The 115,343-nt window shown below is 71.9% G+C and carries 92 protein-coding genes (2 of these 92 running past the window's edge); 41 read left to right on the top strand and 51 right to left on the bottom strand.

What is annotated here, in order from left to right:
- Window positions 1–342: the 3' portion of a tetratricopeptide repeat protein gene (locus tag G3I54_RS21125; RefSeq protein ID WP_164616434.1), read on the top strand. It extends 159 nt beyond the left edge of the window; 342 of the gene's 501 nt are visible here — the last part of the coding sequence; its start codon lies beyond the left edge, outside the window; the stop codon is at window positions 340–342.
- 169 nt (window positions 343–511) lie between these two features.
- Entirely contained in the window at window positions 512–1,192 is a 681-nt protein-coding gene (locus G3I54_RS21120; protein WP_164616582.1) for a YoaK family protein, read from the top strand.
- Between the two features lie 223 nt (window positions 1,193–1,415).
- On the opposite strand, the gene G3I54_RS21115 is transcribed toward G3I54_RS21120, so the two are convergent.
- Both G3I54_RS21115 and rpmG read right to left on the bottom strand, forming a co-directional pair.
- On the bottom strand, window positions 1,416–1,676 hold the full coding sequence (locus G3I54_RS21115) for a type B 50S ribosomal protein L31 (RefSeq protein ID WP_164616433.1): 261 nt from the start codon (window positions 1,674–1,676) through the stop codon (window positions 1,416–1,418).
- Window positions 1,677–1,757: 81 nt separating this feature from the next.
- Window positions 1,758–1,922, bottom strand: a complete 165-nt coding sequence (gene rpmG, locus G3I54_RS21110) for a 50S ribosomal protein L33 (RefSeq protein WP_030086513.1) — start codon at window positions 1,920–1,922, stop codon at window positions 1,758–1,760.
- A 310-nt stretch (window positions 1,923–2,232) separates the two neighbouring features.
- Between rpmG and G3I54_RS21105 the strand changes: the two genes are divergently transcribed.
- Complete coding sequence (locus G3I54_RS21105; RefSeq protein WP_164616432.1) at window positions 2,233–3,663, top strand: SpoIIE family protein phosphatase; 1,431 nt, start codon at window positions 2,233–2,235, stop codon at window positions 3,661–3,663.
- 79 nt (window positions 3,664–3,742) lie between these two features.
- Here the strand turns inward: G3I54_RS21105 and G3I54_RS21100 are convergent, their stop codons facing one another.
- Window positions 3,743–5,230, bottom strand: coding sequence for a hypothetical protein (locus G3I54_RS21100; protein ID WP_164616431.1), 1,488 nt, complete (start codon window positions 5,228–5,230; stop codon window positions 3,743–3,745).
- A 231-nt stretch (window positions 5,231–5,461) separates the two neighbouring features.
- On the opposite strand from G3I54_RS21100, the gene G3I54_RS21095 reads away from it, so the two are divergent.
- From G3I54_RS21095 to G3I54_RS21085, 3 genes are all read left to right on the top strand, one after another.
- Window positions 5,462–6,598, top strand: a complete 1,137-nt coding sequence (locus G3I54_RS21095; RefSeq protein ID WP_164616430.1) for an aminoglycoside phosphotransferase family protein — start codon at window positions 5,462–5,464, stop codon at window positions 6,596–6,598.
- 520 nt (window positions 6,599–7,118) lie between these two features.
- Window positions 7,119–7,793: a transglycosylase SLT domain-containing protein gene (locus G3I54_RS21090; RefSeq protein WP_164616429.1), complete on the top strand. Its 675-nt coding sequence runs from the start codon at window positions 7,119–7,121 to the stop codon at window positions 7,791–7,793.
- 151 nt (window positions 7,794–7,944) lie between these two features.
- Entirely contained in the window at window positions 7,945–10,158 is a 2,214-nt protein-coding gene (locus tag G3I54_RS21085; protein ID WP_164616428.1) for a terpene synthase family protein, read from the top strand.
- Between the two features lie 140 nt (window positions 10,159–10,298).
- On the opposite strand, the gene G3I54_RS21080 is transcribed toward G3I54_RS21085, so the two are convergent.
- From G3I54_RS21080 to G3I54_RS21050, 7 genes are all read right to left on the bottom strand, one after another.
- Window positions 10,299–10,856 carry a TetR family transcriptional regulator gene (locus G3I54_RS21080; RefSeq protein WP_164616427.1) on the bottom strand — a complete coding sequence of 186 codons (558 nt, stop codon included), beginning with the start codon at window positions 10,854–10,856 and terminating at the stop codon, window positions 10,299–10,301.
- A gap of 65 nt (window positions 10,857–10,921) precedes the next feature.
- The gene (locus G3I54_RS21075; RefSeq protein WP_164616426.1) at window positions 10,922–12,169 is read right to left on the bottom strand and encodes an MFS transporter; all 1,248 of its coding nucleotides are present in this window, start codon (window positions 12,167–12,169) and stop codon (window positions 10,922–10,924) included.
- A gap of 233 nt (window positions 12,170–12,402) precedes the next feature.
- Window positions 12,403–12,903 (bottom strand): hypothetical protein, encoded by a 501-nt coding sequence (locus G3I54_RS21070; protein WP_003971159.1) that lies wholly within the window; start codon window positions 12,901–12,903, stop codon window positions 12,403–12,405.
- 77 nt (window positions 12,904–12,980) lie between these two features.
- Complete coding sequence (locus tag G3I54_RS21065) at window positions 12,981–14,147, bottom strand: thiolase domain-containing protein (protein WP_164616425.1); 1,167 nt, start codon at window positions 14,145–14,147, stop codon at window positions 12,981–12,983.
- Complete coding sequence (locus G3I54_RS21060; protein WP_164616424.1) at window positions 14,140–15,192, bottom strand: thiolase domain-containing protein; 1,053 nt, start codon at window positions 15,190–15,192, stop codon at window positions 14,140–14,142. Before G3I54_RS21060 ends, G3I54_RS21065 begins: the two co-directional genes overlap by 8 nt.
- Window positions 15,193–16,149 (bottom strand): OB-fold nucleic acid binding domain-containing protein, encoded by a 957-nt coding sequence (locus G3I54_RS21055; RefSeq protein WP_164616423.1) that lies wholly within the window; start codon window positions 16,147–16,149, stop codon window positions 15,193–15,195.
- Between the two features lie 67 nt (window positions 16,150–16,216).
- Window positions 16,217–17,017 carry a crotonase/enoyl-CoA hydratase family protein gene (locus tag G3I54_RS21050; RefSeq protein ID WP_164616422.1) on the bottom strand — a complete coding sequence of 267 codons (801 nt, stop codon included), beginning with the start codon at window positions 17,015–17,017 and terminating at the stop codon, window positions 16,217–16,219.
- 166 nt (window positions 17,018–17,183) lie between these two features.
- Here G3I54_RS21050 and G3I54_RS21045 point away from each other — a divergent pair, with 166 nt between their 5' ends.
- A complete protein-coding gene (locus G3I54_RS21045) occupies window positions 17,184–18,806 on the top strand; it encodes an acyl-CoA synthetase (RefSeq protein WP_164616421.1) in 1,623 nt (540 codons plus the stop codon).
- A gap of 156 nt (window positions 18,807–18,962) precedes the next feature.
- Here G3I54_RS21045 and G3I54_RS21040 read toward each other — a convergent pair whose 3' ends face one another.
- Complete coding sequence (locus G3I54_RS21040; RefSeq protein WP_164616420.1) at window positions 18,963–20,486, bottom strand: alpha/beta hydrolase; 1,524 nt, start codon at window positions 20,484–20,486, stop codon at window positions 18,963–18,965.
- A 169-nt stretch (window positions 20,487–20,655) separates the two neighbouring features.
- Here G3I54_RS21040 and paaK point away from each other — a divergent pair, with 169 nt between their 5' ends.
- From paaK to G3I54_RS21020, 4 genes are all read left to right on the top strand, one after another.
- Window positions 20,656–21,951: a phenylacetate--CoA ligase PaaK gene (paaK, locus tag G3I54_RS21035; RefSeq protein WP_164616419.1), complete on the top strand. Its 1,296-nt coding sequence runs from the start codon at window positions 20,656–20,658 to the stop codon at window positions 21,949–21,951.
- 109 nt (window positions 21,952–22,060) lie between these two features.
- Entirely contained in the window at window positions 22,061–22,939 is an 879-nt protein-coding gene (locus G3I54_RS21030; protein WP_164616418.1) for an ABC transporter substrate-binding protein, read from the top strand.
- Complete coding sequence (locus G3I54_RS21025; protein WP_164616417.1) at window positions 22,936–23,817, top strand: amino acid ABC transporter permease; 882 nt, start codon at window positions 22,936–22,938, stop codon at window positions 23,815–23,817. Before G3I54_RS21030 ends, G3I54_RS21025 begins: the two co-directional genes overlap by 4 nt.
- Window positions 23,814–24,566, top strand: a complete 753-nt coding sequence (locus G3I54_RS21020; protein WP_164616416.1) for an amino acid ABC transporter ATP-binding protein — start codon at window positions 23,814–23,816, stop codon at window positions 24,564–24,566. Before G3I54_RS21025 ends, G3I54_RS21020 begins: the two co-directional genes overlap by 4 nt.
- A gap of 9 nt (window positions 24,567–24,575) precedes the next feature.
- Here the strand turns inward: G3I54_RS21020 and G3I54_RS21015 are convergent, their stop codons facing one another.
- The 7 genes from G3I54_RS21015 to G3I54_RS20985 form a co-directional block, all read right to left on the bottom strand.
- Window positions 24,576–26,075, bottom strand: coding sequence for an acyl-CoA synthetase (locus G3I54_RS21015; protein ID WP_164616415.1), 1,500 nt, complete (start codon window positions 26,073–26,075; stop codon window positions 24,576–24,578).
- Window positions 26,076–26,203: 128 nt separating this feature from the next.
- On the bottom strand, window positions 26,204–27,541 hold the full coding sequence (gene ccrA / locus G3I54_RS21010; RefSeq protein WP_164616581.1) for a crotonyl-CoA carboxylase/reductase: 1,338 nt from the start codon (window positions 27,539–27,541) through the stop codon (window positions 26,204–26,206).
- A gap of 133 nt (window positions 27,542–27,674) precedes the next feature.
- Window positions 27,675–28,691 (bottom strand): dTDP-glucose 4,6-dehydratase, encoded by a 1,017-nt coding sequence (rfbB, locus tag G3I54_RS21005; RefSeq protein WP_164616414.1) that lies wholly within the window; start codon window positions 28,689–28,691, stop codon window positions 27,675–27,677.
- A gap of 191 nt (window positions 28,692–28,882) precedes the next feature.
- Window positions 28,883–31,165, bottom strand: a complete 2,283-nt coding sequence (locus G3I54_RS21000; protein ID WP_164616413.1) for an excinuclease ABC subunit UvrA — start codon at window positions 31,163–31,165, stop codon at window positions 28,883–28,885.
- A 53-nt stretch (window positions 31,166–31,218) separates the two neighbouring features.
- Window positions 31,219–31,545: an antibiotic biosynthesis monooxygenase family protein gene (locus G3I54_RS20995; RefSeq protein ID WP_164616412.1), complete on the bottom strand. Its 327-nt coding sequence runs from the start codon at window positions 31,543–31,545 to the stop codon at window positions 31,219–31,221.
- A gap of 11 nt (window positions 31,546–31,556) precedes the next feature.
- Window positions 31,557–33,041 carry an NDP-hexose 2,3-dehydratase family protein gene (locus G3I54_RS20990; protein ID WP_164616411.1) on the bottom strand — a complete coding sequence of 495 codons (1,485 nt, stop codon included), beginning with the start codon at window positions 33,039–33,041 and terminating at the stop codon, window positions 31,557–31,559.
- Window positions 33,042–33,275: 234 nt separating this feature from the next.
- Complete coding sequence (locus G3I54_RS20985) at window positions 33,276–34,100, bottom strand: NmrA family NAD(P)-binding protein (protein WP_164616410.1); 825 nt, start codon at window positions 34,098–34,100, stop codon at window positions 33,276–33,278.
- A 79-nt stretch (window positions 34,101–34,179) separates the two neighbouring features.
- On the opposite strand from G3I54_RS20985, the gene G3I54_RS20980 reads away from it, so the two are divergent.
- A complete protein-coding gene (locus G3I54_RS20980; RefSeq protein WP_164616409.1) occupies window positions 34,180–35,154 on the top strand; it encodes a YafY family protein in 975 nt (324 codons plus the stop codon).
- Between the two features lie 84 nt (window positions 35,155–35,238).
- Here the strand turns inward: G3I54_RS20980 and G3I54_RS20975 are convergent, their stop codons facing one another.
- Together G3I54_RS20975 and G3I54_RS20970 are read right to left on the bottom strand one after the other, a co-directional pair.
- The gene (locus tag G3I54_RS20975; protein ID WP_164616408.1) at window positions 35,239–35,889 is read right to left on the bottom strand and encodes an NAD(P)H-dependent oxidoreductase; all 651 of its coding nucleotides are present in this window, start codon (window positions 35,887–35,889) and stop codon (window positions 35,239–35,241) included.
- Between the two features lie 129 nt (window positions 35,890–36,018).
- Window positions 36,019–36,732: a class I SAM-dependent methyltransferase gene (locus G3I54_RS20970; RefSeq protein WP_164616407.1), complete on the bottom strand. Its 714-nt coding sequence runs from the start codon at window positions 36,730–36,732 to the stop codon at window positions 36,019–36,021.
- Window positions 36,733–36,891: 159 nt separating this feature from the next.
- On the opposite strand from G3I54_RS20970, the gene G3I54_RS20965 reads away from it, so the two are divergent.
- Together G3I54_RS20965 and G3I54_RS20960 are read left to right on the top strand one after the other, a co-directional pair.
- Window positions 36,892–37,875, top strand: a complete 984-nt coding sequence (locus G3I54_RS20965) for an NAD(P)-dependent oxidoreductase (RefSeq protein ID WP_164616406.1) — start codon at window positions 36,892–36,894, stop codon at window positions 37,873–37,875.
- On the top strand, window positions 37,872–38,990 hold the full coding sequence (locus G3I54_RS20960) for a DegT/DnrJ/EryC1/StrS family aminotransferase (protein WP_164616405.1): 1,119 nt from the start codon (window positions 37,872–37,874) through the stop codon (window positions 38,988–38,990). The genes G3I54_RS20965 and G3I54_RS20960 overlap by 4 nt, the downstream gene beginning before the upstream one ends.
- 65 nt (window positions 38,991–39,055) lie before the next feature.
- On the opposite strand, the gene G3I54_RS20955 is transcribed toward G3I54_RS20960, so the two are convergent.
- The 3 genes from G3I54_RS20955 to G3I54_RS20945 all read right to left on the bottom strand — a co-directional run bounded on the left by G3I54_RS20955 (window position 39,056) and on the right by G3I54_RS20945 (window position 42,091).
- Window positions 39,056–40,198 (bottom strand): nucleotide disphospho-sugar-binding domain-containing protein, encoded by a 1,143-nt coding sequence (locus G3I54_RS20955; RefSeq protein ID WP_164616404.1) that lies wholly within the window; start codon window positions 40,196–40,198, stop codon window positions 39,056–39,058.
- Between the two features lie 115 nt (window positions 40,199–40,313).
- Window positions 40,314–41,117 carry an ABC transporter permease gene (locus G3I54_RS20950; RefSeq protein WP_030720896.1) on the bottom strand — a complete coding sequence of 268 codons (804 nt, stop codon included), beginning with the start codon at window positions 41,115–41,117 and terminating at the stop codon, window positions 40,314–40,316.
- The gene (locus tag G3I54_RS20945) at window positions 41,114–42,091 is read right to left on the bottom strand and encodes an ATP-binding cassette domain-containing protein (protein ID WP_164616403.1); all 978 of its coding nucleotides are present in this window, start codon (window positions 42,089–42,091) and stop codon (window positions 41,114–41,116) included. Before G3I54_RS20945 ends, G3I54_RS20950 begins: the two co-directional genes overlap by 4 nt.
- A gap of 396 nt (window positions 42,092–42,487) precedes the next feature.
- Between G3I54_RS20945 and G3I54_RS20940 the strand changes: the two genes are divergently transcribed.
- Window positions 42,488–42,982, top strand: coding sequence for a hypothetical protein (locus G3I54_RS20940; RefSeq protein ID WP_164616402.1), 495 nt, complete (start codon window positions 42,488–42,490; stop codon window positions 42,980–42,982).
- Window positions 42,983–43,020: 38 nt separating this feature from the next.
- On the opposite strand, the gene G3I54_RS20935 is transcribed toward G3I54_RS20940, so the two are convergent.
- The 5 genes from G3I54_RS20935 to G3I54_RS20915 form a co-directional block, all read right to left on the bottom strand.
- The gene (locus G3I54_RS20935; RefSeq protein ID WP_164616401.1) at window positions 43,021–43,443 is read right to left on the bottom strand and encodes a nuclear transport factor 2 family protein; all 423 of its coding nucleotides are present in this window, start codon (window positions 43,441–43,443) and stop codon (window positions 43,021–43,023) included.
- Window positions 43,431–44,336 carry an AfsR/SARP family transcriptional regulator gene (locus G3I54_RS20930; protein WP_164616400.1) on the bottom strand — a complete coding sequence of 302 codons (906 nt, stop codon included), beginning with the start codon at window positions 44,334–44,336 and terminating at the stop codon, window positions 43,431–43,433. Before G3I54_RS20930 ends, G3I54_RS20935 begins: the two co-directional genes overlap by 13 nt.
- Before the next feature lie 329 nt (window positions 44,337–44,665).
- Window positions 44,666–45,445: an SDR family NAD(P)-dependent oxidoreductase gene (locus tag G3I54_RS20925; RefSeq protein ID WP_164616399.1), complete on the bottom strand. Its 780-nt coding sequence runs from the start codon at window positions 45,443–45,445 to the stop codon at window positions 44,666–44,668.
- A gap of 52 nt (window positions 45,446–45,497) precedes the next feature.
- Window positions 45,498–46,463 (bottom strand): MBL fold metallo-hydrolase, encoded by a 966-nt coding sequence (locus G3I54_RS20920; RefSeq protein WP_164616398.1) that lies wholly within the window; start codon window positions 46,461–46,463, stop codon window positions 45,498–45,500.
- A complete protein-coding gene (locus G3I54_RS20915; protein ID WP_164616397.1) occupies window positions 46,460–46,930 on the bottom strand; it encodes an SRPBCC family protein in 471 nt (156 codons plus the stop codon). The genes G3I54_RS20920 and G3I54_RS20915 overlap by 4 nt, the downstream gene beginning before the upstream one ends.
- 193 nt (window positions 46,931–47,123) lie before the next feature.
- Between G3I54_RS20915 and G3I54_RS20910 the strand changes: the two genes are divergently transcribed.
- Window positions 47,124–48,392: a beta-ketoacyl-[acyl-carrier-protein] synthase family protein gene (locus tag G3I54_RS20910; RefSeq protein ID WP_164616396.1), complete on the top strand. Its 1,269-nt coding sequence runs from the start codon at window positions 47,124–47,126 to the stop codon at window positions 48,390–48,392.
- Window positions 48,389–49,606: a beta-ketoacyl synthase N-terminal-like domain-containing protein gene (locus tag G3I54_RS20905; RefSeq protein WP_164616395.1), complete on the top strand. Its 1,218-nt coding sequence runs from the start codon at window positions 48,389–48,391 to the stop codon at window positions 49,604–49,606. The genes G3I54_RS20910 and G3I54_RS20905 overlap by 4 nt, the downstream gene beginning before the upstream one ends.
- A 30-nt stretch (window positions 49,607–49,636) precedes the next feature.
- Here G3I54_RS20905 and G3I54_RS20900 read toward each other — a convergent pair whose 3' ends face one another.
- The 5 genes from G3I54_RS20900 to G3I54_RS20880 all read right to left on the bottom strand — a co-directional run bounded on the left by G3I54_RS20900 (window position 49,637) and on the right by G3I54_RS20880 (window position 62,343).
- Window positions 49,637–50,794: an acyl-CoA dehydrogenase family protein gene (locus tag G3I54_RS20900; protein ID WP_164616394.1), complete on the bottom strand. Its 1,158-nt coding sequence runs from the start codon at window positions 50,792–50,794 to the stop codon at window positions 49,637–49,639.
- Between the two features lie 26 nt (window positions 50,795–50,820).
- Window positions 50,821–51,078 carry an acyl carrier protein gene (locus tag G3I54_RS20895; protein ID WP_030720928.1) on the bottom strand — a complete coding sequence of 86 codons (258 nt, stop codon included), beginning with the start codon at window positions 51,076–51,078 and terminating at the stop codon, window positions 50,821–50,823.
- 73 nt (window positions 51,079–51,151) lie between these two features.
- Window positions 51,152–52,087 carry an aromatase/cyclase gene (locus G3I54_RS20890; protein WP_164616393.1) on the bottom strand — a complete coding sequence of 312 codons (936 nt, stop codon included), beginning with the start codon at window positions 52,085–52,087 and terminating at the stop codon, window positions 51,152–51,154.
- 90 nt (window positions 52,088–52,177) lie between these two features.
- Complete coding sequence (locus G3I54_RS20885) at window positions 52,178–58,330, bottom strand: type I polyketide synthase (RefSeq protein WP_164616392.1); 6,153 nt, start codon at window positions 58,328–58,330, stop codon at window positions 52,178–52,180.
- A 50-nt stretch (window positions 58,331–58,380) separates the two neighbouring features.
- The gene (locus G3I54_RS20880; RefSeq protein WP_164616391.1) at window positions 58,381–62,343 is read right to left on the bottom strand and encodes a type I polyketide synthase; all 3,963 of its coding nucleotides are present in this window, start codon (window positions 62,341–62,343) and stop codon (window positions 58,381–58,383) included.
- A 198-nt stretch (window positions 62,344–62,541) separates the two neighbouring features.
- Here G3I54_RS20880 and G3I54_RS20875 point away from each other — a divergent pair, with 198 nt between their 5' ends.
- From G3I54_RS20875 to G3I54_RS20855, 5 genes are all read left to right on the top strand, one after another.
- On the top strand, window positions 62,542–63,615 hold the full coding sequence (locus tag G3I54_RS20875; protein WP_164616390.1) for a ketoacyl-ACP synthase III family protein: 1,074 nt from the start codon (window positions 62,542–62,544) through the stop codon (window positions 63,613–63,615).
- Window positions 63,612–65,171: an alpha/beta fold hydrolase gene (locus tag G3I54_RS20870; protein ID WP_164616389.1), complete on the top strand. Its 1,560-nt coding sequence runs from the start codon at window positions 63,612–63,614 to the stop codon at window positions 65,169–65,171. The genes G3I54_RS20875 and G3I54_RS20870 overlap by 4 nt, the downstream gene beginning before the upstream one ends.
- Window positions 65,168–66,415: an NAD(P)/FAD-dependent oxidoreductase gene (locus G3I54_RS20865; RefSeq protein ID WP_164616388.1), complete on the top strand. Its 1,248-nt coding sequence runs from the start codon at window positions 65,168–65,170 to the stop codon at window positions 66,413–66,415. The genes G3I54_RS20870 and G3I54_RS20865 overlap by 4 nt, the downstream gene beginning before the upstream one ends.
- A gap of 84 nt (window positions 66,416–66,499) precedes the next feature.
- Window positions 66,500–67,723 (top strand): cytochrome P450, encoded by a 1,224-nt coding sequence (locus tag G3I54_RS20860; RefSeq protein ID WP_164616387.1) that lies wholly within the window; start codon window positions 66,500–66,502, stop codon window positions 67,721–67,723.
- Between the two features lie 5 nt (window positions 67,724–67,728).
- Window positions 67,729–68,454, top strand: a complete 726-nt coding sequence (locus G3I54_RS20855) for a class I SAM-dependent methyltransferase (protein ID WP_203686827.1) — start codon at window positions 67,729–67,731, stop codon at window positions 68,452–68,454.
- Window positions 68,455–68,533: 79 nt separating this feature from the next.
- Here G3I54_RS20855 and G3I54_RS20850 read toward each other — a convergent pair whose 3' ends face one another.
- The 3 genes from G3I54_RS20850 to G3I54_RS20840 form a co-directional block, all read right to left on the bottom strand.
- Window positions 68,534–69,520, bottom strand: a complete 987-nt coding sequence (locus tag G3I54_RS20850; protein ID WP_164616386.1) for an NAD-dependent epimerase/dehydratase family protein — start codon at window positions 69,518–69,520, stop codon at window positions 68,534–68,536.
- A gap of 4 nt (window positions 69,521–69,524) precedes the next feature.
- Window positions 69,525–70,673, bottom strand: a complete 1,149-nt coding sequence (locus G3I54_RS40015; RefSeq protein WP_164616385.1) for a nucleotide disphospho-sugar-binding domain-containing protein — start codon at window positions 70,671–70,673, stop codon at window positions 69,525–69,527.
- Between the two features lie 84 nt (window positions 70,674–70,757).
- A complete protein-coding gene (locus G3I54_RS20840) occupies window positions 70,758–71,360 on the bottom strand; it encodes a dTDP-4-dehydrorhamnose 3,5-epimerase family protein (RefSeq protein ID WP_164616384.1) in 603 nt (200 codons plus the stop codon).
- Window positions 71,361–71,565: 205 nt separating this feature from the next.
- On the opposite strand from G3I54_RS20840, the gene G3I54_RS20835 reads away from it, so the two are divergent.
- Window positions 71,566–72,663, top strand: a complete 1,098-nt coding sequence (locus tag G3I54_RS20835) for a winged helix DNA-binding domain-containing protein (protein WP_164616383.1) — start codon at window positions 71,566–71,568, stop codon at window positions 72,661–72,663.
- Between the two features lie 125 nt (window positions 72,664–72,788).
- Here G3I54_RS20835 and rfbA read toward each other — a convergent pair whose 3' ends face one another.
- On the bottom strand, window positions 72,789–73,667 hold the full coding sequence (gene rfbA / locus G3I54_RS20830) for a glucose-1-phosphate thymidylyltransferase RfbA (protein WP_164616382.1): 879 nt from the start codon (window positions 73,665–73,667) through the stop codon (window positions 72,789–72,791).
- A 179-nt stretch (window positions 73,668–73,846) separates the two neighbouring features.
- Here rfbA and G3I54_RS20825 point away from each other — a divergent pair, with 179 nt between their 5' ends.
- Window positions 73,847–75,064 carry a class I SAM-dependent methyltransferase gene (locus G3I54_RS20825; protein WP_164616381.1) on the top strand — a complete coding sequence of 406 codons (1,218 nt, stop codon included), beginning with the start codon at window positions 73,847–73,849 and terminating at the stop codon, window positions 75,062–75,064.
- Window positions 75,065–75,179: 115 nt separating this feature from the next.
- Here the strand turns inward: G3I54_RS20825 and G3I54_RS20820 are convergent, their stop codons facing one another.
- From G3I54_RS20820 to G3I54_RS20810, 3 genes are all read right to left on the bottom strand, one after another.
- Window positions 75,180–76,307 carry an acyltransferase gene (locus G3I54_RS20820; protein ID WP_239144461.1) on the bottom strand — a complete coding sequence of 376 codons (1,128 nt, stop codon included), beginning with the start codon at window positions 76,305–76,307 and terminating at the stop codon, window positions 75,180–75,182.
- Between the two features lie 314 nt (window positions 76,308–76,621).
- Complete coding sequence (locus G3I54_RS20815) at window positions 76,622–78,172, bottom strand: acyl-CoA synthetase (protein ID WP_164616379.1); 1,551 nt, start codon at window positions 78,170–78,172, stop codon at window positions 76,622–76,624.
- Entirely contained in the window at window positions 78,169–79,278 is a 1,110-nt protein-coding gene (locus tag G3I54_RS20810; protein ID WP_164616378.1) for a nitronate monooxygenase family protein, read from the bottom strand. Before G3I54_RS20810 ends, G3I54_RS20815 begins: the two co-directional genes overlap by 4 nt.
- A 223-nt stretch (window positions 79,279–79,501) precedes the next feature.
- On the opposite strand from G3I54_RS20810, the gene G3I54_RS20805 reads away from it, so the two are divergent.
- Window positions 79,502–81,430 (top strand): serine hydrolase domain-containing protein, encoded by a 1,929-nt coding sequence (locus G3I54_RS20805; RefSeq protein ID WP_203686825.1) that lies wholly within the window; start codon window positions 79,502–79,504, stop codon window positions 81,428–81,430.
- A gap of 215 nt (window positions 81,431–81,645) precedes the next feature.
- On the opposite strand, the gene G3I54_RS20800 is transcribed toward G3I54_RS20805, so the two are convergent.
- Entirely contained in the window at window positions 81,646–82,743 is a 1,098-nt protein-coding gene (locus G3I54_RS20800; RefSeq protein WP_164616377.1) for a LacI family DNA-binding transcriptional regulator, read from the bottom strand.
- Between the two features lie 223 nt (window positions 82,744–82,966).
- Between G3I54_RS20800 and G3I54_RS20795 the strand changes: the two genes are divergently transcribed.
- The 11 genes from G3I54_RS20795 (at window position 82,967) to G3I54_RS20745 (ending at window position 97,047) form a co-directional block, all read left to right on the top strand.
- Window positions 82,967–84,232, top strand: coding sequence for an ABC transporter substrate-binding protein (locus G3I54_RS20795; protein WP_164616376.1), 1,266 nt, complete (start codon window positions 82,967–82,969; stop codon window positions 84,230–84,232).
- A 135-nt stretch (window positions 84,233–84,367) separates the two neighbouring features.
- A complete protein-coding gene (locus G3I54_RS20790; RefSeq protein ID WP_137231201.1) occupies window positions 84,368–85,210 on the top strand; it encodes a sugar ABC transporter permease in 843 nt (280 codons plus the stop codon).
- Complete coding sequence (locus tag G3I54_RS20785) at window positions 85,197–86,123, top strand: carbohydrate ABC transporter permease (RefSeq protein ID WP_164616375.1); 927 nt, start codon at window positions 85,197–85,199, stop codon at window positions 86,121–86,123. Before G3I54_RS20790 ends, G3I54_RS20785 begins: the two co-directional genes overlap by 14 nt.
- Before the next feature lie 45 nt (window positions 86,124–86,168).
- Window positions 86,169–86,933: an SDR family NAD(P)-dependent oxidoreductase gene (locus G3I54_RS20780; RefSeq protein ID WP_164616374.1), complete on the top strand. Its 765-nt coding sequence runs from the start codon at window positions 86,169–86,171 to the stop codon at window positions 86,931–86,933.
- Window positions 86,921–88,714 (top strand): heparinase II/III family protein, encoded by a 1,794-nt coding sequence (locus G3I54_RS20775; RefSeq protein WP_203686823.1) that lies wholly within the window; start codon window positions 86,921–86,923, stop codon window positions 88,712–88,714. Before G3I54_RS20780 ends, G3I54_RS20775 begins: the two co-directional genes overlap by 13 nt.
- Before the next feature lie 3 nt (window positions 88,715–88,717).
- Window positions 88,718–90,703: a hypothetical protein gene (locus tag G3I54_RS20770; RefSeq protein WP_164616373.1), complete on the top strand. Its 1,986-nt coding sequence runs from the start codon at window positions 88,718–88,720 to the stop codon at window positions 90,701–90,703.
- Between the two features lie 3 nt (window positions 90,704–90,706).
- The gene (locus G3I54_RS20765) at window positions 90,707–91,384 is read left to right on the top strand and encodes a hypothetical protein (RefSeq protein WP_203686821.1); all 678 of its coding nucleotides are present in this window, start codon (window positions 90,707–90,709) and stop codon (window positions 91,382–91,384) included.
- On the top strand, window positions 91,381–92,463 hold the full coding sequence (locus tag G3I54_RS20760; RefSeq protein ID WP_164616372.1) for a right-handed parallel beta-helix repeat-containing protein: 1,083 nt from the start codon (window positions 91,381–91,383) through the stop codon (window positions 92,461–92,463). Before G3I54_RS20765 ends, G3I54_RS20760 begins: the two co-directional genes overlap by 4 nt.
- Entirely contained in the window at window positions 92,460–93,608 is a 1,149-nt protein-coding gene (locus G3I54_RS20755) for an SGNH/GDSL hydrolase family protein (RefSeq protein WP_164616371.1), read from the top strand. Before G3I54_RS20760 ends, G3I54_RS20755 begins: the two co-directional genes overlap by 4 nt.
- Before the next feature lie 42 nt (window positions 93,609–93,650).
- Window positions 93,651–96,068: a polysaccharide lyase 8 family protein gene (locus tag G3I54_RS20750; RefSeq protein WP_203686818.1), complete on the top strand. Its 2,418-nt coding sequence runs from the start codon at window positions 93,651–93,653 to the stop codon at window positions 96,066–96,068.
- Between the two features lie 4 nt (window positions 96,069–96,072).
- Entirely contained in the window at window positions 96,073–97,047 is a 975-nt protein-coding gene (locus tag G3I54_RS20745) for an alpha/beta fold hydrolase (protein ID WP_164616369.1), read from the top strand.
- A gap of 9 nt (window positions 97,048–97,056) precedes the next feature.
- Here G3I54_RS20745 and G3I54_RS20740 read toward each other — a convergent pair whose 3' ends face one another.
- The 3 genes from G3I54_RS20740 to G3I54_RS20730 form a co-directional block, all read right to left on the bottom strand.
- On the bottom strand, window positions 97,057–98,676 hold the full coding sequence (locus G3I54_RS20740) for an NAD(P)/FAD-dependent oxidoreductase (RefSeq protein WP_203686816.1): 1,620 nt from the start codon (window positions 98,674–98,676) through the stop codon (window positions 97,057–97,059).
- A gap of 77 nt (window positions 98,677–98,753) precedes the next feature.
- A complete protein-coding gene (locus tag G3I54_RS20735) occupies window positions 98,754–100,982 on the bottom strand; it encodes a serine/threonine-protein kinase (protein WP_164616368.1) in 2,229 nt (742 codons plus the stop codon).
- A 48-nt stretch (window positions 100,983–101,030) separates the two neighbouring features.
- Window positions 101,031–101,927, bottom strand: coding sequence for an oxygenase MpaB family protein (locus G3I54_RS20730; protein ID WP_164616367.1), 897 nt, complete (start codon window positions 101,925–101,927; stop codon window positions 101,031–101,033).
- A gap of 123 nt (window positions 101,928–102,050) precedes the next feature.
- Here G3I54_RS20730 and G3I54_RS20725 point away from each other — a divergent pair, with 123 nt between their 5' ends.
- Window positions 102,051–102,494, top strand: a complete 444-nt coding sequence (locus G3I54_RS20725; protein ID WP_164616366.1) for a hypothetical protein — start codon at window positions 102,051–102,053, stop codon at window positions 102,492–102,494.
- A gap of 51 nt (window positions 102,495–102,545) precedes the next feature.
- Here the strand turns inward: G3I54_RS20725 and G3I54_RS20720 are convergent, their stop codons facing one another.
- On the bottom strand, window positions 102,546–103,472 hold the full coding sequence (locus G3I54_RS20720; RefSeq protein ID WP_164616365.1) for an SDR family oxidoreductase: 927 nt from the start codon (window positions 103,470–103,472) through the stop codon (window positions 102,546–102,548).
- A 117-nt stretch (window positions 103,473–103,589) separates the two neighbouring features.
- Between G3I54_RS20720 and G3I54_RS20715 the strand changes: the two genes are divergently transcribed.
- The 3 genes from G3I54_RS20715 (at window position 103,590) to G3I54_RS20705 (ending at window position 106,269) form a co-directional block, all read left to right on the top strand.
- Window positions 103,590–104,267 carry a TetR family transcriptional regulator gene (locus tag G3I54_RS20715; protein ID WP_164616364.1) on the top strand — a complete coding sequence of 226 codons (678 nt, stop codon included), beginning with the start codon at window positions 103,590–103,592 and terminating at the stop codon, window positions 104,265–104,267.
- Window positions 104,268–104,372: 105 nt separating this feature from the next.
- Window positions 104,373–105,068 (top strand): TetR/AcrR family transcriptional regulator, encoded by a 696-nt coding sequence (locus G3I54_RS20710; protein WP_164616363.1) that lies wholly within the window; start codon window positions 104,373–104,375, stop codon window positions 105,066–105,068.
- A 49-nt stretch (window positions 105,069–105,117) separates the two neighbouring features.
- The gene (locus G3I54_RS20705) at window positions 105,118–106,269 is read left to right on the top strand and encodes an FAD-dependent monooxygenase (RefSeq protein WP_164616362.1); all 1,152 of its coding nucleotides are present in this window, start codon (window positions 105,118–105,120) and stop codon (window positions 106,267–106,269) included.
- Between the two features lie 27 nt (window positions 106,270–106,296).
- Here the strand turns inward: G3I54_RS20705 and G3I54_RS20700 are convergent, their stop codons facing one another.
- Genes G3I54_RS20700 through G3I54_RS20685 form a run of 4 tightly spaced genes read right to left on the bottom strand, consistent with a single transcriptional unit; the run spans window position 106,297 to window position 111,849 of the window.
- Window positions 106,297–107,268 (bottom strand): hypothetical protein, encoded by a 972-nt coding sequence (locus tag G3I54_RS20700; protein WP_164616361.1) that lies wholly within the window; start codon window positions 107,266–107,268, stop codon window positions 106,297–106,299.
- Window positions 107,269–107,306: 38 nt separating this feature from the next.
- Window positions 107,307–109,316: a family 43 glycosylhydrolase gene (locus G3I54_RS20695; protein ID WP_164616360.1), complete on the bottom strand. Its 2,010-nt coding sequence runs from the start codon at window positions 109,314–109,316 to the stop codon at window positions 107,307–107,309.
- Window positions 109,317–109,342: 26 nt separating this feature from the next.
- Window positions 109,343–110,848 (bottom strand): transglycosylase SLT domain-containing protein, encoded by a 1,506-nt coding sequence (locus G3I54_RS20690; protein ID WP_203686814.1) that lies wholly within the window; start codon window positions 110,846–110,848, stop codon window positions 109,343–109,345.
- 14 nt (window positions 110,849–110,862) lie between these two features.
- Complete coding sequence (locus G3I54_RS20685) at window positions 110,863–111,849, bottom strand: alpha/beta hydrolase-fold protein (protein ID WP_164616358.1); 987 nt, start codon at window positions 111,847–111,849, stop codon at window positions 110,863–110,865.
- 369 nt (window positions 111,850–112,218) lie between these two features.
- Here G3I54_RS20685 and G3I54_RS39570 point away from each other — a divergent pair, with 369 nt between their 5' ends.
- The gene (locus G3I54_RS39570) at window positions 112,219–113,820 is read left to right on the top strand and encodes a hypothetical protein (RefSeq protein ID WP_343240372.1); all 1,602 of its coding nucleotides are present in this window, start codon (window positions 112,219–112,221) and stop codon (window positions 113,818–113,820) included.
- A 52-nt stretch (window positions 113,821–113,872) separates the two neighbouring features.
- Here the strand turns inward: G3I54_RS39570 and G3I54_RS20675 are convergent, their stop codons facing one another.
- Both G3I54_RS20675 and G3I54_RS20670 read right to left on the bottom strand, forming a co-directional pair.
- Window positions 113,873–115,051, bottom strand: a complete 1,179-nt coding sequence (locus G3I54_RS20675) for an acyl-CoA dehydrogenase family protein (RefSeq protein ID WP_164616357.1) — start codon at window positions 115,049–115,051, stop codon at window positions 113,873–113,875.
- Window positions 115,052–115,151: 100 nt separating this feature from the next.
- A protein-coding gene (locus G3I54_RS20670) for a methyltransferase (RefSeq protein ID WP_164616356.1) crosses the window boundary here: on the bottom strand, window positions 115,152–115,343 show its 3' portion. It continues 963 nt past the right edge of the window; only the last 192 of its 1,155 coding nucleotides appear in the window; its start codon lies off the right edge, out of view — the gene reads right to left on this strand; its stop codon occupies window positions 115,152–115,154.

Raw genomic sequence — 115,343 nt, 5'->3', positions numbered from 1 at the left:
GGCCTGGAGTCGGAGGCCGTGCCGTATTACGAGCGCGCGCTGGCCAATCCGGAGCTCGCCGAGGAGGACCGGCGCGGGGTGCTCCTGGGGCTGGGCAGTACATACCGGGTCCTCGGCCGGTACGGGCAGGCGGTGGAGACACTGCGCCGGGGCGTCGAGGAGTTCCCGGACGACGGCGCGCTGCGGGCGTTCCTGGCGATGGCCCTGTTCAACACCGACGAGCACCACGAGGCGATGCGGCTGTTGCTGGAGTTGACGGCCACGACCAGCCAGGACCCGTATGTCCAGCAGTACCGGCGGGCGATCGAGTACTACGCGAAGGATCTCCACGAGACCGTGTGACCCGGCCCGCGTGTGACGCGTGCGGGGCGGGGTTGTCGGCCGCGGCGCGCCGCGGCGCGGGCGACGCGCCGGTCCGGGAGCGGTGGGCGCCGAGAATGCTCGGGTGTCCACCGCTCCCCCGCCGACCCCGCCCTCCTCGCCCTCTTCCGCCGCGCCCCGGGCCGGTGATCTGCCGTGGCGCGGCGAGGGGGCGCTGCTTCTGCTGTCCGCGGCTTCCGGGGCGGCGGACGCGTTCGTCTTTCTGTGTGTGGGGCAGGTCTTCGCCGGGGTGATGACCGGGAACCTGGTGCTGCTCGGGGCCTCGGCCGCCGGGGCGGGCGAGGACGGTGTGGCGCTGAAGGTGGCCGTCGCCCTGGGCGCGTACTTCTGCGGGGTGGCGGCGGGTGCGCTGATGACCGGGCGGCTCGGGCTCCGGGTCCCGGTGCTGCTGGGGGCGGAGGCCGTTCTGCTGGGGGCCGCGGCCGTGCTGTGGGGACTGGAGCTGACCACGTCGTACGGGGATCGGCTCGGGCTGCTGGCCCTGGTGGCGGTCGCGATGGGCGTCCAGGGGCGCGTACGGGTGACGCCGACGACCTACTTCACCGGGACGCTGACGTCGCTCGCGGGCCGGGTGGCTCTGCGGGAACTCCGGGGCGGGGACGGCTGGGTGCTGGGGCGGCTGGCCGCGGTGGCGGCCGGGGCGGCGATCGCGGCGCTGGGCGAGCGGTGGTGGAGCCCCGGGGCCGCGCTGGGCGCGGTGGTGATGGTCGCCGGTGCGCTGGTGCTGGAGACGGCCCCGCGCCGGGGCGGCGGGCCGCCGGACAAGGGGAAGCCCCGGCCGGATCGGGGGAATCCAGCCGGGGCGGCTTGAGTGCGGGCGTGAAGGGCGGTCGCCTCTCGGCGAAAGGCTCCATGGGGCTTCGGCGGTGCGATCTTCCCCATGGGCTATAGGTGAGGCCCGGGGACACTGTCCCCCTCACACCCACGTATAGATGAACGATAAACCATCCTGGACCGTTCCCGGGAATCCGCCTCCGCGGATGTGATCCACGGCACGGAATCCCGGACTCCGCCGCTGGCCAGGTCTCGTTCGGTCAGCTTCCGGACGTCTCGCCGGCGCCGTAGCGGCGCCGGAACCGCTCGACGCGGCCCGCCGTGTCGAGCACCTGGCTGCCGCCGGTGTAGAACGGGTGGCTCGCCGATGAGGTCTCGACGTCGATGACGGGGTAGGTGTTGCCGTCCTGCCACTCCACGCGCTCGCCGGAGTCGGCGGTCGAGCGGGTCAGGAAGGCGACGTCGGCCGCGCGGTCGCGGAAGACCACGGGACGGGACACGGGGTGGATACGGGACTTCATCGATGCGTTCCTTCCTCACCGCGGAGTGCGGCGACGTACTGGGTGACAGCCCTCTTCCGGGCGACCGGCGGACCCGGTCGGTCAGCGGGTCTCGCGGAACAGGACGTGACGGCCGGCGGCGGAGTCGAACTTGCGGAGCTCCAGCCGGTCAGGGGTGTTGCGGCGGTTCTTGCGCGTCACATAGCTCCGGCCCGTTCCGGCCGTGGAGCGGAGAGTGACGACGGGCCTGATCTCACTGCGTGCCATGGGCGCCTCCCGATGCCTCTGCCGACCCCGTCCCCGTATCGGGAATGGGATTCGTTTTCGTTCTGATGAGGTAACGCGAGCCGCCCCCACGGCATTCCCGCCCCCTCACGCCCCCCGAACCCCGTGGTCAACTCGCCCCAGGCGTAAGCCTGTTCGGATTGTCATCGCGCCGGAGAGCCGCTGGCATATGCCAGACGCAACAACGCATCGAGTGTTGCCGAATCCCTTACGACCCGCCGTGGCCTGTGCGACAGTCGGTAGCGATCCACCCTTCAGAACCGGCTAGGCCGCGCCTGTATCGGAGTACGAGATGCCGTCCCCCCTCTTCGCGGACCGCCCCGCACCACAGCTTCCCGCGCACGACGCCGTCGACGACCTGATCCACCGGACGCGCCGGCTCCGGGGGGATGTGGAAGCCGTGCGGCGGGACGCCGACGTGTTCGACGAGGACGACCCCCAGCTGCGCTGGCAGCGCGCCCTGTGCGAGCTGGCCGTGCACCATCTGGACAACCTCGACGAGCACCTGGGCCAGCTCAGGGCGGGTCTGCCCGGTCCGCGCACCGAGGACTCCGCTCCCCTGGGCGACGAAGCCCCGGCCGGGCCGGGGGGCGGTTCGCTGCTGAACCGGGTGGGCAGCGCCGAGTGGAACCTCCTCACCGACGAGTCCAGCTGGTCCGAGGAGCTGTACGAGATCTTCGGCAGGCCGCCCGGGTCCACGCCCCTCTCCCTGGACGATCTGCCGTCCGTGCTGCTGCCCGAGGACCAGCCGCTGCTGACCGCCATGGTGACGGGCTGCCTCGTCGACGGCCGGCCGATGGACGGCGAGTTCCGCATCGTGCGCCCCGACGGCCAGACCCGCACACTGCACATGACGGGCGAGCCGGTCCTGGACGCCGAGGGCTGCACCGCCTCGATGTGGGCGGTCCTGCGGGACGTCAGCGAGCTGCGCCGCAGCGAGCAGGCCGTGAGCAGGAGCCGTGCGTCGGTGCGGCGCGAGGAGCACATCGAGCGGACCGAGCACCGCATCGCCGTGGAGCTCCAGGAGACCGTCCTGCCGCCGTGGCGCGGATCGCTGCGCCTGCCCACGCAGGGCCCCGGCGCCCTGGACATCGCCGCGCACTACCTCCCCTCCGGGTCCAGCGGGCTCATCGGCGGCGACTGGTACGACGCGATGGAGCTCCCCGACGGACGCACCCTCCTCACCGTCGGCGACCTCACCGGGCACGGCATCCCCGCCACCTCGTCGATGGCGATGATGCTGGGCGCGCTGCGGGGCATGGCGGTCGCCGGCATCGAGCCGGGCGCGTTGCTGGGCCACCTCAACCAGGTCCTCGAAACGTCGATTCAGCCCGCGCTGGGCAGTGCCCTGTGCTGCCGTTTCGACCCCGTCACCTCCCTTCTGTCCTGGGCGCAGGCCGGACACCCCGCGCCGCTGCTCTTCCGCGACGGTTCGGGGCGGCTCCTGCCGCCGCCGGACGGGATGCTGCTCGGCGCCGCGTCCAACGTCGTCTTCGAGCAGGACGACGTACGGCTGCTCCCCGGCGACGTGCTCGTTCTGCACACCGACGGCCTGACCCGGCGCGGCGACCGGGGTGCGGGCCCGGAGGCATTGCTCGCCCTCGCCCCCCGCTTCGCCGAGGCCCGTACGGCACAGGAGTGCGTCCGGAGCGTCGTCGAGGAGTTCGGCGGGACCGAGCGACCGGACGACGCGTGCGTGCTGGTCGCCCGTATCGGGGCATGAGGAAGCGCCGACGTATCAGGGCCCAGCAGAGCCCATCAGGGTGTGAAGGAGCGAGGAACGGCGCGGCCGGGCCGGGTCGTCAGATCTGTGTGCCCTTGGCCTTCTTCTGGCTCGGCATCGAGAGCTCGATCTCCTCGCGCAGATCCTGGATCCCGGCGTATCCGGCGAACTGACCGGTGAGCCGGTACATTTCGCGGAGCCGGTCCCAGGTGCGGTGCGAGGAGGTCTCCCCCATCGACACCAGCGCGAGCCGGGCGTAACGGTCGGCCTGTTCCGGGTCGTTGGCGATGAAGCAGGCCGAGGCCAGCGAGATGTAGTCGAAGATCTTCGACCGCTGGCGCCCGTTGATCCGCAGCTCCAGCGCCTGCTTGGCATGGCGCTGGGCGATGATCGCGGCCCCCGGGTCGTGCTCGGCCAGGGTACGGAAGGCGAGCGCCTGCATGCCGTGCATATCTGCCTCGTCGAACATCTGCATCCAACTGGGCGGCGGCACATCGCCCTTGTCCGAGACGAAGAGCTCCTCGGCCTCGCCGAGGGTGCGCCGCATGGCCTGGCCGCGGCCCATCGACGCCTGCGCCCAGGCCTCGATGGTGCGCAGCATCGCCTGCGTACGGGGCAGGGTCTCGTCTCCGGAGCCGGATTTGGCGAGCTTCATCAGGTCGAGCGCGTCGTCGGGCCGGCCCAGGTGCACCATCTGGCGCGCTGCCCGGGAGAGCGCTTCTCCGGCGCGTGGCCGGTCGCCGCCCTCGCGGGCCGCGTGGGCGGCGATGACGAAGTACTTCTGGGCGGTGGGTTCGAGGCCGACGTCGTGGGACATCCAGCCCGCCAGGACGGCGAGGTTGGCGGCGACGCCCCACAGGCGGCGCTGGAGATGGTCGGGGTGGCGGTAGGCGAGCATGCCGCCCACCTCGTTGAGCTGGCCCACGACCGCCTTGCGCTGAAGTCCGCCGCCCCGGGACGCGTCCCAGGCGCGGAAGACCTCGACCGAATGCTCCAGGGCCTCGATCTCCTCGGAGCCGACCGGAGCGGCCTCGTACCGGTCGAAACCGGCGGGATCGGCGTGCGGGGAATCGTTGGTACGTGGAGCGTCGGCCGCCAGAGCGGGGTCGCTGTGCAGCCAGTCGTACATGGGGCCGGCGATGGTTGAGCCGGCGGCGAGCGCGGCGCCCGCACCCACCAAGCCGCGTCGGTTGAGCATGAGGTCCATTCCCGTGAATTCGGTGAGGACCGCTGCCGTCCGTTCGGGCGCCCACGGCAATTGATCGGGATTGTGTTCCGTCCCGGAGTCACGCCGTTTCCCCACACGCCCGCGTCGGCCGAACCCGAGGTCCTCGATGGTCACGACACGGCCGAGCCGCTCGGTGAACAGAGCTGCCAGCACTTCGGGCACGGGATCACGGGGGGATTCCCCCATGTCGATCCAGCGCCTGACCCGCGAGGTGTCGGTGGCCAGCTGCGGATGGCCCATGGCCGCCGCCTGCCGGTTCACCATTCTCGCGAGTTCGCCCTTGGACCAGCCGGCCAGGCCGAACAGGTCGGAAAGACGGGTGTTGGGTTCTCCGGTCACTTCAAGCCCCCAGGTTCTCGGCTGACTTGACACTAACCCCCTGTCAGATGCGCTGTGACTATTCGCCAGGGTTCGCCAGGGTCCGCCAGATGGTCTGCCACCCGCGCCCCGGTGTCAGGTAGGAAAGCGCCACCCCGCCCGGCAGCCCTAGGTACTCCCCAGGGTGCCGAACGGCCGTCGGCCGGGTTGGCGCACGTACCTTGTCGGCGCACGAAGGGATCTGTCTCGCCCATGTACACAGCATCGTCCTCCGTGTCCGCCCCGCCCCGTCCGCTCCGCCCGATGGGCGCGGGCGGCGGGCCCTATCTCGCTCCTCACGCCGGCGCACCGGCGCAGGGTCCGGGCCGGGCCCGACGGGCCGCGGGACCGGGCGCCGGACCGCTCAGCGGAAGAATCGACCTGTCCGGCCCGCAGGGCGCGCAGGTGCGGATGGCCATCGCCTCCGTCCAGCGCATCTGCCCCGAGTTCAACCCGGTCCAGGTGCTGCGCCGCAGCGGCCGTTCGGTCCTGATCGTCGGAACGACCGGGCGGGCCACCGCCGTCGCGAAGTGTTTACTGGACCACTCGCCGGCGTGGACCGAGCGGTTCCGGCACGAAATAGCGGCGTACCGCGCGTTCGTCCGGCACCGCCCCCCGGTTCGGGTGCCCCGGCTGATCGCGGCGGACCCGGAGAACTGCACGCTGGTGATCGAGCGGATGCCCGGCCGGGTCGCCGCCCTCACCCGGCATCCGGCGGAGGCCCCGCCGCGGGCCGACATCCGTGCCGCGCTGGGCGCGATCGCCCGGGTGAACGCCTGGCGGCCGCCGCCCGGACTGTTCGAGGCGCCGCTCGACTACGCCTCGCGGATCGCGCGCTATCACGAGCTCGGTCTGTTCACCGACCGTGACCTCGGCGACCTGCAGAAGCTGCTGCACGGTCTGGCCCACGCGGGCGGCCGGCAGGGCATGGGGCAGTTCTGCCACGGGGACGCGCTGCTCTCCAACATCCTGCTGTCGCCGACCGGACCGGTGCTCGTCGACTGGGAGCACGCCGGCTGGTATCTCCCGGGATACGACCTGGCGACGCTGTGGGCGGTGCTGGGCGACGCGCCGGTGGCGCGTCGCCAGATCAGCCAGCTGGCCCAGGCCAGGGGCCCGGCCGCGCGGGACGCGTTCCTGGTGAACCTGATGCTGGTGCTGACCCGCGAGATCCGCAATTACGAGACGGCGGTGCAGCGCACCATGCGCGAGGCGCCCTCGGTGGGCGCGGGGCAGGACCGTCCCGGCGCACTCTCCTCGGGCGAGGAGCAGCGGCTGCTGCTGCGGAGGCTGCACGACGACTGCGCCATGGCTCGACGGGCGGTGCGGGCGGCGGTCGGCACCCGCTGAGCAGGGACGACGACGGAAGACGACGCGGGCCGACGGCCCGCCTGCCGAGAACCACAGTGACCAGACCACTGTGAAGAAGGAAGCGCGCTGCGGGACCGGTGCCGACACACCGGTCCCGCAGCGCGCTGTTGTGCGTTCCGGGGCCCGTACGGCGGTCTGCGACCGCCCGTCCGGGCCCTGTCCGCCCGTGACCGGGTGCTGACCCTGTGCTGTCCCGGGGTCCCCGACGGGTGAGGCCCGCCACGAGACCCACGTCACCTACGACCTCCGGTAGTAGGCGTGAACCGTCCCGTCCGGCGTAACGAACCGCCCATATGGCTCATAAATTGGCATCTCACGATGAAGAGTAGTAAAGGCGGTCATTGCTTCCTATGTCGGTCAGCGCTAACCATGGATCCCGGCAAGCACCGAGTACGAGCCGACGTCGATCGCCCTCCGGCGACCGCGGTCCGGACTCCCCGGTTCCTGCCGACGCGGCGCGAAGGCCGCGAAGCCCGTCCCCCATAGGAAGAGCTCACGCATGCCCCGCATCTCCACCCTGCGCATCACCCGCTCGCACAAGATCGCCACCGCTGTGCTCGTCGCGGCCGGTTCGGTCACCGCCATAACCGCCACCGGCGGTCCGAGCGAAGCGCAGACCACCCAGGCCCGCTCCTCCATCTCTGTGGAGCCGGTCGCCGCCGCGGGTATCCCCACGGCGAAGGACGCGGCGGCCAAGAAGGCCGCTCAGGAGAACGCCGCCAAGGAAGCCGCGGCGAAGAAGGCCGTCGCCGACCGCAAGGCGGCCGCGGAGAAGGACGCCGCCAAGGAGCGGTCCGAGAAGCAGGCCGCCAACCGCTCCACCGAGCGCAAGGCCGTCACGCCCAAGAAGTTCGCGAACAACCTCGACGGCTGGATCCGCGAGTCGCTCGACATCATGAAGAAGAAGAACATCCCCGGTTCCTACGAGGGGCTGCACCGCAACATCATGCGCGAGTCCAGCGGCAACCCGAACGCCGTCAACGACTGGGACATCAACGCGCAGAACGGCATTCCCTCCAAGGGTCTCCTCCAGGTGATCCAGCCCACCTTCGACGCCTACCACGTCAAGGGCACCCCGAAGAAGCTCACCGACCCGGTCGCCAACATCACCGCCGCCGCGAACTACGCCGCGGACCGGTACGGCTCGATCGACAACGTCGACTCCGCCTACTGAGCGACCGACTCCCGAGCACGCACAGGCCAAGCCGCGATTATGTGACTAATCGCCGTCGTGCGTGCTCCGTATGGCCGAAGGGTAGTGCTGCGCGGACACCACCGGTCCGCGCGTTTCCCCGCGCGGAGGCTTCTGGAAAGGCCTGACGCACATGGCACAGCCCTTCTCACTGCCGGACTTCTATGTTCCGTATCCGGCGCGGCTCAACCCTCATGTGGAGGCGGCACGCACGCACACCCGGGCGTGGGCCCGCTCCATGGGGATGCTGGAGGGGTCCGGCATCTGGGAGGAGAAGGACCTGGAGGCGCACGACTACGCCCTGCTGTGCGCCTACACCCACCCCGACTGCTCGGCCGAGGCCCTGTCCCTGGTCACCGACTGGTACGTGTGGGTCTTCTTCTTCGACGACCACTTCCTGGAGCTGTTCAAGCGCACTCCCGACCGGGAGGGCGGCAAGCGGTATCTGGACCGGCTGCCCGCCTTCATGCCGATGGAACGCGGTGCCCCGACCCCGGAGCCGGAAAACCCCGTCGAGGCGGGGCTCGCCGATCTGTGGGCCCGGACGGTCCCGGCGATGACGGACGCCTGGCGGGCCCGGTTCGCGGAGTCGACGGAGAACCTCCTCAACGAATCCCTGTGGGAGCTCGCCAACATCCACGAGGGCCGCATCGCGAACCCCGTCGAGTACATCGAGATGCGCCGCAAGGTCGGCGGCGCGCCCTGGTCCGCCGGTCTGGTGGAGTACGCGGCGAACGCCGAGGTGCCCGCGTCGGTCGCCGGGTCCCGGCCGCTACGGGTGCTGCGGGACGCCTTCTCCGACGCGGTGCACCTGCGCAACGACCTCTTCTCCTACCAGCGTGAGGTGGAGGACGAGGGGGAGAACAGCAACGGCGTGCTGGTGCTGGAGAAGTTCCTCGGCTGCTCCACGCAGGAGGCCGCCGAGGCAGTGAACGACCTGCTGACCTCACGACTCCAGCAGTTCGAGAACACCGCCCTCACCGAACTCGGCCCGCTCTGCGCCGAGAAGGGCCTGGATCCGACGCAGACCGCCGCCGTGCTGGCGTACGTCAAGGGGCTCCAGGACTGGCAGTCCGGCGGCCACGAATGGCACATGCGCTCCAGCCGCTACATGAACGGCGGCGGCGCGGGCGAGGCCGTGGCCGGCTTCGGCATGTCCGCCGCCTCCATCAAATTCACCCTCCGCTCGGAGACCGCGCGGGCCCGCAGCCACAGCCATGTGCCGTACCAGCACGTGGGCCCCTCGCTGCTGCCGGACTTCGACCTGCCGTTCGGCACCACGCTGAGTCCTCATCTGGAGGGGGCCCGGGTCCGGCTCGTCGAGTGGGCGCGCCGGATGGGCATCCTGGAGGCCCAGCCGGGCGTGCCGGGTTCGCACATCTGGGACGAGCGGCGGATCGTCGCGATCGACCTGCCGCTCTGCGCGGCGGGCCTGCATCCGGACGCGACCCCGGACGAACTGGACCTGTCATCGGGCTGGCTGGCCTGGGGGACGTACGGGGACGACTGGTTCCCGGTGGTGCACGGGCGGGCCCGGGACCTGGCGGGGGCGCGGCTGGCCAACGAACGGCTGTCGCTGTTCATGCCGCTGGACGGCGAGGGGACGCCGGAGCCGGTGAACGCCCTGGAGCGGAGCCTGGGCGATCTGTGGCGCAGGACGGCCGCTCCGATGGACCTGAGCGCGCGGCGCACCTTCCGGACCTCGATCGAGTCGATGACCGAGAGCTGGCTGTGGGAGCTGGCGAACCAGGCGCAGAACCGCATCCCCGACCCGGTGGACTACGTGGAGATGCGACGGGCGACGTTCGGTTCGGACCTGACGATGAGCCTGTGCCGGCTCGGGCACGGCAGGACCGTTCCGGAAGAGGTCTACCGCAGCGGTCCGATGCGTTCCCTGGAGAACGCGGCGGCGGACTACGCGTGCCTGCTGAACGACCTGTTCTCGTACCAGAAGGAGATCGAGTACGAGGGCGAGGTGCACAACGGCGTCCTGGTCGTGCAGAACTTCTTCGGCGTGGACTATCCGACGGGCGTGGCGATCGTGCACGACCTGATGAACTCGCGGCTGCGGCAGTTCCTGCATGTCGCCGAGGTGGAACTCCCGGTGCTGTACGACGACTTCGGCCTCGGCGCCGAGGCGCGGGAGGTCCTGGCGGGCTATGTGCAGGAGCTCAAGCACTGGATCGCGGGGATCCTGATCTGGCACCGGGGCTGCCGCCGCTACCGCGAGGAGGACCTGCGGCAGGGGCACGACACCCCCTGGCATCTGAGCGGCCCCACGGGGCTCGGCACATCGGCTGCGCAGGTGACCCGGCTGATGGCTCAACTGGCGGGTAGTTCCGTGTAGTTACGCGCAGCCCTGTGTCGTCCACGGGCATGCGGCCCGCCGTACGGAGGAACGCGCGGCGGGCCGCGGCCGGCGGGCCCACCGGCCCGGCGCAGGGCTCGGAGGACAGGTCCCGGAGCGCAGGTCCCGGAGCACAGGGCTCAGAGCAGTACGTGGCGGAGCACCGTCTCGAACTCCGCCGCCGTCGGCGGGTTGTCGGTCAGCAGCCCTTGGAGCAGCAGGCCGTCGATGACGCCCTGGAGCACCTGCACCCGGACCGGATCGCCGGTGTAGCGGCGGCCGTACGCGGCGATGGCCTCCAGCCAGTGCCGGGTGGGGCCGCGCAGCTCCGGGCGGCGGGCCGCGAGCAGATACAGCTCGTACTCCGCGAGCAGCCGTCCGGGGCCTCCGACGACCTTCTCCAGCAGCTCCGCCAGCGCGGTGATGCCCCCGGGGCCGCCGTCCGCCTCCTCGGCCAGCCGCAGCATCCGGTCCGCGTCCTGCTCCATGCAGCGGGTGAGTGCGGCGGTGAGCAGGTCGTCGATGCTCGCGAAGTGGTAGGCGGCCGCGGTGGCGGGCAGACCCGCCTCGCGCGCGACCGCGCGGTGGCTGACGCCGGCGACTCCTTCGCGGGCGACCACCTGGAGCGTGGCTTCGATCAGTTCCTGCTTCCGCAGCTCGCCTTTGAGCAGACGTCCGTCGGTCTGCGGTGTGTGCACGGTGCCTCCGGGCGTCGTGGCGGGTGGGCCGGTGTGCCCAGGTCGGGTGGGCCGCTGTCGGCCCGTCAGGGTGCGGGCCTTCCGGGGGCCTCGGCCGATTCCTCGGCCTCACGCGCGACCCGGTCCTTCAGGCTCCGCTCCAGCGAACGCCGGGCGCACAGTGCCGTCAGCAGAGCGGCGGCGCCCGCCGCGACGGCGACGACGAAACCGCCGCCGGGACCGAAGCGGTCGACGACCGCACCCGACACGGCTGCGCCGGACGCGACGCCCACGCTGAGGCCGGTGATGGCCCAGGTCATGCCCTCGGTGAGGGCGGCGGGCGGCACCGTTCTCTCCACCAGCCCCATCACCACGATCATCGTAGGCGCGAAGAAGAGGCCCGGGAGGAAGACCGCGGCGGACAGGGTGACGAGGTCTCCGACGAGCAGCAGCGGAAGGGTCGTGAGCGCCGTCCCGGCGGTGCCGAGGACGAGCAGCCGGGGCAGCGGCGTCGTGAGCCTGAGCGTCCCGAAGACCAGTCCGGCGACGGCGGAGCCGGCCGCGTAGACGGAGAGGACGATACCCGCGCCGGCGGGTGAGCCCTGCCGCTCCGCGAACGCGACGCTCGCGACGTCGACGGTGCCGACGATGGCCCCGCCGGCCACCAGGGTGAGGGCCAGCAGCCGGAGCGCGCCGCTGCGGATCGCCGAGCCGCCGCGCGGGTGGCCGTCGGCCGGCCGGACCACCGGGGGCTCGGTGCGCTTCTGCGGGACGAACATGAGGATGCCGATGATCAGCAGCACCCCGGCGACCAGTGGCCCGGCCTCGGGGAAGAGTGCGGTGCACAGGGCCACCGAGAGCGCGGGGCCCACGACGAAGGTGAGTTCGTCGACGACCGATTCGAGCGAGTAGGCGGTGTGCAGCCGGCCGGAGCCCTTGAGGGCGTGGGTCCAGCGGGCCCGCACCATCGCCGCCATGTTGGGCATCGCTCCGGCCACGGCCGCGCAGCCGAACAGGGTCCAGACGGGGGCGTCGTAGCGGGCGCAGAGCAGCAGCGCGCCGAGGGCCATCACGCTCAGCCCGGCGACGGGCGGCAGCACCGCGCTCTGGCCCCGGCGGTCGACCGCCCGGGAGATCCGCGGGCCGCAGAGTGCCATGGACAGGGTGAAGGTGGCGGAGACGGCTCCGGCGAGGCCGTAGTCACCGCGCATCTGGGACACCATCGCGATGATGCCGATGCCCGCCATCGACAGCGGCATGCGGGCCACGAACCCGGCGGCGGTGAAAGCCCTCGATCCGGGCGTCCTGAACAGGGCGCCGTAGGGGTTGGCCATGCGCGGACCTCCGGGCGGAAGGGATCGGGTCGATCCATCGAATTGAACGATCGACGCAAGGTGAGCGGTCACTGAGAATTGAACGATCGCTACAACTTGAACGGTCGTTTCATTTTCTACCCTAGCCCCTTCCCCGGATCTGCCGCCCACCCGGGCGCAGGGATGGCCGGATACCGTCCCCGGACAACGAAAAAGGCCGCCCGGCATATGCGGGCGGCCTATGGAGATACGTTTCAGCCTTGCTGGAACAGCTCCGCGGGCAGAGGCTTGAGCAGGGTGTACAGGTCGTCGGTGATCGGCCGGTCCCAGCTGGCGATGGTCACGAGGACGCCGTCGCTGCGGTCGAACTGGACGCAGGCGATACGGCTCTCGGAGAGCTTGACCCGGCGGACGATCAGCAGATTGTCGCCCTGCATGACCGGGACGTCCTCGGAGCTGACGACCTCGATCGGCTCGTCGTTCTCCAGGGCGAGGAGCAGCTGAGCCACCTCGAAGGGCACCTGGCCCTCCTCGGTCTCGCGGGCGGGCGAGCCTTCCGGGAGGTTGCCGATGATCATCGCTGGGCCCCGGCCGCCGTACAGGTCGTAACGGAGGAAGACGCCCTGACAGCTGCCGTCGGGGGCGGGGAGCAGACCGGCGCCGAGGTTGCCGGGCCAGTCCCCGGGGTCCATGGCCAAGACGTCGAAGTCCGGGCCCGCGGGTGTTGCGGCGCTACGGCGGCGGAGGAAGGACATGCCTGCCATGTTACGTGTCCCGGCTCACGTTGCGGAGCCGGGCCCGGGCCCGGCCGGACCGGGCCCGCCGCGTTCCCTCAGCCGGGCGGTGGCTCCGCTCCCACGAGCCACATGGCGAAGAACTGCGCCCCTCCGCCGTAGGCGTGACCGAGCGCTCTGGCGGCCCCGTCGATCTGGTGCTCGCCGGCCCGCCCGCGCACCTGGAGGGCCGCCTCGGCGAAGCGGATCATGCCGGACGCGCCGATGGGGTTGGTGGACAGCACGCCGCCCGAAGGATTGACGGGCAGGTCGCCGTCGAGTTCGGTGACGCCGGCCTCGGTGAGCTTCCAGCCCTCGCCCTCGTCGGCGAAGCCGAGGTTCTCCAGCCACATCGGCTCGTACCAGGAGAACGGTACGTACATCTCGACGGCGTCGATCTCACGGCGCGGGTCGGTGATCCGGGCCTGCCGGTAGACGTCGGCGGCGCAGTCCTTGCCGGCCTGCGGGGAGACGAAGTCCTTGCCCGCGAACAGGGTCGGTTCGCTGCGCATCGCCCCGCCGTGCACCCAGGCGGGCGGGTGGGGCGAGCGGGCCGCGCCCTCCCGGTCGGTGAGGACCATGGCGCAGGCCCCGTCGGAGGAGGGGCAGGTCTCGGAGTAGCGGATCGGGTCCCAGAGCATGGGCGCGGCCCGGACCTTCTCCAGGGTGATGTCGTGGTCGTGGAGGTGTGCGTAGGGGTTCTTCAGCGCGTTGCGGCGGTCCTTGTACGCGACCAGCGATCCGACCTCGTCGGGCGCTCCGGTACGCCGCATGTACGCGCGCACGTGCGGGGCGAAGAAGCCGCCCGCCCCGGCCAGCAGCGGCTGCTGGAAGGGGACCGGCAGGGAGAGACCCCACATGGCGTTGGACTCGGACTGCTTCTCGAAGGCCAGGGTGAGGACGGTGCGGTGTACGCGGGCGGCGACGAGGTTGGCGGCGACCAGGGCGGTGGAGCCGCCGACCGAGCCCGCCGTGTGGACGCGGAGCATGGGTTTGCCGACGGCGCCCAGCGCGTCGGCGAGATAGAGCTCCGGCATCATGACGCCCTCGAAGAAGTCGGGCGCCTTGCCGATCACGACGGCATCGATGTCGCTCCAGGTCAGCCCGGCGTCCTCCAGGGCGCGCACGGCGGCCTCGCGGACCAGTCCGGCGATGGACACGTCGTGCCGGGCGGCGACGTGTTTGGTCTGGCCGATGCCGACGACGGCCACGGGCTCCTTAGGCATGAGCGCTCTCCCCTTCCAGGACGGCGACCAGGTTCTGTTGCAGGCAGGGTCCGGAGGTGGCGTGCGCGAGGGCCCGGTCGGATTCGCCGCGGTGGATGCGGGCGGCGGCCTCGCCGAGCCGGATCAGTCCGGCGGCCATCACGGGGTTGGCGGCGAGCGCCCCGCCGGAGGGGTTGACGCGGACCTCGTCGCCGAGCCCGAGCGCCGTGCGCAGGACGACCTCCTGCGAGGTGAACGGGGCGTGCAACTCGGCGGTGTCGACGGGTCGTTCGAAGGCTCCGGCGTGCTGGGCCGCGAGCCGGGCGGAGGGGCTGTCGGTGAGGTCACGGACGCCGAGGCCGTGCGCCTCGACGCGGTGGTCGATGCCCCGGATCCAGGCGGGCCGTTCGCACAGCTCGCGGGCGGTGTCCCCGGCGGCGAGGATCACGGCGGCCGCGCCGTCGCCGATGGGCGGGCAGTCGCCGGCGCGCAGCGGCCGTACGAGGTAGTCGCCGGCCGGGACGTCGCCGGTGAGCTGGGCGTGCGGGTTGTCGGCGGCGGCGGTGCGGTTGCGGGCGGCGATCTCGGCGAGGGCTCCTTCGTCGGTGGCGCCCGCGTCGATGAGGGCCTGCGCCTGGAGGGCGGCGAGCGCGACGGAGTCCGGCCAGAGCGGGGCGAGGTAGTAGGGGTCGAGCTGGCGGGTCAGGACATCGCGGACCTGGCCGGGCGAGGACTTGCCGTAGGAGTAGACGAGGGCGGTGTCCGCCTCGCCGGTCTGGATCTTCACCCACGCCTCGTACAGCGCCCAGGCCCCGTCCATCTCGACGTGCGACTCGGAGATGGGCGGATGGGCGCCGACGCCGTCGAGCGCCATGGTGAAGGAGAAGGCCCGCCCCGCGAGGTAGTCGGCGGAGCCGGAGCAGGTGAACCCGATCTGGTTCGCCTTGAGGCCGGTCGCGCCCAGGACCTCGTGGAGGACGGGCATCAGCAGGTCGACCTCGGAGAGTTCGTCGGTGCGCCGCCGGTGCGCGGTCTGGGCGAAGGCGACGATGGCCACGTCCCGCATCTACACCAGCTCCTTGTACGTGTCGTAGTCGGCGTCGGGTTCCCCGGTGGGCCGGTAGTGGTCGGGGTGGCGGGACTCGCGGCCGGCACCGCTCCAGACGGGTTCGACGCGCAGGCCCATGCGCACCTGGTCGTACGGGATTCCGGCGATGCGTCCGTGCAGCGCGAGGTCCGCGCCGTCGAGGGCGATGTGGGCGTAGACGTAAGGGACTTCGATGTCCAGGTTCTTCGCCTTGATGTTGACGATGCAGAACGTGGTGACCGTGCCGCGCGGGCCGACCTCGACCTGTTCGGCGGTGGCGACCCCGCAGGTGGGGCAGGCGCCGCGCGGCGGGACGTAGACCTTGCGGCAGGCGGGGCAGCGTTCACCGACGACGCGGTGTTCTTCGAGGGCGGTGAGGTAGGCGCTCTGGGCGCGGCCCGGGGTGTGGACGTAGTCGAGGCGGGCCGGGGTGACGATGCCGGTGACGGGGTCGGCGAACTCCCCGGTGTGCGGGGCGGGTTCGGAGACGCCGGGCTCACCCTCGTACGGTTCGAAGCAGGCGATGTCCGTGATGGCGCCGGTGCGGGTGGCGGCCCAGCGGATCCGGACGCGCATCCCGGTGCGTACGGCGTCCGGGCCCGGTGCGTCGAGGGCGTGCAGGAGCGCGGTGCCGGCTCCGTCGAGGCGGACGAGGACCCAGGCGAAGGGGGTGTCGAGCGGCTGGTCGCGGCGCGGGTCCGGGTTCCAGGCCCAGGTGGTGACGGTGCCGGTGGGGGCGACCTCGACGAGGTCGCGGATCTCGTTCGCGGTGACGGGGTCGTACTCGACGGGCGGCACGAGCACCGTGCCGTCCTCCGTGCGGACGCCGAGGACGGTGCGTTCGCGCAGTCCGGTGAGGAAGGCGCTCTGGACGGGCCCGAGCGAGCGGGTGAAGGGGAATTCGACCACCAGCGGGGCGCTGAGGACGTCGGTCATGGCTGCTGCCTCCTTGGTTCGGGGCCGAGGGCCCGGGGCTGAGAGCCGGGAGCCGGGGGCTCGGCGCTCAGGCGCGCCGGTAGACGGGCGGGCGCTTCTCGGCGAAGGCGCGGGCGCCCTCCTTGGCGTCCTCGGTGGCGAACACCGGCCAGCCCCGCTTGAGTTCGGCGGACAGGGCCTCGCTCTCGGTCAGCTCGGCGCCCTCGTAGACCGAGGCCTTGACGGCCTCGACGGCGAGCGGCCCGCAGGCGTTGACCCGCTCGGCGACGGCGAGGGCCTCCTCCAGCGCGGTTCCGTCGGGCACGACCCTGCCGACGAGTCCGATGGCGGCGGCTTCGTCGGCGGTGTAGGGGCGGCCGGTGAGCAGCATTTCGAGGGCGTGGGTGCGGGGGATCTGGCGGGGCAGCCGGACGGTGGAGCCGCCGATCGGGAAGAGGCCCCGGCGGACCTCGAAGAGCCCGAAGGTGGCGCCCGCTCCGGCGACGCGGATGTCGGTGCCCTGGAGGATCTCGGTGCCGCCCGCGACGCAGGGCCCTTCCACGGCGGCGATCACCGGTTTGCGCGGACGGTGGTGGCGCAGCATCGCCTTCCAGTGGAGGTCCGGGTCGGCCGTCATCCGCTCCCGGTACCCCTCCCCCGCCATTCCGTCGCCCGCGAGGGCCTTGAGGTCCATGCCCGCGCAGAACGCGCCGCCCGCGCCGGTGAGGACGACGGATCGGATCGCGTCGTCCTCGTCGGCCTCGATCCAGCCGTCGTAGAGGCCGACGAGCATCGGCAGCGAGAGCGCGTTCCTGGCCTGTGGTCTGTTCAAGGTGAGCACCAGCGTGGCGCCTTCGCGCCGCACGGTGAGGTGTTCCGTACCGCCCATGACCGACTCCTGTCTCCAGACCTGGAACAGGTTGCAGGAGGAGGGGTCGCAGTTCAATAGTTTTCTGACAGCTCGTCAGATTGTTTCGACGCCACCCCTTCCCACTTGTGCCGCCCGGCGCTCTAATGACGGCCGAGTCGCCAGTCACCCGGGGTCAGGAGGAACGGTGGAGTACAACCTTGCCGACCTGTTCGAATCGGTCGTCGACGCGGTGCCCGACCGCGAGGCGCTCCTGTACGTCGACCATCCCGGTACGGGCGCGGAGCGGCGGCTCACCTACGCGGAGCTGGACGCCGCCGCCAACCGGATCGCCCACCACCTGATCGACGCGGGCATCCGGCCGGGCGAACATCTGGGGCTGCACCTCTACAACGGGGTCGAATACCTCCAGACGGTCCTGGCCGCCCTCAAAGCGCGGATCGTTCCGGTGAACGTCAACTACCGCTATGTGGAAGAGGAGTTGGTCTACCTCTATCGGGACGCGGACCTGGCGGCGCTGGTCTTCGACGGCGAGTTCGACGAGCGGGTCGCGGCGGCCGCCCCGCAGGCCCCGGGCCTGCGCCATCTGATCCGGGTGGGCCCTGCCCCCGGCGCTCCCCCGGCCGTGCCGGTCGTGCCCTTCACCGAGGCGGAGGAGTCGGGCGGGGCCGGGCGCGGTTTCGCGGCCCGCTCCGCCGACGACCAGTTCATCATCTACACCGGCGGCACGACCGGCATGCCGAAGGGTGTGATGTGGCGTCAGGAGGACCTGTTCTTCTCGGGCCTGGGCGGCGGGGCCCCGACCGGCGAGCCGGTGAAGGCACCGCAGGAGCTGGCGGAGCGGGTCGCCGCGGGCGGCGACGGGATCACCTTCTTCCCCACCCCGCCGCTGATGCACGGAACCTCCACGCTGACCGCGTTCATCGGCTTCAACTTCGGCCAACGCGTCGTCGTACACCGCAAGTTCGTGCCCGAGGAGGTGCTGCGGACGATCGAGAAGGAGAAGGTCACCAGTGTTTCGCTGGTCGGCGACGCGATGCTGCGCCCGCTGATCGACTGCCTGAAGGGGCCGCTGCGCGGGACGGACTGCTCGTCGCTGTTCTCGGTCTCCAGCTCCGGGGCGATCATGTCGGACTCGGTGCGGGCGGAGTTCCAGGCGCTGGTGCCGTCGGTGATGCTGCTGAACAACTTCGGCTCCTCCGAGTCCGGTTTCAACGGTACGGCCACCGCCGACTCCGGACCCGAGAAGGGCTTCCGGGTGCAGGTCAACGCCCGTACGGCGGTGGTCGATCCGGTGAGTCACGAGCCGGTGGCTCCCGGCGAGCCGGGCCGCATCGCCCAGCGCGGACACGTCCCGCTCGGCTACTACAACGACCCGGCCAAGACCGCCGACACCTTCTTCCGCCGGGGCGAGGAGCGGTGGGTGCTGCTGGGCGACATGGCGACCGTGGACGCGGACGGCATCGTCACCGTGCTCGGCCGGGGCTCCCAGTGCATCAACACCGGGGGCGAGAAGGTGTATCCGGAGGAGGTCGAGCAGGCACTGAAGTCCCATCCGGACGTGTACGACGCGCTCGTCGCGGGCGTCCCCGACGAGCACTGGGGCAACCGGGTCGCCGCCGTGGTCCAACTCCGCGATGGCGCGGAGGCATTGAACCTGGAGGCGGTACAGGCACACTGCCGGACCCGGCTCGCCGGCTACAAGATCCCCCGCGCCCTGGTGCTGGCCGACCGGATCCAGCGCTCACCGAGCGGCAAGGCGGACTACCGGTGGGCGAAGGCGGTGGCGGCGGGCGCCGCCCGGAGCTGAACGGGCAGGGGCCCGCCCGCCCCGGCGGATCGGAGCCCACCGGGCCCCGGGCGCTGATCGGCGAGGCCCCGCCGCCCCCTTCGCGTCCCGCGCGGCCTCGCCCCGCACAGTCGTCCTCCTCAGGATCTTGCATCGCCGTCGGCACGACCACTGTCGTCAGACGAGCCCGAACGCCCGGATCGCCGCGAGGAATTCCTCCGGCCGGTCCGTGTGGATCAGATGTCCGGCGTCGACGGTGACCAGCTCGGCGTCGGCCATCGCCCCGGCCATCAGCGCGAGTTGGCCCTGGTCGATGTGGCTGGTGGAGCCGCCGCCGATGACGAGGGTGGGCACGGTGATGTCCGGGAACCGTTCGCGGACGGCCGGGTCGGGGTCGTTCAGCTGGGCGTCGGTGTCCGGGACGACGGGCCAGTCGAAGTCGAGGTCGCCCTCCGGGCGGACGGAGAGCGGCCGGGGCGGGTCGAGCGGGAGGAGGGGCGGTGCGTCCTCGATGATCAGCCGCCCGATCAGGCCCGGTTCCCGCTGGGCCAGGAGGTAGGCGGCCACCCCGCCCATGGAGTGTCCGACGACGGTCGCGCCGGCCAGGTTGCGGGCCTCCAGGAAGGCGTGCAGGTCGTCGCGGAACATCTCGAAGGAGTAGCGGCCGGGCCAGTCGCTCAGCCCGTGGCCCCGGAAGTCGGGGGCGTACACACGGTGGTCGACGGCCAGGTCCTGCGCTGTGCGGGTCCAGGTCTCGCCGGAGCCGGTCCGGCCGTGCAGGAGGACGACGGGCGGAGCCTCGGGGGCGCCCCAGACGCGGTACGCGAGCCGGACCCCGCCCGCCTGCACGCTCAGGACCTCCGGGTCGAGGAAGGCCGCCACCGTACGGGCGAAGGCGCCGGGGTCGTCCAGCCACGGGAAGTGCCCCGCGCCGCGCTGGACGACGAACTCTGCGCCCGGGAAGAGCGCTGCGAGCTCGGTGGCCCGGTCCGGGCTCGGATGACCGTCGTACTCCCCGGCGAGGACGAGGACCGGCACGGTTAGTCCGCGCAGGGCGGCGGCCGTCGCGGCGGGGTCGAACGCGCCGTCCGCGGCGTAGTGGTCACGGGCCTCGTGGTTGGTCTGTCCGGCGGAGGCCGCGGCGTGCGCGCGGGCCGTCTCATCCCAGCGGCCGTAGGTGAGGGGCCGGACGGCGGGCCACAGCTCGGCGAACGGTCCGCCGGCGAGCAGCGCCTCCTGGGCGGCCCGGGCCTCGGGGTACCAGGGCTCGTCGCGTCGCAGCTCGGCGGCCTCGCGCAGGTCCTGGTCGGTCACCTCGATGCCCACGGCGCGGGTGCTGGGTGTGATCAGGGTCAGGGTGCGCAGCCGTTCCGGGTGGCGGGCGGCGTACAGCAGGGCGAGGTCCGCGCCCGCGGAGTGGGTCAGTACGTCGATCCGGTCGAGCCCCAGGTGTTCGCGCAGCGCCTCCACGTCGTCGACGAGGCGGTCGCAGCGGTACGTCGAGGGGTCGTCGGGCACACCGGAGTCGCCCGTGCCGCGCAGGTCCGGCAGGACCAGCTGCCGCCGGGCGGCGAGCCCGCCCAGGTCCCCGAGATACGCGCTCGCCCGCATCGGCCCGCCGGGCAGACAGATCAGCGGCTCACCCTCCCCCACCAGGCGATAGGCGAGCGGGGTCGTGTCGTACGCGGAGAAGATCGGCATACGCCCCATCCAAACAGGAACCCGCGGGCGGGCGCACCGCACTTCGCGCGGAGCTGATCCGGAACGATGCGTGCGCCCCTCTTGCCAGCGCCCCCGACCTCCTGAATTACTGCTCCCAGGAAGATCGACCGAATGATCGGTCGCCCGCTTCGGGAGAGGAAGGGTCCTTATGACGGCCATGCTGGACGCGGCGGAACGGCTCGGCCGCGGCGAGTTGGAGGCCCTGCAACTGGAGCGGCTCCGCAGCACGCTGCGGCACGCGTACGACAAGGTCCCCTTCTACCGGAACGCCTTCGACCGCGCCGGGCTGAAGCCCGAGGACTGTCGGTCGCTCGCCGATCTGGCCCGGTTCCCGTTCACCGCGAAGACCGATCTGCGCGACAACTACCCTTTCGGGATGTTCGCCGTACCGGAGCACGAGGTGCGCAGGATCCACGCCTCCAGCGGCACGACCGGACGTCCGACGGTCGTCGGGTACACCGCGCGGGACCTGGACACCTGGGCGGACGTGGTGGCCCGTTCGATCCGGGCGGCGGGCGGGCGGCCCGGCCACAAGGTCCATGTGGCGTACGGATACGGGCTGTTCACCGGCGGTCTCGGCGCGCACTACGGGGCGGAGCGGCTCGGCTGCACGGTGATCCCGGCCTCCGGGGGCATGACCGCGCGCCAGGTCCAGCTGATCCAGGACTTCCGGCCCGAGATCATCATGATCACGCCGTCGTACATGCTGACGCTGCTGGACGAGTTCGAGCGGCAGGGCGTCGATCCGCGCTCCACGTCCCTGAAGGTCGGGATCTTCGGCGCGGAGCCGTGGACCGAGGGGATGCGCCGGGAGATCGAGGACCGGTTCGCCATCGACGCGGTCGACATATACGGGCTCTCCGAGGTGATGGGCCCGGGGGTCGCGCAGGAGTGCGTGGAGACGAAGGACGGGCTGCACATCTGGGAGGACCACTTCTATCCGGAGGTCGTGGACCCGTTCACCGGTGAGGTGCTGCCCGACGGCGAGGAGGGGGAGCTGGTCTTCACCTCGCTGACCAAGGAGGCGATGCCGGTGATCCGCTACCGCACCCGGGACCTGACGCGGCTGCTGCCGGGGACGGCGCGGACCTTCCGCCGGATGGAGAAGGTCACCGGCCGCAGCGACGACATGGTGATCCTGCGCGGGGTGAACCTCTTCCCCACCCAGATCGAGGAGATCGTGCTGCGTACGCCCGCCGTCGCCCCGCACTTCCAGCTGCGGCTGACCCGGCACGGGCGGCTGGACGCGCTGACGGTCCTCGCGGAGGCGCGGGCGGACGCGACGAGCGATGAACGGGAGAAGGCGGCGCGGGCCGTCGCGGCGGCGGTGAAGGACGGCGTCGGGGTGTCGGTGAACGTCGAGATCGTGGATCCGGAGTCGCTGGAGCGCTCGGTGGGCAAGATCCGGCGGATCGTGGACCTGCGGGAGTCCGGCACGGGGTGAACGGCGCCGGTGACCGGCGTGTTCACACCACCGCAACACCCGTTCCCACTATGCGGACAGCTGCGCGAAAATCTCGACAGAGAGGGCCGGGCACTGCGAGTCTCCCGCTATGCATCTCGCCAACCGGTCCCTGGTCACCGCCCTGTGCTCCGCCGTCGCCCTCTGCGCCGCCCTCACGGGCTGTGCCCCGCAAGCGGAGGAGAAGGCACCGGACCGGGCCGCCGGCGCCACGGCGTCCTGCGCTCCCGGCAAGCTCGCCACCCAGGCGCCCGGGAAGCTGACCGTGGGCACCGACAAGCCCGCCTACGCGCCCTGGTTCTCCGACGACGAGCCGTCCAACGGGAAGGGCTTCGAGTCGGCGGTGGCCTACGCCGTGGCGAAGGAGCTCGGTTACGACCGCGACGCGGTGGTGTGGCAGCACACGCCGTTCAACAGCGCGTTCGCGCCCGGTGCGAAGAAGTTCGACTTCGACATCAACCAGGTCTCCATCAGTGAGGAGCGGAAGAAGGCCGTCGCCTTCTCCTCCGGCTACTACGACGTGCGCCAGGCCGTCGTCGCCCTGAAGTCGTCGAAGGCGGCGAAGGCGAAGAGCGTGGCCGACCTCAAGGACGTGAAGCTCGGCGCTCAAGTCGGCACCACCAGCCTGGACTTCATCACCGATCTGGTGAAGCCGGGCGAGAAGCCCGCCGTCTACCAGCGCAACGACTTCGCCAAGTCGGCGCTGAAGACCGGCCAGGTGGACGCCATCGTGGTGGACCTGCCGACCGCCTTCTACATCACCGGGGCGGAGGTGCCGGAGGCCGAGGTGGTGGGCCAGTTCGCCGACTCCCCCGGCGATCCCGAGCAGTTCGGGCTGGTCCTCGACAAGGAGTCCGCGCTCACCTCCTGCGTGAGCGGTGCGGTGGACGCCCTGCGCAAGGACGGCACGCTCGCCGCCCTGGAGAAGGAGTGGCTCTCCGACGCCGTCGACGCGCCGGTGCTCAAGTGACCCTGCACAAGACGCCGGCCGCCGTCGAGGACGGCTACGTCCCGTCCGAGCGCCGGATCGCCCGCGAGCGCCATCGGCGGGCCCGCACCCGGCGGGCCACCGCGATCGCCGCGACCAGCACCCTGGTCGTGGGCGCGGTGCTGTTCCTGCTGATCACGAACTCGCCGGGCTGGACGCGTACCAAGGAGACGTTCTTCAGCGCCCATTACGCGCGCGTCGCCTTCCCGCAGGTCATGGAGGGCCTGTGGCTGAACCTCCGGCTGCTGGCCGTGTGCGGTGCGGCCGTGCTGGTGCTCGGCCTGCTGCTGGCCGTGGCTCGGACCCTGCGCGGTCCGGTGTTCTTCCCGATACGGGCGCTGGCGACCGCGTACACGGACTTCTTCCGGGGGCTGCCGCTCATCATCTGCCTGCTGATGGTGGTCTTCGGGGTGCCCGCCCTGCGGCTGGAGGGGGTGACCACCGATCCGGTGCTGCTGGGCGGCGGCGCGCTGGTGCTGACGTACTCGGCGTACGTCGCGGAGGTCTTCCGGGCGGGCATCGAGTCCGTGCACCCCTCGCAGCGGGCGGCGGCGCGTTCGCTGGGGCTGAGCAGCGGGCAGGCGCTGCGCTTCGTCGTACTGCCGCAGGCGGTGCGCCGGGTGGTGCCGCCGCTCCTGAACGACCTGGTGTCGCTCCAGAAGGACACCGGTCTCGTCTCGATCGCCGGGGCGGTGGACGCCGTGTACGCGGCGCAGATCATCGCGAGCAAGGACTTCAACTACACCCCGTACGTCGTCGCGGGTCTGGTCTTCGTGGCGCTGACCATCCCGATGACCCGGCTCACCGACTGGGTGACGGCCCGGATGGACCGGCGGCGGGCCCAGGGAGGACTCGTATGAGCAACGCTCCGGTGCTGCGGATGGAGGCGGTCCGCAAGTCGTTCGGTACGTCGCTGGTGCTGCGGGACGTGGACCTGGAGGTCGCCCCGCACACGGTGACCGCGCTGATCGGCGCGTCGGGGTCCGGGAAGTCGACCCTGCTGCGCTGCGCCAACCTCCTGGAGGAGATCGACGACGGGGCGATCTGGCTGGAGGGCGAGGAGATCACGGACCCCCGGGCCGACGCGGACGCGGTGCGCCGCCGGATCGGCGTGGTGTTCCAGGCGTACAACCTCTTCCCGCATCTGACCGTCCTGCAGAACATCACACTGGCCCCGCGCCGGGTCCACGGCCTGTCCCGGCCCCGGGCCGAGGCGGAGGCCCGGGAGCTGCTGGAGCGGCTGGGGCTCGGGGCGAAGGCGGACGAGTATCCGGACCGGCTCAGCGGCGGACAGCAGCAGCGGGCGGCGATCGTGCGGGCGCTGGCGGTACGCCCCCGGCTGCTGCTCCTGGACGAGATCACGGCCGCGCTGGACCCGGAGCTGGTGGGCGAAGTGCTGGGTCTCGTACGGGAGGTGAAGGAGGACGGCATGACGATGGTGATCGCCACCCACGAGATGGCGTTCGCCCGCGAGGTCGCCGACCAGGTGTGCTTCCTGGACGCCGGGGTGGTGCTGGAGCGCGGCACGCCCGAGGAGGTGTTCGGCGCGCCCCGCGAGGAGCGCACCCGGCGGTTCCTGCGGCGGATCGTGGAGGCGGGGCGGCTGTAGCGGCCGGGGTCAGGCCAGCTCGTCGCGCAGTTGCCGTTTGAGGATCTTTCCGCTGGCGTTGCGCGGCAGCTCGTCCACGAACACGACGCGCTTCGGGGCCTTGAAGGCGGTCAGCTTCTCGCGGGCGTGGGCGATGAGTTCGGTGTCGCTCGCCTCGCCGCGCAGGACGACGACGGCGGTGACGGCCTCGATCCAGCGGTCGTCCGGCAGGCCGATGACGGCGGTCTCGGCGACGGCGGGGTGGGTGTAGAGGGCGTCCTCGACCTGTCGGGAGGCGACGAGGACGCCGCCGGAGTTGATGACGTCCTTGACCCGGTCCACGACGGTGAGGAAGCCCTCGGCGTCGCGGACCGCGAGGTCGCCGGAGTGGAACCAGCCGCCGCGGAAGGCGGCCGCCGTCTCCTCGGGCTTGTCCCAGTAGCCGGAGCACAGTTGGGGCGAGCGGTAGACGACCTCGCCGGGGGTGCCGTCGGGGACGTCCTCGCCCTTCTCGTCGACGACGCGGGCCTCCACGAAGAGGACGGGACGGCCGCAGGACTCCATCCGGCCCTCGTGCTCGTCGGGGCCGAGCACGGTGGCCAGCGGGCCGATCTCGCTCTGGCCGAAGCAGTTGAAGAAGGCCAGGTGCGGGAGGCGTCTCCGCAGTCGCTCCAGGACGGGCACGGGCATGATCGAGGCCCCGTAGAACGCCTTGCGCAGACCGTCGAGGTCGCGGGTGGCGAACTCCGGGTGGTTGGCGAGGCCGATCCAGACGGTGGGCGGGGCGAACAGGCTGTCGGCCCGGCCCGCTTCGACGAGGTCGAAGATCGAGGCGGCGTCCGGCCCGTCCAGGATGGTGTTCTCCGCGCCGACCGCCAGATAGGGCAGCAGGAACACATGCATCTGGGCCGAGTGGTAGAGCGGCAGCGAGTGCACGGGCCGGTCGGCGGCGGCGAGGCCGAGCGCGGTGATCGCGCTGACGTACTCGTGGACCAGGGCCCCGTGCGTCATCATCGCGCCCTTGGGCAGGGCGGTGGTGCCGGAGGTGTAGAGCAGTTGCACCAGGTCGTCGGAGGCGGGCGGGCGCTGCGGGGTGAACGGCCGTTCCGTCTCCAGGGCGGCGAGGAGCGCATCGGGAGCGTCGCGCAGCGCGCGCACCGGGAGTCCGGCGGGCAGCCGCCCGGCGAGGTCCGGGTCGGTCAGGACGAGGGAGGAGCCGGACTGGTTCAGGAGGTAGCTCAGGTCGTCGCCGGTGAGGTTCTGGTTGACCGGTACGTGGACGAACCCGGCCCGGGCACAGGCGAGGAAGCCTATGAGATAGGCGTCCGAGTTGTGCGCGTAGGCGGCCACCCGGTCGCCGGGGGCGAGGCCGTGTTCCTCGGTGAGGACGGCGGCGGCCGTGGAGACGGCGGCGTCCAGGGCGCGGTAGGTCCAGGCCCGGTCGGCGTACCGTACGGCGGTCCGGTCGGGGGTGCGCCGGGCGCTGCGGGTGAGGACGCCGTCGACTGTGCTGCTGCGTACACCTGTCATGGCGTGATCCTGTGCGGCCCGGGCCCGGGGGTCAAGAGGCTGGATACCGACCAGACGGTTGACAGATCCCGGGGCTGCCCGGCTCAGTGGCGCGTGGCTGTCCGGACGGTCCGGAGGGGAGGGCGAATTCAGAGAATCCGGAAGCGGTTGATGGCGTCGATGTGCTGGGCGCGCAGTTCCTGGTCGCGCACGCCGAGGCCTTCTTGCGGGGCGAGGGCGAGGACGCCGACCTTGCCCTGGTGGAGGTTGCGGTGGACGTCGTAGGCGGCCTGGCCGGTGTCCGCCAGGGAGTAGACCTTGGAGAGGGTGGGGTGGATCTTGCCCTTGGCGATGAGGCGGTTGGCCTCCCAGGCCTCGCGGTAGTTGGCGAAGTGGGAGCCGATGATGCGCTTGAGCGACATCCACAGGTAGCGGTTGTCGTACTCGTGGGTGTAGCCGGAGGTGGAGGCGCAGGTGACGATCGTGCCGCCCTTGCGGGTGACGTAGACGCTCGCGCCGAAGGTCTCACGGCCGGGGTGCTCGAAGACGATGTCGACGTCCTCGCCGCCGGTCAGCTCGCGGATGCGCTTGCCGAGCCGCTTCCACTCCTTGGGGTCCTGGGTGTGCTCGTCCTTCCAGAACCTGTAGCCCTCGGCGTTGCGGTCGATGACCGCGTCCGCGCCCATGGCGCGGCAGATGTCGGCCTTCTCCGGGCTGGAGACGACGCAGATCGGGTTGGCGCCGCCGGCCAGGGCGAACTGGGTGGCGTAGGAGCCGAGTCCGCCGCTGGCGCCCCAGATCAGCACGTTGTCGCCCTGCTTCATCCCCGCGCCGTTACGGGAGACGAGCTGGCGGTACGCGGTGGAGTTGACCAGGCCAGGGGAGGCGGCTTCCTCCCAGCTGAGGTGCTGGGGCTTGGGCATCAGCTGGTTGGACTTGACGAGGGCGATCTCGGCGAGCCCGCCGAAGTTCGTCTCGAAGCCCCAGATCCGCTGCTCGGGGTCGAGCATCGTGTCGTTGTGGCCGTCGGAGGACTCCAGCTCGACCGACAGGCAGTGCGCGACGACCTCGTCACCCGGATTCCAGGCATTCACACCGGGCCCGGTGCGCAACACGACACCCGCAAGGTCGGACCCGATGACGTGATACGGCAGGTCATGACGCTTGGCCAGCTCGCTCAACCTGCCGTAGCGCTCCAGGAAGGCGAATGTCGGTACCGGCTCGAAGATCGAGCTCCAGACGGTGTTGTAGTTCACCGAACTGGCCATCACGGCCACCAGGGCCTCGCCGGGGCCGAGTTCGGGCAGCGGCACCTGATCCAGGTGGAGGGACTTACGGGGGTCCTTGTCACGGCCGGCGAGCCCCGAGAACATCTCCGTGTCCTCACGTCGCAGGACGACGGCCCGGCAGAATTCAGGGAGCGGCAGAGCGGCGAAGTCGGCGGACACCGAGTCCGGCGACTGGATCGCGTCCAGGATGTCCCTCATGCTCACGGGGTTGCCTCCGGTGGGAAGTGACGGGGTAGCCGCGGCTACCGGAAAGGGTGGGGCGGGCGGTCCAGGCACCGGCCTGACCGCGCGAACCCCCTTGCGGACAGTCGTTTCACTCGCCCCGCAAGCCCTAGCGAGATCCGGCCGCGCTCCAGTCGTTCTCGACGACCGGGCTGCGGCCGATGAGCGGAAGCCACCAGGAACGGTGGTCGGAGTACCAGCGGACGGTCTCCCGGATTCCGGCCGCGAAGGGAATCTTCGGTTCCCAGCCGAGTTCGCGCCGGATACGGCTGGAGTCGAGGAGGTAGCGGCGATCATGGCCGGGGCGGTCGGGCACGGTCTCCTTCAGAGACCGCGGCAGGCCGAGTTCGTCGAGCACGAGGTCGGCGAGTTCATCGACGCTGGCCTCCACGCCCGTGCCGACGTGGTAGATCTCGCCGGGCGTTCCCTTCAGGAGGACGGTCTCCACGGCAGCGCAGTGGTCCAGGACATGGATCCACTCCCTGCGGTTGCCGCTGGAGGCGTACACGGGCAGACGCCGACCGTCGAGCGCCCGGGTCGTGAACAGGGGGATGACCTTCTCGGGGAACTGGTGACTGCCGTAGTTGTTGGCGCAGTTGGTGATCGTCACGGGCAGGCCGTACGTCTCGTGATAGGCCCGGACCACATGGTCGGCCCCGGCCTTGCTGGCGTTGTAGGGGGTGCGGGGGCGGTAGGGGCTCGTCTCGGTGAACATCTCGTCGGAGTCGAGGGCGAGGTCTCCGTACACCTCGCAGGTGGATATGTGGTGGAAGCGTTCGACGCCCACCGCTCGGCACGCCTCCAACAACCCTTGCGTACCGAGGACGTTGGCGCGGAAGAAGCGCCCGGGGTCCAGTACGGCGAGGCTGTTGTGCGACTCCGCGGCGAAGTTGACGACCTTCTCGGTCCGGTGCTCGGCGAGGAGTCCGCGCACGAGCGCTTCGTCACCGATGTCGCCCTGGACGAAGACCACACGGTCGGCGAGGTCCTCCAGGTTGGAGAGCGAGCCGGCGTAGGTGAGCGCGTCGAGGGCGACCACGGTGTCGTCGGGGTACCGGCGCAGCCAGTGCCGGACGAAGTGCGATCCGATGAAGCCTGCCGCGCCCGTGACAAGTATCGAGGTCATGGCCGCAGGCTAGTGTCCCGGGGCGGGGTCGTTGTCCCAGGTCGAGCGGGATTCGACCGGACTGCGAGACTCGCTCGTCCGCCACGGCGGGACCGGCCTCGGGAAGCTCGACGGGGACCCGGCGCACGCCGAAGGAGGGGGCGGGCCCACCGGTCGGTGGACCCGTCCCCCTCCTGCGTCAGGCACCCGGCTCAGGCGGACCGGTAGCGGCGGAGGTACTCCCCGGTCGCGGTGCCGTCCGCCTCCAACAGCTCCTTCGGCGTGCCGCTGAAGACGACCTGGCCCCCGTGCTTGCCGCCGCCGGGTCCGAGGTCGATCACCCAGTCGGCCTGCCGGACGACGTCCAGGTTGTGCTCGATGACGATGACCGTGTTGCCCCGGTCCACCAGGCTGTTCATCAGCCCGACGATCGTGTCGACGTCGGACATGTGCAGGCCCGTCGTCGGCTCGTCGAGGACGTACACGGACTTGGAGCCGTGCAGCCGGCCCGCGAGCTTCAGGCGCTGGCGCTCGCCGCCCGAGAGCGTGCTCAGCGGCTGCCCGAGGGTGAGATAGCCGAGGCCGACGTCGGTCAGGCCGGTCAGCTTGCCCAGGATCTCGCGCTCGGTGAAGAACTCGACGGCGCTCTCGGCGGACAGGTCGAGCACATCGGCGACGGACTTGCCGCGCAGCTCGTAGGCCAGGACCTCCTCCTTGAACCGTCGGCCCTCACAGACTTCGCACCGGGTGCGGACGGGGTCCATGTAGGCGAGTTCCACGACGAGTTCACCGCGTCCGTTGCACTCGTCGCAGGCGCCCGCCGAGTTGAAGCTGAACAGGCTCACCGGCACGCCGTTGGCCTTGGCGAACAGCTTGCGGATGGTGTCCATCATGTCGAGGTGGCTGGCGGGCGTGGACCGCGAGGAAGCCTTGATGGCCGTCTGGTCGACCAGGATCGTGTCCGGGTAGGCGTCCAGGAACGCTCCGGTGATCAGCGAGCTCTTTCCGGATCCGGCGACCCCGGTGACCGCCGTGAGGACTCCGGTCGGGATGCTGACCGAGACGTTGCGGAGGTTGTGGAGGTCGGCGTTCTCCACCGCGAGCTTCCCCGTCGGGCGGCGGACGTCCGCCTTCACCTCCGCGGTGCGGCGCAGACAGACGGCGGTGAGCGTGTCGGCCCGCTTCAGCTCCGGGAAACCGCCCTCGAAGACGATCTCTCCGCCGTGGACGCCCGCTCGGGGGCCCACGTCGACCACATGGTCGGCGATCTCGATGACGTCCGGATCGTGCTCGACGACGATCACCGTGTTGCCCATGTCCCGCAGCTCCCGCAGCAGGCCGTTGAGGCGGCCCACGTCGCGCGGGTGCAGGCCCGTGCTGGGCTCGTCGAAGATGAACGTCATGCCGACCAGACTGCTGCTGAGGTGGCGCACGGTCTTCAGCCGCTGGGCCTCGCCGCCGGAGAGCGACAGGGTCTCCCGGTCCAGCGAGAGATAGCCGAGGCCGATGCCCTCGATGCGCTCGAAGGCGGTGCGGATCCCCGCGGCGATAGGGGTGGCGACCGGGTCGTCGATCCCGTCGAGGAGTTTGATCAGGTCACTGATCTCCATCCGCGTCCAGTCGGCGATGGTGCGGCCGGCGATGGTCGTGGCGAGCGCGGTGGGGTTCAGCCGGGTGCCGCCGCAGCCCGTGCACTCCCCCAGCGTGATGAACCGCTCGATGTTGGCCCGGCCGCGCTCGCTGAGCGAGCCGAGGTCGCGCTTGAGGTTGGTCCGGGCGAAACGGGCCACGACGCCCTCGTACTTGAGGGTCGCCGTGGTGTTGGCCGTGGACACCTTCACGGTGCCGCCGCTGCCGTACAGGAGCATCTCCCACTCGGCGTCGGTGTAGTCGCTCAGCACCTTCGCGGTGTCGAAGTGCCCGGACTTCGCGTACATCTGCCAGTCCATCGCACCGGGCTTGTGAGTGCTGAGCTGGATCGCTCCCCCGTCGAGCGACTTCGTCCGGTCGAGCAGCCGGTCGACGTCCACCCGGCGCATCCGGCCGAGGCCGTCGCACTCCGGGCACATGCCCTGCGGGTTGTTGAAGGAGTACGCCGAGGGCGGGTTGTACGGCGTGCCCAGGCGCGAGAACAGCACACGCAGCGACGAGTAGAGGTCCGTCATCGTGCCGACCGTCGACCGCGCGTTGCCGCCGACCGGCTTCTGGTCGACGACCACCGGAGCGGTCAGGTTCTCGATGACGTCCGCGTGGGGGCGCTGGTACTTCGGCAACTGGTTGCGGATGAACCAGTCGTAGGTGCTGTTGAGCTGCCGCTGCGCCTCCACGGCCAGGGTGTCGAACACGATCGACGACTTCCCCGACCCGGAGACGCCGGTGAACACCGTGATCCTGTTCTTCGGGATCCGCAGCGACACGTCCTTCAGGTTGTGCTCGCGCGCACCCGCGATGCGGATGTACTGCGTGTTGTTGTCGTTGCGCTCGACTTCTGTCATTTCAGGGCCTGTTCACGTGTTCTTCGGGAGGGGAACGCCGAACCGGATGTGGTTCACCCGGTGCGGTCGAGATAGCGGTGCCGTTCTGCGTACAGCTCGGAATCGCTCTGTGCGAGCTGCCGCAGCTCCTTGACGTGGGTCTGGAAGTCCGGGTGGCCGACGGCCGCGCGCAGCGCCCCGGCGTGCTCCCAGCGGGCTATGTTCACGTACCGCTGGGGGTCCTTCACGTCCTGGGACAGGGTGTAGCCGATGATGCCCGGCTGCTCCTTCATGAAGGCCGCGATACGCGCGAAGGCGTCCTCGAACTCCTGGGGGCTCCCGGAGACCGTGAACCTGTTCACGAAGGTGACCTGGGGCTGGGGGGTGTCCTGCTGGGCCATGGTGCTCTCCTTTACGACAGGGCGACGGAAGGCTGTACGGGGCCGGACCGGGCGGTCAGGCTGTGGAGACAGGCGAGGAGGCAGCGCGCCTGGACGTTCACGTAGTGGCTGTGTCGCATCAGGGCCACCAGCTGGGCCACGGTGAGCCAGCGGTGATCCGGGGCTCCGGCCCCGTGGTCCTCGTCCGTCTCCACGATCAGGTAGCGGTTGCGCGCATGGTAGAAACGGCCGCCCTCCTCCGAGTGCACCGCGTCGAAGCGGATCCGCTCGGGGGCGGCGTTCAGCACCGCGTCCAGGTGGGGCGGGCGCGCCCCGGCGGGCAGTGCGTCGAGGCCCGCCGGGGTGCACTGGACCGTCGGGGCCAGTTCGACGACGTCCGCGTACCCCGGTTCCGTGGCCGCGTGGACGAGCAGGTGCAGGACGCCGTCGATCCTGCGGGCGAGGAAGGCGATCACGCCCTCGCCGCAGGGCTCGATCATGGGCTGGGCCCAGGCGCGGACCTCGCGTCCGGTGGCCGCGACGTCGACCCCGGTCACCCGGAAGAACCGGCCGCTCTCGTGCGCGATCCGGCCGTCGTCCCGGCGCCAGCCCGCCAGCGCCCGCAGCGGGATCCGCTCGGCGACGACGTCCCGGCGGGTGCGGACGTCGGTGATCCAGTGCAGCACGCCGGCCAGGTTCTCGGGCACGTCGGCACGCTCGTCGCAGGAGCGGACGAGCGCGGCCGTGAATTCGTCCGCCGGCGCGCCGAGGACATGCGGCAGGCCGGGCCCGGTGAAGGGCAGGCAGGCCAGGACCGATCGGGCGTCCATGTTCACCAGGTCGTCCAACGTGAGCAGCGCATGCAGCTGACGTAGCGTCAACCATGTGAACCCCTCGCGTACTTCGACGTCCTCGGTCACCTGGACCACGATGTTGCGGTTGCGTTTGCGGAAGAACCAGGCGCCCTGTTCGGACTGGCGTACGTCGGCGAGCACCTGGTGCCGCGAGGTGTCGCGGAAGTAGCGCAGGTAGGGGACCTCGGCCCCCTTGTGCACCCGTGTGTAGTTGCTGCGGGTGGCCTGGACGGTCGGCGACAGCTGGAGTCCGTTGTGGTTGCCCGGTTCGATCTTCGCCTGCATCAGGCAGTGGAGGACACCGTCGAACTCCTTGACCAGGATGCCCAGAATGCCCACCTCCGGCTGGTTGATGATCGGCTGCTGCCACCGTTCGACGGGGGCGCCGGGCAGGTGGACGTCGAGGCCCTCGACGGAGTAGAAACGGCCCGTCTCGTGGACGAGGTTCCCGGTGCCGGGGTCGGCGTGCCAGCCGGCCAGGTCCTCCAGCGCGACCTGCCGGACCAGCATGTCCGTGTGCTGCTTCTGTGCGGCGAGCCACCGGTGGAACCGGCCCGCGGCGCCGGCCCCGGTGTCCGCCACCACGGATTTCGCGATCCGCAGGTGAGCGGGGTCGTGGGGCGCCGCCGTCCCTGCCCGGGGCGTCCGCGAACGAGTGGTCAAGGCAGCCCCCGGGGGTTGTGGTCGACGACCCGCCCACGATCGATTCCCGGGCTCGATACCGCCTGCAATCGCGCTCGAACGGTCGCAGGCAGGGGTGCGGGCCGTGCCGGGTCGCGCACCCCCGGGGCCCGGTCGGGGGAGCGCGCCGGCCGGGAGGGCCGTCGGTCAGGCCGCTCCGGGAGGGAAGGAGCCGAGCGGGACGGGGGTGACCCGCTCGGCTCCCGTCATGGGGTGTCAGGCCGTGAAGGCCGCGGCGTTCTCCTTGACCCACTGGACGAAGGTCCGCGGGGGCTTGCCGGTGACCCGCTCCACCGTGTCCTGCACGGTGTAGCCGGCCTCCGGCGGGTTGGTGCGCATCGTGAGGAAGAACTCGACGTCCTCGTCGGAGTAACCGGTCTGACGCCACTCGGCGACGATCTCGTCCTGGCTCAGCTCGACGTACTTCACCTCGCGGCCCAGCGCCTCGCTGATCGCGCGCACCTTCTCCGGCGGGGTCAGCGCCTGCGGGCCGGTGATCCAGTACTCCTGGCCCGCGTGTCCGTCCGAGGTGAGGGCGGCGGCGGCGACGGCGGCGATGTCCGCGTCGTGCACCATCGCGCTCTTCGCCTGGGCGAACGCCTCGCGGACGACGCCCTCGTTCTTGATCGATTCGGCCCACTCCAGGGCGTTGGACATGAACTCCACCGGCGAGAGGAAGGTCCACTCCAGGCCGCCGGCTTCCACGGCCTCCTCCAGGGGGCTCTTGGTGACGTCGCCCTTGAGCACGGTCACCTTGCGGACTCCGGAGTCCTTGGCGAGCTTGACGATCTCCGGCCCGTTCTCCAGCGGAGAGAAGTCCTCACCGTTGAAGCTGATCAGGTGAGCGGCCGTGACCCCCTTGAAGGCCTCGACCAGGGAGCTCGCGTCGGAGAGGTTCCCCGCGATCACTTCGGCGCCCGCGGGCAGGTTCGCCTTGGCGGGGTTACGGGTGAGCGCGCGCACCGGGTGTCCGGCGGCGAGCAGCTGCTCCACCAGGGGGCGTCCGACGTTTCCGGTGGCACCGGCGATGAGAATGGTCATGAGATCTCCTTCGGTCTGATGGCCACGCTAAAAGCATTCGCGGTCACCTCCTGTCCTCGGTTGATGAGAAGGTCGATTCATGTTGGAAACCTCGGCTCGACTGCTGCGTTTGCTGGCGTTGCTCCAGGCCCATCGGGAATGGTCGGGGCCCGATCTGGCCGACCGCCTGAAGGTGAGTCCCCGGACCGTCCGGCGTGATGTCGACAAACTGCGGCTCCTCGGATACCCGATCAACGCGATGGGCGGAGTGGGCGGCGGCTACCAGCTGGCCGCCGGGGCGTCGCTGCCGCCGCTGTTGCTGGACGACGAGGAGGCGGTCGCGGTGGCGGTCGGGCTGCGCACCGCGGCCGGCGGCGCGATCACCGGCATCGCCGAGATCTCGGTGCGGGCCCTGGCCAAGCTGGACCAGGTGCTGCCCTCCCGGCTGCGCTACCAGGTCAACGCGCTCAGCGCGGCGCTGGTGACCATGCCGACGCTCGCCCCCACGGTCGATCCGGCGATGCTGACCGCCATCGCGTCGGCGGTGCGGGACCACGAGCGGCTGCGGTTCGACTACACCGCGCGCGACGGATCGGCGACCGTGCGTGATGTGGAGCCGTACCGGCTGGTCCACGACGGGCAGCGGTGGTACCTGGTGGCCTGGGACACCCGCCGGGAGGACTGGCGCAGCTTCCGGGTGGACCGGATGGCGCTGCGGATCCCCAACGGGCCGCGGTTCACCCCGAAGCCCCTGCCATCGGAGGACATGGCCTCCTATGTGGCGTCGGCGGTCACCAGCGGCCAGTACCGCTATCGCGCGGTGATCACCATGCACGGCTCGGCCGCCGAGGTGGCCCTGGAAGTGCCTCCGTCACTCGGCGTGGTGGAGCCGATCGACGACCGCACCTGTGTGCTCCGCATCGGCTCCACCAGCCTGGACCACCTCGCGGTGTGGGTGGCCGCGTTCGGCTTCGACTTCGAGGTGCAGGAGCCGCCCGAGCTGGTGGAGCACCTGCGGACCCTCAGCTGCCGGCTGCACCGTGCGGCCTGGGCCCAGGACGGCGCACGGGGCTGAGCCGCGCGGACGACGGACGGCGGCGGCCGGAGCGGGCACCCGAGGTGCCCGCTCCGGCCGCCGCCGTCCGCGGTTCCGCCGTGGTCAGGACCGCACCAGCTTGTTGGCCACCGCCCGCGCCCGCTCCACGGTCGCGGCCTCGGCGGCCCGGAGCGAGGCGGCCGCCTTCTCCAGCTCCACCGGGTCCTCCGAGGTGAACGGGGTGACCGTGTGCGAAGCGGTGATCAGCTCCAGCTCGTAGCCGAGGACCTGCTGCACCACGGTGCGCAGATACGGGCCGCAGTGGTCCATGGCCGCGTCCTCGGAGCCGGGGGTGTAGTCGCCGCCGTGGGCCAGCACGATGGTCGCCGGACGCCCGGCGAGCGGGTTGGCGCGCGGGTCGTAGGGCAGTGTGCGGCCCAGGATGAGGGACTGGTCCAGCCATGCCTTCAGATTCGAGGGGATCGTCCAGTTGTGCATCGGCACGCTGATGAGCAGGGCGTCGGCGGCGAGGATCTCCTCGACGAGCTCGTTGTGCAGTGCCGCCGCGGTGCGCTGCCCATCGGTCTCCGGCTCCGCCATGAGGGTCGCGGCCCCGTCGCCGCCCAGGTGCGGAACGGGCTCGGCGGCCAGATCGCGGTAGGTCACCGTGCTCTGGGGCTGTGCCTCGTTCCACACCTCGCGGAAGGAGGCCGCCAGTTTGCGGGACACGGAGTACGGCGAGGGCGACGTGTCGATGTGCAGCAGGTGGGCCATGGGGTGTGCCTCTCGTGTGCGACGGCGAACGCCGGTGATGAACGCCCGTGACCGCATGCTGGCGGGCGTCGCTCGAACTTGGTCGGAGCAGCGCTTGCGCGCGAGCACCAGGTGCGGCGGCCCGGTGGATCAGCGGCGGGTGCCGATGAACAGGCCGCGCCTCGACTGCACTTCGGGGACGTACTCCGGCCGCAGCCCGGCCTGCTCGAAGGCCTCCTCGTACTCCTCGCGGCTGAAGAGCATGGCGCGGTGCACCTCGGTGAAGTAGTGGACGCCGCCGGCCGGGGACGCCTGGAGGTAGTGGACCTCCATACGGGACGTGTCGCCCTCGCGGACGGTGTGGGTGGCGCGGGCGACGGTGGTGTCCTCCCACTCGATGACGTCGCTGGAGACCCAGCGGTCGATGAAGGTCTCCGGGAACCACCAGGGTTCGACGACGACCACCCCGGTCGGGTTGGTGTGCAGCGCGAGGCGTCGGACCGTCTCGTGCAACTCCGCCCGGGAGGACACATAGCCGATCGAGGCGAACAGGCAGGTGACGGCGTCGAAGGTGCGGCCCAGGTCGAAAGAGCGCATGTCGCCGACGTGCAGCGGCACATGCGGCAGGTCGGTGCGGGCGATGTCGAGCATCGGTTCGGAGAGGTCGATGCCCTCCGTGTGCCCGATCAGTTCGGCGAAGGCGGGGAGGTGCCCGCCGGTGCCGCAGGCGACGTCCAGCACCGAGGCCGCCCCGGGCAGGCGCGCATGGATCTGCTCGACGACCGTCTCCGCCTCCGCCCTGTAGTCCTTGCCTCGTGCGGTGTGCTGTGCGTGGTAGAACTTCGCTGAGTCGGCGCCGTACATGGGACTCCTCCGTTGGCCGGACAGGTGGGGTGCGGCGCCCACAGGGTCGCCCCAGCCCGTCGAGCGGCGCTGGAACCCGGCCGGGGCTTGAGTGAATCCCGATCGCCACGTACCAGTCTTCGCTGTGCAGGGCCTGTTCTCAGCGAAGAAAGGGACAGCATGTCCGCGAATGGCAGGGTCGTCGTCCTGGGCGGCACGGGGTTCGTCGGACGGCACGTGTGCGCGGCGTTGGAGAGCCGCGGCACGGAGGTGGCCGTCGTGGCCCGCACGCCGCCCGATCACGAGGTCGTGGGGCCGTTCCTCGCCCTCGACCTCGCGCGGCGGCCGGTGCGCGAGTCCGCCGAGCGGCTGGACGCCCTGGCGCCGTTCGCCGTCGTCAACTCCACCGGCAGCATCTGGGGCAACACCGACGCGCAGATGTGGGAGGCCGCGGCCGCCCCGACCCTGCGGCTGCTGGACATCCTCGCGCTGATGGAGAGCCGGCCACGGCTGGTGCACCTGGGTTCGGTGCTGGAGTACGGCCGGATGCGGGTCGGGACAGCGTCGGACGTCGCCGCGCCCGCACATCCGACCAGCGCGTACGGCCGGGCGAAGCTCGCGGCGACCCGGGCCGTGCTGGAGCGGATCGGGGCGGGCGAGCTGGAGGGCATGGTGCTGCGCATCGCCAATCTGGCGGGCCCCCGCAGCCCCGACGTCAGCCTGCTGGGCCGGGTGGCCGGCCAGTTGTGGGCGGCGGGCGGGCAGCCGGCGGTGGTGGAACTGGATCCGTTGCTGGCCCACCGCGACTACGTGGACGTACGCGATGTCGCCGAGGCGGTCGTGGCGGCCGTGGACTCGAAGGTCTCCGGCGAGATCGTCGACATCGGCAGCGGCCACAGCACCTCCGTCCGCACGCTGGTCGACATGCTCATCGAGCGCAGCGGGCTGCCCGCGTCGGTACGGGAGCGTTCGGACGTGGGGATCCAGCACTCCACCGAGGAATGGTCGCTCGTGAACACCGCGCCGGCCGAGCACCTGCTCGGCTGGCGCTCCCGTCGGTCCCTCGCCGAGGCGGTGGACGGATTCTGGCGCGAGTTCGTCGAGCGCCGAGGCCCGCGGGACGGACACCACCCCCTAAACGAAACGGAGAACCATCCGCGATGACTGCGTATGTCTGGGACTACCTGCCGGAGTACGAGCAGGAGAGGGAGGAGTTGCTGGCGGCGGTCGACACGGTGTTCGGCTCCGGTCAACTGGTGCTCGGGCCGAGTGTCGACGGCTTCGAGCGCGAGTTCGCGGACTACCACGGGTTGGCACACTGCACGGGCGTGGACAACGGGACCAACGCGGTGCGGCTCGGGCTCCACGCGGTGGGGGTGGGCCCCGGCGACGAGGTGATCACGGTGTCGAACACCGCTGCGCCCACCGTGGTGGCGATCGACGGCGTCGGCGCCACCCCGGTGTTCGTGGACATCCGCGAGGAGGACTACCTGATCGACATCGACCAGGTGGCCGCCGCGATCACCCCGCGTACCAAGGCGCTGCTGCCGGTGCATCTGTACGGGCAGTGCGTGGACATGGGCGCGATCGGCGACCTGGCGGAGCGGCACGGCCTGGTCGTGCTGGAGGACTGCGCGCAGGCGCACGGCGCCCGGCACCACGGGAAGCTGGCCGGGACCATGGGCAGGGCCGCGGCGTTCTCCTTCTACCCGACGAAGGTGCTGGGCGCGTACGGGGACGGCGGCGCGGTCGTCACGGACGACGAGGCGGTGGACGCCTCGCTGCGGCGACTGCGCTACTACGGCATGGAGAAGACCTACTACGTGGTGGAGACTCCCGGCTACAACAGTCGGCTGGACGCGGTTCAGGCGGAGATCCTGCGCCGGAAGCTGACCCGGCTGGACACCTATGTGGAGGGCCGCCGGGCGGTGGCGAGGCGGTACGAGGAGGGGCTCGGCGATCTCGCCGAGAAGGGCTTGCGCCTGCCGTCGGTGAACGAGGGCAACGAGCACGTCTATTACGTCTACGTGGCCCGCCACCCGCGCCGGGACGAGATCATCGAGGCTCTCAAGGGCTACGGGATCACCCTCAACATCAGCTATCCGTGGCCGGTGCACACCATGTCGGGCTTCGCGAAACTCGGTTACGCGGAGGGCTCGTTGCCGGTGACGGAGCGTCTGGCGAAGGAGATCTTCTCGCTGCCGATGTATCCGTCGCTGCCGGTCGAGCTCCAGGAGAAGGTGATCTCCGCGGTGCGCGAGGTGGTGCTCTCGTTCTGAGCCGTACATGAGGAGGAGGGCCACCCCGCGGTCGCGGGGTGGCCCTCCTCATGTGGGGCCCGGGGTCAGACGAGTCCCTCGATGACCTTCACGACCTCGGCCTGGGAGGGCATCGAGGCGATCTCCGCGGCGAGTTCGCCGGCCTTCGCGCGGTAGGAGGTGTCGCCGAGGATCTTCGACACCGCGGCCTCGGTGTCCTCCACGGGCACGGTGTGCGAGGAGAGCGTGATGGATGCCCCGAACTCGTCCACCGGGCGCATCGGGATCGCGGAGGCGAGGATCTCCGGCAGGACCAGCTGTGGGGTGCCCGCGTTGAGCAGCGTCATCACGGTGACCCCGCCGCCGTGGTGCAGCACCAGGTCCGCCGTGGGGGCGACCACGTCCAGCGGGACGAAGCCGGCCCGCACGTCCGGGAACTCGGCGCGCAGTTGGGCGGCGACCGGCTCGGGGGCGGCGACTATCACCTCGACGTCACCGCCGCCCAGGACGGGTCCGCCGAGCAGCGGGCGGAAGAAGTCGAGCCCGAGCGCCGGGATGAAGACGCTGCGCGATCCCGAGGTGATGACCACGCGGGGGCGGTCGCCCTTGGCGTACATCCACGGCTCCAGCGCGATCTGCGGGTTGCCGGGGGCCCAGCGCATCGGCTGCGCGGGCTCGGCGTGCCGGGGCCGTACCGTCGGCGGCGTGATGTCGACGAAGAGGGCGGGTTCCGGTATCGCGTCCAGTCCGAACGCGGCCAGTTCCGGCTTGAGTTCGTCGGTCGCACCCTGCCAGTCGATGTCGGTGCGGTCGTAGATGGCCCAGGTGTGGCTCACCAGGGGGATGGAGAACTTGTGGGCTATGAGCGGGGCGGCGTGGTTGTACTCCCCGCCGATCACCACGTCGGGCCGCCAGGCCTCGGCGAGTTCCTCGGTGCCCCGGTAACTGGCCGCCGAGAGCCGTGCGAAGCCCCGGCCCGCGAAGTCCATCTCGGTGCTCTCGCTGGTGGGCATGGGCAGCCAGTTGCCCTGCCGGTCCTTGAGCATGGCGTCGCCCATGCCCAGGTCGGTCACGCCGCGGGCGGGCAGCCCGAGGCCGGTGACGAGGTCGAGGTTCTCCTCGGGTGAGGCGACCAGGACCTCGTGCCCCGCGGCACGGGCCGCCCAGGCGAGGGGCACGCTGGCGTGGACGGGAGCCGAACCGCCTCCGACGACAAACAGGAACCGCACGATGGATCTCCTTCGTTCATCTGGGACAGGGGCCCCGGGCGTCCAGCGCACCCGTCGGACCCGGGGTCAGGTTCTTTCGTCCGGGTCGAGCCCGGCCTGATCCGGGCAAGAGGCCCTAACGGCCCACGGCCTTCGCGTAGCGGCGGATGGACAGCGGTACGAAGATCACGAGGATCAGCGCCACCCACAGGAAGGCCGAGAGAACGGGGTGCTGAAGCGGCCACACCTCCGGCTCCGGCCGGCCTGCCGGGATGTTGCCGAACAGCTGCCGGCACGCCTCGACGACCGCGGACACCGGGTTCCAGTCGGCGACGACCTGGAGGACCTTGGGCAGCCCCTCACTCGGCACGAACGAGTTCGAGATGAAGGTGAGCGGCAGCAGCACCATGAGCATCACGTTGCCCAGCACCTCGGGCGACTTCGCGGTCAGACCGATCGCCGCGGTGATCCAGGAGGCCGCGTAGGCGAAGAGGAACAGCAGCAGGAAGGCGAGCGCGGCGTCCAGGAAGTTGGACCGGATGCGCCAGCCCATCAGCAGACCGGTCAGCGACATCAGAATGATCACGAGAACGTTGTTCACCGCGTCGCCGCTGGTCCGGCCGACCAGCACCGCGGACTGCGAGATGGGCAGCGACCGGAACCGGTCCACGAGGCCGAGCTTCATGTCGTGGGCGATGCCCACGCCGGTGTTGGAGGCGGTCAGCAGCATCGTCTGGGTCAGGATGCCGATGATCATGAACTCGCGGTAGTTCGAGCCGTGCACGTCGATCGCGCTGCCGAACACGAACCCGAAGAGAAGCGCGAAGGCGATGGGGGCGGCGCTGGTGAACACCACGATGTCGGGGTTGCGCAGGTTCTTGAGAACGTTGCGCTTGGTGAGGACGAGGCCGTCCTCGACGGCCTGGGTGAAGGCGCTCAACGGACCTGCTCCTCGATCTTGCCGCCGGCCGCCGCCGTGTCGGAGTTCTCGGTCAGGGCGAGGAAGACCTCGTCCATGCTGGGCCGGCGCAGGGTGACTCCCGCCAGCCGGAGGTTCTGCTGATCGAGCAGCCGGATCGCGGCGACCAGCGTGGCCGGGCCGTCGCTGACGGGCACGATCACCCGCTTGTCCGCCTCCTCCACCGTGGGCTCGCCGGAGGCGAGTTCGGCGAGCAGGGCGCCGGCGTGGCGGGCGTCCTCGGCGGTGCCCGTGGTCAGTTCGATGCGCTCTCCGCCGACCCGGTCCTTGAGTACGTCGGGGGTGCCTTCGGCGATCACCCGGCCTCGGTCGATCACGGTGATCCGGTCGGCCAGCTGGTCGGCCTCCTCCAGGTACTGGGTCGTGAGCAGCAGGGTGCTGCCACCGCTCACCAGCTCGCCGATCACCTCCCAGACGGCCATCCGGCTGCGGACGTCGAGCCCGGTCGTCGGCTCGTCGAGGAAGAGCACCTCGGGCTTGGAGACCACGGCGCAGGCGAGGTCCACGCGGCGGCGCATTCCCCCGGAGTAGCCCTTGACCTGCCGGTCGGCGTTCTCGGTGAGGTCGAATCGCTCCACCAGTTCGTCGGCACGCCTGCTGCTCTCGGTGACGCCGAGGTGGTAGAGCCTGCCGATCATCCGGAGGTTCTCCCGGGCGGTGAGGTCCTCGTCGACCGCCGCGTACTGGCCGGAGAGGCCGATCTTGCGACGGAGCTGGACGGCGTCGCTCCGCACGTCCAGGCCCGCGACGGTCGCCCGTCCCGCGTCGGCGCGCAGGAGGGTGGCGAGGACGCGCACGGTCGTGGTCTTGCCGGAGCCGTTGGGCCCGAGAAGTCCCAGTACGGATCCTTCGGGGACGGTCAGGTCCACCCCGTCCAGGGCGGTATGGCTGCCGAATTTCTTTCTGAGTCCCTCGGCGACTATCGCGTTGGTCATTGGTCCTCCATGAGCGGTACCTGCGCGGTGTGATCGCAGCGGCCGGCCGGTGGTCTCCCGGCGGGCCGGACCCAACGTAGGAACGATCGCGGTCAGCTTCGGTCCCTGATTCCCGGGGCCTGCGCGGTGGGACGGTTTCTGGCCGAATGTGCCCCGCAGACATGCCGGAAGCAGACCCGAAGGCGCTTCGTCTCATCGCTGATGGCTTGTCAGGCAGCCTGAATAGCAAAGGAGTTGTGAGATCAAGGCGGAATCCAGACGTCCCTGAGTGATGGCTCGCACCCTGGCATCGAGCCAGTCGCGCGGTGACCGGAGCGCCCCCCGGCGTCCGGCCCCCGGCGTCCCCACCAGTTGTCGTCGAAGCGGTCCTCAGCCGACCGAAAACGGAGCCAGCAGATGAAACGGATTCTCGGCCCTCTCGCCATCGCCGTCGCCCTCGGCGCCGCCCTGACCACCGCTCCCGCGGCGGCCGCCACCCCGGAGACCGTGGCGGCTCATCAGATCCGGGCGAAGGCCGCCGGCGTGTGGACCGGCACCGTGGCCGTCCCGGACGGAACGGTGGAGGTCACCATGTCCTTCCACCCGAACGGGACCGTCTGCCTGGTGGAGCCGCCGCCCGGCCCCGACGGTGGGGCCGAGGGCAGCGGGACGTGGACACGGACGGGCCCGGCCACGTTCTCCTTCCGGGTCACGGAACGCTTCTTCGACGGTTCGGGAGCGACCGTCGCTTCGCTGCGTGCCACGCACCGGGCGACCCTGCAGGGAGCGAACGCCTTCACCACGGTGGGCAAGGCCTCGTACTACGACCCGGCCGGCAACGTCCTGGCCACGTTCGCCACCAGCAGCTCGATGCAGCGGACCCAGCAGGCGCCGACGCCGAGCTGCCCCTGACTCCAGGGCCTGCCGGCCGGATCCACCGGCAGGCCCGCTCAGCCCTCGGCGGGCTCGTCGCGGACGAGCGACCGTGACTTGACCAGCAGTTCGCCGCCCTCCCGCACCAGGACGTCGCTGACCGCGTAGCTCGACTCGAACCGGGTGACCCCCTCGGCCCCGGTGAGGGTGACGAGCGATCCGTAGGAGACGGCGATGCTGCCGTCCTCGGCGCGGTCCATCAGGTAGTGGTCGTTCCAGTGCCGGACCACGACGGTCCGGTACCTCGGCAGCGCCTGTTCGGCGTGGGCGAGCATCGCCGCTCTGCCGTCGAGCGACTGCCCCCGGTGGACGTGGTGGGTCACACCGTCCTCGGTGAACGTCTTCACGTAGGCCTTGACGTCCTGCGCGTCCAGCAGGCTCATCTGATGTGCGTAGAACCGGAGGATGTCGACGTACTGGTCCGTGCTTACCGCTGCCATGCGGCGCCCCCATTCGTCGTGGAGAGAAGCCTTCGGGTGTCTGATCGGTCGGCCGGTCGGCCGATGTTCCGGGTGTCCCACGCCTCTGCGTTCAACGTCGGCGAGTCAGGCCGCAGTTGGACTTCCAGGTCGAGGGCGGAGCGGAGCACGGCCCGCTGCAGTTTCTGCAGCCGGATGGACGGCTCCACGCCGAGTTCCCTGCTCAGGGTGTCGCGCAGGGTCCGGAACGACTGGAGAGCCTGCGACTGCCGGCCTGCCCGGTACAGGGAGACCATGTAGTGCGCACAGAGGTTCTCGTGCATCGGGTGCTGGGCGGTCAGCACGGTGAGTTCACTGAGAACCGCGTGGTGTCGGCCGAGCCGGATGTCGGCGCCGATCCGGCTCTCCAGCACGTTGAGCCGGCTCTCCTCCAGCCGGGCGACCTCTATGCTCAGCGGCATCCCGATCCGTACGTCGGCCAGCGCGCGGCCCCGCCATTCGGCCAGTGCCCTGCCCAGGTACTGGGACACGGCCTCGTCGTCGGACTGCTCGATCGCCCGGTTGCCGGCCTCGACGAAGCGCTCGTAGACGCGGACGTCCACGCTCTCCGGGTCGATGTCGAGGAGGTAGCCGTCGAAGCGGGTGACGAGGATTCCCTTGGCCCGACCGCGGTTCTCGGCCGTGAGCGCTGAGTCGATCAGCTTGCGCAACTGCAGAATGTACGTCTGCAGCGTTGTACGTACGCTCATCGGTGGGTGGTCTCCCCACAGTTCCTCGATGAGCGTGGGCACCGATACGATACGACCCGCATTCAGGGCCAGCAGCGCCAGGACTTGACGTGGTTTCGCCGCAGTCGGAGTGACCGACTGCTCGTTGAGGTTGGCGTCCAGTTCCCCTAGTAAACGTATGCTCACGAGTCCCCCTATGGAGCGCAATGACCACCAGTGCAATCCCAGGACGTGCAAAGAATCCTTAAAGCAGGAGTCTTGGTCGAGACTTTTTTCACGCCGAAATATTAGCGCTTCTGCTTAACCGGACTATCCAGCCTTCGATCTTCCCCACCGTAAGAATCCGGCAGTCGGCCAGTCAAGCCCCTCACCTCTGGCCGCATCGTTGTCCGGAGCGCTTGAGTCTGCCTGGAACCGGCGCAAAACAGAAGCCCCACACGGCCGACGAGGCCACAGCACAAAGCTGTGACCACGTCCTTCGCCCCGAAAATGACATCGCGCCAGGCAGATGACACCTAGTAGTTGCCCAGGCCGCCGCAGACGTTGAGGGCCTGAGCGGTGATCGATGCCGCCGCGTCACTGGTCAGGTAACCGACAAGTCCAGCCACCTCCTCGGGCGTCGAGTAGCGCCCCAGTGGGATTTTACTGTTGAACCTTTCGAGCACCTGGCCCTCGGTAATGCCCCAATAATCCGCGTACCCCTGCCTGACGCGAACGGCCATCGGCGTCTCCACATAGCCGGGGCAGACGGCATTCACGGTGATGCCGCTGGTCGCCAGTTCGAAGCCGACCGACTTGGTGAAGCCGATAATTCCGTGCTTGGACGCCGTGTACGGTGCCGCCAGCATGACACCCTGCTTGCCCGCGGTCGAGGCGATGTTGATGACGCGCCCCCACCCGGCGTCGGCCATACCGCCATTGGCCAGCACCTCCCTCGTGACCCGGAAAACGCTGTTGAGATTGGTGTCCATCACATCGAGCCAGAGCGACTCGTCGAGCTTCGCCGTCTCTCCACCGCCCCCGCGCCCGGCGTTGTTCACCAGAATGTCGATGCGGCCGAAGCGGTCCACCGCCGTGCGCACGGCGGCCTGTACCTGCTCGGTGGAGGTGACGTCGCAGGAGACACCGTCGGCGCGGTGGCCGGCGGCACGCAGTTCGTCCACGGTGGCGGTGACGTTCTTCTCGTCGCGCGCGCAGCCGAACACGGTGACGCCCTGCTGCGCGAGGGTCCGCGCGGTGGCCAGGCCGATTCCACTGCTGACACCGGTGATGAAGGCGATTTTCGGGCTCGTCATGGTAGTTCTCCCTGGGAAATACGGACGGGAAGCGGAGAGGGGGCGGCGGGGATCAGGCCGCGCTGAAGGGCAGGCCGCCGTGGAACTCGACCATGTCCCGGAATCCGGCGGCCACATCGATCCGGTCCCCCGGGGGCAGGCCCTCCAGTTCGGCGTAGGCGCGGTGCAGATTGCCCGCGAGCCGCTCGGGGTCGACGAGGGCCGCGAACGGGCCGGGGTCGGCCTCCCGGGCCGCCCGCAGTGGGGACAGGCCCGCGCGCAGTCCGTCCTCGGCGACCCCGCGGAGCCAGCGGACGTAGGCCTCGGTCGCGTCCAGCGCGTCGGTGCCCGCCACCGCGCCGTGGCCCGGGACCACGATCCGCGGCCCGAGGGCGCGCAGCCGCTCGACCGCCGCGAGCGACCCTTCGACCGAGCCCATCAGGAGGAACGGGGTGACGCCCGACCAGATCACGTCCCCGGTGAACAGCACCCCGCGCTCCGGCACCCAGGCGACGACGTCGGTGGGCGTGTGCGCCGGGCCGATCTCCAGCAGTTCGACGGTGAGTCCGCCCAGGCGCAGGGTCATGGCGTCCCGGAAGGTGACGTCGGGCAGGGTGAGCCGGGGCTCGCCCCAGTCGACGCCCGGCCACAGGTGGCAGAGTCCGAGGCCCGCCTCCTCGATGTCGGACCGGGTCTGCTCGTGGCTGATCACCGCCGCGCGGGGAACGAAGTGCTCGTTGCCGAAGACGTGGTCGCCGTGGAAGTGGGTGTTGACCACGAAGTCGGGCCCTCCCGGCACCACCCGCCGTGTCTCCTCCCGCAGGTGCAGGGCCCGCGCCCGGGTCGCGACGGTGTCGACCAGCAGGGACCGGTCCTCCCCGGCGACGAGCCCGGCGTTGTTGAGGCACCACCCGCCCGGAAGCTGCTCGTAGACCTGCACGCCCTCGGCGATCTCCCGCAGCCGCGGGAAGGGCGCGTGCACCGGGTCGGGGGCCGGTGCGGCCAGGCCGCTCCCGGCCGGCCGGCCGGGAGCGCTCATCGCACGGCCCGCGCGAACAGCTCCAGGGTCTCCCCCGGGCTCGGGCCGTCCAGCGCCTGGAAGATCCGCCGGCCGTCCGCACCGTGCTTGTCCAGGCGGACATGCGCCAGTTCCACCCGGGTGGAACCGTCCTCCAGCGGGGTGAAGACGACCTCGATCTCGCTGGCGCGCTCGTCGTCCGGGATCGACTGCCAGCGGCCGTCGATCCGCCAGGTCAGCCGCAGCCGCCGCGGCGGGTCCCATTCCAGGACCTTGCCCCAGTCGATCTCGTTGCCCTCGGCGTCCCACTCGTAGTAGCGGCCGTCGACCTTCGGGTCCATGGCCAGACCGACGCGCGGCGTGCGCAGCAGCACGTGCGACGGCGGCCACCAGTCGGCCATCCGTTCGGTGAACGTCTCGAAGCAGCGCTCCGGGGACGCCGCGACGACCACCGTCTTCCTGACATCCGGGATCAGCTGATCTCCCATGGTTCCTCCCACACGATTGCCGGGTTTCGGCCACCCTCGTCCGGCGGGCTCGACCCCGCGCGGAGCACCGCTCGACCTCCCCGGACGGCCCCCGGGTCTCCAACGCGCCTGGATCGCGAGTCAAGGAGCGGCCCGCACTCTGCGAGCCAGGCCGGACCCCTACCCGGCCGGTCATCCGTCACGGAGGGAACACATGGCCCGCAGGGCAGTCATCACCGGCATCGGCGTCGTCGCGCCGAGCGGAATCGGGAGGGAGCCGTTCTGGCAGCTCCTGACCAGCGGCAGAACCGCGACCAGGACCATCACCCAGTTCGACGCGAGCGAGCACCGGTGCCGGGTCGCCGCCGAGTGCGACTTCGACCCGCTCGCGCTGGGACTGACCCGCCAGCAGGCCCGGCGCACTGACCGGGTGTCGCAACTGGCCATGGTGGCGGCCGGGGAGGCCCTCGCGGACAGCGGTCTGGAACTCGACGGCGAGCTCGCCGAGCGCACCGGGGTGGCCATCGGCAGCGCCGTCGGCGGCACCACGACGATGGAGCGGGAGTACGCCGTGCTGTCGAACGGCGGCAAGGACTGGGTCGTCGACCCCTCGTTCGCCCCGCCCCATCTGTACGACTATTTCCTGCCGAGCTCGATCGCCTCGGAAGTCGCCCTGACGACCGGGGCGTTGGGACCTGCGGCGGTGATCTCCACGGGCTGCACCTCGGGCATCGACTCCGTGGGGTACGCGGCCGAGCTGGTCCGGGACGGCACCGCGGATGTCATGATCACCGGTGCCACCGACGCACCGATCTCCCCCATCACCCTGACGTGCTTCGACGTCATCAAGGCCACCTCCGCCCGCAACGACGACCCGGCGACCGCCTGCCGGCCGTTCGACCGGACCAGGACCGGGCTGATCCTCGGCGAGGGCTCGGCCGTGCTGGTGCTGGAGGAGTACGAGCACGCGCGGCGGCGCGGCGCCACGATCTACGCGGAGGTGGCCGGCTACGCGTCCCGATGCAACGCCTTCCACATGACCGGGCTCAAGGCGGACGGCAAGGAGATGTCCGAGGCGATCGACCTGGCCCTGGGCGACGCGAGGCTCGACCCGACCGCCATCGACTACGTCAACGCCCACGGCTCGGGCACCAAGCAGAACGACCGGCACGAGACGGCCGCGGTCAAGCTCAGCCTCGGGGACCACGCCTACCGCACGCCGATGAGCGGCATCAAGGCGAGCGTCGGCCATTCCCTGGGGGCGATCGGCTCCATCGAGATCGCGGCCTGCGCGTTGTCCATGCGGCACGGCGTGGTCGTCCCCACGGCCAACCTGCACGAGGCCGATCCCGAGTGCGATCTGGACTACGTGCCGAACACCGCCCGCGAGCGCGAGCTCGGCGCGGTCCTCACCGTCGGCAGCGGTTTCGGCGGATTCCAGAGCGCGATGGTACTCAAGAACCTGGAGCGGAGCGCCTCATGAATCAGGATGTCGTCGTCACCGGCGTCGATGTGATCGCGCCCAACGGGGCCGGACTCGACGCCTATTGGGAAGCGACCCTCAAGGGCGTGTCGGCGATCCGGCCGATCGGCCGGTTCGACGCCGAGGGCTATCCCGTACGGCTGGCCGCCGAGATACCCGCGTTCGACGCGGAGTTCACCTTCCCGAAGAAGCTGACGCCGCAGACGGACCGGCTGACGCGGCTCGCCCTGATCTGCGCCGAGGGCGCCCTGTCCGACGCCGGGGTCGATCCCGCCGAACTGCCCGAGTACGCGGTCGGCGTGGCCGTCTCCAGCTCCACGGGCGGCCTGGAGTTCGGCCAGCAGCAGCTTCAGCAACTGTGGGGAACCGGCTGGGAGTCGGTCAGCCCGTACATGTCGTTCGCCTGGTACTACGCGGTCAACACCGGCCAGATCTCCATCAGGAGCGGCATGCGGGGGCCGGGCGGGGTCGTGGTCTCGGAGCAGGCCGGCGGCCTGGACTCGATGGCCTTCGCCCGCAGACGGGTCCGCAAGGGGACGCAGGTGATGACGACCGGCGGCTTCGACAGCCTGCTGTGCCCGTACGGGATCTCCACCGTTTCGGCGGCGCCCGGGGTCAGCGGCAGCAACGACCCGGACCGGGCTTATCTGCCCTTCCGCGCGGACTCCACCGGCTTCGTGCCGGGCGAGGGCGGCGCGGTGCTGGTCCTGGAGCCCCGCACGGCCGCCGAGGAGCGCGGTGCGGAGACGGTGTACGGGGTGGTGGCCGGGCATGGGGCCGCGTTCGACCCGGATATGACCGGGTCCGGGGGCGACGGTCTGCTGCGGGCGGCCCGAGCGGCGCTCTCGGACGCCGGGCTCACCCCTGACGACGTCGACGTGGTGTTCGCCGACGCGTCCGGCAGCGTTCCGCTCGACCGGGCCGAGGCGGCGGCGATCGAGCGGCTGTTCGGGGCGCGGCGGGTGCCGGTCAGCGCACCCAAGTCGCTGGTGGGCCGGCTGATATCCGGCGGTTCCGCCCTCGATGTCGTCACCGCGCTGCTGAGCCTGCGTGACGGGGTCGTACCGGCGGTGCCCGGCACGGTGCGCGATCTCGTCGACCCCAGGATCGACCTGGTCGTCGGGGAGCCGCGCACCGCGAGCCTGCGTTGTGCGCTGGTGCTGGCCCGGGGGCACGGCGGTTTCGCCTCGGCGATGGTCCTCACCGCTCCGTGAGCCGGAGGCGGCGCGGCCGTCCCGTACCGGTCAGCGCCGCTTGCCCGCCGGCACCACGAAACGCGTGTACAGCAGATCGCGGACGACGTCGTCGCCGCCCTCCACCAGACCGACGTACCGCAGGTCGCGCACCAGCTTCTCGACCGGGTGGTCGTGGGTGTAGCCGAGACCGCCGAACATCTCGGACCCCGTGGTGGCCACCTGCCAGCCGGCCTGGCCGCAGTACATCTTCGCGGCCAGCGCCGAGCGCAGCGTGCCGGTCCGGTACAGGGCGGAGGCCGGTTCGGCGCCCGACAGGTACCGGTCGAACTCCGCCGCGGCCGCCCGGCACTGGTGGCGCATCACGTCGATGAGCATCTCGATCTGGCCGAGCTTCCCGGCGAACACGGCGTTGTCCGCCAGCCGGGCGCCCTTGACCTGCTTCACCGCCGCGTACTCCATACAGAGATCGCGGACCCGGCGGGACACCCCGATCGCGGTGGAGGCGATCAGGATCCTGCTGGCGTTGAGCCCCATCTCCAGATTGCGCAGCCCGTTGCCGCGCAGGGTGTGCGCGGCGGGCACCGAACAGTCCTGGAGCCGGACCCGGTAGGTGGCGGAGCCCCGCATGCCGACCATGTCCCAGCGCTTGACGATCTCCACCCCTGGGGTGTCGCGCGGGACCAGCAGCACCCGGAAGTCGGCCGCGTCCTCGGCGTCCCGGGCCACCACCAGCAGCAGCCCGGCCGCGTCCGCGTTGGTGGAGAAGAACTTGTCACCGTCGAGGACCAGCCGGTCGCCGTCGCGCCGGAACGTGGTGGTGATCCGGGCGAGTTCGCTGCCGGCCTCCTCCTCGCTGGCGAGGATCGCGCAGACGCCGCCGTCGCGGGCCAGCCGCTCCAGCGGCTCGCGCACCAGCTCGTCGTCGCCGCAGAGCTGGAGCATGGTGGTGCCGAGGATGGAGAGGAACGACCCGAAGGCGAACCCGGCGTCTCCGTAGGAGAGTTCGGAGACGATGTCGACGCTGTCCACCAGGGGGACCCCCTGCCCCCCGTAGGCGGCGGGGATCCACCAATTGGCGAGACCGGCCTCGTGCAGCCGGGCCGACTCCCGGGTGGGCGCCTCCGGGAGGCTGTCGAGATGGTCCGTCCGGGGCAGGACCTCCGCGTGCACGAAGGTCCGTACCCGCTCCAGCAGACCGTCCGTCATCGCAGCCTCCCGGCCGTCGTCGCCGCTCACGCCGCCTGGGAGAGCTGCTGGTTGAAGACGTCGAGGAAGTCCCTGGGCGTCTCGATCTCCGATATCCCGTCCTCCGGGAGCTTGAGCTTGAAGTGCTGCTCCAGGCTGCTCGTGGTCGCGATGACGGCGAGCGAGTCGAAGCCCAGGTCGGTCAGTCGGGTGTCCAGGATGTCTCCGGAGAGGTCGATCGTCTCGTCCTCCCCCATCGCGCTCTTCAGGAACGTCCTCAGCTCGTCGATCGTCAGTTCGGCCATGGCGGGTCGCCTTTCTCGTCGGGTGTGACTGCGGTCGGTGCGGGAGTGCGGTCGGTGAGTGCCGCGGTGCGGTTCAGCGGGCCTCTACGTACTCCTGGGCCCGGGCCAGCGTCGCCCGGCTGTTCGCGCCCAGGGAGTCGCGTACGGCCTTGCGGGCCGCTTCGAGCGACGCGGGCGGGTTGGGCAGGGCCGCGATGCCCTCGGGGTCGAGGATCACCCGGTGCCGGGAGGTCACCTCGACCACACCGTCGGCGGGCGAGGTGAACAGCCATTCGCCGTTGTGCGCCTGGAGCGCGGGCGGCAGCTTCACCTGTTTGTAGACGATGCGCCGCTGCGGCTCGCAGACCCGGCCCGAGACGGTCGTGTGGACCGAGCCGTCCGGTGAGCGGGTGTCCATCTCCATGTGCTGGAGGCCCTCGACGTCCTCGCGGAGTCCGATGCGCAGCACGTGCGGGATGCGGTCCGGCCAGTGCCGCACGTCGTACAGGAAGTCGTAGGTGTCCTTCAGGGAGCCGCGGATGGTCAGCGAGTCGGAGAAGTCCAGCAGGAGTTCCCGCTCGCTCCCGCCCCGCTCGACCGCCCGGCGCAGGTGCTCCAGTTCGGATGTGCTGTTGTCCTCCACCGCCCTTGCGATACGGGCGAGTTGGGCCGGGTCGTCGCCGGTGGCGCGGTAGAAGTGGTCGAGGACGACCGTACTGGTGCCGTCGCCGTGCTCCGTCACCGACCACGCGCCGCCCATCGCGGCGACCGGGTCGGTGGGAGTGGCCTGCTCGAACTCGACCCGGTGCTCCTCGGGGCGCAGCCGGCGACGGGACTCCCAGGTGCGGATCTCGTCGTTGGCCATGGCCCAGATCCGGATGCGTTCCTCACGGTCGTCCCCCGACACCCGCTCGGCCCGGAGCGTGGGCGGGAAGTACAGCGGCCACAGCCCGACGTCGGACACGACGCGGTACACGGCGTCCGCCCCGGCGGGCACAGTGATCGTGTGGGTCACCTCGGTCTTGCTCATCTCGAACCCTTCCTCCCGGTCCGCGAACGCGGTACGGGGAATCTGGCAGGGCCACGTCGAGCGGCCCTACAGTGGTGATCCAGCGGCCTCTCACGCCTCGCCGAGCGCCTTGATCATGGACTCGACCAGGGCGCGCGGCGTCGGGTTCTTCAGGACCACGTCGGCCGGCAGCCGCAGTCCGGTGGCCGCGTTGAGCCGGTTGCGCAGGTCGACGCTGAGCAGCGAGTCGAAGCCGAGGTCACGGAAGCCCTCGTCCGTCCCGACCGCGGAGGCGTCCCCGTAGCCGAGCACGTCGGCGGCGTGGGAGCGGACGAGCGTCAGGAACGCCTCTTCGGAGGGCTGTTCCGTGGGAAGCGCCCCGGTCTGCCGTGCCGGCTCCGTCTCCCGGGGCCCAGGGGCCGGGAGGTCGCGGCTCCCGGTCGGGGCCGGCGCGTCGTCCGGGCCGGTCAGATCCTCGAACAGGCGGGCGGCCCTGCTGCCCGGCCTGATGCCCGTGAGCGCGGGTCGCAGCGGCACCCGGAGCGATCCCGCCGAGGCGAGCGCCTCGTCCAGCAGCCGCAGCGCGCGGTCCGTGGCGATGGGCGCGATCCCGATGCCCGCCAGGGCGCCGACGGCCCGCTCGGACAGGTGCGAGGTCATCCCGGTCTGCTCCGCCCACAGCCCCCAGGCCACCGAGGTGGCCTCCAGCCCCTGGGCCCGCCGGTGCTGGGCGAGCGCGTCGAGGAAGGTGTTGGCCGCCGTGTAGTTGGCCTGGCCCGGGCTGCCGATCACTCCGGACGCCGAGGAGAACAGGACGAACGCCGACAGGTCGAGATCGCGGGTGAGGTCGTGGAGGTGCCAGGCACCGTGTGCCTTGGGGGCCGTCACCGCGCGGAGCCGGGCGGGTGTGAGCTGGGTGAGCGGCGCGTCGGCGAGCACCCCCGCGGTGTGGAAGACGCTGCCGGGCGGGTTCTCGGCGATCACCTTGGCGAGCGCGGCCCGGTCGGTGACGTCGCAGGCCACCACGGTCGCCTCCGCCCCGGACGCGGCCAGTTCGGCCCGCAGTTCCGTCGCTCCCGGGGTGTCCGGGCCGCGGCGGCTCAGCAACAGCAGCCTGCGGGCGCCGTGCGCGGCGACGAGGTGGCGGGCCACCTGGGCGCCCAGCCCGTCGGTACCGCCGGTGACGAGTACGGGCCGGTTCGGGTCGACGGCGCGCGGCATGGTCAGGACGAGCTTGCCGCGCTGCTTGGCCCGGCTCAGCATCCGCAACGGCGTCCGGCCGTCGTGGACGTCCCAGGTGCGTAGCGGCAGATGAGCCAGGGCGCCGCTCTCGAACAGGGCGATCAGCTCGTCCAGCACCTCGCCGATGCGGTCGGGCGAGATCCCCAGGATGTTGTAGGCCCGGTAGGTGATGCCCGGGTGGTCGGCCTCGGTCCGCCCGATGTCGCGGATGTCGGTCTTCCCCATCTCCGCGAACCGTCCGCCCGGGGCGAGCAGCCCCAGCGAGGCGTCGATCGCTTCCTTGGCGAGGGAGTTGAGGACGACGTCCACGCCGCGTCCACCGGTGACGGCGCGGAAGGCGTCGGCGAAGTCCAGGGTGCGGGAGGAGGCGATGTGATCCTCGGGGACGCCCCAGGCGCGCAGGGTGTCCTGCTTGCCGGCGCTCGCGGTGGCGAACACCTCGCCGCCCAGGTGACGCACCAGTTGAATCGCGGCGAGTCCGACGCCACCGGTGGCGGTGTGGATGAGCACCGACTCGCCGGGGCGCACGTCGGCCACCTCGACCAGGCACTGGTAGGCGGTGATGAACACGATCGGCACGCTCGCGGCCTGGGCGTGGCTCCACCCGGCCGGGAGCGGTTTGACCATACGCTCGTCGGCGACCGCGAGCGGGCCCAGGGAGCGTTCGAAGACGCCGAACACCTGGTCCCCGGGGGCGAACCGGGTGACGTCGACGCCGGTTTCGACGACGACGCCGGAGCCTTCGCTGCCCATGGTCTTCTCACTGGCCACCAGACCGAGGCCGACCGCGATGTCGCGGAAGTTGAGCCCGGCCGCGCGGACCTCGATGCGGACCTCCCGGGGGCCGAGGGGGGCTTCCGCCTCCGGATGGGGCAGCAGGGCGAGGTGGTCGAGGGTCCCCTTGCTGGTCACGTCGAGCCGCCAGGCGCGGTGGCCGTCCGGTTCCCGGAGCGTGCCGCCGGACGGCATCCGCAGCCGGGGGCGGAGCACCACCCCGGCCCGGACCGCCAACTCCGGCTCGCCGATGGCCAGAGCGCGCGGCAGCGCCCGGAGGGACGCCGGGTCGTCGTCGACGTCGATCAGCTGGAAGGCGTCGGGGTGTTCCGCCTGGGCGGACCTGACCAGCCCGGTGATCACCGAGGAGGCCAGGTGGCGCACCGGTTCGCGGTCGACGACGGACTGCGCGCCCCGGGTGAGCACGGCCAGGCGCGCCGAGGAGAACCCGGGGTCCGCCAGCCAGCTCTGCAGCAGGTCGGTCGTCTCCCCGGCGAGCGCGTCCACATCGGCCGGCAGCGTGTCCTCGCTCCCGTCGCCGCCGAGAGCGGCGACGAGGACCGCGGGCGCGGGCCGGGGGACCCCGTCGAGCCCGGGGAAGTCGTGCGCCGCGCCCAGTCCGGGGGTGGCCAGCGCCGCCCAGGCGTCCGGGGCGAGCGCCTCGGGGGTCTCCGGGACCGGGGCCCAGTGCAGGGCGAACCCCGCTCCCTCCTCGTCGAGGCCGCCGGGCGCCGCTTCCTCCGCGAGGGGGCGCATCGTGAGCGAGGCGACGGTGGCGACGGTCCGGCCCCGCGTGTCGGCGCAGTGCACGGTGACCTCGTCGCCCTCGGTGCTGATGCGCACCCGCAGGTCACGGGTGGTGGAAGGCGCGAGGGCGACGTCCCGCCAGGCGAAGGGGACCACCAGTTCGCCGCCGCTCTGGAGGACCGCGGCGTGCAGGGCGGCGTCGAGCAGCGCCGGGTGCACGGTGGCTCCGGAGCCCGCCGCGGTCCCGTCGGGCAGGGTCACCTCGGCGAAGATGTCGGTGCCGCGCACCCACATCCCGCGCAGCCCGGCGAAGGCCGGACCGTAGCCGTAACCGCGCGCGGCCAGCCGAAGGTAGGCGTCGCTCAGGTCGATGCGGGAGGCGTCGGCGGGCGGCCAGGCGACCGAGGGCGCGGTGTCCGCCCGCGGGCTCCCGGGGGCCAGCACGCCGGAGGCGTGGGCCGTCCAGGCCTCCGCGTCGGCGGGGCGGGCGTGGACGGTGAGACGGCGGTGGCCCGCGTCGTCCGCCGGTTCCAGCAGCACGCGGAGTTCGGTCGCGGTGTCCTCGGGGGAGATCAGCGGAACGCCCAGGGTCAGCTCCTGGACCACGGGCAGCCCGGCCGCCCGTCCCGCTTCGGCGAGCAGCGCCAGGAAGGCCGTCGCCGGGACGAGCGCGGTGCCGCGCACCCGGTGGTCGGCGAGCCAGGGGTGTCGCGCCGGGTCGAGACGCGCGGCGAACACCGTCGCTCCCGCCGGCAGTTCGAGTGACCGCAACGTGAAGTCGCCCGTGTCCGGGTCGGCTGCGGAGGCGGGTACGGCTTCCGGGGCACTCGCCCAGTAGCGGGTGCGGTCGAAGGCGTAGGTCGGCAGCACGGCCCGTCGGCCCGGCGGCTGGAGCGGACCGAGGTCCACGGGTACGCCGACGGCCTGGGCGGCGGCGGCCGAGGTGAGGAACTGCCCGGGGCCTCCGCTGCCGCGCCGGACGGTGTCCAGGACCGAGCCGCGCACTCCGGCGGCCTCCAGGATCGCCTGCAGGCCGAAGGTGAGGACCGGGTGCGGGCTGATCTCGACGAACACCCGGTGTCTGCGGTCCACGAGCCGTTGGACGGCCGCCTGGAAGCGCACGGGATTGCGCAGGTTCTCGAACCAGTACGAGGCGTCCATGGCCGAGGCCTCGATCGGCTCGCCGGTCAGCGTCGAATACACCGGCACGGTCCCGGGGCCCGGGGCGATGCCGGCCAGGCCCTCGGCCAGCGGTTCGCGCAGGACGTCCATGGCCTCGGTGTGCGAGGCGTAGTCGACCTCGATGCGCCGGGCGTCGATCCCGCGCGCCTCGCAGGCGGCCAGCAGGTCCTCCAGAGCCTGGACATCGCCCGCCACGACCGTGCTGGAGGGTCCGTTGAGCGCGGCGATCGAGGCCTTCCCGTTCGTGCCGTCCGCCGCGTCCAGCAGTCCCTGGGTCGCTTCCGCGCCGAGCGGCACGGAGACCATTCCGCCGCTGCCCGCAACCGTGTGCAGGGCCTTGCTCCGCAGGGCGACGATCCGGCACGCGTCGTCGAGGGTGAGCACTCCGGCCACGTGCGCCGCGGCGATCTCACCCTGCGAGTGGCCGACGACGGCCGCGGGCCGCACCCCGGCCGCCTCCCACATCCGGGCCAGCGACACCATCACCGCGAACAGCGCGGGCTGGACGACGTCGACGCGGTCCAGGTCCTCGCCGCGCAGCGCGTCGGACAGCCGCCGGTCGACGTACGGCTCCATGGCCCGTTCGCACGCCTCGACGCTGCGGCGGAACGGCTCCGACCGGTCCATCAGCTCCCGGCCCATGCCCCGCCACTGCGACCCCTGGCCGGGGAAGACGAACACCGGTCCGGCGGAGCCCTGCCGGGCCTCACCGCTCAGCACGGTCGGCGATCGGTAGCGGCCGGGCGAGGTGGGCGCGTGGGCCCCCGAGGCCAGCCGGCCGAGTCCGCGGGCGAGGTCAGCGGCGTCGTCGGCGACCACGGCGGCCCGGTGGGCGAAGCGGGTACGGGAGCGGAGCACCCGGGAGACGTCCTCGGGCGCGGTGTCCGGGGCGTCGGTGAGGAATGCGCCGAGGGCCGCCGCCTGGGTGCGCAGGGCGTCGGGGCTCGGGGCGGACAGCTGCCAGACGTGGGGGCCTCCGGCGGGTGCGTCCTCCGCCGGCTCCGGGACGGGGGCCCGGGCGGCCTCCTCCAGGACCACGTGGGCGTTGGTTCCGCTGATGCCGAAGGAGGAGACCCCGGCGCGCCGGGGACCGTCGTCCGTCCGGTTCCAGTCACGGGCCTCGTGCAGCAGGGCGAGACCGCTGCTCGCCCAGTCCACGTGCCGGCTCGGGGTGCCCGTGTGCAGGGTGGCGGGCATGACCCCGGCGCGCATCGCCTGTACGACCTTGATCACGCCGCCCACGCCTGCGGCGGCCTGCGCGTGTCCCAGGTTGGACTTCAGCGAGCCGAGCCACAGCGGGCGCTCCGCGGTACGGCCCGAGCCGTAGGCCGCCGCCAGCGCGCGGGCTTCGATCGGGTCGCCCAGTTCGGTGCCGGTGCCGTGCCCCTCCACCAGGTCGACGGTGTGCGGGTGGAGCCCCGCCCGGTCCAGGGCGAGCGAGATGACCTTCTCCTGGGCGGACTTGCTGGGCGCGGTCAGCCCGTTGCTCGCGCCGTCCTGGTTGGTGGCGCTGCCCCGGATCAGGGCGAGGATCTCGTGGCCGTGGGCGAGGGCGTCCGACTGCCGCTCCAGCAGGAGCAGGCCGGCGCCCTCCGACCAGGCGGTGCCGTTGGCGTCGTCGGAGTAGGAGCGGCAGCGTCCGTCCGGGGACAGTCCGCCCTGGCGGCTGAAGTCGATGAACATGCCGGGGGTCGGCATCACCGCGACCCCGCCGGCCAGCGCGCGGTCGCACTCGCCCTGGCGCAGCGCCTGGACAGCGAGGTGCAGGGCGACCAGCGAGGAGGAGCAGGCGGTGTCGACGGTGAGTGCGGGGCCGCGCAGGCCGTACCAGTAGGCGATGCGGCCCGAGGCGACGCTGGTGGTGCTGCCGGTGATCCGGTAGCCGCCCGCGTCCTCGTTGTCCTCGTGCAGCCGGGGCCCGTACTCCTGGGCCATCGCGCCGACGAATACGCCGGTGTCGCTGCCGGCCAGCGTGTCCTTGTCGAGGCCGGCCCGTTCGAAGGTCTCCCATGCCACTTCGAGGAGCAGCCGCTGCTGCGGGTCCATCCCGGCGGCCTCGCGGGGTGAGATGCCGAAGAACTTGGCGTCGAACAGGTCCGCGTCGTGGACGAACCCACCGTGCCGCGTGCTGGAGCGGCCGTCGGCGTCGGACAGGTCCCAGCCGCGGTTGGCGGGGAACGGGGAGATGGCGTCGCCGCCGGACGCGACGAGCCGCCAGAGGTCCTCCGGGGACCGTACGCCTCCCGGATACCGGCAGCCCATGGACACGATGGCGATCGGTTCCTGGCCCTCGTGGGGAGCAGGTATTTCCTGGGTCATGGTGCTCAAGGCCTTTCGTCGCGTGGAAGGTGGGGCCGGGGCGGGCGGGGCTACAGCGGCGCGTCGCTCCCCAGGGCCTCGATCAGGGCCCCCGGGGTGGGGTGGTCGAACAGCAGGGTGGTGGGCATGGACCGCCCGGTGGCGCGGGTGAGCACCGTGCGCAGGGTGACGGCCATCCGGGAGTCCAGGCCGAGCGCGTTGAAGTTCTCGTGCAGGTCGAGTTCGGTGGCCGGGGGCAGCCCGAGGGTGCTCAGGGTGCTGCTGACGACCAGTTCGTAGGGGTCGCCGGACCACGGCGCGGTGGGTTCGGCGGGCAGCGGCGCGGCGGACGGCACGGTGTCGAGCCAGAACGGCTCGCGCCGGAAGGGGTAGGGCGGCAGGTCGGTGCGGCGGGCGTGCGGGCCGTGGACGGCCTCCGGATCGATCGGAGCGCCGAAGACGTGGGCCGCGGCGGCGGTCCCGGCGACGCCCGCCACCTCGTCCCGGGTGGCCATCGGCGCGCTGAAGAGGGACTCGCCCAGGTCCACGGTCTCCGCCGCCATGTTCACCAGGCCCCGCCCGGGACCGATCTCGACGAAGAACCGGGCGCCGAGGTCGTGCGCGGTGCGCAGCGCGGGCCCGAACCGCACGGTGGCGCGCAGGTGGTGCGGCCAGTGTTCCGGGCGGTCGATCTCCCCGGGGATCACCGGCCGGCCGGTGATCGCCGAGACGATGCGCGGGCCGGTGGGCGGATGCCAGGTGAACCCCTGGGCCAGCGCGAGCAGTTCGTCCTGGATCGGTTCCATCAGCGGGGAGTGCCCGGCGGCGGCGATCCGCAGGCGGCGGGTGCGGCGGCCCAGCTGCTCGAAGTGGGCCGCGGCCGCGAGGGTGGCCTTCTCCTCGCCGGAGAGCACGAGGGACTGCGGGCTGTTGACGGCGGCGACGGAGACCGGTCCGGGCTCGGGGCCGAGCAGGTCACGCGCCTCCTGCTCGGCGGCCTGTACGGCGATCATCGCGCCGCCGGGCGGCAGGGTGCTGATGAGCCGGCTGCGGCGCGCGACGAACAGCGCCGCGTCCTCCAGGGACAGGACGCCCGCCACGTGCGCGGCGGTGATCTCGCCCTGGGAGTGACCGAGCAGCAGGTCCGGCGCCATGCCCCAGGACTCGAACAGCCGGTAGAGGGCGGCCTCCAGGGCGAACAGCGCGGGCTGGGCGTGGTGGCGCCGGTCGGGCAGGTCGTCGCGGCCCCACAGGATGTCGGCGAGGCTCGCGCCGAGGGCCGGCTCCATCGCGGCGCAGGCCGCGTCGAAGGTGCGGGCGAACACCTCGAACTCCTTGTGGAGCCGCCGGCCCATGCCGGGCTGCTGCGACCCCTGCCCGGGGAAGAGGTAGGCGGTGAGACCTTCGCCGCGGGTTCCCTCGACGACGCCGGGGGCGTCGGGGTGCGGGCCGTCGGCGAGCACCCGGAGCCGGGCGACCAGCTCGTCGAGGTCGCTCGCGACGACCGCGCCCCGGTGGTGCAGGAGTGCCCGGGTGGTGACGGAGGAGAGGCCGATGTCGGCCAGGGACACGGGGTCCGCCGCCGGGTCCCGGCGCGCGGGGTCGAGGGCGTCGGCGAAGGCGGCCGCGTGCCGGCGCATCGCCGGGTCGCTGCGGCCGGACACCAGGACGGGCACAGGGGTGGCGGCATCCGCCTGCGGGCTCGCGGGGACGGTCCCGGCGGGGTGTTCACCCAGCACCACATGGCAGTTGGTACCGCCGAGGCCGAACGAGGAGACACCGGCGATGGACGGCTCCGGCCGTCGGGGCCACGTTCCGCGGGCCGCGCACACCCGCAGCCGGTTCGCTTCGAGGTCGATCGCCGGGTTGGGCTCCCGGTAGTTGAGGCTGGCCGGCAGCTCGCCGTGGTGCAGGGCGAGCGCGGTCTTGATGAAGCCCGCGATGCCCGCCGCGCCCTCCAGGTGGCCGATGTTCGTCTTGACCGAGCCGACCCGCAGGGGGAAGTCCGCCGGCCGCCCGGAGCCGTGCACCGCGCCGAGCGCGGACGCCTCGACCGGGTCGCCCAACGCCGTTCCCGTACCGTGCAGTTCGACGTAGGAGACGTCTTCGGGCGCGACGCCCGCGCGCCGGCAGGCGGCGGTGAGCACCGACTGCTGGGCCTCGCCGCTGGGCGCGGTGAGGCCGGTCCGTCCGCCGTCGCTGTTCATGGCGCTGCCCAGCACGGTGCAGTAGATCCGGTCGCCGTCGGCGAGCGCTCGCTCCAGCGGCTTGAGGAGCAGGACGCCGGCCCCCTCGCCCCGGACGATTCCGTCGGCCCGGGAGTCGAACGTGTGGCACCGCCCCCGGGGCGAGAGGGCGCCGAGCGCCTGGACGGCGTCGTCGCCCTCGGCGGCGAGGTTGAGCTGTACCCCTGCGACGAGAGCCGCCGAGCACTCCCCCGCCTCCAGCGAACGCAGCGCTTGGTGGAGGGCGCTGAGCGACGAGGACTGCCCGGTGTCGACGGTCAGGCTGGGGCCGGTGAATCCGAGGAAGTGGGAGAGGCGGTTGGCCAGGAACGCCCGGCCGCTCCCGGTCATCGTGTAGGCGGTGGCGATCCCGGCGGCCCGGCCCATCAGGGAGTAGTCGTCGGCGCAGTTGCCGACGAAGACGCCGACAGGCTCCCGGGACAGGGTGCCGGGGGCGGTCCGGGCGTCCTCCAGGGCGTGCCAGGCCAGTTCGAGGAGCAGCCGCTGCTGGGGGTCCGTCGCGGCGGCCTCCGGCGCGGGCATCTGGAAGAACTCCGCGTCGAAGAGCTCGACACCGTCGAGGTAGCCGCCGTCGCGGCGCCCGGCCCTCCTGCTCCCGGCCGGGCCGATGGCCTCGCTGCCGGAGATCAACAGCCGCCAGAACGCGTCGAGGCCGTCGGCGCCGGGGAACCGGCAGGACATGCCGACCACCGCGACGGGTTCCTGCTGCCGGGGCGTGGGTCGTCGGGTCGGGTTCTGGGACACGGTCTCCTCCTCCGGATGCGGCGGTCGGGCGGGCGGTGTGGGCGTGCGCGCGGTCGCCTCCAGCGGCGCGAACAGCCGCTCCACGGCCGCTGCGGCCTCCCGGCGGTCGGCCTCGTCGCCCCGGCACCGGTCGGGCAGCAGCGGCAGCACGGAGCTGCGTCGGGCGACCACGGACGGCTGTCTGCGGGCCAGGACGCTGAGGCTGTTGCCCGGTCCGGCCTCGACCAGCAGACAGTCGTGGTCGGCCAGCAGCCGGGTGAGCGTGGGGGCGAAATGGACGGTCGCGGCGGCCTGCCCGGCCCAGAAGTACGGGTCCACCGCCTCCCGGTCGGTGAGCGGGCCCCGGGTGTAGGCGGAGTACAGGGGCAGTCGCGGGGGCCGCAGTCCGGTGGCCCGCCAGTCCGGCAGGGAGGCCGTCACCGCCTCGGCGACCAGGGGGCTGTGGAACGCCTGCCGGGCGCGTACCCTGCGGCAGATCAGCCCTCGTTCCTCCAGCGTCCGGGCCGCCTGCGCCAGCGGGGCCTCCGCGCCGGCCAGCAGCAGTTGCCGGGGGGCGTTGACCGCCGCCAGGTGTACATCAGCGTTCAGGAGGTCGGCGACCTCGGCCTCCGAGGCCGCCACGGCGAGCATCCCGCCCGGTGGGGTGTCGGCGAACTGCCGGACGCGGTCGCGCAACAGCCGGATCCCGTCGGTGAAGTCGAGCACTCCGGCCAGGGTGGCGGCCGCGAGTTCGCCGACGCTGTGTCCGATCAGGGCCACCGGGCGCACGCCGCGCTCCAGCAGCATCCGGCCGAGCGCGTGGTTCACCGCGTACAGCAGGGGCTGGGCCACCGACACGTCGTCGTACAGCGGTGAGGGGCGCTCGGCCAGCCACTCGGACCGCAGCGCGGGTCCGGCGTCCTCGTACAGCGTGAAGGCGCGGTCCATCCAGGCGGTGAACGACGCGTCGTGGCCGTAGAGGCCCGCCGCCATCCTGGGGTGCTGGGCGCCCTGTCCGGCGAACATCAGGGCGACGGGCCGGGTGGTCGGGGGCAAGAGCGGCATCCACGTACCTTTCCTGGGATTCGGCCACACGGTGCGTCCCGGCGTTCGAGCCGCGCCTGAGAACGGTTCGAACCGCGGGGGCTCCATCCGGCCTTGAGCCGGTTTTGACGTCGCCGCCACAGACTCCGGGCCCGGGGGCCGTATCCGGCTTCACCCGCCGGCGACGATCCGGCCGAGTGGTGCACGAGGGAGGATCCGGTGAGCGTCACGGACGTGTTCATTTCCGGGGTCGGGCTTCATCTGCCGCCTGCCCTGCCCGTCGCCGAGGTGGCGCGGCAGGGGCTCGCGGACGAGCGGACGATCCGGCGCAGCCGGATGCGTTCGGTGTGCGTCGGTGAGGAGTCGGGGCCCGAGATGGCGGTGCGAGCCGCCCGGGAGGCCCTGCGCTCGGCTGGAGCCGAGCGTGAGGACATCGGCCTGGTCCTGCACGCCAGTACGTACTACCAGGGGCACGACCTCTGGGCGCCCGCCTCCTACGTCCAGCGGGAGGCGGTGGGCGGCTCCTGCCCGGCGATGGACGTCGGGCAGCTCTCCAACGGCGGTATGGCGGCCATGGAGTTGGCGGTCGCCGCGCTGCTGTCCGGCCGGGCTCCGCACAGTGTGCTGATCACCACGGGCGACCGGTTCGCCCTGCCCGGGTTCGACCGCTGGGAGACCGACCCGGGGACGGTGTGCGGGGACGGCGGAACGGCGGCCGTCCTGTCCACCGCCGGCGGCTTCGCCCGCCTGCGCAGCCTGGTGACGGTCTCCGATCCGACGCTGGAGTCGATGGGCCGGGGCGACGACCCGTTCGGTACGACGCCGCTGGGCGTCCGCTCCCCGGTCAGTGTGGCCGGACACCGGGCGCGGCTGGTCGAGCAACTCGGCATGGGCGAGCTCATCGACCGCCTGCAGGTCGGGCAACGTGAGGCTTTCGAGCGGGCGTTGACCGAGGCGGATGTGAAGGCCGACGGCATCGCCTGGTTCGTGCTGCCCCATCTGGGCCGCCCGAAGATGGACTTCCAGTTCTTCGGCGCACTGGACATCGACCCCGACCGGAGCACCTGGTCGTGGGGGTCCGGGGTGGGGCACCTGGGTGCGGGCGATCCCTTCGGGGGCCTGGCCCATCTGGTGCGGACCGGCGCCCTGGCCCCCGGACAGTTCTGCGCCCTCGTCAGCGCCGGCGGAGGTTTCGCCTGGTCGGTGGCGGTCCTGGAGATCGTCGGCCTCCCGACGGCCGGGACGCCCTCCCCTTCTGCCCCTGCGACAAGGAAGTCGAGCGCATCGTCATGACAACCCGTGAAACCCCGCGCGACACCGGGCCCGACCCGAGCGCGAACGCCCCGGGCGCGAACGCGCTGACGGCGTTCCACCAGCAGCGGCCCCGGTGGGCCCCGGCGCCTCCCGGCGGCGGTGCCGCCTCCGCCTGGCTTCCGGCGGCCGCACCGACCCACGCACCCGTCGAGCACGCGGTGGTGGAGGTGCCGATGGACTACACGGACCCCGCGGGCCGCAGGCTCTCGATCGCCGTCAGCCGGCTCCGGGCCAAGGACCCGGAGCGGCGTCGCGGCATCCTGCTGCTGGTCAACGGAGGGCCCGGGGGCTACTTCGGGCTCGGCCGGGGCTTTCCCGCCGCGCTGGCGCACACCGGGCTCACCGAGGTCTACGACCTGATCGGCTTCGACCCGCGCGGCACCGGGGACTCCACGCCCCTGCGCGGCGAGATCACCCCGACGGCCGCGCCGTTCGACTCACGCCCCCCGGACTCCGCCTTCGCGGTGATCTCCGAGGACTTCCGCATCCGCGAGGAAGGCAACCTGCGGGCGGGCGGCGAGCTGCGTCCGCACGTCAACACGCCCAACACCGCCCGGGACATGGACGTGATCCGCGCGGTGCTCGGCGAGGACAGCCTCAACTACCTGGGCTACACCTACGGCACCTACCTCGGCGCGGTCTACGGAGCGCTGTTCCCCGACCGGCTGGACCGCAGCGTCCTGGACTCCTGTGTGCATCCCGACTGGTCCTGGCGCGAGCAGGCCATGGCCCAGGGGCGCGCCAACCGGGACAACGTGGAGGCCTGGGCCGCCTGGACCGCGCGGCGCGCGGGCCACTTCGGGCTCGGTACCACCGGCGAGCAGGTGCTCGCCGCGGTCGAGGCGGCCGCCGCCGCGATCACCACCACCCCGGGCGCCGTCCCGCTGCGCTCGCTGTTCGACGGGGCGATGGGGTCCCGCTCGGCCGACCGCTCGAAGTGGCGGGAGCTGGCGGACCTGGTGGCCGACGTCCGGACGGGCGGCGCCGAGGCGGCCGGGAAGTGGCTCGCGAACGAGAAGGTGTGGCCGCCGAGCGAGACCGAGGGCGAGACCCGGTGCGGGGTGCTCGACGCGGTGACGGTCGAGAAGGACTGGCCGGCGGACCTGGAGGTCTACTACGCGGACATGCGCCGCTTCCGGGAACACTTCCCGTACGGCTACGGCGTGATGCGCGCCCAGACCTGGGTGGGGGCGTTCCGTACGTTCACCCCGCCGGAGCGGCCCGTGGAACTGTCCGCCCGCGGCTACCCGGCCGGGCTGGTCGTGCACGCCGAGGGCGACCCGACCGACCACTACGAGGGCGGGGCCGCGATGGCCGCCCGGCTCGGGCACCGGCTGATCACGGTCGCCGACTCGGGCCAGCACGAGATCTACGGCTTCGCCGGCAATCCGGACGTGGACCGGCTCGTCGAGGGCTACCTGGTCGACGGCGTCCTGCCCGAGGACACGTCCTGCCCGAGCACCGTGAGCCGCCCGGACGTTCCGGCGGACGGCGGCACCGGCTCCACCCTCCGTGAACAGAGGAAGGAATCATGACTCGCGTGCTCGTCATCGGCGGCGGGATCGCCGGGGCCGTCTGCGCCATCGCCCTCCAGAAGGCGGGCTTCGAGCCCACCCTCTACGAGGCCTTCGACCGCACCGCCGACGGCATCGGCAACTTCGTCAACATCGGCCCGAACGGCATCGACGCCCTGGACAGCATCGGCCTGGGCCATCTGGTCCGGGACAAGGGCTTCGACACGCCCGCCATCGCGTTCTACAGCGACACCGGCCGGGCGCTGACCGGCGACGTCGCCACCGACCGGCTGGCGGACCGGGGCCAGATCATCCAGACGATCCGCCGCTCCGACCTCTACGTCGGGCTGCGGGACGAGGCGGCGCGGCGCGGGATCCCGATCGAGTTCGGCAAGCGGATCGTCGACGCGAGCGTCGACGGCGACCGGGTGCGGGCGGTCTTCGAGGACGGGACGCACGCCGAGGCCGATCTTCTGGTGGGGGCGGACGGTCTGCGCTCGCAGGTCCGCCGGATCATCGACCCCGCGGCTCCCTCGCCGCGCTATCTGGGGGTGCTCAACGCCTTCGGCCGCGCCGAGGGACTCCAGTTGGAGGGCCCGCCGGGGGTCATCCGGATGTTCTTCGGCAAGCGGAGCTTCTTCAGCTACACCAAGCACCCCGACGGCAGCCTCTGGTGGTTCGCCAACCCGCCGCGCGCCGAGGAGCCGGACCAGGAGCTGCTGCGGCTCAGGGCGGCGACCTGGCGCGGGGACCTGCTGCGCCTGTTCGAGGGCGACCGCACTCCGGCGGCCGCCATCATCGGGGCGACCCGGGACCTCGCACCGCCGTCCCCGACGTACGACCTGCCGCCGGTGCCCCGCTGGCACCGCGACCGGATGATCGTGATCGGCGACGCGGCGCACGCGGTGTCCCCCACGGCGGGCCAGGGCTGCGCGGTGGCCATGGAGGACGCGGTCGTGCTGGCCAAGTGCCTGCGCGACGCGCCCTCGCCCGAGCGGGGTTTCGTCAGCTACGAGGCGGCGAGGCGCAAGCGCGTCGAGGACATCGTCGCGCAGGGGAAGTACAACAACGAGGGCAATATCCGGCGCGGCCCGGCGGGCCGTCTGCTGCGCAACTTCTTCATCTCCAGAGCCTTTCGCGGGACCGGGGGCAAGGGCGACCCCACCTGGATGATGAGCCATCACATCGACTGGGACGCCAAGGAGCCGACCGTGGACGGGGTCGCCGCCACCGGGCCCGGATCGGGGCTGCGCACCCAGGGATGACCGGACGCCCCGGACGCCCCGGGGCCTCCGGCCGTGACCGCCCCCGCGCCCCGAGAAGGGCCGGACAGCCAAGGAGATCGCACGATGACGACCGAATCCCGTTGCCCCGTCGCCCACACCCCCTTCCCCTACGCGCGCCAGGGGCCGTTCACCGCGCCCGCGCAGTATCCGGAAATGGTCGAGAAGGGTGTCACGCAGGTGACGCTCGCCCAGTCGGGCCTGCGGGTCTGGACGGTGACCGGCTACGCCAACATCCGCAGTCTGCTGACGGACCCCCGGGTGAGCGCCTCGCGCAAGCTGCCCGGCTTCCCCTTCTACTTCATCGCCCCGCCGGAGTTCCGCACGGAGACCTCCTTCATCGGGTACGACGCGCCGGAGCACACCCGGGCGCGGGGCAAGGTCGCCGCCGCGTTCACGTACCAGCGGGTGCAGAAGATGCGCGGGCGCATCCAGGAGATCGTCGACGAACACATCGACCGGATACTCGACCTGGCCCCGCCGGTCGACTTCCACCGGCTGTTCTCGCTGTCGCTGCCGACGACGGTGATCTGCGAGATGCTGGGCGTCCCGCAGGACGACCACGACTTCATCATCGAGCACAGCAACAACATGTTCGGCGGCCGCAGTACGCCCGAGCAGCGGCGGGCCGCGATCACCGAGGTCAACGCGTACGTCGAGAAGCTGGTGCGGCTCAAGACGGAGACGCCCGGCGAGGACGTCATCAGCATGGCCATCGCGGCGTACGAGGAGTCGGGCGAGGAGTACACGGAACGCGATCTGGTCAACATGGTCCGGATGCTGATGAACGGCGGTCACGAGACCACCGCGAGCATGATCTCCTTCGGCACCGCCGCTCTGCTGGAGCACCCGGAGCAGCTGGCGGAACTGCTGGCCGACCCGGAGAAGATGATCGGCCCGGCCACCGAGGAACTGCTGCGCGTGGTGACGATCGGCGACGTGGGGGTGCCCCGGGTCGCGCTGGAGGACATCGAGATCGACGGCACGGTCATCCCGGCCGGCGACGGGATCCTGTGCCTGCTGCTCACCGCCAACCGGGACCCCGAGGTCTTCCCCGACCCCGACGAGCTGATCCTGAGCCGGGGCAGCCGCAAGCAGGTCGGGTTCGGGTACGGGGCGCACCTGTGCATCGGCGCGGAGCTGGCCCGGTTGGAGATGCAGATCGTCTGGACCACGCTGTTCCGCCGGATCCCTTCGCTGCGGCTGGTCAAGCCGTTGGACGAGGTGCCCCGCAAGGAGGGCGCGATCGTGTACGGCGTTCACGAGCTGCCCGTCACCTGGGACGTGTGAGGGCCATGGGCGAAGAGGTGTACGGCTCCGGACTCGCGGAGATCTACGAGCTGATCTACGCCGGCCGCGGCAAGGACTACCCGGCGGAGTCCGCCGAGGTGGCCGCCCACGTACGGGCCCGGAGGCCGGACGCGAGCACACTGCTCGACGTGGCCTGCGGGACGGGCGGCCACATGGCCTTCCTGCGGGAGACCTTCGACGTGGTGGAGGGGCTCGAACTCTCCGAGCACATGATCGCCAAGGCCGGGGAGAGCATGCCCGGCCTTCCGGTGCACGCCGGCGACATGCGGGACTTCTCGCTGGAGCGGTCCTACGACGCGGTGATCTGCATGTTCAGCTCCATCGGGTACATGGACACCCCCGAGGAGTTGGAGGCCTCCCTGAGCGGCATGGCCCGGCACCTGACGCCCGGCGGGGTCATCGTGCTCGAACCCTGGTACTTCCCGGACGCGTTCCTTCCCGGGTACATCGCGGAGGACCTCGTGCGGTCCGACGGCCGGGTCACGGTGCGGATCTCGCACTCGACCCGCGAGGGCGACCGGGTCCCGATCGTCGTCCACTACCTGGACGCGCTGAAGGACGGCGGGATCCGGCACTTCACGGACGTGCACCGGATGCGGTTGTTCACTCGTGATACCTATGAGCGGGCCTTCGAGGAGGCGGGCTGCTCGGTCGAGTACATCCGCACCGACCGGTTCGGCTGCGGGCTGTTCGTCGGCGTGCTGAAGTGAGAGCGCCGCGCTGAAGCGGACGAAGGGGGTCCGGGCCAGTTGGCCCGGACCCCCTTCCTCGTTCCGCCCGCCGGTCCGCCTACCGGCCGACCACCGGTTGGTGCTCCGCCCGGTCCGTCCGCCACATGTCCCGCAGGGAGACGGCGAGGGTGGTCCGGGGCCGCCAGTCGAGCAGCTGCGCGGCGCGTTGGATGTCGGCCCGGGTCCAGGCGCCGCCGAGGCTGCGGACCTCCTGGGCCCGTTCGTCGAGGATCTCGGCCGGAAAGCCGGCGGCGGTGACGAAGAGCCGCACCAGGGTGGGCATGTCCACGGCCGTCCCGCTGCCGATGTTCACGGCCTGGCCGGTCGCCCTCGACTCGGCGGCCTTCAGGACCGCTTCGGCGACATCGCGTACATCCACGAAGTCGCGCCGCGCGTCGCCCAGGGTGACCGGCATCCGGTCACCGGTGGCCACCGCCTCACGCAACAGCGCGACGAGCTTGCCGGGAAAGCTCTCGGGCGACGGGTGGGGGCCGCTGACGTTGGCGACCCGCAGGACCAGCCCGTCCGCCGCACCGGTCCGGGTGGCTGCCAGCACCGCCTGCGAACCGGCCAGTTTGCTCCGGGTGTACGGGGTCACCGGGCGCGGATGGAGCGCCTCGTCCATGACGGTGCCCGCGGAGACCTCGCCGTACTCGTGCATCGTGCCGATGTGGACGAGGCGGACACGTCTGTCCACGGTGCCCAGGGCCGCGAGGAGGCGGCAGACCAGACCGAGGTTCAGGTCCGCCAGGTCCTCGTCGGTCCTGGCCCAGCCGTCGGTGGCGTTCGCCGCGTCGGTGGCGTTGACCACGACGTCCACCCGGTGCTCGCGCAGCAGCCGGCCGATGCTCTCGGGCGAGGCGTGGGCGAGGTCGAGCCCGGCGAACCGGTGGGTGGCGACGTGCGGCCGGGGCCGCCGGGCCACGGCGAGGACGTGGTGGCCGCGCCGGGCGGCCAGCTCGCAGACGTGTCTGCCGAGCCAGCCGGTGCCGCCGAGGACGGCCGTCCGGAGTGCGCCGGGCGCGCCCGGCCGGGGCGTGGGCACGGCCCTAGGCCGTCCTGTGCCGCAGGACGAGGTCTTCGAGGACCGGCACGACCGCGCCGGGCGAGGGCTGCCGGGCGATCTCCTCGCGTACCTCCATGGCCCGCTTGGCGTAGCCGGTGTCCTCCAGCAGGGTGCGGCAGGAGTCCAGCAGGCTCTGCGGGGTCAGGTCGGCGGGCGGCAGGTGGCGCACCGCGCCGAGGTCGGCGAGCCGGGCGATGGCTTCCAGGGGCTTGCCGCGGCCGGGGACGACTACCTGGGGGATGCCCTGGGCGAGGCAGGCCATCATGGTGCCGGGGCCGCCGTGGTGGACGGCCGCGTCGCAGCCGGGCAGCACGGAGGTCAGCGAGATCCATCCGGCGGCGACGACCTTGTCCGGGAGCGTGCCGAGCTTGTCGACCAGGTGGTCGGCGACCGCGACGACCAGCTCCGCGTCCAGGGTCGCGAGGGCCTGGATCATCTGGCCGAGCATCGGGATGCCGCCGATCTGCGGCTGGACGGACCCGAGGGTCACCAGCAGCCGGGGCCGGGTGCGGGGCTCGTGGACCCAGCCGGGCACGGCGCCCGGCTCGCCGAAGGGGACATACCGTACGGGCTGCGCCCCGGGCGCCGGGTCGCCGAGCGCCGGGGGGCAGTTATCGAGGACCAGGGCGGGCGGGGGCAGCTCGGCCAGCCCCAGGCGCTCCAGTTCCGGGGTCATCTCCCGCTCCACCGCGTCGGCGACCGGCAGATCGCCGGGGCCGACGATGTGCTTGACCCACGGGACGCCGTGCATCCCGGCGGCGATGGCCGGGGCCGCGAAGGAGTACGAGTCGGTGATCACGAGGTCGGGCCGCCAGCGCCCGACGAGCTCGACGGTGGCGTCGACGGTCCGCGCGGCCAGCCGGCCGAAGCCGGCTCCGACGCCCGCGGCCATGTCGGCGTCGTTGTCGGGGACGCGGACCGGCCGGCCCTCCCGGTCCAGGGCCATGACCTCGCCCATGTCCAGGGGGCCGTGCACCGGCGTCATGGCGAGACCGGAACCGCGTACGGCGGATTCGAAGCTTTCGGGGACCGTCACGAGCACCTCGTGACCGGCGGCGCGCAGCGCCCAGGCAATGGGCACGACCGGGAAGTACAGCGGGTGGGCAGGCCCTGTGGCCACGAGAATCTTCATGTTCCGGAACCTAGGAGCCGGTGCCTGATTCCCGCTCGAATCCGGCTGGTCGCGGCCGGGGCCGGGCGCCGTCGGCGTACCGTCTCAGCGGGCGAGTCGGGCGTCCAGCTCCAGGCACTGTTCGTAGTCGGGCAGCACCCCCGACTCCAGGGCCTGTGCGAGGCTCTGGGCCACCCGGTCGCGTTCCGAGACGACCGGTTCGATGCCCTCGGGCAGGGGCAGCGCCAGGTCGGGGTCGTCCACCGACAACGCCAGTTCGTTCTCCGGGGCGTAGGCCAGGGACAGGGTGTAGGCCATCACCGTGTCGTCCTCCAGCGCGACGAAGGCGTGGCCCAGACCGACGGGGAAGTACACCGCCCGGAAGTCCACCGGGTCGAGGACGACGGTGGCGTGGCGGCCGAAGGTCGGCGAGCCGCGCCGCAGGTCCACGATGATGTCGAGCGCCCGGCCCCGGGGGCAGTGGACGTACTTCGCCATACCCGGCGGAGTGCGGGTGAAGTGCACCCCGCGGACGACGCCCCGGCGGGAGCGGCTGTGGCTGATCTGTTCCACCGGGAACAGCCGATGCCCGGTCTGCCGGACGAACGCCTCCTCCTGGAAGGGCGACACGAACGCGCCGCGTGGGTCCGCGAACACCTGCGGGGTGAAGACGTGCGCGCCGACGACACCCAGTTCCTTGGCTTCCATGAGCCGTTCCTCTCCGTTCCCCGTGAGCCGGTCGGGCGACGGTCGTGCCCGCGCAGATGCTGGGTCCGCCGTCTGGAGTGCGGGTGGGGAATGACTGGAGGCGTCCGCCCGGGGACTCGCCGAAGTGATCGCGGACAGTGGATGACCGCGATCCCGGCTATCGTCCGGCACAGTTCCCGCCTCGCACGCGCTCCGGAAGGACACCATGGCACTGCTCACCCGCCGGAGCCTGAACAGGGCCACCTCGCAACGGCAGTTGCTGCTGGAGCGGACCGGCCTCTCGGCGTTGGAGGTGACGGAACGCCTCGTCGGACTGCAGGCACAGGACCCCGATCCGCCCTACATCGGCCTGTGGAGCCGGGTTGCGGACTTCCGCCTCGACGATCTGACCCGGCTGCTGTACGAGCGCCGGGTGGTGCGCGCGACGCTGTTCCGGGGGACCCAGCACCTGCTGAGCACCGAGGACTACCTGTGGGTCCGGCCGCTCCTGCAGCCGATGCTGGACCGGTGGCAGAAGGGGGCCTTCGGCAAGTTCACCGCCGGGCTCGACCTGGCCGAGATCGCGGCGTTCTCCCGGGAGTTCATCGGTGAGGGCACGGTGACCCGGGTGGAGCTGGGCCGGGCCCTGGTGGAGCGGTGGCCCGGCACCGACAAGGTCGGCATGGCCCGGTCGGTGCAGGGGCTGCTGCCGGTGGTGCACCCGCCGCCGGACGGCACCTGGGGCAAGCGGGGGGCCACGCCCATCGCGCTCGCCGACCACTGGATCGGCCGGAGTCCGGCCGTCGAGGAGCAGGCGGCCCGCAAGCTGGTCCTGCGCTACCTGGCCGCGTTCGGCCCGGCGACGGTCAAGGACGTCCAGGCCTGGAGCGGGATGACACGGCTGCGCGAGGTGGTCGACGGCCTGGGATCTCAACTGCGGCTCCACCGCGACGAGGCCGGCCAGGACCTTTACGACCTCCCCGACGCCCCGCTGCCCGACCCGGACACCCCGGCGCCGGTCCGGTTCCTCGCCGCGCTCGACAACGTGGTCCTCAGTCACTTCGACCGCTCCCGGATGATGGACGAGGTGGTGCGCAAGCACATCGTCGTCGAGGCGGCGGTGACCGTGGACGGCTTCGTGCAGGGGCTCTGGCACATCCGGCAGGAGAAGGCCGGGGCCACGCTGGTCGTCAAACTGTTCCGGCCATTGACGGGAGCCGAGGAGGAGTCCGTCATGGCGGAGGGCGACCGTCTGCTGCGCTTCGCCGCGGACAAGGCCGAACGCCATGACATCGAGTTCCGGCCGGTGGACCGGGGGGCCTGACCAGCCCCCCTGCGGGCGACCGCCGGGGGGCGGCCGCGCGGATCATCCGGTGGGGGGAACTCCCCCCACCGGATGAGCATGCCGAGAGACCGTAGCCGTCGTACGCCCACCGAGGAGGACAGACTCTAGAGGCCGGCGAGCTCCTCGGCGATGGCCATGACGTACTGCCCGTAACGGGACTTGGAGAGCCGGACGCCGAGGCTGTGGCACTCGTCGCTGGTGATGTAGCCCATGCGCAGGGCGACCTCCTCCACGCAGGCGATGCGTACGCCCTGCCGCGCCTCCAGCGTCCCGACGTACTGTCCGGCCATCAGCAGCGACTCGGGGGTACCGGTGTCCAGCCAGGCGAAGCCCCGGCCGAGGTCGACCAGCCTGGCGCGCCCGCGCTCCAGGTACCAGCGGTTCACATCGGTGATCTCCAGTTCGCCGCGCGCCGACGGCCGGACGTTCTTCGCGACGTCCACGACGGAGTTGTCGTAGAAGTACAGCCCGGTGATGGCCCGGTTGGACCGCGGGTGCGTGGGCTTCTCCTCGATGGACACGAGCCGGCCGTCGGCGTCGACCTCGCCCACACCGTAGCGCTCGGGATCGTTCACCGGATAGCCGAACAGAACGCACCCGGACACGTCCCGGCTGTTTTCCGTGAGTACGGAATAGAAACTGTGCCCGTGAAAGATGTTGTCGCCCAGAATCAGGGCGACCGAGCTGTCGCCGATATGGTCGGCGCCGATCACGAATGCTTCCGCGAGTCCGTTGGCCTCGATCTGTTCGGCGTATTCGATCTGAAGCCCGAGATGTGATCCGTCGCCCAGCAGCCGCCGGAACTGCGGGAGATCGTCGGGGGTCGAGATGACCAGGATCTCCCGAATGCCGGTCAGCATCAGAATGCTCAGCGGGTAGTAGATCATCGGTTTGTCGCCGACCGGCAGCAGCTGCTTGGAAACGGCGATGGTCACGGGCTGGAGTCTGGTTCCGGATCCGCCCGCAAGAATGATCCCCTTCACCGGGTGACACCTCTCGATCACTGGTTGCACAACACCGCAGGGCGGTCAGTGCACCATGGGGCATTCGAGCAGGTCTCGATGTGCGCTCGAATCCGGGGTCCTTCTCGAATGAGCGGGCGTGGCACCCCGTCAAGTTCCTGTCGAGCAATTTTCGAGAACCCGCGCCTACGGTCACCGACATGACTTCATGCCGTATCTGCCAAGGCGTGGTGCAGGAGTTCTTCGACTTCGGCCGACAGCCTCTCTCCGACGCCTTCCGCAGGCCCGAGGACAGCTCGGAGGAATTCTTCTACCGGCTCGCCGTGGGCGTCTGCGAACAGTGCACCATGGTGCAGCTGATGGAAGAAGTGCCCCGCGAACGGATGTTCCGCGCGGACTACCCGTACCACTCCTCGATGTCCTCGGTGATGCGGGACCACTTCACCCGCACCGCCCACCAGCTGCTCGCGGCGGGCGGGCGGGGTGAGGACCCCTTCGTGGTGGAGATCGGCTGCAACGACGGGGTCATGCTCAAGACCGTCGCCGAACAGGGCGTCCGGCACCTGGGCGTGGACCCGTCCCGGGATGTGGCCGAGCTGGCCGCCGGCAAGGGCGTCCGCGTGCAGATCGACTTCTTCCAGGAGTCGACGGCCACCGCCATCCGCGCGGCCGACGGACCAGCCGACGTGATCTACGCGGCGAACACCATCTGCCACATCCCCTACCTGGACTCGGTGTTCCGCGGGGTCGACGCCCTGCTGGCCCCCGACGGCATCTTCGTGTTCGAGGACCCCTACCTCGGGGACATCGTCGAGCGCACCAGCTTCGACCAGATCTACGACGAGCACTTCTACCTGTTCTCGGCCTCGTCCGTACGGGCCACCGCGCGCAGGTTCGGCTTCGAACTCGTCGACGTCGAGCGCCTCCCGGTGCACGGCGGCGAGGTGCGCTACACCATCGGCCGCGAGGGGCGTCGGGAGCCCGCGGCGGCCGTCGACGCGCTGATCGCCGAGGAGCGCAAGCGCCAGATCGTGGACATCACGATCCTGGAGAACTTCGCCGTCGAGGTGAAGCGGAACTGCGAGGCGCTCACCACGCTGCTGGCCCAGCTGCGCGAGCAGGGCCACACCGTCGCCGCGTACGGCGCGACGGCGAAGAGCGCCACCGTCGCCAACTACTGCGACATCGGCCCGGACCTCGTTCCGGCGGTGTTCGACTCGACGGCGGCCAAGCAGGGCCGGCTCACCCCCGGGACGCACATCCCGGTCCGGCCGATGGAGGAGTTCTCCGCTCCGTACCCCGACTACGCGCTGCTCTTCGCGTGGAACCACGCGGACGAGATCATCGCCAAGGAGCAGGAGTTCCGCGCCCGGGGCGGGAAGTGGATCGTGTACGTCCCCGAGGTGAAGATCATCTGACCGGACGGCCGACGGCCACCGATGCGCGTCCGTGCGCGCCCTCCCCCACTCCAGGGGGAAGGCGCGCACGGACGCGCGAGCCGACCGCGCCGTGCGGCACGCGGACGGCCGTCGGTCAGGCCCGGATCACCGGTTCGGGGGTCGTTCGAGCGGTGTCCTTCGGCGGGGCGGGCCTGCTCCAGCGCCGCATCGCCGGGCGCTCGACGCTCACGTACAACAGCCAGGCGAGCAGCATGCTGACAGCGATCACGAGAGCGCTCTCATAGAGCGCACGCGAAAGCGTCGACTGGCGCATCCAGCCATCGGGTTTGGACATGCCGAGCGGTCCGTAGCCCAGGACGAACCAGTGCACCATGTAGAGCGCGAAGGAGATCTCCCCGAGGAAGACCATGGTCCGGCTCTTCAGGAGCGTGCGCCGGCCGTCCGCGTCGGCGGTGGCCGCGGCGGCGATGACCAGGGCGAGGAAGAACGCGATCCCGGACGACTGACTGAACGTCTCCGGCAGCGTCTTGACGATGACGAGATAGCTCGCCAGCGCCAGCACGACGGCGGGCAGGAGGCCGAGGCGGATCCACCGGCCGCTCAGGACGATCTGCGCGACCAGCATGCCGAGAACGAACTCCAGCGCCCGGACGACCGGGAAGTAGTAGACGAACCACTCCTCCCACCACGGGATCGAGCTGGCCAGGGAGTCGGTCATGGTCGGGGTGTCCGGGAGCAGCCAGGCCACGAACGGCATCACGCAGATCGCGACGGCGACCACCCCGGCCCACAGCCAGAGCCGCCGCGCCCTGACCCTGCGCACCAGCAGCAGCAGCGCCGGGAAGCAGAGGTAGAACAGCAGCTCACAGGCCAGTGTCCAACTGGCACCGCTGGAGGCGAAGTTGAGGACGACCTCCTGGGAGGGTATCCAGCTCTGCACGAGGAACAGGGTGGGCAGGGTGTTGGCCGCCGTGACCGGGTTCCCGTACACGAGCATGAGGACGGTGACGACGGCCAGGGTGACGAGGTGGTTGGGGTAGATCTTCACCAGCCGACGACGCCAGAACAGACGTTTGGTGTCGGTGGGCCGGGCCACCCAGGTCAGCACGAAGCCGCTCAGGACGAAGAAGAACACCACCCCGGTCGGCCCGGCCGGGTAGAGGTAGTCCCCGACGGAGGCGACCCACGGCTCCTGCACCCGGGGCACGACCACGATGGTGATGTGGCAGATCAACACCATGAAGGCGGCGACGAACCGCATTCCGGTCAGGGAGGGGAGCCGCGCCGGGAAGGCGTCGGGGGATGGGGGGCTGGACGGGGGTGTGGCGGCGCGCCCGCGTGGTGGCGGCGCTCCGGCATCGTTGTCGGGACGTTGGTTGTGTGGTTGCGAGGGGCCCTTCATGGTGACCAACATGAGCCGGTCGGCTTGAGGACTCCTCGGAAACCGCCTCACCACCCGGGCCGTTCCGCGAGAAGGACATCGCGCGCTCGTCGGCCCTGCGGCCTCCTCGTCGGCGCGTGGTGACGGCATTCCGGGCGGGAACGGCCGTGGTCCGTCCGGTTCGGCACAATCCGTCACAGGGGTCGCTCGAAGCCCTCCCAGTACGGTTCGCGCAGGCGTCGTTTGTAGAGCTTGCCGTTGGGGTCGCGGGGCATCGCGGTGATGAAGTCGAGGCTGCGGGGCCGTTTGTACCCGGCCAGCCGCTCCTCGCAGTGGGCGAGGATCGCGGCGGCGAGCTCGCCCGACGGCTCGTGGCCCTCGGCCGGTTCGACGACGGCCTTGACCTCCTCGCCCCGGTCGGCGTGCGGGATGCCGAAGGCGGCGGCGTCCGCGACGGCCGGGTGGGTGAGCAGGGCGGACTCGATCTCGGCGGGGTAGATGTTGACGCCGCCCGCGATGATCATGTCGATCTTCCGGTCGCGGAGGAAGAGGTAGCCGTCCTCGTCCAGCACACCGAGGTCGCCGACGGTGAAGAAGCCGCCGATGCGGTTCTTGCGGGTCTTGGTCTCGTCCTTGTGGTAGCTGAAGCCGCCGGTGCTCATCTTCATGTAGACGGTGCCCAGTTCGCCCGCCGCGAGCCGGTTTCCGTCGTCGTCGAAGACGGCCAGTTCACTGATCGGCCAGGCCTTGCCGACGGTGCCGGGCTTCTTCAGCCAGTCCTCGGCGGTGGCGAACGCGCCGCCGCCTTCGCTGGCCGCGTAGTACTCCTCGACGCAGCTCCCCCACCAGTCGATCATGGCGCGTTTGACGTGGTCGGGGCAGGGCGCGGCCCCGTGGATGGCGTGCCGCATCGAGGAGACGTCGTAACGGGCCCTGGTCTCGTCGGGGAGTGCGAGCAGGCGGTGGAACTGGGTGGGGACCATGTGGGTGTGCGTGCAGCGGTGGGCGTCGATGAGGCGCAGCATCTCCTCCGGCGCCCAGCCGTCCATCAGGACCAGCGGGTGGCCGATGTGGAGTGCGGCGCCCGCGAATTGGAGCACGGCGGTGTGGTAGAGCGGGGAGCAGACGAGGTGGACGTTGTCGTCGAACGGCCGGATGCCGAAGATGCCGAGGAACCCGCCGAGGTAGGTCTCCTCGGGCCGTTTGCCGGGCAGCGGACGCCGGATGCCGCGCGGGCGGCCGGTGGTGCCGGAGGTGTAGTTCATGACCCAGCCGAGGGTGCGGCCGTCCGGCGGGGTGGCGGGGTGGCCGTCGAGGAGTTCGGCGTACGGGCGGCTGCCGGGGACCGTGCCGACGCCGTAGCGGTGGGTGGCGGGCAGCTCCGCCTCGTCGGCGGCGGCCGTCGCGGTGGCGGCGAAGCGTTCGTGGGCGATCAGGACGCGGGCCCCCGAGTCGGCGACGATCCAGGCGATCTCGGGGCCGACGAGGTGGTGGTTGACCGGGACGAGGTAGAAGCCGGCCTGTGAGGCGGCGAGGTAGGCGGTGAGGAGTTCGACGCCGTTGGGCAGGACGACGGCGAACGCGTCGCCCTCGCGCAGCCCGGCCGCGCGCAGACCGTGGACCATGCGGTTGACGTCGGCGTGCAGTCGGCCCGCGCTCCACTCCTCGCCGTCGGGGGCGATCAGGACGGTGCGGTCGGGGTCGGCGGCGGCCTGGGCCCAGAAGCCGTTGGGCGGCTGGTTCACGTGGCGCTCCTTCCGGCGATGCGGTTCATGCGGGTGACGGCCCGTTCGAAGCCGCGGGTGAGGTCGTCGACCACGGCCTGGACGCTGCGTTCGCTGGTCATCCGGCCGACGATCTGCCCGACGGGCGTGCCGAGCAGCTCCCCGACCTCGTACTTCTGGATCCGGGAGACGGCCTCGGCGACCAGCAGCCCCTGGAGCGGCATGGGCAGGGTGCCTGGCCCTGCCGCGTCGTCCCAGGCGTCGGTCCACGCGGTACGGAGCTGGCGTGCCGGTTTCCCGGTGAGGGCGCGGGAGCGGACCGTGTCGCCGGAGCCCGCGGCCAGGAGTTTGGCGGTCAGCGCCGGGGAGTGCAGGTCGGCCTCCTCGGTGGTGAGCCAGAGGGAGCCGAGCCAGACGCCCTGCGCGCCGAGGGCGAGTCCGGCGGCGACCTGTTCGCCGCTGCCGATGCCTCCGGCGGCGAGCACCGGCAGCGGGGCGACGGCCTCGACGACCTCGGGGACCAGCACCATGGAGCCGATCTCCCCGGTGTGGCCGCCCGCTTCGTACCCCTGGGCGACGACGACGTCGATGCCCGCCTCGGCGTGCCGCCGGGCGTGCCGGGCGCTTCCGGCCAGGGCGGCGACGAGGACGCCGTGGTCGTGGGCGCGCTCGATGACGTCGGCGGGCGGGGAGCCGAGGGCGTTGGCGAGGAGTTTGATCGGGTAGTCGAAAGCCACGTCGAGCTGGCTCCGGGCGACCTCCTCCATCCAGCCGGTGATGCGCCAGCCGGACGCCTCTCCCTCGGCCAGTTCGGGCACGCCGTGGCGGGCCAGGAGATCCCGCACGAATCCGCGGTGCTCGGCCGGGATCATCGCCTCGACATCCGCCTCGGTGACGCCCTCGACCTTCTTGGCCGGCATGACGACGTCGAGGCCGTACGGCTTGCCGTCGGCGTTCTCGTGCAGCCGGTCCAGGTCACGCGCGAGGTCCTCGGGCGCGGTGTAGCGGACCGCCCCGAGCACGCCGAAGCCGCCGGCTCTGGTGATGGCCGCGGCGACCTCGGGGAACGGTGTGAAGCCGAAGATGGCGTGCTCGATTCCCAGTTGCCGACTCAGTTCCGTCTCCATGGGCGGCAGGATGCCGCAGCCGGGCGGACGAGGGAAGAGATTTTCTGATGCAGTGTCAGATTCTTTGCGGCCCTGGAGGCGCCCGGGAGCGCGAGGGTGACAGTAACCTCTGCGGCGGCGGGAACTTTCACTGCTCGGCGAGATTTCGGAAGTTACTTTCGCGCGGGCGCCGGCACCCGGGGCGACCCGGTGACCGGACGTCGGGCGCGGGAAGGAGTTGCGGATGACCGGGGACACACTGGGGAACGGACGGGCGGCGGACGGCCGGGGCGCGCGCGGAGGCGGAGGCCCGACCGGGAGCGGCGGCTCCCGGTCCGGATCCGACGCGGCCGGGAGCGGCATCGCCCGGCGGCGGCTGGGCGGCGGGATACTGGCGCTGGGCGGTGCGCTCGCGCTGACGCCGATTCCGCTCGCGGCCGCCCGGAGCGGGCCGGGCGCGGGGGCGGCCGGCGGAGCGGCGGACACGGGAGCGGGCATGGAGTCAGGGGCGCACCGGCCCACGCTGCGACGCGGAAGCGCCGCGCGCGCCGGGCTGCTCCAGGGGCCGCTGGACCAGCTCGTGCGGGACGCCGAGGCCTATCTCGCCGACTCCCCCGAGCACCCCTGGTACGCGGGCGCGGTGCTGCTCGCCGGGCGGGGCGGCACGGTGGCGCTGCACCGGCCGATCGGCAAGGCGGTGCGCTATTCCGCGTACGACGAGAAGACCGACACCGGGGTGGAGTTCCCGGCGGACCAGCAGATCGCGATGGCCGAGGACACCGTCTTCGACCTGGCCTCGATCTCCAAACTGTTCACCTCGCTCCTGGCTGTCCAGCAGATCGAGCGCGGCGAGCTGGAGCTGGAGGCGACGGTCGCCTCGTACCTCCCGGACTTCGCGGGCGGCGGCAAACAGGACATCACGGTCCGCCACCTGCTCACGCACACCTCGGGTTTCCGCGCCTGGATCCCGCTGTACGAGGAGCCGACCCGGGAGGGCAAGCTCCGGATGCTGTGGGAGGAGGTTCCCGCGAGCACCCCGGGCAGCGCCTACCTCTACTCCGACCTCAACCTCATCTCGCTGCAACTGATCCTGGAGCACCTCACCGGCCGCCCGCTGGACGCCCTGCTCCGCGAGGAGATCACCGCGCCGCTCGGGATGCACCGCACCCGCTACAACCCGCCCGCCTCCTGGAAGCCGAAGATCGCGGCCACCGAGGACGCCCGGCCGCCCTGGTCCGGTCTCGATCGCGGTCTCGTCTGGGGCGAGGTGCACGACGAGAACGCCTACAGCTTCGGCGGGGTGGCGGGCCACGCCGGGGTGTTCTCCTGCGCCTGGGACCTCGCGATCCTCGCCCGTACGCTCCTCAACGGCGGGGTGTACGGACGCTCCCGCATCCTGTCCGAGGACTCGGTCGACCTGTTGTTCACGGACTTCAACACCGCGTTCCCTGGCGACGAGCACGGCCTGGGCTTCGAGCTCTACCAGCACTGGTACATGGGCGCGATGGCGACCCCGCGCAGCGCGGGCCACACCGGGTTCACCGGGACCAGCCTGGTGCTCGACCCGTCGACCGACACCTTCCTCATCGTGCTGGGCAACTCGGTCCATCCCGTACGGAGTTGGCGCTCGGGCAGCGCGCCCCGGGTGGCGACCGCCAACCAGCTGGCGCGGGCCGTTCCGGTCCGGCCCGAGCGGGGGCGCACCGCCTGGTTCTCCGGGATGGCGAGCGCCTCCACCGCCACGCTCACGCTGCCCGCGCTGCGCCTGGACTCCGCGCGGGCCCGCATGGAATGCGCGCTGTGGTGGGACACGGAGCCGGCCTCCGACGGGCTCGTCCTGGAGGCGTCGGCGGGGCAGGACTGGCGGCCGGTGCCGTTCACCACCGTACGTCCGGGACCGGGCCACCGGCCGGACCCGCAGCCGCAGCCGACCGGCTCGGTGAGCGGCTGGTCGGGGCGCGTCTGGCACCGGCTGGAGGCGGACCTGACGGCCTGGCGCGGCCAGGACGTCACCCTGCGGTGGCGCTACACCACCGACCAGCTGTACGTGGGGCGCGGCGCGTACGTGGACGGTCTGCGGATCCGCGACGGCGCCCGCACGGTCTTCGACGCGGAACGGCCCCGGGACGCCGGCCGGATCGAGGCGACGGGCTGGACGCGGTCGGCCGACTGACCCGTCGGCCGGAGTGCGCGCGACCGGGCGCGTCGGCTCGGCCGGAGTGAAGGGGCGACAGAGCGGGTCGGCCCACGCGAACGGACAACAGGGCGGGTCGGCCGCTCCGGGTGACCGCCCGGAGCGGCCGGCGCGGCCTACGTGGCCGGCCCGGCCGACGCGTCAGCGGCCGGGCCGCGGCCGACAACTGGCCCGGCGGCAGCGGTCGGCGCTCCTCACACCGCCGGAGCGACCGCGTCCGGAGCGTCCGGAGTCACCGCGTCCGCCGGCGCGGGCGCGGGCGCGGTCGACTCCCGGACCACCAGGCGTGGCCGGATCAGCAGGGAGCGGCCGGCCGAGGGCGCCGACTCGATCCGGGCGCGCAGTTGCTGGAAGGTCTCCGCCGCCATCTCCGGCAGCGGCTGACGGACGGTGGTGAGCGGCGGCTCGAAGAGATCGGCGAGCAGGATGTCGTCGAAGCCGACCACCGACACATCGCGCCCGGCGGTGCGTCCGGCGTCCTTGGCGCCCCGGCAGATCCCGATCGCGCACATGTCGTTGATGGCGACGAACGCGGTGGGCGGACGGGGCCCGGAGAGCAGCTCGCGGGCGGCGTTGCGGCCCAGCTCGGCCGCGTCCTTGTCGCCGAACTCGCTGGTGTCCGCCCCGGGCCAGACCGTCGCGTCGGCCGGGTCGAGCCCGGCCTCCTCCAGTGCGGCACGGAAACCCCGCAGCCGCTCACGGCGGTTGACGCTGTTGACCGATCCGGAGACGAACGCGATTCTTCGGTGGCCGAGTTCGAGCAGATGGCGGGTGGCCAGCTCCGCCCCCATGGCGTTGTCCACGCTGATGCTCGCCAGCGACGGCGGGTCGCCCGCCTGGGCCGTGCGGTCGAAGGCGACCATCTTCAGACCTCGGCTGAGCAGCGGCTCGACGTGTTCGAGGGAGGGCAGCGAGGAGCAGAGCACCACTCCGCTGACCCCGTCGGCCAACAGCTCCTCGCCGTACTTGAGTTCCCGCGCGGGATCGCGCTCGCTGTTGCAGAGCAGCACGTGGTACCCCTCGGCGAGCGCGATGGCCTCCAGCTCCCGCGCGAGCGACCCCCAGAACGGGTTCGCGACGGAGGGCACGATCAGGCCGATCACCTTGATCCGGCCCGTGCGCAGCATCCGCGCCGCACGGTTGGGCCGGTAGCTCAGCCGCTCGATGGTCTCCTCGACACGCGCCAGGGTGGCCGCCTGCATACGGTCGGTGCGCCCGTTGAGGACGTTGGAGACCGTACTCGCGGAGACGCCCGCCGCCGCCGCGACCTGATGGATCGTTACCCCGCTCATGCCACCTCCGGTTCGAAACTCCCTGACCACCCTAGTGTATCGATTTACTGAAGTCTCTCTACCGATACACCCGTTAACGTGGGCGAAAAATTCTTGTGCATCAGCTGTTGACGCCACTCCGACGGCATTCCTAGTCTCAGTGCATCGATTTACCAGTACATCCCGGCCATGGCTGGGACCTCTTCACTGGATCGATCCACAGACTCCACCTCAAGGGGTGCTCATGGAACTCAACAGACGGTCGCTGCTCGCCGCCATCGGCGCGGGCACCGCAGCCGCGCTCACGGGCTGCGGCACCGGCACCTCCGCGGCCGGCTCGGCCGATGGTCCCGCCGAGGGCGAGATCACCCTCCTCACCCCGATCTACGAGGGCGCGAAGGGCAAGACGCTCCTGGAGGGCGACACCCTGGGCGGGTTCCGGAAGAAGTATCCGGACGTCAAGGTGAACGTGGACTACACCACGTACGCCCAGCTCAACGAGAAGATCACCACCGGGCTCGCGGGCGGCCTGCTGCCCGACGTGCTCATGATGGGCGTCGGCTGGATCCCGCCGTTCGCCGCCAAGGGCGCGATCGCGGAACTGCCGGAGAAGCTGGCGAAGGCCCACGACTACGAGAAGCGGGTGCTGGAACCCTCCCGCCACGACGGCAGGCTGTACGCCCTGCCCGTCGTGCTCGACACCCGCATCGTGGTCTACCGCAAGGACCACTTCGCCGAGGCCGGCATCCGCAGGACGCCCGGCAACTGGTCCGAACTGCGCGCTGTCGCCAAGCAGTTGACGAAGAACGGCCGGGTCGGCTTCGACCCCTTCTCCATCGATCTGCGCCAGTGCTGGGAGACCTTCCTCTTCGCCAACGGCGGTCAGCTGTTCAGCGCGGACGGCAGGAAGGTGCTGTTCACCGACGCCCGCGGGGTGGAGGCGCTGCAGTTCTTCAAGGATCTGGTGACCGACGGTTCGGCGGACTACGCGCGCAAGACCGACGCCGGAGCGCCGTCGAACGTGCAGACGGGCCGGGCCTCGATGATGATGACGACCAGCGCGCTGTGGGTCCAGGTCAAGGAACAGAACCCGGAGCTGATCGAGGAGGACAAGCTCGGCGCGTTCGTCCTGGCCAACCGCAGGCCCGCGATGCTCCAGGGCGGCACCCTCGTCACCCAGTCGGCCGGCTCCCGGCACCCGGCGGCGGCCCGCGCGCTCGTGGAGTACCTGGCCACACCCGAGTCGATCCTCGGCGCGGCCCGGCAGCGCGGCTCGGTGCCCGGACTGCGGGATCTCAACGACACGGGTTACGTCAAGGAGAACCGGTTCGTCGACCTCTCCCTGAAGAACCTCCAGCACGCGGCGTCCGAGGGCGGCACCGCCGCCTGGATGGAGATCCGCGAAAAGATCAAGCCGACGCTGGAGCCCGCGATCGTGGGCGGCCAGTCGGCGAAGGACGCCGTCGCGGAACTCGGCCGGCTCGCCGAGGCCGCCATCGGCCGGATGTGAGGACCCGTCATCGTGGGAGCGACATCCGTACTGAAGGCGCGGCCCGTGCGGCCGCCCGCACCTCCTGAACCGGCGCCGCCCCGGCGCACCCGCCGGACCCCGACGGGCCCCGGGCGCCGACGGCGGCGGGCCGGCATGCTCATGGTGGCGCCCGCGCTGCTGCACGCCTCGCTCTGGATCGGCCTGCCCGTGCTGGCCGCGGTGGTCCTGGCGTTCACGAAGTACGACGTGCTGACCGCCCCGCAGTTCGTGGGGCTGGACAACTTCCGGGACATGCTGGACGACGCGGTCTTCCGCAAGTCCATCGTCAACACCGTCGTCTACACCTTCTTCACCGTGCCGTTCGGCATGCTGCTGGGCCTGCTGCTGGCGCTGGCCCTGCACACCGGGCTCAAGGCCCGCGGCATCTTCCGCACCGCGGTCTTCCTGCCGCAGGTCACGGCCACCGTGGCCATCGCGCTGGTCTGGCTGTGGATCTACAACCCGGGCAACGGCCTGTTCAACGCGCTGCTGTCGTTCATCGGCATCGACGGTCCGGCCTGGCTGTCCTCGACGCGGTGGGCGATGCCCTCGGTGATCCTGGTCGGCATCTGGCAGGGCATCGGCATGAAGATGCTCATCTATCTCGCCGCGCTCCAGTCGCTTCCCCGGGAGCTGTACGAGGCGGCGTCGGTGGACGGCGCCTCGAAGGTCCGGCAGTTCTTCTCCATCACGCTGCCGCTGCTGAAGCCCGCCACGTTCTTCGTGCTCATCACGTCGATGATCGGCGCGTTCCAGTCCTTCGACCAGATCTACATCCTCACCGACGGCGGCCCCGCCAACAGCACGACGATGATGACCTACGAGATCTACAAGTCCGCCTTCCGGGAGTTCCGCGTCGGATACGCCTGCGCCCAGTCCCTGGTGCTGTTCGTGCTGCTGATGGGCTTCACCCTGGTCAACCGGCGGATCATGGGAGGCACCCGTGGCCACAGTTGAGACGCGGAAGCCGGTGGACGTCAGCACCGTGCGGCGCGGACGCTACGGCCGGCGGCCGGTGTCCCCGGGCCGGATCGCGCTCTGTCTCACGCTGTCGGTGATCTCGCTGCTGATGGTGGTGCCGTTCGTCTGGATGGTGCTCACCTCGCTGAAGTCGCCGGTGGAGATCGCCTCGCAGGACTCCGGACTCCTGCCGAGCAGCTGGCAGTTCGGCAACTACGTCGACGCGTTCGCGGCGGCCCCGTTCGCCACCTACGCCCGCAACAGCTTCATCATCGCCTTCAGCCACACCGTGCTGAACGTGCTGGTCGCCTCCATGGCCGGGTACGCGCTGGCGCGGATCAGGTTCCGCGGCAGCGAGGTGATCTTCTACCTGTTCATCGCGGCGCTGATGATCCCGACGTACACGAAGGTGCTGCCGGAGTTCCTGATCGTCCGCTTCATGCCGCTGGCCGGCGGGAACGACCTCCTCGGGCAGGGCGGCAGCGGCTGGCTCGACACCTGGTGGGCGCTGATCATCCCGGGTGCGGTGACGCCCTTCGCGGTCTTCCTCTTCCGCCAGTTCTACCTCGATCTGCCGGTGGAGCTGGAGGAGGCGGCCCGCCTCGACGGCCTCGGCGAGTTCCGCATCTACGCCCGGATCATGACGCCGCAGGTCAAGCCGGCGCTCACCACCGTGGCGCTGCTGACCTTCGAGTCGTCCTGGAACAACTTCCTGTGGCCGCTGCTGGTGACCCGGACGGACAGTCTGCGGGTCATCCAGGTCGGGCTGTCCGTCTTCAAGACGGAGAACGGCACCCAGTGGCACTACCTGATGGCCGGCACCACGCTCGCCACCCTTCCCATGGTCCTTCTCTTCCTCATCGGCCAGCGCTACTTCGTGCAGGGCTTCGCCACCGCCGGTCTCAAGTGACCGGCCCCCGGCCCGCCGCGGCCGGAAACCGAAAGGGCTTCACCCATGTCTGCTGAACTTCAGGGCTCCCGTGCGCTGGTCACGGGGGCAGGGCACGGCATCGGCCGCGCCATCGCGCTCGCGCTGGCCGAGGCCGGCGCCGATGTCGCCGTGCACTACCACTCCTCCGCCGACCGGGCCGCCGACACGGTCTCCGCGATCGAGGCGCTGGGCCGGCGCGCCAAGGCGTTCGCCGCCGATGTGACCGTGAGCGCGGAGGTGGACCGGCTGGTCGAGGAGGCGGCCGGGTTCCTCGGCGGACTCGACGTCCTGGTCTGCAACGCCGGTCATCTCGTCGGCCGTGCGGCCATCGCCGAGATGACCGACGAACACTTCGACCGGGTGATCTCCACCAACCTGAGTTCGACGTTCCGCACGGTGCGGGCGGCGCTGCCGCATCTGGAGCGGTCCTCGGCCGGACGCGTCATCACCATGTCCTCGCTCGCCGCGCACAACGGCGGCGGCCCGGGCTCGGTGGCGTACGCCGCCGCCAAGGCCGGCATCCGCGGCTTCACCAAGGGGCTGGCCAAGGAGCTGGCCGGAACCGGCATCACGGTCAACGCGGTCGCACCGGGCTTCATCAAGGGCACCGCCTTCCACGACACCTTCACCGCGCCCGCGGCGCAGGAGGCCATGGAGGCGGGCATTCCGGTCGGCCGGGCCGGCACCCCCGAGGACGTGGCGTCCGCCGTGGTGCATCTGGCCTCGCCCGCATCGGGCTTCCTGACGGCGACCACGACGGACATCGACGGTGGCGTATGGCCGCGTTGAGGCGGATCGCGCGGGAGCGCGGCGGCTGGTGGCACGCGTACATCTGTCCGGCGCACGGGGTGGAGCTGGAGCACGGCGATCTCCTCGCCGGGGTGTTCCCCGAGGGCGGTGCGCGGTGTGCGCACGGCTGCCGGGTGGACAGCGAAGCGGTGCGCGGCGCGTGGCTGGTCCTCTCGCACCAGGCCTGGGCACGGCAGCTGCGGGTGCTGGCGCACCGGGGCGAGCGGGCGGAGGCGGTGGAGCGGCTGGTCGAGTACGCCGGTCTGTACGCCGAACTGGCCGCCGACCGGCACGGCGAGGCCCAGAGCTGGATGCTGCGCGGCCGGCTCTTCCACCAGGCGCTGACGGACGCCATCTGGGCGGTGAACGTCGGGCACGCCGTGCTCACGCTCGCGGAGAAGGAGGCCGAGGACCTGGCGGCGGTGCTGCCGCTGCTGGAGGCGCTGGAGGAAGCCGCGCTGGAGGCCCGGGAGGTGCTGACCGCTCAGGGGCAGCTGGCCTCCAACTACACGGCGTGGCTGAACGCGGCCGGTGTCGCGGCGGGCCGGGCGGCGGCTGCCGTACGAGAAGAGGCCTGGGCGGGCGCCGGGCGCTGGCTGGAGGGCGAGCACGGGCTGTACGCGCATCTGCGGGCGGCCGTCGCGGACGACGGCTGGGAGTGGGAGGGCAGCACGTATTACCACGGCTTCGTGCTGCGGGCGGCGCTGCTGGCGCTGCGCTCCACCGACCCGTCCGCGCTGCCCGAGGACGTGGCCGGTGTGCTGGCCGGGATGACGGATGTGCTGGCCGCCGTCGCGACGCCGGGCGGTGTGCTGCCCGCGCTGCACGACGGCCCCTACCGGCGGAACGCCCTCGGCCTGGAGTGGCTGGAACTGATCGCGCTGGCCCGGCAGTCGGTGCCGTCGGACGCGCTGGAGGCGGTGGCGGTCCGGGTCCGGGCGGAGCTCGGAGACGCGGACGACGCGCTCGACCGCGAGCTGGTCGGCTGGTTCGCGGGTCCGCCGCTCCCCCGGCGGGCCGCCCCCGCCCCGGTCACCGTGTTTCCCTCGACCGGGTACGCGGTACTGCGGGCGGCGGGCATCCACGCGCTGGTGGACTTCGGCCCGCACGGCGGATCGCACGGCCACCGGGACAAACTCTCGCTGTATCTGTACGGCGACACCACCGCGTGGCAGCCGGACCCGGGTCAGGTGCCCTACGCCCACCCGGAGTTCCGCGATCTGTACACCTCGACGGCGGCGCACCCCGCGTTCCGGGTGGACGGCGCCGAGCAGGCCGAGTGCGCCGGTGCGCTGACGGCGGCGGACGCCGTGTCGGTGACCGCCGAGGCGACGGAGGCGTACGAGGGCGTACGGGCGGTCCGCCGGGTGGCCGTCGGCCCGTGCTATCTGGTGGACCTGCTGACGGTGGAGGTCACGGGGCGGGAGAACCCCCGGCTCACCGCCCAACTGCGGCCCGGCACCGCGCTGGACGTGCAGGTGCAGGCGGCGGGCCCGGTGCGCACGACCTGGTACGGGGACGAGACGCTGCACGGCTGGCACACCCAGAGCGCCGGAGTGCCGGTGCGCCCGCTCACGCTGCCGGGCCCCGGTCCGGCGGACGACCCGCAGCGCACCCGGACCCGGGTCGACTTCACGGCGGAGGCCGCGCACACCGTCTTCGCCTCGGTCTACCAGGCGGCGTCGGCGGGCCCGGCGGTGAGCGACGTACGGCTGGACGGCGAGGAGCTGACCGTGGAACTGGCGGACGGCTCGACGGCCCGCTTCCGGACGGAGGGCTGAGCCGTGCTGCTCTCGGCGACCCCACCGCCCGGTCCGCGCCCCGCGCAGGAGGCCCGGGTGCGCGAGGAGGCGGCCCGGCACCGCGCCCTGACCCCGCCCCGCACCCATCCGATGGCCAGCATCACCTGGCTGGGCCCGGCCGCGTCCAACCCGGCCCTGGCCTACCGCGTCGGCGGCGATCCGGCCGATCTGGCGGAGAGCGTGCGCTGGATCGAGGCGGCGGTACGGCTGCCGCACTGGGGCCGGGCCCATATGCCCGACCACGACCTGGACGCCGGCTGGCTGCTGCACCATCTGGCGCTCGCCCTGCGCTGGATCGGCGACGACCTGCCGGAGGACGTGGGCGCGCTGCTCCGGTACAAGCTGCTGCTCCAGGGGCGTCGCCTGTACGACTTCGCGGTGGCGAGCGAGGGCCGCTGGTGGTCGTCCTCGTACTGGCAGAACCACAACTGGATCTGTTACGCGGGTCTGGCGACGGCCGGCTATGTGCTGGGCAAGGAGGAGTGGACCGAACGGGCGAAGTCGAACCTCGCCACGGTGCTGGAGGTGATGCCCGAGGACGGTTCGCACGCGGAGGGGGTCGTCTACTGGCGTTACGGAGTCCCGTTCCTGGCGATCCACCTGGACCTGCTGGCGGAGGCCGAGGGCGTCGACTGGTGGGACCGGGGAGGCTTCATGGCGAACACCTTCGGCTACCGGCTGCACCAGAGCGCGCCCGGCTTCGCGTTCACGGTCGACCACGGCGACTGCCACGACCGGCGCAGCGGCCACAGCGCGGCGCTCTACTACCGGCTGGCCGCGCAGTACGGCATCGCCGAGGCGCAGTGGCTGGGCGATCTGGCCTCGGGCGAGCTGCTGTGGGCGGAGGCGGAACACAGCGGGGTGCGGCCGGGCATCCTGCCGGAGGCGTACCTCGAATACCTCTGGTACGACCCGGCCGTCGCGCCGGCCCGGCCCACCGCCACCCGGGCGTTCTTCCCGGACCTGGGGCTGCTCGCGGCCCGCACCGGCTGGGACGACGGCGCGACGGCGGTGTCGTTCAAGGCGAGCCCGGGCGGCGGCCACCGAGCTTGGGAGACGAGCGCGAAGCACCGGGCGGAGCTGGGCCACGAGACGCTGAACCAGGGTCACCACCACCCGGACTCGGGCTCCTTCGTCCTGCTGTCGCAGGGCGCCTTCCTGGCTGTGGACGACGGCTACAGCAACCGCAAGCGGGCGGCGCACCACAATCTGCTGCTGGTCGACGGGCAGGGGTACGCGGACGAGGACCGCTACCACGTCTACGAGGGGATTCCCTTCGAGCGGCAGGCCCGGCAGCGCGACGTGCTGGTGGGCGAGGAGGAGGGGTGGGCGCACGCCACGGCGGAGATCGCCGCGATGTACGACCCGGCCCTCGGGGTCCGCCGGCTGGACCGGACGCTGGTGTTCACCCCGGCGGGGCGGCTGGTGCTGCTGGACCTGGCGGAGGCGGAGGAGCCACGCGCGTGGACGTTCCTGCTCCGGACGGACCGGCCGACGGAGGAACACGCCGACGGCTCCCGGCTGATCAGGTCCGGTGCGGCCACCGCGCGGGTGCGGCGGCTGGCCCCGGACGAGGCGTCGGTGCGCACCGGGGTCATGGAGGTGGCCGCCAATCCGACGTCCAGCACTCCGGAACTGCGGCTCGTGCGCACCCTGCACACGCTGGACGTGACCACCGCCGCCTCCCGTACGGGCCTGTTCCTCACCGCCATCACGCCGGACGCCGCGTGCGCGGTCGCCGGGGCGGAGTTGGCCGAGGGGCACGGTGTGCGGTTCGCGGACGGCGAGGAGAGCGTGTTCCTCTCCCCCGTCGACCGCCGTGTCCGGGGCGGCGAGCTCTCCGCGGACGCCGCCGCCGTCCTGCTCACCGCCGGCGGAGCCCCGTACGTCGTGGCGGCGACCCGGCTGGAGCTGGCGGGCCGGGTACTCCTTGACGTGACGGAGCCGTACACCGGAAAGGTCGGGTAGCTCATGGGGACACCTCTCACATCTCCGCCGCCTCTGGCGCCTCCGGCACCTCTGCCCGAGGCGGTGGCCCCGCCGCCCGCTCCGGAGGCCGCTCCGTCCGGCTGGCCGACGCTGCTGCGCCGGCTGGAGTTCATCGCCTATCCGGCCGCCGCCGGGGCCGCGTTCACGCTGCTGGCGCTGGGCGTGGTGACCTGGCTGCCCGCGCTCGCCGCGATGGGCCGCGCGCTCCAGCGGTGGCGGGTGGACGGGGACAGCCGGTGCTTCACCAACACGCTGGCCGCCTTCGGCGGGTACTGGCGCGCGCTGTGGCGGCACGGTCTGCTGTCCACGGCCGCCGCGGTCGTGCTGGCCGCCAACACCGCGTATCTGCTGGGCCGTTCGGAGGCGTGGACGTTTCCGTTGCTGGCCGCGCAGGTGGGCATCGCGGCGGCGTTCGTGATCCACCATGTGGCGCTCGCGGCCGAGGCGGGCCGCGCGCCCGAGGGCGGTGTCCGGGCCTGGTCGGCCGGGGCGCTGTCGCTCGGCTTCGGCTCTCCGGCCCGGGGCACCGCCCTGCTCGGCGCGGTGGTCTCCGCCGTCCTGCTCTCCCTCGTCGTACCGCTGGGGCCGCTGCTGCTCGGCCCGAGCGTTCCGGTCCTGCTCGCCCTGTCCTTCGCCGATCCCAGGAGGCACACCTCATGAGCCGTGTTCCGCGCACCGCCCTGGCCGCCGCGCTCGTCGCCGGCCTCGCCCTGTTACTCGTGACGACCCCCTCGGCCGCCGCTGCCCCGGCGGCCGGTGCGTACTACGTGTCGCCGTCCGGGAGCGACGCCAACGCCGGTACGTCGGCGGGCGCCCCGCTGGCCACGATCCAGAAGGCGGTGGATCTGGCCCCGGCGGGCGCGGTGGTGCACCTGGCCCCGGGCGCCTACCGGCAGGACGTGGTGACCGCGCGGGCCGGGGTCACCATCACCGGTCCGTCGAACGCCGTGGTGAAGGGCGCGGGCGACGCCCGGATCATCCAGGTCCGGCACGACAGCACGACGCTCAGCGGCTTCACCGTCGACGGGCTGCACGGCTCGGCCTCGGACGTGTCGGGCTACCGGCTCAAACTCATCTATGTCATGAGCACGACCCCGGGGAACGGCGTCGGCGGTCTGCGCATCACCGGCATGACCCTCAAGAACGCGGCCGACGAGTGCCTGCGGCTGCGCTATCTCGTCACGGGTGCCGAGGTGAACGACAACACCATCACCGACTGCGGGGTCACCGACTTCGTGTTCGACGGCGGCGGGAAGAACGGCGAGGGCATCTACCTCGGCACGGCCCCCGAGCAACAGGGGTCCAACGGAGCCCCGGACGCGGCGGCCGACGTCAGCCGGAACAACCGCATCCATCACAACACGATCGTCACGCGGGGCAACGAGTGCGTGGACGTGAAGGAGAACGCGACGAACAACTATGTGGAGCACAACGACTGCAGCGGCCAGCGCGACCCCAGCTCCGGCGGGCTCGACGCCCGGGGCAGCGGCAACATCTTCCGCTACAACACCGTCCACGACAACGTCGGCGCGGGCGTCCGGCTCGGAGGTGACACCGCGACGGACGGCACCGCGACCTCCGTCTACGGCAACACCATCACCGGCAACGCGGGCGGCGGCATCAAGTTCATGCGCACCCCGCAGGGCCCGGTCTGCTCCAACACCATGAGCGGCAACACCGGCGGCGACGCCGTGGGCACCTACGGCAGCTCCTACGACCCGACAGGTGTGTGCCCGTGACCGGCCGGGGGCCCGCGAGACGCGGGGTTCTGTACGCGGCGGCTGCCGGGGCCGCCGCGGTCGCCGCCACGGCGACGGAAGCGCGGGCGGCGGGCGCCGCCGGCCCCGCACGTTCACGCTGGACGACGTCCTGGGCCACCGCCCAGACCGCGCCGACGCCCACCGACCCGTTGGCGTACGCCGGGCTCACCGACGGCGACTGCACGGCCGTGCTGCGGCTGTCGGCCGGCGGAGCGGTCCGGCTGCGGTACGCGAACACCTTCGGGGCCGCGCCGGTGCTGGTGGGCCCGGTGACGGCGGACGGCCGGCCGGTGACCTTCGCCGGGCGGAGCCAGGAGTGGCTGGCGGCGGGCGCGAATCTGACCAGCGACCCCGTCGCGGGGCTGCGGGTGGCGGACGGGGCGCGGCTGGAGGTGCGGACCCGGGTGCCCGGCCCGACCGGTCCGCTCTCCTTCCACCGCAACACCCATGCCTGGCACACGGTCGACGGGGTGCGCACCCGGTCGGTCCTGCTGCTGACCGGAGTGGAGACCACCGGGGCGCGCGGCCCGGTGCTCGCGGTGTTCGGCGACTCCATCGCGGAGGGCGTCGGCACGCCCGACGACGCCGATCTGCGGTGGCCCGACCAGTTGGCGCGGCGGCTGCCCGGTTCGGCCGTCGCCAACCTCGGGATCAGCGGCAACCGGCTGCTGCTCGACAACGTCCGCTTCGGGCCCGGCGGCCAGGCCCGCTTCGACCGCGATGTGCTCGGACTGCCGGGGCTCCGGACGGTCCTCGTGCACCTGGGCGTCAACGACCTCCAGCAGCCGCCCGGCCAGAGCGGTCCGGACCAGGTGCTGTCCGGCTACCGGCAGCTGGCGCTGCGCGCCCGGGGCGCCGGGCTGCGGGTGGTGGGCGCCACCATCACCCCGTTCGAGGGGTGGACCCGCTGGTCGCCGGAGCTGGACGCGGTCCGGGAGCGGATCAACCGGGCCGTGCGCACCGGGCGGATCTTCGACGGGGTGGCCGACTTCGACGCCGCGCTGCGCGACCCGGACCGCCCTTCCCGGATGCTCCCCGCCCACGACAGCGGCGACGGTCTGCATCCGGGCCCGTCAGGTCACGCGGCGCTCGCCGCCGCCGTCGACCGCCGACACCTGCTGTGAGCCGACACCTTCCGTGAGCCGACACCTTCCGTGAGAGGCGACATGACGAACCGAGGCACCACCCGGCGCACCGTCCTGACCGGTGCGGCCGCCCTGGGCGCGGCGGCCACGCTGCCCCCGGCCCTCGCCGGTCCCGCCCACGCCGCGTCCGGCACCGCCCGGACCGGGGCGCCGGACGCGGCGGCGCTGCGCGCCCGTTGGCACACGCTGCTGACCGGCGGCCCGGACCTCGACCGGGACGACGAGCGGATCGCCGCCGCGATCGCCCGGGTGGGGCGGGCCGGGGCCACCGCCGCCACCGGTCTGGACCCGACCCGGACGGACGGGCTGTTCCCCGACCTGACCAGCACGACGCTCTCCAACCATGTGACGACGTCGTGCAAACGGCTGGCGACGGCGGCCACCGCCTGGGCGGTCCCGGGCACCCCGCAGCACGGCGACACGGCGCTGCTGACAGCGCTGCTGGGCGGCGTCGACTGGATGCTGACCCGCCGTTACGGCCCCGAGCACGCCCGGTTCGACAACGACTGGGACTGGGAGATAGGCGCGGCGCTCGCGCTCGGCGACACGGCGGTGCTGCTCCACGACGAGCTGGGTGCGGAGCGCCTGGAGCGGGTCACGGCCGCCGTACGGCACTACACGCCGGACCCGAACCTGTGGCGGGCCGACCGGCAGATCGCGACCGGCGCCAACCGGGTGTGGGTCTCGACCGTGGTCGCCGTCAACGCGGTGCTGCGTGGCGACGGCGATGCGCTGGCCCGGGTCCGTGACGCTCTTTCGGACGTCGAGGGTTCGGGCGCCAACAGCGTCCTGGCCTTCAACGACACGGGCGGTGCGGCGGCCGGCACGGGCGAGGGCTTCTCGTCCGACGGCTCGTTCCTCCAGCACTACAAACACCCGTACAACGGCGGTTACGGCAAGGAGCTGCTGGGCAATCTGTCCCGGCTGCTGAATCTGCTGGCCGGTACGGCGTGGGAGGTGACCGACCCCGATCTGGACAACGTGCGCGGCTGGGTGGACGACGGTTTCGACCCGCTGATGTTCCGGGGCGATGTGATGGCGTCGGTGTGCGGGCGGGAGATCGCCCGGCCGAGCAAGCAGGGGCACGCCTCGGCGCAGACGGTCATCGAGGCGGTGCTGCGGCTGATCCCATGCTTCCCGGGCGAGCCGGCGGACCGGTTCACGGCGCTGGTGAAGCAGTGGATCGCCGAGGACGGCTACCGCGACTTCCTCGCCGTGACCGACCTCGCCTCGCTGGTCGCCGCGCAGCGGGCGCTCGCCTCCGCCGTCCCGGCCCGCGGCCCGCTGGTCGCCCACAAGCAGCACCCCCGGATGGACAAGGCGGCCCACCACCGCCCCGCGTTCGGCCTCGGCATCTCCGCGTACTCGACCCGGATCTACAACTACGAGTCGATCCAGAACGAGAACCTCCACGGCTGGCATCTCTCGGACGGGATGGTGCTGCTGTACACCGACGATCTCGGGCACTACAGCGAGGACTACTGGCCCACCGTCGATCCGAAGAGGCTGCCCGGCACCACCGTCCTCGCCGGGCGTCCGGCCGACGCGGCGGGGCAGCGCACCACCAGCACCGCCGACTGGGCCGGCGGCACCGCGCTCCCGGGCACGACGCTGGGCGCGTACGGAATGGAGCTGCGGGCCTTCGGCAGCACGCTGCACGGGCTCAAGAGCTGGTTCTGCCTCGACGACGTCATCGCCTGTGTCGGCTCCGGCATCACCGCGGAAGCGGGCACCGCGGAGACCGTGGTGGAGAACCGCAAGCTGCGCGACCCGCGGGCCGCGCTCCTGGTCAACGGCAAGGCGGCCCCGGACGCTCCCGGCTGGTCCGCCGGGCTGACGGACGTCCGGTGGCTGCACCTGGCCGGAACCGGCGGATACGTGTTCCCGAGGCCCGCCTCCGTACGCGCCGTGCGCGAGGAGCGCACCGCGACCTGGCGGGAGATCAACCTCAAGTACGGCACCGACACCCCGGTCACCCGCCCGTACCTGACGCTCTGGCACGACCACGGACCGGCCCCGAGCGGAGCCGGCTACTTCCACCTCCAGCTCCCCGCCGCCTCCGCCGGGCGCACCCGGCTGATGTCGGCCGCGCCGCCGGTGGAGCTGGTCGCCGACTCGACCGCCGTGCACGCGGTGCGGCGCGGCGCGGACGGGCTGCTGGCCGCCAACTTCTGGCGGGCGGGCTCGGCGCGTGAGCTGAGCTGCGACGGTCCGGCGTCCGTCCTGGTGCGCCCGAAGGGGCGGACCGTGGGCGTCGCCCTGTCCGATCCCACCCAGCTGCGGTCCACCGTGGTGGTCGAGCTGGCCGGGCGCGGGCTGACGCTCGCCTCGGGCGGCCCCCGGGTGAACGCGGCGCGCGCACCGGGCGGCATCCGGATCACCGCCGACACCTCGGGGCTGCACGGCGCGACCCTCGACCTCACCCTGAAGAGGAGCTAGAGCCTTGCTGTTCGACATGGATCTGGAGCGGCTGCGGGAGTACCGCCCCGAGCCGCAGGAACCGGCCGACTTCGACGCCTTCTGGGCGAAGACCCTCGCGGAGACGGCCCGGCACGACGTCGACGCCCGGTTCGTGCCGTACGGGACGGGCCTGGCGACCGTCGACGTACTCGATGTGACGTTCAGGGGCTGGGAGGGGCAGCCGGTGAAGGCGTGGCTGATGCTGCCGAAGCAGCGCTCCGGGCCGCTGCCCGCCGTGGTGCAGTACATCGGGTACAACGGCGGCCGGGGCATCCCGTACGCGTGGCTGACCTGGAGCGCCTTCGGCTACGCGCACCTGGTGATGGACAACCGGGGGCAGGGCGGCGGCGGCAAGAACACCGCCGACACCCCGGACATCGGGCCCGAGGGCCACGGTTCGTCCTCGCCCGGCTTTCTGACCCGGGGCATCGAGGACCCCCACCGGCACTACTACCGGCGGCTCATCACCGACGCGGTCCGGGCGGTCGACGCGGCGAAGGCCCATGAGGCGGTGGACGCCGGGCGCGTCGCCGTCCTCGGCGGCAGCCAGGGCGGCGGACTCGCGCTGGCCGTCGCCGGGCTGCGTGACGATGTGTCGGCGGCCGTCGCCGATGTGCCGTTCCTCTGCCACTACCGGCGGGCCTCGCAGATCACGGACGCCGGACCGTACGCGGAGATAGCCCGCTGGCTGTCGGGGCACCGCTTCCGGATCGAGGAGGCGATGGAGACGCTGTCCTACTTCGACGGGGTCAACTTCGCCGCGCGCGCGAGCGCTCCCGCGTGGTTCTCGGTGGGGCTGATGGACCGGATCTGCCCGTCCTCCACGGTGTTCGCCGCCTACCACCGTTACGCGGGAGAGGCCGAGATCGAGGTGTTCCCGTACAACGGGCACGAGGGCGGCGCCGAGTACGACCTGCCGCGCAAACTGGGTGCGCTGCGGGGGGTGTTCGGGGCCTGATGCACGACGTCACCGGCCCAGCGCGGCCATCGCCGCGTTGTGGCCGGGGACCCCGCTGACGCCGCCGCCGCGCACCGCGCCCGCCCCGCAGAGCAGCACGTTGGCGTGCGCGGTCTCCACGCCCCAGCGCCCGGTGCCCTCCTCCGCGTACGGGAAGGAGAGGTCGCGGTGGAAGATGTGGCCACCGGGCAGCCGCAGATCGCGCTCCAGATCGAGCGGGGTCTTGGCCTCGATGCAGGGTTCGCCGTTCGCGTCGAGGGCCAGGCAGTCGGTGACCGGCTCCTCCAGGTGCGCGTCCAGTTCGGCCAGGGTCGCCTTCAGCAGGGCCGCGCGGGCGGCGTCGTTGTCGGCGGCGAACAGCCGGGCCGGGGCGTGCAGACCGAAGAGGGTGAGGGTCTGGTAGCCGCGCGCGACGAGGTCGGGGCCGAGGATCGACGGGTCGGTCAGCGAGTGGCAGTAGATCTCGGAGGGCGGGGCGGCGGGCAGCCGGCCGGCCGCCGCGTCCCGGTAGGCGTCGGCGAGCTGCCCGTACCCTTCGGCGATGTGGAAGGTGCCGGCGAAGGCCTGCCGGGGGTCGACGGACCGGTCGCGGAGCTTCGGCAGCCGGGTGAGCAGCATGTTCACCTTGAGCTGGGCGCCCTCGGCGGGCGGCGGCGGGGTGTCGCCGAGGAGGGCGGCGAGCGCCTGCGGGGAGGCGTTGACGAGCACCCGGCGGGCCGCGACGACATGTTCGCCGTCCGGGGTGCGGACGGTGACCTCGGCGGCGCTTCCGTCGGTCTCGATCCGGGTCGCCTCGTGCCGTACGCGGATCTCGGCGCCCGCCGCGCGGGCGGCTGCGGCCAGCGCGTCGGTGAGCGCGCCCATGCCGCCGACCGGGACGTCCCAGTCGCCGGTGGAGCCGCCGATCACGTGGTAGAGGAAGCACCGGTTCTGGAGGAGCGAGGTGTCATGGGCGTCGGCGAAGGTGCCGATCAGGGCGTCGGTGAGGACCACCCCGCGCACCAGGTCGTCGGTGAAGTTCTCCTCGACGGCGACGCCGAGCGGCTCCTCGAAGAGCATCCGCCAGGCGTCGGCGTCGTCGATCCGCTCGCGCAGCGCGTCGCGGCCGGGCAGCGGTTCGGTGAGCGTCGGGAAGACCCGCTCGGCGACCCGCTGGGTCATCCCGTAGAACCGCTGCCACGCCGCGTACTCCCGCTCGCCGCCGGTCAGCGCGGCGAACGACTCCCGGGTGCCCTCGCCCGCCACGAGCAGCCCGGTGGGGCGTCCGTCGCGGACGGCGGGGGTGTAGGAGGAGACGGTGCGCTTGCGTACGGCGAAGTCCAGGCCGAGATCGCGGACGATCTTGTCCGGCAGCAGGGACACCAGATACGAGTAGCGCGAGAGCCGGGCGTCGACCCCGGCGAAGGGGCGGGTCGAGATCGCCGCTCCCCCGGTGGTGCCTAGACGTTCCAGGACGAGGACCGACTGTCCGGCGCGCGCCAGGTAGGCGGCGGCGACCAGGCCGTTGTGGCCGCCGCCGACGATCACGGCGTCGTAGCGGTCCCGGGCGGGCGCGCCGGGGCCGGAGGACTCCCGGGTGGCGGGCTGACCTGCGGATGTGCGGGGTGCGGGTGTCTGGGGTGCGGGCATGCACCTTCGTAACACGCCGCCGTCCGTCCCGGCCAGAGGCGACGGAAGGCGGAAGGCGGGAGACGGGAGGCTGTCTTCTAGACGGTGTCCGGCGGTTCGGACCCTGCCGCGATCGACGGTACGCCCCCGGCGGCCGCCGCCGGCCGTCCGAGCCGTGCCAGGCAGTGCGCCTCGTCGTCGCGGGCGGCCAGCGTCTGGGGGTGGTCGGGGCCCAGCACCCGGCCGCGCGCCTCGGCGACCTGCCGGTACGCCACCAGCGCCTCGCTCCACCGGCCGAGCCAGCCGAGTCCGGCGGCGACCTCCCGGCGGCTGATCACCGTGTCCGGGTGGTCGGGCCCCAGGGTGCGTTCCCGCAGCGCGCAGACGTCACGCGCCTCCGCGAGCGCCTCCTCCCAGCGGCCGAGCCGCCCGAGGTTGACCCCGAGGCCGTGGCGGGCGCGCAGCGTCTCGGCGTCGGCCTCCCCGGCGGTCCGGGTGCGGTCGGCGACCAGGGACCGGTACAGCTCCAGGGCCTCCGCGTCGCGGCCGAGCCGGCCAAGACTGATGCCGGCCTCGTAGCGGGCGGCGAAGGTGTCGGGGTGGTCGGCCCCGAGCGTGCTCGCCCGGGCCCGGGCGACGTCCTGGTAGGTCTCCAGCGCCTCCGCCCAACGGCCCAGCCGGCCCAGGGTGTACGCCACTTCGTAGCGGGTCGCCAGGGTGTCGGGGTGCGTCGGGCCGAGCAGCCGGGCGCGGGCGTCGGCGACCTCGCGGGCCACCTGCCAGGCCTCCTCGGGCCGCCCCAGCCGGCTGAGGTTGAACGCCAGGTTGTGGCGGCAGCGCAGGGTGTCGGGGTGGTCCGGGCCCATGACGCGTTCGCGGACGGCGAGGACCGCCTCGTACACCTGGTGGGCCTCGGCGTGCCGGCCGAGGCGGCCCAGGGCGTGGGCGGTCGCCTGGCGGGCGGCGAGCGTCTGCGGATGCTCGGCGCCCAGGGCGCGTTCGCGGCCCTCGGCGACCCGGGTGAACTCGCGCAGCCCTTCCTCGGCCCGGCCCGTACGGCTGAGGGTGAGGCCGATCTCGTAGCGGCTGGCGAGGGTGTCGGGGTGGTCCGGGCCGAGGACGCGGTCGCGCTGGGCGGCGACCTCGCGGTGCACCTCGCCCGCCTCCTCCCAGCGGCCCAGGCGGCCGAGGTCGACGCCCGCGCTGTGGCGGCCCTCCAGGGTGGCGAGGAGGTCCGGGGCGGGGGGCGGGGCCGACAGCGAGACGAAGGTGTGGGCGTGCGGGGCGGTGGCGCCGGAGGCCGCGGTGGTCCACTGGCCCGTCAGTCCGGCGGCCGGGTCGGGCCGTTCGGCGACGGGGTCGCTCGCGCCGAACGCCCGGTGACCCGCGGTCATGGTCCGGGTCCAGGCGGGCAGGACCGGTGGCCGGACAGGGCCGGAGAGCGCGAGGGGGCCAGGTCCGAGCGCGGGCTGTTCCCCGGTCCGGCCGAGGACGATGCGGCGGCGCAGGTCGCCCGCGTCCACGGGCCGCTCGTCGGGGGCCTTGGCGAGCAGGTCGAGGACGACGCGGTCGAGGAAGCCGGGCAGCTCGGCACGGTGGGTGCGCAGCGGTTCCGGCGGGGTGTCGCGGTGTCCGACGAGCACGGCCCAGGCGTCCTCCTGGTCGAACGGCGGTACGCCGGTGGCGATTTCGTACAGCACACAGCCCAACGAGTAGAGATCGCTGCGGTGGTCGACCTCCTTGCCGCTGATCTGCTCGGGCGACATGTAGTGCGGGGTGCCCATGGCGAGGCCGGTGGTGGTGAGCCGGGAGGTCATGCCGATGTCGTGGCCGAGGCGCGCTATGCCGAAGTCGCAGATCTTCACCGTGCCGTCCGTCAGCCGCATGATGTTGGCGGGCTTGAGGTCGCGGTGGACGATGCCCTGGCGGTGGGTGTAGCCGAGGGCGTCGGCGACCTGTTCCGCGATGTCGACGACATGGTCGACGGGCAGCGGGTGCTGTTGGTTCTCCGCCAGGAGCTGGCTCAGGTTCTGCCCGTCGAGCAGCTCCATGACGAGGTACAGCACGCCCTCGTGCTCGCCGAAGTCGTGCACGACGGTGACGCCCCGGTGCTGGAGGGACGCGGCCACCCGGGCCTCGCGCCGGAAGCGTTCGCGCAGGATGCGGGTGAACGCCCGGTCGTGCTGGGGGCCCATGGGTTTGAGGCATTTGACGGCGACCTGACGGCCCAGCGACTCGTCGCGGGCGCGCCACACCTCGCCCATGCCGCCGCGCCCGATCAGTTCGAGCAGTCGGTACCGGCTCTGGATCAGCCTGGTGTCCGCCATCTGCCGCTTCCCGCCCCCGTTTGTTCCCCGCTGTTCCCGCTGCTGGCGCTATGCCCTCCCCGGCCCGTCCAGTATGGCGGCCGGTCCGCGGAGTCTGTACGCGGCGGGGCGACTGCCGGGTCCCAGCCGTGCCATCGCCCCGAGGATATGACCGGGCGGCAGCTGCCAGCGCACCCGGTCCGGGATCGCGCGCAGGACGGCGCCGGCAGCGCGCAGCCGCCGGTCGACGGTGGCGGGCGGCGGGGCCGGTCTGCCGTACAGCTCGTGGGCGTACGGGGGCAGGGACTGGTAGGCGAGTGCCGCCACACGCCGCCACAGCAGGGCCCGCGCCGGAACGAGCCAGGGGCGCACGGGCGGGCTGCGGAGGAAGTCGTCGACGTCGGCCGCCTCGGCTCCGGCGGCGAGTTCGGGGCGTACGCGCTCGAAGTAGGCGGCGAGTGCGGCGGTGGTGGCGGGCACCCGGTCCGGGTCGAGGCCGACGAGGCGGGCGCCGGTGCGGTGTTCGTCGATGTACCGGTCGGCCTGGGCGTCGGTGAGGGGGAAGCCGGAGCGGCGCTGGACCTGGAGGTAGGAGTCGACCTCGGCGCAGTGCACCCAGAGCAGCAGCTCCGGTTCGTCGACGCCGTACGTCTCCCCGGTGTCCGGGTCGGTGGCCTTCAGGCGGCGGTGGATGCGGCGGACCCGGGCGCCGGCCTGTTCGGCGGCGTCGGTGGTGCCGTAGGTGATGGTGCCGACGAAGGAGGCCGTGCGCAGGAGTCGCCCCCAGGCGTCCCGGCGGAAGTCGCTGTTCTGGGTGACCCCGCGCACGGCGCGCGGGTGGAGCGCCTGGAGGTAGAGGGCGCGGATGCCGGCGATCCACATCATCGGGTCGCCGTGCATCTGCCAGGTGACCGACCGGGGCCCGAAGAGCCCCGGATCGGGGCGTTGGGGCGAGGCGTCGTTCATCCGCGGGTACCTCCGGCTCAGCGGTGCACGGGGCGGTGCCGGTACGCGTACAAGATCGGGAACAATGGTACGCCGGGTAAGGGCGCTGCCGGCAGGGCGGGGCGGACGACGATCGGGGGGACGATGCCCAGGTGGGGGCTGATCGTGGAGCAGAATCTCGGGTTCGGCGGTCAGCGCCGGGTGTGGTCGGCCGATGTGCTGGGCCATGTGGACGGCACGCGCGAGGAGGCGTTGGAGGCCCTGCGGGTGCGCGCCGAGACCTACGCGCCGACCCATCCGTTCAGTCCCCGGCGTCGGCGGATCTACCGGGAGCAGGACGGTTTCCTGCTGGTCCTGGACGGGTCCTGGCAGAGCTTCCACTGCCGGTTCACGGTGGCCGAGCAGCTCCTGGACAGCGCGGCTCCGGAGCCGCGTCCCGCGCCGGACCCCGCGCCGGAGGAGGAACCGGAACCGTCCGCACCGGCCCCGGTGCGCCGGACGCCTCCGCCGCCGCCCGAACCGCCGAAGGCGTGGGACGCCGATGTGCCGGAGGTTCCTTCGTGGTTCGGCCGCGAGGACCTGTCCTGACGCACGGTCCGGCCGGGCCGGACCGGATCCTTCCGCTTCCCGGGCGCCGGATCAGGCGGCGTGGGCGGGCAGCGACACTCCGGTCAGCCGTTCGGACTCGGTCCAGAGCCGGGCGTTGGCGGCCGGGTCGAGGGCCCGGCGGGTGATGCGGGCGGGGGCGGTGGGCCCGACGAGTCCGAAGCGTCCGCCGGGGCCGTAGTAGCTGCCGGGGGCGACGTCGGCGGCGGTGGCCGCGTACAGCAGGGGTTCGGCGCCCTGCTCGGGGAGCTGGGACGGCAGGATGTTCATCGAGTTGAGCATCGAGCGCTTGGGCCTGTCCCGGCCCAGACTCGCGCCCGCCGTCTGGAGATTGGTGCGGGTGTACCCGGGGTGGGCGCCGGTGCTCAGCAGGCCCCAGCCGCGCTCGGCGGCCACGTCCGCCAGCTGCCGGGTCATCATCAGGTCGGCGAGCTTGGACTGCGCGTAGGACAGGTTGGCGCTGTAGCGGCGGCGCTCCCACTGGAGGTCGTCGAAGCAGATCCGGCCGTAGTTGGCGGTGCTGCTGCTCATCGTGACGACCCGGGGCGCGGGGGCGGCGAGCAGCAGCGGGAGCAGCCGGACGGTGAGCGCGAAGGGGCCGAGGTAGTTGCTGCCGAACTGGAGCTCGAAGCCGTCGGCGGTGGTCATCCGGGTCGGCGGGGCCATCACTCCGGCGTTGTTGAGCAGCAGGTCGACGGGGACGCCGTCGGCGATCAGCCCCTCGGCGAACGCCTGGACGGATGCCAGCTCCGCGAGGTCGACGCGGCGGACCTCGATCCGGGCCCCGGGGTGCTCAGCGAGGATCTCGGCGCGGGCCCGCTCGCCCTTGGCGGGGGTGCGGACCGCCATCACGACGTGCGCTCCGGCCCCGGCGAGCCGGCGGGCGGCCTCCTTTCCGGTGCCGCTGTTGGCTCCGGTGACGACGGCGGTCTTCCCGCTCTGATCCGGAACGGCGTACATGGCGGACTCCTTCACGACAGACTGGACCCGCCGATAAAGAACCGGCGGTCTCTTGATGAAAACGCTAGCAGACCGCCGGTCCGATAACAACAGACCGAGGGTCTGTAAGGTGTGCGTATGACAGAGACGCCCTTCCAGCGCGCCCGCAGCGAGGAGCAGCGCGCGGTGCGCCGCCGAGCGATCCTCGACACCGCGGCGGCGATGCTCACGGAGCTGCCCGTGGCCCAGGTGAGCCTGAACGAGCTGAGCCGGCGGGTGGGGCTGGCGAAGTCGAACGTGCTGCGCTATTTCGAGTCCCGCGAGGCCGTACTGCTGGAGCTGCTGGGCAGCGCCCAGCGCGACTGGCTGGCCGGTCTGGACGCGGAGTTCTCGGCGACGGTGGACGCCGGGACCCCGGCCGCCGAGCGCACGGACCGGGTGGCCGCGACCCTGGCCGCGTCGCTCGCCGCCCGCCCGGTGCTCTGCGATCTGATCAGCGCCCAGGCGGCGGTCCTGGAGCGCAATGTGTCCCCGGAGGTGGCCGCGGCCTACAAGCGCGCCGCCCTGGCGAACGTCGCCGAGCTGGCCCGGCTCGTACGCGAGCGGGTGCCGGAGCTGGACGAGCACCGCGCGGGGCGGTTCGCCGCCGGGGTGCTTCTGGTGACCGGCGCGATCTGGACGCACGCCCAGCCCTCGGCCGCGATGCTGGCGGCCTACGAGGCGGATCCTTCGCTGGCGGCCCTGCGGCTCGACTTCACCGCGACGCTCGAAGAGACGCTGGCCGTCCTGCTCACCGGGGTCCTCGCCCGCCCCTGAACCCGGCACTCGGAGCGCCCCAAGCACCCGCAAGGCGTCACCTCACCGCCCGCCGATCGGTCTGACGAACTTGTTCGTCACGAACATGTTCGTTACGGTGATGGCATGACACCCTCTCCCCCTCCCACCCCCCGGAGCCGTCGGGAGCGTCCGGCGAAGCCCGCCCTCAGCCACGGGGCGATCGTCACGGCGGCCGTACGGATCATGCGGTCCGAGGGGCTGCAACGCGTCACCGTGCGGCGTCTGGCGAAGGAGCTCGACACCGGACCGGCCTCGCTGTACGTCTACTTCTCCGGCACCGCCGACCTGCACGCGGCGATCCTGGAGGAGTTCCTCGGCGCGGTCGATCTGGGCCCCGTGACAGGCCCGGGCGACTGGCGCGACCGGCTCGCCTCGGTGCTCATCTCGTACACGGGCGTCCTGTTCGAGCACCCGAGCCTCGCGCACTCCGCGCTGGTGGTGCGCCCGTCCGGCGCCCACTACCTCGCCGTGGTCGAAGGTGTCCTGTCCCTCCTCCACGAGGGAGGCGTCCCCGACGGGCAGGCGGCGTGGGGGGTCGATCTGCTGCTCCAGGTGGCCACCGCGACCGCCGCCGAGCACTCCGCCCGCGACGAGAGCGCATCGGCGGGCGAGGAGTGGAACGCCCTGGCGGAGGCCCTGCGCGGAGCACCGGCCGACACCCATCCCCGTATCGCCGCCCTCGGCGACGACCTGATGTCCGGAACCCCGCCGCAACGCCTGCGCTGGCTGTTCCGCGCGGTCGTCAACGGCGCACTCACCACCCCGCGCGACCCCGCCTGACCCGGCTCCCCCATCGGACGGCGGTCGCCCCCACGAAAGGACCGACACCATGGCCACCACCCCCCACCACCCGATCGCCGTCATCGGCGGCGGACTCGGCGGCCTCACGCTCGCCCGCGTCCTGCACGTGCACGGCATCGACGCCACCGTCTTCGACCTGGAGGCCTCACCGGACGCGCGGACCCAGGGCGGCATGCTCGACATCCACGAGGAGACCGGCCAGGCCGCCCTGCGCGAAGCCCGCCTGTACGAGGAGTTCACCGACCGGGTCCACCCCGGCGGCCAGGCGATGCGCGTCCTCGACCGGCACGGCGTCGTCCGGCGCGAGGAGCCGGACGACGGCAGCGGCGGACGCCCCGAGATCGACCGCGGAGACCTGCGGGACCTGCTGCTCTCCTCGCTACCGGACGACGCCCTGCGCTGGAACGCGAAGGCGGTGTCCTGCCGTCCGCTGGGCGGGGGCAGCCACGAGGTCGAGCTGGCCGACGGCTCGGTGTTCACCACGGACCTGCTCGTCGGCGCCGACGGCGCGTGGTCGCGCGTCCGCCCCCTGGTGTCCCCCGCGACCCCCGCGTACACCGGCGTCTCGTTCGTCGAACTCGACCTGACCGACGCGGACGTACGCCACCCCGGGGCGGCCGAGCTCATCGGCGGCGGCATGTTCTTCGCGCTCGGCGAGGAGAAGGGCTTCCTCGCCCACCGCGAGACGGACGGCAGCCTGCACATCTACGCGGCGCTGCGCGCGGACGAAAGCTGGCTGGGGACCGTCGACTTCACCGACACCGACGCGGCGAAGGCGATCCTGGCGAAGCACTTCGACGGCTGGGCGCCCGCCCTGCGCGATCTCATCGCCGCGGCGGACGGCCCGCTCGTGCCCCGCCACATCCACGCCCTGCCCGCCGGACACCGCTGGCCCCGGACCCCGGGTGTCACGCTCCTCGGCGACGCGGCCCATCTGATGTCGCCCTTCGCCGGAGAGGGCGCCAACCTGGCCCTGATCGACGGCGCGGACCTCGGGCGCTGCCTGGCCGCGCACCCCGGCGACACCGAGGCGGCGCTGACCGCCTACGAGGAGATCATGTTCCCGCGCGCCGAGGACACGGCCCGGGAGTCCGCCGAGGGGCTCGAGGTCATCTTCGACCCCCGCGCCCCGCAGCCGCTGGTGGACATGTTCGCGCGGTTCGACAGCGAACAGCGCTGACCACGACCGGTCGGCTCCCACCGCTCGCTAGCCGGCAGCTCCGGACCGAGCGCGGGACCGGCGGACGGGGTGGCCGCCGGGGCCGCCGGGGCCGCCGGTGAGCCAGGAACCGTCGCCCAGGGGCACCATCTCGTACGGGCCGGTCGCTTCGACGGTGATCTCGCCGCCGGGCGCACCCGTGCGGAGGTCGACCAGGTGGTGGCGGAACCACTCCTCCTCGTCCTCGCTCTCGCCGCCCAGGGTGACGACGGCCGTGTCCTCGGTCAGATAGCCGCCGCTCCATTCCACGAAGGTCTCCTCCGGGTCGTATCCGAAGGACTCGACCCGGAGCGTGAAGAGCACCTCCCCGTCGGGGTGGTGGTGAAAGGCCACGTCCGCCTGCCCGTGGTCGACGGTCATGAACTGCCGCCCGGACGGCGCCAGGTCGATCAGACAGCGGTCCCGCCACGGGTACGTCACGAACTCGGCCTCCCCGTCTTCCTTGGCCGTGCCCCGGAGAACCACGGCGCCGTCCTGACCCTCGCCGATGTCCAGGTAGACGCTGCCGTCCACGGGGTGCACGTGATGGCCGGCGGCGTGTCCGACCGTCTCCAGCTCCCGGCGGGCGAGGACCACGCCGCTGTCGGCGTCGTGCACGACCCACTGGTCCCCGCCCGCGCGTCCCGCCATCGCGTCGGGCCGGTAGACCCATACCGTCCGGCCGTCCGGAGACAGGGCGCAGCCGGGCCGGTGGCCGCGTCTCACGTCCGAGTGGGGCTCGAAGTCCGAGGCCCACACCAGGTCGCCGGCGCGCGTGAGGCAGACGACACCGTTCAGCGTCGTGTACACGACCCTCTCCAGATCGTGCCGCACCGCTGACTCCACCACCTCGTCACCGGCCCGTGGCCGGAACACCGCGGCGGGCTCCAGCGTCCCGTGGACGCCGGAATCCACCACGTACGCACGGATCCGCCCGTCGTGGTGGCGCGTGATGACCTTCGGTGGCGGCACTGGTCGCATCCGCCGAGGATAAGCCCCGCCACGCTCCTCGTTGATCGTCAGGCCCCGGGTGCCACGGCGCGGTCGCCGAAGGAGGTCCAGGGCTGCCAGCCACCGCTCGGGCGGGCCTGTACCCGCGTACGCACCCGGCCGTCGGCGGTGACCGCGAAGACGTGGATCCGCCCGGTCGCGTCCACGGCAGCGGAGGGCGTCGCCGCGAGGACGGTGTCCGGTTCGCCGAACTCGCCGCCGGGGCTGAAGTCCTCGCCGGGCGCGGTCTGCCGGCGGTGATCGATCCGGTCACCGCCCGGGGACAGGACGAACGCCTCCATCCTGCCGTCGGCGCCGGTCACGAGCAGCGGGGCCGCGGCCGACCAGCCGAACAGAGGCCGCCAGTCGTCCCACCCCCCGCTCGGCGCCGACTGGCGGCGATGGAAGGACCCCAGACCGGACGGCCCGATCGCGGCGACGGTGAGCCGGCCGCTGCCGTCGCGCATCACCCGTGGAGCCGCTCCGGCCGCGGTGCCGAACCGGTTCCACGGGGACCAGTCGCCGCCCGGCGCCAGCTGCCACCGGTGCCGGATCTCCGCGCCTCCGCGTACGAGGGTGAACACCTCCAGCCGGCCGTCCGCGTTGACCGCGACGACCGGTGGCGCACCCGTCGGCCCGCCGAATCCGGCTTCCCACGGGTCCCAGGCCGGCGACCCGGGCGACCGCTGCCGCCGCCGGGAGACGACGCTGCCGTCGGGGCTCGACGCGAAGACCTCCAGCCGCCTGTCGGCTCCGCGGGCCACGGCGGGGGCGGCCCCGGCCGGCCCGCCGAACTCCTCCCACGCGTACCAACCGCCGTCCGGTCGCTGTACCCGGTGGTGCAGATTGACGCCGCCGGGGGCGAGGGAGAACACCTCAAGTCCGTCGTAGGAGTTGTGTCCGAGGGTGGGGACCGCGCCGGCCGGCCCGCCGAACCGCTCCCATTCCGACCAGGTGTCCGCGTTCGGGTCGAGCTGGACGCGCCGCAGCATCGAACGATCACCGGCGTCGAGGGCGAACACGGTCAGGCGGCCCCGGACGTCCACGGCGGCGACCGGGTTGTCCGGGCTCCGCCACGAAGGGGGCGTGGCCCGCCAGTGCAGCGGGGCCAGGTACAGGCCGTGGCGGAACCAGCCCGCGGCGCTCGCGTACCACTGGTCCCCGTCTATGACCGGTTCCACGGCATGACCGGGCACATGGCCGGCGTATCCGTCGAGAGCGAAGTGGAAGGGATCCCGGGAGGCCAGGACGTCGGTGCCCTCGTACCCTCCCCTCGGCCCGATGAACAGGTAGTACCAGCCGTCCCGTTCGACCACGAAGGGCGACTCGGTGACCGAGACGCCGGTGGCGTCGGTGCTCGCGTCGGTGTACGCGATGCCGGGCTCGCTCCAGTGCAGCAGGTCTCCGGAGCGGCGGTAGCAGACCAGGTGGCGGCCGTCGGATGCGGCGAGCTCGGTGTAGTACATGACCCACTCGTCGCCGATCCGCACGACCATGGGGTCACGCGCGACGCGCCCGCGGAAGAGAGGTCCGGAGGGCAGGCGGGTCCAGCTGAACAGGTCGGTGGAGGTGGCGAGATTGACGGCGGCGCCAACGCCGCCTCCCGCGGCGTAGAACATCCAGTACCTGCCGTCGGCCTCGATGACGTGCGGGGCCCACAGGTGCTCCTCGCCGTGGTAGCCCGGGTCGACGGTCAGCGCGTCGGCATGGGTGGTCCAGGGGCCGTGGAGGGCGGGCGCGGAGGCGTGGGCGAAGGAGGTCTCCGCGGCGCTGTCCGGTGCCTCGCCGGGCGCCGCGCTGTCACCGACGATGCTGAACAGGTGCCAGCGGCCGTTCGCCCGGATCAGGGTGTGGTCGTTGAGATAGCGGCGCCGGCCCGGTGGGGAGGGGTCGTGGACGTGGGTGAAGGATCCGGCGCCCACCCACTGCGACGCCGGGCCCGGGGCGGAGGCAACGGCTGGGGCACGGCCGGTGAGCGGGAGCACGAGGGCTCCCGCTCCGGCCGCGCGCAGCAGGTGGCGCCTGCTGAACGGATGCACGTGAACGCTCCAGAGGTACGTCGTCGTCAGTTGACCGCGGGTCCGGCGGTCTCCTTGAGCCAGCCCCACTGGGACCAGGTGGAGAAGCCGGTCTGCCAGCGGTGGTAGACCCCGGTGGGATTGGTCCCGAAGACCTCGATCCGGCCGTCGGCGTTGGCCGCGGCGGTGATCTCCGTGCCACCGGTGCCGAAGGTCTCCCACGGGCTGTACGAGGCGTTCACCCCGGTCTGCCACATGTGCTGGGCATCGCTCGCGTTGATCGCGAACAGCTCGACCCGCCCGTCCACGGTGCGCTGACTGGTCAGCTGGGAGTTGGCGGGGCCACCGGTCTCCTTCCAGCCGGACCAGCTCGTGGGACCGGTCTGGTACCGGTGGAAGACGCCGACGGGCCCGGAGGCGAACACTTCGATCCGGCCGTCCTGGTTGTGGTCGACGGTCAGGTCATGACCACCGGTACCGAAGTCCTCCCAGGGTGACCAGCCGCCGTTCACGGACGTCTGGTAGAGATGCTGGAAGACCTCACCGTTGAGGGCGAACACCTCCAGCCGGCCGTCCGGCGCCTTCGCCAGCTCGATACGGCTCCTCCCCGGGCCGCCGCCGGTCCCTTCCCAGCCCGACCAGCCGCTGTTGGGGGCCGTCTGGAACCGGTGGAACACGTCCTCGGGACCGGAGGCGAAGACCTCGAGCCGGCCGTCGGCGTTGGAGCCCACGGCGAGGTCGTGGCCGCCTTCGCCGAAGTTCTCCCAGCCGGACCAGCCGCCGGAGGGCCGGTCCTGGTAGCGGTGCTGGAGAATCCGGTCGTTGATCGCGAACACCTCCAGCCGGCCGTCGGCGTTCGGCCCGATCGCCAGCTCCGCTCCTGCGGGCCCGGCGATGAACTCCCACTCCGACCAGGTGCCGTTGATGTTCTCCTGCCAGGCGTGGTGCACACCGTCGGCCCCCGCGGCGAACACCTCGAGACGCCCGTCCGAGGACCGCGCCGACACCACTCGGCCCGACTCCGCCGGATACACCAGCGGCGCGGGCCCGGGCCCGGGGTTGCCTAGACGGTCCACGGCGGCCCGCGCCGTGCCCATGTGCCGCTGGTGGTGGCCCTGGTTGTAGGTGGACCAGGGGCTCCAGTTCGTACCCCTGGAGGAGATACGGAAGGCTTCGTTCGCATTGCACTGCGCGTCGTAGGCGCAGGCGTCGCTGACTTCGGCGTGCCAGTAGTCGTTGATCTGCCACAGGCCGCGGTCGGTGGACGGGGGCGTGTTGTTCGTGCGGTTGTACGCCTGCGGATTGCAGCTGGACTCCGCCAGGGCGACGGCGACGGCGGTCACCAGGCTCTCGCCCCGGAAGCCCGCGTTGTACCCGACCTCCGCACACAGGTCGCTCGGGGCGGCGAAGCCGGCGGCCCGAGCCGGGACCGGGGAGGAAGCGGTCTGCGCCGCGGCCGGCGAGCCGACGGCGAGCCCCGGCAGGAGCATCACGGTCAGCGCGAGAAGAACCCCGAGCACCCGCCCGGACAGGTTCGGGGAAAGGACGGACATCACGCGAGGCCCCGTCATGCCTTGCGCAGGCGGGCGATGACGCCGTTGATGTCGCGTTCCAGCAGATCCCGGCGGACCCAGTGGCCGCCGTCCACCTCGTGCGGCTCGTAGGGGATGCCCGCGCGGTCGAGGTGCCACTTGAACTCCCGCTGGGTGGCGAGCACCACGGTCTCGTTGGCGTACCCATGGATGTCCTGGGGGCTGGTGCCGGCGACCAGGAAGACCCGCTTGTTCCGGTAGCTCTCGACGCGCTCGCACGGGTTGTCCGCGCTGACCCGGGCCTGGTCCCAGAAGGGCACGCCGTAGATGCTGCCGCCGCCCAGTTCCACGGCGGCGGAGGAGGCGTTGGCCCAGTGGGTCACCAGGTCGCCGTTGCCCCCGCGCAGGTTGGCCGGTCCGGAGTGGGCGCTGACCGAGGCGAAGTGGCCGTAGTACTTGGCCGCGTACTTCAGGGCGCCGAAGCCGCCCATGGAGAACCCGGAGACGGCGCGGCCGTCGTACTCGGCGTACGTACGGAAGTTGGCGTCGATCCACGGCAGGAGCTGCGCGATGTGGAAGTGCTCCCAGTCCCGGGCCCCGACGTTGGTGTTCACCGGGTTGGAGTACCAGCCGGCGCGCCCGCCGTCGGGCATCACGACGATGAGGTCCTTCCAGGCGGTCAGGCCCCGGATGTCGTGATGCGCGTCGAAGGTGATGAAGTCCTCCAGGCCACCGTGGAACAGGTAGAGGACCGGGTAGCGGCGCCCGCTGGTGTGGTAGCCGTCGGGCAGCAGCACGTTGACGGCCGGGTTCCAGCCGCCGATGGCGGAGGTCTGGAACCGGTAGAACCACATCCGGTGATCCTGCTCGCCGCGCTCCGTGATGTGCAGGCCGAAGCCGTCGCCGACCGCCGCGGCCGGCGACGCCGACGCGAGAACGCCGCCGGTCCCCAGAGCCGCCGCGGCGGTGAGCCCGCCGGCGGACTTGAGGATGCTTCTGCGGGTGGGGTTCTGCGCGGTCAAGGTGACCTCCTGTGGGCGAGCTGGCTGAGGGCCCGACTGCCGTCACAGCGGCACCGGCGTTTGGAAGCTAGCGATCCCCGCCCGGGAGGAGTATCCGGAACCTTACGGACTGACAGAACCGGGTCGCGTCCTCTAGGCCGACGGACGTGACGGTCCGACAGGGTTCGTGTCGCGGGCCTTAGCCGGACGGGCCGCGGCCGTCCATCCGCAACTCTCCGGATCCCCGCGCCGTACCCCTCTCGGCTACTTTCAGCGCGACCACACCGTGGCCCGGCGCACCCCCTGCGCGACCCAGCGCGACCGCTGCGCGATCACGGCGGGCCCCCCTTCTCGTACGTGCCTCGTACCGCTACCGACCAGGAGCCCGTTGTGAGCGCACACCGTCCCTCCCGCAGAGCAGTACTCAGAGCCGCCGGTGGATTCTCGGCCGCGATGGCCCTCGCCGGCGCAACCGTCCTCGCGACGGGATCCGGGGCCCGTGCCGCCGGAAACGGCAGCGGCCTCCGCTCCGCCCAGCGCGTCCGGTCGGACGTGGGCGGACCGATCAGCCGCGACGAGATCCTTCTCCGGGCCCAGCACTGGGTGGATCTGAACGTCTACTACAACCAGAACGACTCCCACCCGGACCTGCAGGGCAGGCACTACCGCACCGACTGCTCGGGCTTCGTCTCCATGGCCCTGCACCTGGCCTCGTCCCCCAGTACGGTCACCCTGCCCGAGTTCATGGATCCGATCGGCTGGGAGGATCTGAGGCCCGGCGACGCCGTCGGCACGCTCGGGCCGGGAACCGGCGGCGACGCGGGGCATGTCGTGCTGTTCGCCGGCTGGGCCAACCACCAGCACACGCGCTTCTTCACCATGGAGGAGATGGGTGGGGCCGGGTCCGTCCGCTACGAGCGGCCGATCAACTACACGACGAGCGGCGGCCGGTTCGTCGCCAAGCCGTTCCGCTACAAGAAGGTCGTCGAGGCTCCCTCCCACCGCGTCGTCAGCCCGTCCGAGACGGGCCGTGTGGTGTCGGCACGGTCGGCCGACGGCCGGCTGGAGACCTTCGCGGCCGGAGCCGACGGGGTCCATCACTCCTGGCAGACCGAGGTGAACGGCGGCTGGTCGGTCTGGCGGCCGCTCGGCGGCCCGCGCAACGCGCAGCTGGCGATCGCGCCCAACGCCGACGGCCGGCTGGAGCTGCTGGCGATCAACGGCGATGCGGCCCAGCACATCTATCAGACCGGCCCGTCCCGGGACTGGTCCGGCTGGGAGGAGTTCGGCACCGCCGGCCGGTACATCGCCGCCGGAACGAATGCCGACGGCCGTATCGAGGTCTTCGCCTCCGGTCCGAAGGGCGTCTACCACCGCTACCAGACCGAGCCGAACGCCGGCTGGTCGGGCTGGGAGTTCACCGGTGGCGGTCCCGTCGACGCCCGCCTGGAAATGGAGAAGTCACCCGACGGCCGCCTCGAGGTGTTCGCGCTCAACGGCACGGTTTTCGAGCACCAGTACCAGCTCGCGCCCAGCGGCGGCTGGTCCGCGTGGGAACGTTTCGGGGAGGGCGGCCACGATCTGACGGTGGACCACAATGCCGACGGGCGCCTGGAGGTGTTCGCCTCCGGACCGGAGGGCGTCTTCCACCGCTACCAGGAGAACCCGACCTCCTGGTCGGGCTGGGTGGGAACCGGCGGCCCGGCCGACGCGAAGCTCACGAGCGAGCGCACCGCCGACGGCCGGGTGGAGGTCTTCGCGATCAGCGACGAGATCGCCGTCCACGCCTGGCAGACCGGGATCAACGCCCCCTTCAGCGGCTGGGCCACCATCGGCACCGGCGGCACGGACATCACCGCCGCGACCAACGCCGACGGCCGTATCGAGGTCTTCGGGACCAGCCATGCGGGCGTCTACCACACCTGGCAGACCGGCTTCTCCGACTGGGCCCCGTGGGCCTGGCTCAACGGCTCCGGACCCGCGATCAACTGACGGTGGCGGACCCGGCGGTGCGGGGGCACCGCCGGTAGTTCCGGCCCCGCGTTCACCGCCGTACGCGCGGCATTCCCAGCCCGATCCACGAGATGATCTCCCGCTGGATCTCGTTGTTGCCGCCGCCGAAGGTGAAGATCACCGCCGAGCGGTAGCCGCGTTCCAGTTCGCCGTGGAGCACCGCGCCGGCCGAGCCCTCCTTCAGCGCGCCCGCGGAGCCGACGATCTCCATCAGCCAGGCGTAGGCGTCCCGGCGGGCCTCGGAGCCGTAGACCTTGACGGCCGAGGCGTCCTGGGGGGTGAGGGTGGCGTCCTGGAGGGCGGCGACCATCTGCCAGTTGAGGAGTTTCATCGCGTCGAGGCGGGTGTGGGTGCGGGCGAGCAGGGCGCGGACCCAGCCGAGGTCGATGACCCTTCGGCCGTCGGCGAGCTTGGTGCCGGCGGCCCAGCGCTGGACGTCGTGCAGGGCGCGGACCGCCATCGTGCCGTGGGCGGCGAGGGTGACGCGTTCGTGGTTGAGCTGGTTGGTGATGAGCCGCCAACCCTTGTTCTCCTCGCCGACGCGGCGGGAGACCGGGACGCGGATGTTCTCGTAGTAGCTGGCGGTCGTGTCGTGCGAGGCGAGGGTGTTGATCAGGGTGCAGGAGTAGCCCGGGTCGTCGGTGGGGACCAGGAGCATGGTGATGCCCTTGTGCGGCGGGGCGTCGGGGTCGGTGCGCACGGCGAGCCAGACCCAGTCGGCGGTGTCGCCGTTGGTGGTCCAGATCTTCTGGCCGTCGACGAGGTACGTGTCCCCCTCGCGGACCGCGCGGGTCTTGAGGGCGGCGAGGTCGGTGCCCGCGTCCGGTTCGCTGTAGCCGATCGCGAAGTCGATCTCGCCGGCCAGGATGCCGGGCAGGAAGTGGGCCTTCTGCTCGTCGGTGCCGAACTGCATGATCGTGGGGCCGACGGTGTTGAGGGCCATCAGCGGCAGCGGCACGCCGGCCTGGGCGGCCTCGTCGAAGAAGATGAACTGTTCCATCGGGGTCAGTCCCCGGCCGCCGTACTCCTTCGGCCAGCCGACCCCCAGCCAGCCGTCGGCGCCGAGCCTGCGGACCGTCTCGCGGTAGAAGCGCTTCTGGGCGGCGGGTTCCGCGTAGCGAGCGTAGGCGTTGTCGGGCACCAGGGTCACGAAGTAGGTGCGCAGTTCGGTACGCAGCCGCTGCTGCTCAGGCGTGTATTCGAGGTGCACGGCCCCTCCAGAGTCTCGCTTCGGCGTCGCCCGTGTGCGGCGGCGCACACAGTAGAACCTGTTGCAAGAATCCGGAAGGGCCAGGGCGCGGGGACCGGCGTCAGCGTTTGACGGCGCGCAGGACCACGAACTTCGCGTCGCCCGCCACCGTGGTGCAGTTGCCGAAGATCCGGCGCAGGTGGGTGTGGTACGAGAGGTGCCGGTTGCCGACGACCCAGAGTTCGCCGCCCTGGCGCAGCGCGGTCCGAGCGCCGACGAACATCGTGCGGGCCGTGGCGTCGGTCGTCGCCAT

The sequence above is a fragment of the Streptomyces sp. SID14515 genome (assembly GCF_010548505.1).
Classification (GTDB): Bacteria; Actinomycetota; Actinomycetes; order Streptomycetales; family Streptomycetaceae; genus Streptomyces; species Streptomyces caviscabies.
The sequence above is the reverse complement of the archived record's forward strand: the minus strand, read 5'-3'. Positions and strand labels throughout refer to the sequence as shown.

Excerpts from the sequence above, each read along its gene's own strand:
- G3I54_RS21115 (WP_164616433.1), bottom strand. The coding sequence starts at position 1,676 with ATGAAGTCCCGTATCCACCCCGTGTCCCGTCCCGTGGTCTTCCGCGAC.
- rpmG (WP_030086513.1), bottom strand. The coding sequence starts at position 1,922 with ATGGCACGCAGTGAGATCAGGCCCGTCGTCACTCTCCGCTCCACGGCC.
- G3I54_RS21105 (WP_164616432.1), top strand. The coding sequence starts at position 2,233 with ATGCCGTCCCCCCTCTTCGCGGACCGCCCCGCACCACAGCTTCCCGCG.
- G3I54_RS21095 (WP_164616430.1), top strand. The coding sequence starts at position 5,462 with ATGTACACAGCATCGTCCTCCGTGTCCGCCCCGCCCCGTCCGCTCCGC.
- G3I54_RS21090 (WP_164616429.1), top strand. The coding sequence starts at position 7,119 with ATGCCCCGCATCTCCACCCTGCGCATCACCCGCTCGCACAAGATCGCC.
- G3I54_RS21085 (WP_164616428.1), top strand. The coding sequence starts at position 7,945 with ATGGCACAGCCCTTCTCACTGCCGGACTTCTATGTTCCGTATCCGGCG.
- G3I54_RS21075 (WP_164616426.1), bottom strand. The coding sequence starts at position 12,169 with ATGGCCAACCCCTACGGCGCCCTGTTCAGGACGCCCGGATCGAGGGCT.
- G3I54_RS21070 (WP_003971159.1), bottom strand. The coding sequence starts at position 12,903 with ATGTCCTTCCTCCGCCGCCGTAGCGCCGCAACACCCGCGGGCCCGGAC.
- G3I54_RS21065 (WP_164616425.1), bottom strand. The coding sequence starts at position 14,147 with ATGCCTAAGGAGCCCGTGGCCGTCGTCGGCATCGGCCAGACCAAACAC.
- G3I54_RS21060 (WP_164616424.1), bottom strand. The coding sequence starts at position 15,192 with ATGCGGGACGTGGCCATCGTCGCCTTCGCCCAGACCGCGCACCGGCGG.
- G3I54_RS21055 (WP_164616423.1), bottom strand. The coding sequence starts at position 16,149 with ATGACCGACGTCCTCAGCGCCCCGCTGGTGGTCGAATTCCCCTTCACC.
- G3I54_RS21050 (WP_164616422.1), bottom strand. The coding sequence starts at position 17,017 with ATGGGCGGTACGGAACACCTCACCGTGCGGCGCGAAGGCGCCACGCTG.
- G3I54_RS21040 (WP_164616420.1), bottom strand. The coding sequence starts at position 20,486 with ATGCCGATCTTCTCCGCGTACGACACGACCCCGCTCGCCTATCGCCTG.
- paaK (WP_164616419.1), top strand. The coding sequence starts at position 20,656 with ATGACGGCCATGCTGGACGCGGCGGAACGGCTCGGCCGCGGCGAGTTG.
- G3I54_RS21030 (WP_164616418.1), top strand. The coding sequence starts at position 22,061 with ATGCATCTCGCCAACCGGTCCCTGGTCACCGCCCTGTGCTCCGCCGTC.
- G3I54_RS21020 (WP_164616416.1), top strand. The coding sequence starts at position 23,814 with ATGAGCAACGCTCCGGTGCTGCGGATGGAGGCGGTCCGCAAGTCGTTC.
- G3I54_RS21015 (WP_164616415.1), bottom strand. The coding sequence starts at position 26,075 with ATGACAGGTGTACGCAGCAGCACAGTCGACGGCGTCCTCACCCGCAGC.
- ccrA (WP_164616581.1), bottom strand. The coding sequence starts at position 27,541 with ATGAGGGACATCCTGGACGCGATCCAGTCGCCGGACTCGGTGTCCGCC.
- rfbB (WP_164616414.1), bottom strand. The coding sequence starts at position 28,691 with ATGACCTCGATACTTGTCACGGGCGCGGCAGGCTTCATCGGATCGCAC.
- G3I54_RS21000 (WP_164616413.1), bottom strand. The coding sequence starts at position 31,165 with ATGACAGAAGTCGAGCGCAACGACAACAACACGCAGTACATCCGCATC.
- G3I54_RS20995 (WP_164616412.1), bottom strand. The coding sequence starts at position 31,545 with ATGGCCCAGCAGGACACCCCCCAGCCCCAGGTCACCTTCGTGAACAGG.
- G3I54_RS20985 (WP_164616410.1), bottom strand. The coding sequence starts at position 34,100 with ATGACCATTCTCATCGCCGGTGCCACCGGAAACGTCGGACGCCCCCTG.
- G3I54_RS20980 (WP_164616409.1), top strand. The coding sequence starts at position 34,180 with ATGTTGGAAACCTCGGCTCGACTGCTGCGTTTGCTGGCGTTGCTCCAG.
- G3I54_RS20975 (WP_164616408.1), bottom strand. The coding sequence starts at position 35,889 with ATGGCCCACCTGCTGCACATCGACACGTCGCCCTCGCCGTACTCCGTG.
- G3I54_RS20970 (WP_164616407.1), bottom strand. The coding sequence starts at position 36,732 with ATGTACGGCGCCGACTCAGCGAAGTTCTACCACGCACAGCACACCGCA.
- G3I54_RS20965 (WP_164616406.1), top strand. The coding sequence starts at position 36,892 with ATGTCCGCGAATGGCAGGGTCGTCGTCCTGGGCGGCACGGGGTTCGTC.
- G3I54_RS20960 (WP_164616405.1), top strand. The coding sequence starts at position 37,872 with ATGACTGCGTATGTCTGGGACTACCTGCCGGAGTACGAGCAGGAGAGG.
- G3I54_RS20945 (WP_164616403.1), bottom strand. The coding sequence starts at position 42,091 with ATGACCAACGCGATAGTCGCCGAGGGACTCAGAAAGAAATTCGGCAGC.
- G3I54_RS20940 (WP_164616402.1), top strand. The coding sequence starts at position 42,488 with ATGAAACGGATTCTCGGCCCTCTCGCCATCGCCGTCGCCCTCGGCGCC.
- G3I54_RS20935 (WP_164616401.1), bottom strand. The coding sequence starts at position 43,443 with ATGGCAGCGGTAAGCACGGACCAGTACGTCGACATCCTCCGGTTCTAC.
- G3I54_RS20925 (WP_164616399.1), bottom strand. The coding sequence starts at position 45,445 with ATGACGAGCCCGAAAATCGCCTTCATCACCGGTGTCAGCAGTGGAATC.
- G3I54_RS20920 (WP_164616398.1), bottom strand. The coding sequence starts at position 46,463 with ATGAGCGCTCCCGGCCGGCCGGCCGGGAGCGGCCTGGCCGCACCGGCC.
- G3I54_RS20915 (WP_164616397.1), bottom strand. The coding sequence starts at position 46,930 with ATGGGAGATCAGCTGATCCCGGATGTCAGGAAGACGGTGGTCGTCGCG.
- G3I54_RS20910 (WP_164616396.1), top strand. The coding sequence starts at position 47,124 with ATGGCCCGCAGGGCAGTCATCACCGGCATCGGCGTCGTCGCGCCGAGC.
- G3I54_RS20905 (WP_164616395.1), top strand. The coding sequence starts at position 48,389 with ATGAATCAGGATGTCGTCGTCACCGGCGTCGATGTGATCGCGCCCAAC.
- G3I54_RS20900 (WP_164616394.1), bottom strand. The coding sequence starts at position 50,794 with ATGACGGACGGTCTGCTGGAGCGGGTACGGACCTTCGTGCACGCGGAG.
- G3I54_RS20895 (WP_030720928.1), bottom strand. The coding sequence starts at position 51,078 with ATGGCCGAACTGACGATCGACGAGCTGAGGACGTTCCTGAAGAGCGCG.
- G3I54_RS20890 (WP_164616393.1), bottom strand. The coding sequence starts at position 52,087 with ATGAGCAAGACCGAGGTGACCCACACGATCACTGTGCCCGCCGGGGCG.
- G3I54_RS20885 (WP_164616392.1), bottom strand. The coding sequence starts at position 58,330 with ATGACCCAGGAAATACCTGCTCCCCACGAGGGCCAGGAACCGATCGCC.
- G3I54_RS20880 (WP_164616391.1), bottom strand. The coding sequence starts at position 62,343 with ATGCCGCTCTTGCCCCCGACCACCCGGCCCGTCGCCCTGATGTTCGCC.
- G3I54_RS20870 (WP_164616389.1), top strand. The coding sequence starts at position 63,612 with ATGACAACCCGTGAAACCCCGCGCGACACCGGGCCCGACCCGAGCGCG.
- G3I54_RS20865 (WP_164616388.1), top strand. The coding sequence starts at position 65,168 with ATGACTCGCGTGCTCGTCATCGGCGGCGGGATCGCCGGGGCCGTCTGC.
- G3I54_RS20860 (WP_164616387.1), top strand. The coding sequence starts at position 66,500 with ATGACGACCGAATCCCGTTGCCCCGTCGCCCACACCCCCTTCCCCTAC.
- G3I54_RS20855 (WP_203686827.1), top strand. The coding sequence starts at position 67,729 with ATGGGCGAAGAGGTGTACGGCTCCGGACTCGCGGAGATCTACGAGCTG.
- G3I54_RS40015 (WP_164616385.1), bottom strand. The coding sequence starts at position 70,673 with ATGAAGATTCTCGTGGCCACAGGGCCTGCCCACCCGCTGTACTTCCCG.
- G3I54_RS20840 (WP_164616384.1), bottom strand. The coding sequence starts at position 71,360 with ATGGAAGCCAAGGAACTGGGTGTCGTCGGCGCGCACGTCTTCACCCCG.
- G3I54_RS20835 (WP_164616383.1), top strand. The coding sequence starts at position 71,566 with ATGGCACTGCTCACCCGCCGGAGCCTGAACAGGGCCACCTCGCAACGG.
- G3I54_RS20825 (WP_164616381.1), top strand. The coding sequence starts at position 73,847 with ATGACTTCATGCCGTATCTGCCAAGGCGTGGTGCAGGAGTTCTTCGAC.
- G3I54_RS20820 (WP_239144461.1), bottom strand. The coding sequence starts at position 76,307 with ATGCGGTTCGTCGCCGCCTTCATGGTGTTGATCTGCCACATCACCATC.
- G3I54_RS20810 (WP_164616378.1), bottom strand. The coding sequence starts at position 79,278 with ATGGAGACGGAACTGAGTCGGCAACTGGGAATCGAGCACGCCATCTTC.
- G3I54_RS20805 (WP_203686825.1), top strand. The coding sequence starts at position 79,502 with ATGACCGGGGACACACTGGGGAACGGACGGGCGGCGGACGGCCGGGGC.
- G3I54_RS20800 (WP_164616377.1), bottom strand. The coding sequence starts at position 82,743 with ATGAGCGGGGTAACGATCCATCAGGTCGCGGCGGCGGCGGGCGTCTCC.
- G3I54_RS20795 (WP_164616376.1), top strand. The coding sequence starts at position 82,967 with ATGGAACTCAACAGACGGTCGCTGCTCGCCGCCATCGGCGCGGGCACC.
- G3I54_RS20790 (WP_137231201.1), top strand. The coding sequence starts at position 84,368 with ATGCTCATGGTGGCGCCCGCGCTGCTGCACGCCTCGCTCTGGATCGGC.
- G3I54_RS20780 (WP_164616374.1), top strand. The coding sequence starts at position 86,169 with ATGTCTGCTGAACTTCAGGGCTCCCGTGCGCTGGTCACGGGGGCAGGG.
- G3I54_RS20775 (WP_203686823.1), top strand. The coding sequence starts at position 86,921 with ATGGCCGCGTTGAGGCGGATCGCGCGGGAGCGCGGCGGCTGGTGGCAC.
- G3I54_RS20765 (WP_203686821.1), top strand. The coding sequence starts at position 90,707 with ATGGGGACACCTCTCACATCTCCGCCGCCTCTGGCGCCTCCGGCACCT.
- G3I54_RS20760 (WP_164616372.1), top strand. The coding sequence starts at position 91,381 with ATGAGCCGTGTTCCGCGCACCGCCCTGGCCGCCGCGCTCGTCGCCGGC.
- G3I54_RS20750 (WP_203686818.1), top strand. The coding sequence starts at position 93,651 with ATGACGAACCGAGGCACCACCCGGCGCACCGTCCTGACCGGTGCGGCC.
- G3I54_RS20740 (WP_203686816.1), bottom strand. The coding sequence starts at position 98,676 with ATGCCCGCACCCCAGACACCCGCACCCCGCACATCCGCAGGTCAGCCC.
- G3I54_RS20735 (WP_164616368.1), bottom strand. The coding sequence starts at position 100,982 with ATGGCGGACACCAGGCTGATCCAGAGCCGGTACCGACTGCTCGAACTG.
- G3I54_RS20730 (WP_164616367.1), bottom strand. The coding sequence starts at position 101,927 with ATGAACGACGCCTCGCCCCAACGCCCCGATCCGGGGCTCTTCGGGCCC.
- G3I54_RS20725 (WP_164616366.1), top strand. The coding sequence starts at position 102,051 with ATGCCCAGGTGGGGGCTGATCGTGGAGCAGAATCTCGGGTTCGGCGGT.
- G3I54_RS20720 (WP_164616365.1), bottom strand. The coding sequence starts at position 103,472 with ATGTACGCCGTTCCGGATCAGAGCGGGAAGACCGCCGTCGTCACCGGA.
- G3I54_RS20715 (WP_164616364.1), top strand. The coding sequence starts at position 103,590 with ATGACAGAGACGCCCTTCCAGCGCGCCCGCAGCGAGGAGCAGCGCGCG.
- G3I54_RS20710 (WP_164616363.1), top strand. The coding sequence starts at position 104,373 with ATGACACCCTCTCCCCCTCCCACCCCCCGGAGCCGTCGGGAGCGTCCG.
- G3I54_RS20705 (WP_164616362.1), top strand. The coding sequence starts at position 105,118 with ATGGCCACCACCCCCCACCACCCGATCGCCGTCATCGGCGGCGGACTC.
- G3I54_RS20700 (WP_164616361.1), bottom strand. The coding sequence starts at position 107,268 with ATGCGACCAGTGCCGCCACCGAAGGTCATCACGCGCCACCACGACGGG.
- G3I54_RS20690 (WP_203686814.1), bottom strand. The coding sequence starts at position 110,848 with ATGTCCGTCCTTTCCCCGAACCTGTCCGGGCGGGTGCTCGGGGTTCTT.